At 64.0% G+C, this 84,514-nt stretch carries 87 protein-coding genes; 56 read left to right on the top strand and 31 right to left on the bottom strand.

Annotated features, from left to right (window positions below; genetic code table 11):
* Positions 1 to 2,283, bottom strand: a 2,283-nt coding sequence (locus CCC_RS05055; RefSeq protein WP_041039984.1) for a VCBS domain-containing protein, incomplete at its 3' end; no start/stop codon positions are given.
* Between the two features lie 773 nt (positions 2,284 to 3,056).
* Between CCC_RS05055 and CCC_RS05050 the strand changes: the two genes are divergently transcribed.
* Genes CCC_RS05050 through CCC_RS05015 form a run of 8 tightly spaced genes read left to right on the top strand, consistent with a single transcriptional unit; the run spans position 3,057 to position 12,578 of the window.
* Positions 3,057 to 4,976, top strand: coding sequence for a methyl-accepting chemotaxis protein (locus CCC_RS05050; RefSeq protein WP_041039982.1), 1,920 nt, complete (start codon positions 3,057 to 3,059; stop codon positions 4,974 to 4,976).
* On the top strand, positions 4,976 to 6,058 hold the full coding sequence (gene cheB, locus CCC_RS05045; RefSeq protein WP_009869457.1) for a chemotaxis-specific protein-glutamate methyltransferase CheB: 1,083 nt from the start codon (positions 4,976 to 4,978) through the stop codon (positions 6,056 to 6,058). Before CCC_RS05050 ends, cheB begins: the two co-directional genes overlap by 1 nt.
* A complete protein-coding gene (locus CCC_RS05040) occupies positions 6,055 to 7,506 on the top strand; it encodes a CheR family methyltransferase (RefSeq protein ID WP_009869458.1) in 1,452 nt (483 codons plus the stop codon). Before cheB ends, CCC_RS05040 begins: the two co-directional genes overlap by 4 nt.
* A 3-nt stretch (positions 7,507 to 7,509) precedes the next feature.
* Complete coding sequence (locus CCC_RS05035) at positions 7,510 to 9,603, top strand: hybrid sensor histidine kinase/response regulator (protein ID WP_009869459.1); 2,094 nt, start codon at positions 7,510 to 7,512, stop codon at positions 9,601 to 9,603.
* Between the two features lie 26 nt (positions 9,604 to 9,629).
* Positions 9,630 to 9,998, top strand: a complete 369-nt coding sequence (locus CCC_RS05030; protein ID WP_009869460.1) for a response regulator — start codon at positions 9,630 to 9,632, stop codon at positions 9,996 to 9,998.
* 5 nt (positions 9,999 to 10,003) lie between these two features.
* Positions 10,004 to 11,692, top strand: a complete 1,689-nt coding sequence (locus CCC_RS05025; RefSeq protein ID WP_009869461.1) for a response regulator — start codon at positions 10,004 to 10,006, stop codon at positions 11,690 to 11,692.
* Positions 11,689 to 12,207, top strand: coding sequence for a chemotaxis protein CheW (locus tag CCC_RS05020; protein WP_009869462.1), 519 nt, complete (start codon positions 11,689 to 11,691; stop codon positions 12,205 to 12,207). The genes CCC_RS05025 and CCC_RS05020 overlap by 4 nt, the downstream gene beginning before the upstream one ends.
* Complete coding sequence (locus CCC_RS05015) at positions 12,204 to 12,578, top strand: hypothetical protein (RefSeq protein WP_009869463.1); 375 nt, start codon at positions 12,204 to 12,206, stop codon at positions 12,576 to 12,578. Before CCC_RS05020 ends, CCC_RS05015 begins: the two co-directional genes overlap by 4 nt.
* Before the next feature lie 16 nt (positions 12,579 to 12,594).
* Here CCC_RS05015 and CCC_RS05010 read toward each other — a convergent pair whose 3' ends face one another.
* Positions 12,595 to 12,861 (bottom strand): FtsB family cell division protein, encoded by a 267-nt coding sequence (locus tag CCC_RS05010; RefSeq protein WP_009869464.1) that lies wholly within the window; start codon positions 12,859 to 12,861, stop codon positions 12,595 to 12,597.
* A 292-nt stretch (positions 12,862 to 13,153) separates the two neighbouring features.
* On the opposite strand from CCC_RS05010, the gene CCC_RS05005 reads away from it, so the two are divergent.
* The 15 genes from CCC_RS05005 (at position 13,154) to CCC_RS04935 (ending at position 27,900) form a co-directional block, all read left to right on the top strand.
* Positions 13,154 to 13,609, top strand: coding sequence for a hypothetical protein (locus CCC_RS05005; RefSeq protein WP_041039980.1), 456 nt, complete (start codon positions 13,154 to 13,156; stop codon positions 13,607 to 13,609).
* Positions 13,610 to 14,215: 606 nt separating this feature from the next.
* Entirely contained in the window at positions 14,216 to 15,343 is a 1,128-nt protein-coding gene (locus tag CCC_RS05000) for a hydrogenase small subunit (RefSeq protein ID WP_009869466.1), read from the top strand.
* A 6-nt stretch (positions 15,344 to 15,349) separates the two neighbouring features.
* Positions 15,350 to 16,369 carry a hydrogenase 2 operon protein HybA gene (hybA, locus tag CCC_RS04995; RefSeq protein WP_009869467.1) on the top strand — a complete coding sequence of 340 codons (1,020 nt, stop codon included), beginning with the start codon at positions 15,350 to 15,352 and terminating at the stop codon, positions 16,367 to 16,369.
* On the top strand, positions 16,369 to 17,574 hold the full coding sequence (gene hybB / locus CCC_RS04990) for a Ni/Fe-hydrogenase cytochrome b subunit (protein WP_041039978.1): 1,206 nt from the start codon (positions 16,369 to 16,371) through the stop codon (positions 17,572 to 17,574). The genes hybA and hybB overlap by 1 nt, the downstream gene beginning before the upstream one ends.
* Before the next feature lie 13 nt (positions 17,575 to 17,587).
* Positions 17,588 to 19,291, top strand: coding sequence for a nickel-dependent hydrogenase large subunit (locus tag CCC_RS04985; protein ID WP_009867021.1), 1,704 nt, complete (start codon positions 17,588 to 17,590; stop codon positions 19,289 to 19,291).
* Between the two features lie 60 nt (positions 19,292 to 19,351).
* On the top strand, positions 19,352 to 19,834 hold the full coding sequence (locus CCC_RS04980) for a HyaD/HybD family hydrogenase maturation endopeptidase (protein ID WP_041039976.1): 483 nt from the start codon (positions 19,352 to 19,354) through the stop codon (positions 19,832 to 19,834).
* 10 nt (positions 19,835 to 19,844) lie between these two features.
* Positions 19,845 to 20,072 carry a HypC/HybG/HupF family hydrogenase formation chaperone gene (locus tag CCC_RS04975; protein WP_236686306.1) on the top strand — a complete coding sequence of 76 codons (228 nt, stop codon included), beginning with the start codon at positions 19,845 to 19,847 and terminating at the stop codon, positions 20,070 to 20,072.
* Entirely contained in the window at positions 20,072 to 21,244 is a 1,173-nt protein-coding gene (locus tag CCC_RS04970; RefSeq protein WP_041039974.1) for a nickel-dependent hydrogenase large subunit, read from the top strand. Before CCC_RS04975 ends, CCC_RS04970 begins: the two co-directional genes overlap by 1 nt.
* A complete protein-coding gene (gene hypA / locus CCC_RS04965; protein ID WP_009870069.1) occupies positions 21,237 to 21,581 on the top strand; it encodes a hydrogenase maturation nickel metallochaperone HypA in 345 nt (114 codons plus the stop codon). The genes CCC_RS04970 and hypA overlap by 8 nt, the downstream gene beginning before the upstream one ends.
* Positions 21,581 to 22,510 carry a hydrogenase nickel incorporation protein HypB gene (hypB, locus tag CCC_RS04960; protein ID WP_009870070.1) on the top strand — a complete coding sequence of 310 codons (930 nt, stop codon included), beginning with the start codon at positions 21,581 to 21,583 and terminating at the stop codon, positions 22,508 to 22,510. The genes hypA and hypB overlap by 1 nt, the downstream gene beginning before the upstream one ends.
* Before the next feature lie 123 nt (positions 22,511 to 22,633).
* Complete coding sequence (locus CCC_RS04955) at positions 22,634 to 23,707, top strand: Kae1-like domain-containing protein (RefSeq protein WP_009870071.1); 1,074 nt, start codon at positions 22,634 to 22,636, stop codon at positions 23,705 to 23,707.
* A gap of 131 nt (positions 23,708 to 23,838) precedes the next feature.
* Positions 23,839 to 24,075, top strand: coding sequence for a HypC/HybG/HupF family hydrogenase formation chaperone (locus CCC_RS04950; RefSeq protein WP_009870072.1), 237 nt, complete (start codon positions 23,839 to 23,841; stop codon positions 24,073 to 24,075).
* Positions 24,072 to 25,208 carry a hydrogenase formation protein HypD gene (hypD, locus tag CCC_RS04945; RefSeq protein WP_009870073.1) on the top strand — a complete coding sequence of 379 codons (1,137 nt, stop codon included), beginning with the start codon at positions 24,072 to 24,074 and terminating at the stop codon, positions 25,206 to 25,208. Before CCC_RS04950 ends, hypD begins: the two co-directional genes overlap by 4 nt.
* Positions 25,205 to 26,254: a hydrogenase expression/formation protein HypE gene (gene hypE / locus CCC_RS04940; RefSeq protein WP_009870074.1), complete on the top strand. Its 1,050-nt coding sequence runs from the start codon at positions 25,205 to 25,207 to the stop codon at positions 26,252 to 26,254. The genes hypD and hypE overlap by 4 nt, the downstream gene beginning before the upstream one ends.
* Entirely contained in the window at positions 26,254 to 27,900 is a 1,647-nt protein-coding gene (locus CCC_RS04935) for a hydrogenase maturation protein (protein ID WP_009870075.1), read from the top strand. The genes hypE and CCC_RS04935 overlap by 1 nt, the downstream gene beginning before the upstream one ends.
* On the opposite strand, the gene CCC_RS04930 is transcribed toward CCC_RS04935, so the two are convergent.
* Entirely contained in the window at positions 27,897 to 28,145 is a 249-nt protein-coding gene (locus CCC_RS04930) for a hypothetical protein (RefSeq protein WP_009870076.1), read from the bottom strand. The genes CCC_RS04935 and CCC_RS04930 overlap by 4 nt on opposite strands.
* 7 nt (positions 28,146 to 28,152) lie before the next feature.
* Positions 28,153 to 28,455 carry a DUF6156 family protein gene (locus CCC_RS04925; RefSeq protein ID WP_009870077.1) on the bottom strand — a complete coding sequence of 101 codons (303 nt, stop codon included), beginning with the start codon at positions 28,453 to 28,455 and terminating at the stop codon, positions 28,153 to 28,155.
* A gap of 71 nt (positions 28,456 to 28,526) precedes the next feature.
* Here CCC_RS04925 and CCC_RS04920 point away from each other — a divergent pair, with 71 nt between their 5' ends.
* The 3 genes from CCC_RS04920 (at position 28,527) to CCC_RS04910 (ending at position 31,856) form a co-directional block, all read left to right on the top strand.
* Positions 28,527 to 29,732, top strand: coding sequence for a BaiN/RdsA family NAD(P)/FAD-dependent oxidoreductase (locus CCC_RS04920; protein WP_041039969.1), 1,206 nt, complete (start codon positions 28,527 to 28,529; stop codon positions 29,730 to 29,732).
* Between the two features lie 99 nt (positions 29,733 to 29,831).
* Entirely contained in the window at positions 29,832 to 31,406 is a 1,575-nt protein-coding gene (locus CCC_RS04915; protein WP_082036491.1) for a glycosyltransferase family 39 protein, read from the top strand.
* Between the two features lie 54 nt (positions 31,407 to 31,460).
* The gene (locus CCC_RS04910) at positions 31,461 to 31,856 is read left to right on the top strand and encodes a hemerythrin domain-containing protein (protein WP_009870080.1); all 396 of its coding nucleotides are present in this window, start codon (positions 31,461 to 31,463) and stop codon (positions 31,854 to 31,856) included.
* Between the two features lie 3 nt (positions 31,857 to 31,859).
* On the opposite strand, the gene CCC_RS04905 is transcribed toward CCC_RS04910, so the two are convergent.
* The 11 genes from CCC_RS04905 to CCC_RS04855 form a co-directional block, all read right to left on the bottom strand.
* Positions 31,860 to 32,354 (bottom strand): DUF4167 domain-containing protein, encoded by a 495-nt coding sequence (locus CCC_RS04905; protein ID WP_009870081.1) that lies wholly within the window; start codon positions 32,352 to 32,354, stop codon positions 31,860 to 31,862.
* Positions 32,355 to 32,542: 188 nt separating this feature from the next.
* Positions 32,543 to 33,394 carry a peptide chain release factor N(5)-glutamine methyltransferase gene (gene prmC, locus CCC_RS04900; protein WP_009870082.1) on the bottom strand — a complete coding sequence of 284 codons (852 nt, stop codon included), beginning with the start codon at positions 33,392 to 33,394 and terminating at the stop codon, positions 32,543 to 32,545.
* A complete protein-coding gene (gene prfA, locus CCC_RS04895) occupies positions 33,394 to 34,458 on the bottom strand; it encodes a peptide chain release factor 1 (RefSeq protein ID WP_009870083.1) in 1,065 nt (354 codons plus the stop codon). The genes prmC and prfA overlap by 1 nt, the downstream gene beginning before the upstream one ends.
* Before the next feature lie 6 nt (positions 34,459 to 34,464).
* The gene (hemA, locus tag CCC_RS04890; protein ID WP_009870084.1) at positions 34,465 to 35,712 is read right to left on the bottom strand and encodes a glutamyl-tRNA reductase; all 1,248 of its coding nucleotides are present in this window, start codon (positions 35,710 to 35,712) and stop codon (positions 34,465 to 34,467) included.
* Between the two features lie 14 nt (positions 35,713 to 35,726).
* Entirely contained in the window at positions 35,727 to 36,965 is a 1,239-nt protein-coding gene (gene hisS, locus CCC_RS04885) for a histidine--tRNA ligase (RefSeq protein ID WP_009870085.1), read from the bottom strand.
* A 1-nt stretch (position 36,966) separates the two neighbouring features.
* Positions 36,967 to 37,686, bottom strand: coding sequence for a class I SAM-dependent methyltransferase (locus tag CCC_RS04880; protein WP_160295511.1), 720 nt, complete (start codon positions 37,684 to 37,686; stop codon positions 36,967 to 36,969).
* Between the two features lie 16 nt (positions 37,687 to 37,702).
* Positions 37,703 to 38,815 (bottom strand): flavodoxin-dependent (E)-4-hydroxy-3-methylbut-2-enyl-diphosphate synthase, encoded by a 1,113-nt coding sequence (ispG, locus tag CCC_RS04875; protein WP_009870087.1) that lies wholly within the window; start codon positions 38,813 to 38,815, stop codon positions 37,703 to 37,705.
* Between the two features lie 114 nt (positions 38,816 to 38,929).
* Positions 38,930 to 40,276, bottom strand: a complete 1,347-nt coding sequence (locus CCC_RS04870) for a helix-turn-helix domain-containing protein (RefSeq protein WP_009870088.1) — start codon at positions 40,274 to 40,276, stop codon at positions 38,930 to 38,932.
* A gap of 80 nt (positions 40,277 to 40,356) precedes the next feature.
* Positions 40,357 to 42,627: a phosphoenolpyruvate--protein phosphotransferase gene (ptsP, locus tag CCC_RS04865; protein ID WP_009870089.1), complete on the bottom strand. Its 2,271-nt coding sequence runs from the start codon at positions 42,625 to 42,627 to the stop codon at positions 40,357 to 40,359.
* Positions 42,627 to 43,661 carry an NAD(P)H-dependent flavin oxidoreductase gene (locus CCC_RS04860; protein WP_009870090.1) on the bottom strand — a complete coding sequence of 345 codons (1,035 nt, stop codon included), beginning with the start codon at positions 43,659 to 43,661 and terminating at the stop codon, positions 42,627 to 42,629. Before CCC_RS04860 ends, ptsP begins: the two co-directional genes overlap by 1 nt.
* Before the next feature lie 24 nt (positions 43,662 to 43,685).
* On the bottom strand, positions 43,686 to 44,906 hold the full coding sequence (locus CCC_RS04855) for an aspartate kinase (RefSeq protein WP_041039965.1): 1,221 nt from the start codon (positions 44,904 to 44,906) through the stop codon (positions 43,686 to 43,688).
* Between the two features lie 174 nt (positions 44,907 to 45,080).
* On the opposite strand from CCC_RS04855, the gene ubiG reads away from it, so the two are divergent.
* A complete protein-coding gene (gene ubiG / locus CCC_RS04850; RefSeq protein ID WP_009870092.1) occupies positions 45,081 to 45,815 on the top strand; it encodes a bifunctional 2-polyprenyl-6-hydroxyphenol methylase/3-demethylubiquinol 3-O-methyltransferase UbiG in 735 nt (244 codons plus the stop codon).
* 136 nt (positions 45,816 to 45,951) lie between these two features.
* Here ubiG and CCC_RS04845 read toward each other — a convergent pair whose 3' ends face one another.
* Together CCC_RS04845 and CCC_RS04840 are read right to left on the bottom strand one after the other, a co-directional pair.
* Positions 45,952 to 46,725: a YoaK family protein gene (locus tag CCC_RS04845; protein WP_009870093.1), complete on the bottom strand. Its 774-nt coding sequence runs from the start codon at positions 46,723 to 46,725 to the stop codon at positions 45,952 to 45,954.
* A gap of 64 nt (positions 46,726 to 46,789) precedes the next feature.
* Entirely contained in the window at positions 46,790 to 47,203 is a 414-nt protein-coding gene (locus CCC_RS04840) for a DUF1178 family protein (RefSeq protein WP_009870094.1), read from the bottom strand.
* 65 nt (positions 47,204 to 47,268) lie between these two features.
* On the opposite strand from CCC_RS04840, the gene CCC_RS04835 reads away from it, so the two are divergent.
* Positions 47,269 to 47,799, top strand: a complete 531-nt coding sequence (locus CCC_RS04835) for a class I SAM-dependent methyltransferase (protein WP_009870095.1) — start codon at positions 47,269 to 47,271, stop codon at positions 47,797 to 47,799.
* 116 nt (positions 47,800 to 47,915) lie between these two features.
* Here CCC_RS04835 and CCC_RS04830 read toward each other — a convergent pair whose 3' ends face one another.
* From CCC_RS04830 to CCC_RS04820, 3 genes are read right to left on the bottom strand one after another with little or no spacing between them, the layout of a single operon-like run.
* Complete coding sequence (locus tag CCC_RS04830) at positions 47,916 to 48,743, bottom strand: carbon-nitrogen hydrolase family protein (protein ID WP_009870096.1); 828 nt, start codon at positions 48,741 to 48,743, stop codon at positions 47,916 to 47,918.
* On the bottom strand, positions 48,740 to 49,003 hold the full coding sequence (gene grxC, locus CCC_RS04825) for a glutaredoxin 3 (RefSeq protein ID WP_009870097.1): 264 nt from the start codon (positions 49,001 to 49,003) through the stop codon (positions 48,740 to 48,742). Before grxC ends, CCC_RS04830 begins: the two co-directional genes overlap by 4 nt.
* Positions 49,004 to 49,044: 41 nt before the next feature.
* On the bottom strand, positions 49,045 to 49,773 hold the full coding sequence (locus CCC_RS04820) for a ComF family protein (RefSeq protein WP_041039963.1): 729 nt from the start codon (positions 49,771 to 49,773) through the stop codon (positions 49,045 to 49,047).
* Between the two features lie 46 nt (positions 49,774 to 49,819).
* On the opposite strand from CCC_RS04820, the gene CCC_RS04815 reads away from it, so the two are divergent.
* The 6 genes from CCC_RS04815 to CCC_RS04790 all read left to right on the top strand — a co-directional run bounded on the left by CCC_RS04815 (position 49,820) and on the right by CCC_RS04790 (position 55,326).
* The gene (locus CCC_RS04815; RefSeq protein WP_041039961.1) at positions 49,820 to 50,707 is read left to right on the top strand and encodes a methyltransferase domain-containing protein; all 888 of its coding nucleotides are present in this window, start codon (positions 49,820 to 49,822) and stop codon (positions 50,705 to 50,707) included.
* Positions 50,707 to 51,417: a DNA/RNA nuclease SfsA gene (gene sfsA / locus CCC_RS04810; RefSeq protein WP_009870100.1), complete on the top strand. Its 711-nt coding sequence runs from the start codon at positions 50,707 to 50,709 to the stop codon at positions 51,415 to 51,417. The genes CCC_RS04815 and sfsA overlap by 1 nt, the downstream gene beginning before the upstream one ends.
* 7 nt (positions 51,418 to 51,424) lie before the next feature.
* Positions 51,425 to 52,228 (top strand): type I methionyl aminopeptidase, encoded by an 804-nt coding sequence (map, locus tag CCC_RS04805; RefSeq protein ID WP_009870101.1) that lies wholly within the window; start codon positions 51,425 to 51,427, stop codon positions 52,226 to 52,228.
* A 262-nt stretch (positions 52,229 to 52,490) separates the two neighbouring features.
* The gene (locus CCC_RS04800; RefSeq protein WP_009870102.1) at positions 52,491 to 53,615 is read left to right on the top strand and encodes a hypothetical protein; all 1,125 of its coding nucleotides are present in this window, start codon (positions 52,491 to 52,493) and stop codon (positions 53,613 to 53,615) included.
* Between the two features lie 79 nt (positions 53,616 to 53,694).
* Positions 53,695 to 54,912: a hypothetical protein gene (locus CCC_RS04795; RefSeq protein ID WP_009870103.1), complete on the top strand. Its 1,218-nt coding sequence runs from the start codon at positions 53,695 to 53,697 to the stop codon at positions 54,910 to 54,912.
* 87 nt (positions 54,913 to 54,999) lie between these two features.
* The gene (locus CCC_RS04790; protein ID WP_009870104.1) at positions 55,000 to 55,326 is read left to right on the top strand and encodes a hypothetical protein; all 327 of its coding nucleotides are present in this window, start codon (positions 55,000 to 55,002) and stop codon (positions 55,324 to 55,326) included.
* 6 nt (positions 55,327 to 55,332) lie between these two features.
* On the opposite strand, the gene CCC_RS04785 is transcribed toward CCC_RS04790, so the two are convergent.
* From CCC_RS04785 to CCC_RS04775, 3 genes are all read right to left on the bottom strand, one after another.
* Positions 55,333 to 56,070 (bottom strand): SDR family NAD(P)-dependent oxidoreductase, encoded by a 738-nt coding sequence (locus CCC_RS04785; protein ID WP_009870105.1) that lies wholly within the window; start codon positions 56,068 to 56,070, stop codon positions 55,333 to 55,335.
* Positions 56,067 to 57,812: a signal peptide peptidase SppA gene (sppA, locus tag CCC_RS04780; RefSeq protein ID WP_041039957.1), complete on the bottom strand. Its 1,746-nt coding sequence runs from the start codon at positions 57,810 to 57,812 to the stop codon at positions 56,067 to 56,069. Before sppA ends, CCC_RS04785 begins: the two co-directional genes overlap by 4 nt.
* A 100-nt stretch (positions 57,813 to 57,912) precedes the next feature.
* Positions 57,913 to 58,269, bottom strand: coding sequence for a rhodanese-like domain-containing protein (locus tag CCC_RS04775; protein ID WP_236686305.1), 357 nt, complete (start codon positions 58,267 to 58,269; stop codon positions 57,913 to 57,915).
* A gap of 160 nt (positions 58,270 to 58,429) precedes the next feature.
* On the opposite strand from CCC_RS04775, the gene CCC_RS04770 reads away from it, so the two are divergent.
* The 7 genes from CCC_RS04770 to CCC_RS22725 all read left to right on the top strand — a co-directional run bounded on the left by CCC_RS04770 (position 58,430) and on the right by CCC_RS22725 (position 62,585).
* Complete coding sequence (locus CCC_RS04770; RefSeq protein ID WP_009870107.1) at positions 58,430 to 58,897, top strand: hypothetical protein; 468 nt, start codon at positions 58,430 to 58,432, stop codon at positions 58,895 to 58,897.
* 187 nt (positions 58,898 to 59,084) lie between these two features.
* Positions 59,085 to 59,294 (top strand): cold-shock protein, encoded by a 210-nt coding sequence (locus tag CCC_RS04765; protein ID WP_008621996.1) that lies wholly within the window; start codon positions 59,085 to 59,087, stop codon positions 59,292 to 59,294.
* A gap of 123 nt (positions 59,295 to 59,417) precedes the next feature.
* Complete coding sequence (locus CCC_RS04760; RefSeq protein ID WP_041039954.1) at positions 59,418 to 59,855, top strand: CBS domain-containing protein; 438 nt, start codon at positions 59,418 to 59,420, stop codon at positions 59,853 to 59,855.
* Positions 59,856 to 59,945: 90 nt separating this feature from the next.
* Positions 59,946 to 60,764: an enoyl-ACP reductase FabI gene (gene fabI / locus CCC_RS04755; RefSeq protein WP_008621993.1), complete on the top strand. Its 819-nt coding sequence runs from the start codon at positions 59,946 to 59,948 to the stop codon at positions 60,762 to 60,764.
* A 4-nt stretch (positions 60,765 to 60,768) separates the two neighbouring features.
* Positions 60,769 to 61,857 carry a chorismate synthase gene (gene aroC, locus CCC_RS04750; RefSeq protein WP_009870110.1) on the top strand — a complete coding sequence of 363 codons (1,089 nt, stop codon included), beginning with the start codon at positions 60,769 to 60,771 and terminating at the stop codon, positions 61,855 to 61,857.
* A gap of 16 nt (positions 61,858 to 61,873) precedes the next feature.
* Positions 61,874 to 62,338 (top strand): 4-hydroxylaminobenzoate lyase, encoded by a 465-nt coding sequence (locus tag CCC_RS04745; RefSeq protein WP_009870111.1) that lies wholly within the window; start codon positions 61,874 to 61,876, stop codon positions 62,336 to 62,338.
* A gap of 22 nt (positions 62,339 to 62,360) precedes the next feature.
* Positions 62,361 to 62,585, top strand: coding sequence for a GIY-YIG nuclease family protein (locus CCC_RS22725; RefSeq protein ID WP_322097117.1), 225 nt, complete (start codon positions 62,361 to 62,363; stop codon positions 62,583 to 62,585).
* 187 nt (positions 62,586 to 62,772) lie between these two features.
* Here CCC_RS22725 and CCC_RS04735 read toward each other — a convergent pair whose 3' ends face one another.
* The 4 genes from CCC_RS04735 to CCC_RS04720 form a co-directional block, all read right to left on the bottom strand.
* A complete protein-coding gene (locus tag CCC_RS04735) occupies positions 62,773 to 63,207 on the bottom strand; it encodes a hypothetical protein (protein ID WP_052472936.1) in 435 nt (144 codons plus the stop codon).
* Positions 63,208 to 63,275: 68 nt separating this feature from the next.
* The gene (gene ruvX / locus CCC_RS04730) at positions 63,276 to 63,743 is read right to left on the bottom strand and encodes a Holliday junction resolvase RuvX (RefSeq protein WP_041040118.1); all 468 of its coding nucleotides are present in this window, start codon (positions 63,741 to 63,743) and stop codon (positions 63,276 to 63,278) included.
* A 29-nt stretch (positions 63,744 to 63,772) separates the two neighbouring features.
* Positions 63,773 to 64,069 (bottom strand): N(2)-fixation sustaining protein CowN, encoded by a 297-nt coding sequence (cowN, locus tag CCC_RS04725; protein ID WP_009870114.1) that lies wholly within the window; start codon positions 64,067 to 64,069, stop codon positions 63,773 to 63,775.
* A gap of 111 nt (positions 64,070 to 64,180) precedes the next feature.
* Positions 64,181 to 64,882 carry a LytTR family DNA-binding domain-containing protein gene (locus CCC_RS04720; RefSeq protein ID WP_052472935.1) on the bottom strand — a complete coding sequence of 234 codons (702 nt, stop codon included), beginning with the start codon at positions 64,880 to 64,882 and terminating at the stop codon, positions 64,181 to 64,183.
* Positions 64,883 to 65,018: 136 nt separating this feature from the next.
* Here CCC_RS04720 and gatC point away from each other — a divergent pair, with 136 nt between their 5' ends.
* From gatC to CCC_RS22720, 10 genes are all read left to right on the top strand, one after another.
* A complete protein-coding gene (gene gatC / locus CCC_RS04715) occupies positions 65,019 to 65,306 on the top strand; it encodes an Asp-tRNA(Asn)/Glu-tRNA(Gln) amidotransferase subunit GatC (RefSeq protein ID WP_009869044.1) in 288 nt (95 codons plus the stop codon).
* Positions 65,306 to 66,778, top strand: coding sequence for an Asp-tRNA(Asn)/Glu-tRNA(Gln) amidotransferase subunit GatA (gene gatA, locus CCC_RS04710; protein ID WP_009869043.1), 1,473 nt, complete (start codon positions 65,306 to 65,308; stop codon positions 66,776 to 66,778). Before gatC ends, gatA begins: the two co-directional genes overlap by 1 nt.
* A gap of 1 nt (position 66,779) precedes the next feature.
* A complete protein-coding gene (gene gatB, locus CCC_RS04705) occupies positions 66,780 to 68,237 on the top strand; it encodes an Asp-tRNA(Asn)/Glu-tRNA(Gln) amidotransferase subunit GatB (RefSeq protein WP_009869042.1) in 1,458 nt (485 codons plus the stop codon).
* Positions 68,238 to 68,495: 258 nt separating this feature from the next.
* Positions 68,496 to 69,992 (top strand): nitrogenase cofactor biosynthesis protein NifB, encoded by a 1,497-nt coding sequence (nifB, locus tag CCC_RS04700; protein ID WP_009869041.1) that lies wholly within the window; start codon positions 68,496 to 68,498, stop codon positions 69,990 to 69,992.
* A complete protein-coding gene (locus tag CCC_RS23015) occupies positions 69,922 to 70,302 on the top strand; it encodes a 4Fe-4S binding protein (protein ID WP_407668820.1) in 381 nt (126 codons plus the stop codon). Before nifB ends, CCC_RS23015 begins: the two co-directional genes overlap by 71 nt.
* A 95-nt stretch (positions 70,303 to 70,397) precedes the next feature.
* Positions 70,398 to 70,679 carry a nitrogen fixation protein NifZ gene (locus CCC_RS04690; protein ID WP_009869040.1) on the top strand — a complete coding sequence of 94 codons (282 nt, stop codon included), beginning with the start codon at positions 70,398 to 70,400 and terminating at the stop codon, positions 70,677 to 70,679.
* Complete coding sequence (gene nifT, locus CCC_RS04685; RefSeq protein WP_009869039.1) at positions 70,676 to 70,891, top strand: putative nitrogen fixation protein NifT; 216 nt, start codon at positions 70,676 to 70,678, stop codon at positions 70,889 to 70,891. The genes CCC_RS04690 and nifT overlap by 4 nt, the downstream gene beginning before the upstream one ends.
* A gap of 23 nt (positions 70,892 to 70,914) precedes the next feature.
* Entirely contained in the window at positions 70,915 to 71,769 is an 855-nt protein-coding gene (locus tag CCC_RS04680; protein WP_041040114.1) for an SIR2 family NAD-dependent protein deacylase, read from the top strand.
* Positions 71,770 to 71,801: 32 nt separating this feature from the next.
* Positions 71,802 to 72,185: a 2Fe-2S iron-sulfur cluster-binding protein gene (locus tag CCC_RS04675; RefSeq protein WP_009869037.1), complete on the top strand. Its 384-nt coding sequence runs from the start codon at positions 71,802 to 71,804 to the stop codon at positions 72,183 to 72,185.
* Positions 72,186 to 72,382: 197 nt separating this feature from the next.
* Positions 72,383 to 74,404: a methyl-accepting chemotaxis protein gene (locus tag CCC_RS22720; protein WP_152619695.1), complete on the top strand. Its 2,022-nt coding sequence runs from the start codon at positions 72,383 to 72,385 to the stop codon at positions 74,402 to 74,404.
* 75 nt (positions 74,405 to 74,479) lie between these two features.
* Here the strand turns inward: CCC_RS22720 and CCC_RS04665 are convergent, their stop codons facing one another.
* The 3 genes from CCC_RS04665 to CCC_RS04655 are packed head-to-tail and all read right to left on the bottom strand — an operon-like array spanning position 74,480 to position 76,673.
* A complete protein-coding gene (locus tag CCC_RS04665; protein WP_041039949.1) occupies positions 74,480 to 74,914 on the bottom strand; it encodes a thioredoxin domain-containing protein in 435 nt (144 codons plus the stop codon).
* 14 nt (positions 74,915 to 74,928) lie between these two features.
* Entirely contained in the window at positions 74,929 to 75,846 is a 918-nt protein-coding gene (draG, locus tag CCC_RS04660) for an ADP-ribosyl-[dinitrogen reductase] hydrolase (protein ID WP_041039947.1), read from the bottom strand.
* Positions 75,847 to 75,857: 11 nt separating this feature from the next.
* Positions 75,858 to 76,673: an NAD(+)--dinitrogen-reductase ADP-D-ribosyltransferase gene (locus CCC_RS04655; RefSeq protein ID WP_009869033.1), complete on the bottom strand. Its 816-nt coding sequence runs from the start codon at positions 76,671 to 76,673 to the stop codon at positions 75,858 to 75,860.
* A gap of 310 nt (positions 76,674 to 76,983) precedes the next feature.
* On the opposite strand from CCC_RS04655, the gene nifH reads away from it, so the two are divergent.
* From nifH to nifK, 3 genes are all read left to right on the top strand, one after another.
* Positions 76,984 to 77,877 (top strand): nitrogenase iron protein, encoded by an 894-nt coding sequence (gene nifH, locus CCC_RS04650; RefSeq protein ID WP_152619694.1) that lies wholly within the window; start codon positions 76,984 to 76,986, stop codon positions 77,875 to 77,877.
* Between the two features lie 96 nt (positions 77,878 to 77,973).
* Positions 77,974 to 79,431: a nitrogenase molybdenum-iron protein alpha chain gene (gene nifD, locus CCC_RS04645; protein ID WP_009869030.1), complete on the top strand. Its 1,458-nt coding sequence runs from the start codon at positions 77,974 to 77,976 to the stop codon at positions 79,429 to 79,431.
* 95 nt (positions 79,432 to 79,526) lie between these two features.
* A complete protein-coding gene (nifK, locus tag CCC_RS04640; protein ID WP_009869029.1) occupies positions 79,527 to 81,062 on the top strand; it encodes a nitrogenase molybdenum-iron protein subunit beta in 1,536 nt (511 codons plus the stop codon).
* A gap of 81 nt (positions 81,063 to 81,143) precedes the next feature.
* Here the strand turns inward: nifK and CCC_RS04635 are convergent, their stop codons facing one another.
* Positions 81,144 to 81,614, bottom strand: a complete 471-nt coding sequence (locus CCC_RS04635) for a GNAT family N-acetyltransferase (protein WP_009869028.1) — start codon at positions 81,612 to 81,614, stop codon at positions 81,144 to 81,146.
* Between the two features lie 133 nt (positions 81,615 to 81,747).
* On the opposite strand from CCC_RS04635, the gene nifE reads away from it, so the two are divergent.
* Positions 81,748 to 83,130 carry a nitrogenase iron-molybdenum cofactor biosynthesis protein NifE gene (nifE, locus tag CCC_RS04630; protein ID WP_009869027.1) on the top strand — a complete coding sequence of 461 codons (1,383 nt, stop codon included), beginning with the start codon at positions 81,748 to 81,750 and terminating at the stop codon, positions 83,128 to 83,130.
* Positions 83,130 to 84,488 (top strand): nitrogenase iron-molybdenum cofactor biosynthesis protein NifN, encoded by a 1,359-nt coding sequence (gene nifN / locus CCC_RS04625; RefSeq protein ID WP_009869026.1) that lies wholly within the window; start codon positions 83,130 to 83,132, stop codon positions 84,486 to 84,488. Before nifE ends, nifN begins: the two co-directional genes overlap by 1 nt.
* Positions 84,489 to 84,514 lie beyond the last annotated feature (26 nt).

Below are 84,514 nucleotides of genomic sequence, written 5' to 3'. Positions count from 1 at the left end.
CACATCGGCCACCGACAGATGGCCGGTCGCCGAATGGTTCCCGTCCTCGCCCACCGAACCGGCGGCCGAGCCGGTGATGGTGGCGCTGTCATTGGCGCCATTGATGGTCACCGTGACCTCCTGGGTCGCCGTGCCGTCGGCGCTGGCCACCGTGAAGGTCTTGGTCATGGATTCGCCAGCGCCCAGCGCCTGCACATCCGCATTGGCGGAATTGACCGCGAAGGACCAGTTGCCGTCGGTCCCGATGCTGAACGTGCCCTGGTCGGTCTCCACCGTCTGGGCCGTCACATGGGCCTGGCCCGAATCCACATCGGCCACCGACAGATGGCCGGTCGCCGAATGGTTCCCGTCCTCACCCACCGAACCGGCCGCCGAGCCGGTGATGGTGGCCGCGTCGTTATTGCCAGTGATGCTCACATTGACCGTGGTCGGAGCGCTGCTGAGCGACCCATCCGAGGCCACAACCTGGAAGCTGTCGGCCTGCACCACGCCCGCGCCAAGATGCTGCGCATCGGCGTTGGGCGTAAACGTGTATTCGCCCGTCGCCGGGTTGATGCTCACCGAACCGTGCTCGGTGACCAGCGTGTCGGTCTGGTTGCCATTGGCGTCCACCAGGTGGTAACGCACCGTGTCGCCCACATCCACATCCGCGCCAGCCACATGGCCGGTCCCGGCATGATCCTCGTCGGTGGCCACGGCATCGATGTGAGTAACCGTCGGCCCGTCATTGGAGCCGGTGATGGTGACGTTGACCGTCGACACATCGCTGTCCACCTGGCCGTCATTGGCCACGACCTTGAAGCTGTCATGGGCGGATTGACCCAAACCGATCTTGTCGGCCTCATCATTGGGCGTGAAGGAGTACTTGCCCGTATCCGGATCGATGGTCACGGTTCCGTGATCGGTGGTCAGGCTGGTGACCTTATTGCCGTCGGCATCGACCAGCGAATAGGTCAGCGTGTCGCCATCCACGTCACTGCCATGAGCGAAGCCTTCACTCTTGGTGTCGTCGTCCACGGTCACCAGATCATCGGGCGCCAACGTCGCCTTGTCGTTGACCGCGGCCACATCGAAGCTCGCCTTGGCCGGCGTATCGCCCCCATGGCCATCCGAGACGGTATAGCTCAGGTCCACCTGACCGTTGAAATCGTGGTTCGGCGTGAAGGTATAGGTACCGTCATGATTGTCGGTGATGGTGCCGTTGGTGGCCGACAGATTGGTCACAGACAGCGTGTCGCCCACATCCACGTCATGGGCGTTCTTCAGCAGATCCGACGCATGAATGGTAATCGAGGTGTCTTCATCGCCGCCGGTCAGGACGGCATCGGCGGACACGGTCGGACCGTCATTGGAGCCGGTGATGGTGACGCCGATATTGGCGGTCGAGGTGCCGCCATGCCCGTCATCGACCATCACCGAGAAGCTGTCATGGGCCGATTGCGACACACCAAGCTTGTCTGCCTCGTCATTGGGCGTGAAGGTGTATTCACCGGTCTTGGCGTCGATGGTCACGGTGCCGTGTTCGGTGGTCAGGCTGCTCACCTTGCTGCCGGACGCATCCACCAGCGAGAAGGTCAGGCTGTCGCCATCCTGATCGTTGACCGAGACTTTGCCCTTGACCGCGGTGTCGTCGTCAACCGTCGTCACTTCGCCGTCCTGGGTCGTCGGCGCATGATTGACGGCAGCAACGATCTCGGGGGCCTTCTCCTTAACTGCGGCAACGGGGGCCGGAGCCGAAGCCGGAGCCTCGGGAGCCTGGGAATTGGGCACAAAGCCAGCGGCGGGAGTGACGGTCTGAGGCTGAACGGTTTCCCGGCCCTGATCCTTGAATTCCGCGTCGGGCTTGGCGAGATCAGGGAGTTCGCGCACATCAATCGACTTAGCGCCACCGGTATTCACAGCGACGGAATGAGCCTCGTCGCGCACGTCCACCGCCAGATTCTCGAGCACGGGCGGCGCCACGGTATTATCCTTGACCCCCTCGATGGCCACGTCGAGGGAGATGTTGGCGCCGCCAGCGATGCCGCCCAGATTCTGGACTTGCGGGTTGCCCGTCGAACCCTGCTGCACATTGGCGAGGTTGCCCAACTGGGTGTCGCTGACATCGACGGGACGCGTCGCATTGTAGCGCGCCTCCCCCATATTCTTCTCGTCAACGTTCTGCAGCACCGTCAAGTCGTCGAGCGACTGCTGTGCATCCTCGGTACCAGCGTGCTGGTCCTTGCCCGGCTGGTCCTTGCCGTGCTCGTTGCCCGGAGGATTGGAGTTGTTGTTCTCGGCCATTGCAGAACTCCCAGGTAAGGCCAGACCCCGAAATCAGGCGGCCCAAGACACGCATTACGAAACCTAAACGCGGCGAACCCAAAACCAAAAAATTCCCATGCGAAAGCGATCCTCAATGAGGATTTGGGTAAAATTCGCAAAAACAGGTTCTAAGGCCCCGGCAACATCGAGCTGCAGGCACTCATCCGAATTCGGCTTGCGACATCTCGCAGGGGCTCCCCCCCCGACCGAACGGACTATCAAGTCCCACATCCCAGGCACCCGCCACGATTAATGGCGATCCACCATTTACTAACATTGCATATACGCCGAAAATATAAACAAATTTCATCGCCGGAATTAACGAAATGTGACTTGAGGTATGGATAGCCCTATTCCATTAGGTATAGGCAGCAGCCATAGCCCACCCCTTTTCGGAACATGCCCGCAGCAAATTCCGCCATCTGGGCCGATCGGATGGGAGCACTCCGATCCTTTCGGATAGGAATGCCGACTCCACTTATCGTCACACAGACCACGACGCGCGGCAATTCAAGCAGAGCCCCCCACCAGAATCATGCAACGCAGATCAGAGTCATCCGCGACAGGCGCACGTATTGCCATTTCATGGCCCGGCAAAGTTTCTGTCACTTAACTTGCGAAGCCGCCCCAGATTACCGGTTTTCGCTTCATTTCGACACAGCTTCATTAACTCTCAGACCCGTGAAGCGCTTGCCAAGCGCCACACAGATTGCAATTATCTAATAGAATTTAAGGATCAGGGTGGATCAAGCATGTTTGATAATTTACGGCTCGGCATAAAACTGATGCTGGCCATGGGGGCCGCCATCGTGGTGGTGGCAAGCATGCTGACCATCTCCAATCTGCGCGCCATGGAAGACGTCATCGGCCAGGCCGAGCGGGCCGAGCTTGAGGGCCATTACAAGGCGGTCTCCGACCGTATTCTCCTGCAAAGCCGGATGGCGGAATCCCTGGCCGCCTTCACCGCTTCGCTGCCCATGGTGCAAGACAAGTTCGCCACGGGCGACCGTGCCGCCCTGACCGCCATTCTGCAGCCGGGCTGGACCGCCATGGCCCTGGGCTTCGGCGCCGAGCAGTTCCAGTTCCACACGCCGCCCGCCACCTCGTTTCTGCGGCTGCACAAGCCCGAGAAATTCGGCGACGACCTTTCCTCGTTCCGCAAGACCGTGCTTTTGGCCAATGAAGCCCGCAAGGCGACCCGCGGCCTGGAGGGCGGCGTGGCGGGCCTTGGCATCCGCGGCGTGGCGCCGGTCGGCAACCGCGGCCACCACGTGGGAACGGTGGAGTTCGGCCTGACCTTTGGACAGGGCTTTTTCGACGCCTTCAAGGCCGAACGCAACGTCGATATCGCCATGTATCTGATGGACGGTGGCAAGGCGGTCACTTTCGCCTCGACCATGGGCAAGATTCCGATGTTCGACGAGGCTTCCCTGGCCAAGGCTTTCGCAGGCGCCCCGCAGATCATGCACATCTCCGTCCAGGACGGGCCGCGCGCCGTCTATGCCGCCGAGGTGGCCGATTTCTCCGGCACGCGCATCGGCGTGATCGAATTGTCCATGGATCGCAGCCGCTATGTCGCCTCCCTGGCCAGCGCCCGCGATACCGCCCTCCTGGTGGCCGGTCTGGCCCTGGCCCTGGGGCTGGGCCTAGCGCTGTCCGCCGCCCGTCACTTGACGTCACGCATCGGCCGCCTGTCGGAAAGCGTCGAGCGGGTGGCAAACGGCGATCTCGCCCAGCCGGTGATCGGCGGCGGCGGCGACGAGATCGGGCAACTGGCCCTGGCCGTGGAAAGCATGCGCGCCCGCCTGCACAATCTGGTGGGGGAGGTCCGCTCCCACGCCCTGGCCGCCATCGAGTCCATCCACGAAATCGACGGAGCCGTGGAAGGCCAGGCCGCAACCTCCAGCGAAATGTCGGCCTCGGTGGCCGAGATCACCTCCACCATGGAGGAACTCTCGGCCTCGTCCACCCAGATCTCCGAGCATTCCAAGTCGGTGGTGGAGATCGCCAACCAGACCTGGGAGCAAAGCAAGCGCGGCTCCGAAGCCATGGATATGGTCCTGTCCAAGATGGCCGACATCCAGAACGACAACAGCAACAGCCTGAGCGAAATCCTGGAACTGGGCACGCGGTCCAAGGAAATCAGCAAGGTGATGTCCATCATCAACACCATCGCCGACCAGACCAAGCTGATCGCCTTCAACGCCGCCCTGGAAGCCGCCAGCGCGGGCGAGGCCGGACGGCGTTTCGGCGTGGTCGCGGCGGAAATCCGCCGTCTGGCCGACAGCGTCACCGATTCCACCGGCGAGATCGAGACCAAGGTCAATCAGATCCAGGATTCCATCAGCCGTCTTATCATCACCTCGGAAAAAGGCGGTGCCAGCATTTCCGACGGCATGGCCGCCACCGGCAACACCGCCGAGCTTCTGGGCGGCATGGTCGACGCCGCCCGCCAGACCACCAGCGCGGCCCAGCAGATTTCCCTGTCCACCCAGCAGCAGAAGACCGCCAGCAGCCAGGTGGTGGTGGCGCTGCGCGAGATCGTCACGGCCAGCAGCCATACCGCCCAGTCCCTGGCGCGGATCAGGGCTGTCAGCCACGACATGACCCGGCTTTCCGGTGAACTGGGCGAGAAGGTGGGCAGCTTCTCGCTCGAGACATCCAAAGCCTGATGGGTGCGTCCGGCAAGATTTCGGTCCTGATCGTCGATGACAGCAGCCTGGCGCGGTCCATGCTGCGGTCCATCTTCGAAGACGACGGCGATTTCGAGGTGGTCGGCGAAGCCGTGAACGGCATTGAAGCCATCGAGATGACACGCGTCTTGCGGCCCAATCTTGTCACCATGGATCTCGAGATGCCCGAAATGGGAGGGCTCGAGGCCATCGAGGGCATCATGTGTTCCAAGGCGGCGCCCATCCTGGTGGTCAGCGGCGTGGCGGACGCGCAAAAGGCCTTCAGCGCCGTATCGCGCGGCGCCATCGACGTGGTGGCCAAGCCGAACATGGCCTCGGAACGCGAGTTGGAGGACTTTGTCGACAAGGCCCGCCTGGTCGCCAAGATTCCGGTCATCACCCTGCCCAGAACCAGATCCCACGCCGACGCGGTCTCTGCCCCGCCATCCATGACCCGCATGCCCATGGAAGGGCCCTTCCCGGCCGACCCGGCCATGGCCGAGGGCATGATCATCGCCATCGCCGCCTCGACGGGGGGGCCGCAGGCCCTGGCCGCCCTGCTGAGTTTCATCGGCGGTCCGCTGCCTTGCCCCATCGTGGTGGCGCAGCATATTTCCGACGGTTTTGCCTCAGGCATGTCGGACTGGCTGCATTCCATTTCCGCCATGCCTGTGCGGCTGGCCTCCGATGGCGACGCGCTGGCGGCGGGAACCGTCTATCTGGCGCCCTCCGAGTGGAACATGACCGTCACCGGAACACACCATATCGCCTTGGGCCCCAGACAGGCCAATCAGGTCTACCGCCCCAGTTGCGACGCGCTGCTGACCAGTGTCGCCCAGGCCGCAGGCCGCCGGGCCGTCGGGGTGATCCTCACCGGCATGGGCAGCGACGGCGTGGCGGGCATGGAGGCCATCGGCAAGGCCGGAGGCGTAACCCTGGGCCAGAATGAGAGCAGTTCGGTGATTTTCGGCATGAATGCCATCGCCATCGAGCGCGGCTGGGTCCAGCGCGTCCTGTCCCTGGAAGAGCTGGCCCAAGCCTTGATCAGCATCGCCGGGGCGCGCATGGGAGGCGAAGCGTGAACGCCGCCGAGCTTAGCCCCTTCAAGACCCTGATCCGCACCCGCTGTGGCCTGCTTCTCGAAGGCGTGGGCGAGGAGCCCCTGGTCATCGCCATCAAGAAGCGCATGACGGTCACCGGTATCGCCACATCGGCGGCATATCTCGCCAAACTGGGCAAGGCCGAGGACGAGTTCCAGGAATTCGTCACCCTGCTGACCATCAATGAGACCTATTTCTACCGCGAGCCCGAGCAACTGATACTGCTGGTCGAGCGGCTGATGCCCAAGCTTCTGGCTGACGAGACCGCCCGCCTGCCCATCACTATTTTGTCGGCCGGATGTTCATCGGGCGAGGAGCCCTATTCCATCGCCATGGCGCTATTGGAAAAGTTCGGCGAAGCGGCGTCCCGCATGGTACGGATTCTGGGCGGCGATATCGACCATCACGCCTTGGCCAGGGCAAGGGCCGGGCGCTACACCGCCTTTTCCTTCCGCAGCCTGACGCCGCAATTGCGCCAGCGCTATTTCCGCTCCGCCGGGCGCGACGCCATGGTGGTGGACGACCGGGTCAAAGCCATGGTGAGCTTTCACCACCTCAACCTTATGGCCGAGAGCTTTCCGCCCGCCCTTGGCAATCTGGACGTGGTGTTTTTCCGCAACGTCTCCATCTATTTCGACGAATCCACCCGGCGGACCATTCAGCAGAGTTTTCACCGCGCCATGAGTCCCAGGGGCCATCTGGTGATCGGGTCCGCCGAAACCCTGGCCAATGATCTGGGCATCTTTCGTCTGGTGGAGGATGAGGGGGACTTCTATTTCGTGAAGGGCGAAACGGTCGCCGCCCCCGCCAAGCGGCCTGCGGCAGGTCCGGCCGCGCCAGTCTTTGCCAAGCCCCGGCTGGTCCTGACGCCACCGCCCCGCCCCATTCCGCAGCCGGAGTCTCCGCCCCCCGCGGCCACCGGCATTTCCGTGGAAGAGGCCCGCACCCTGATCCGCGACAAGCAGTTCGACCGCGTCGAACTGCTGCTCGGCGCGCGCAACCGCCTGTCGCCACCCGATGCCACCCTGCTGGCCCTGGAAGGCTATGCCCGGCTGATGACCCGGGATTTCGCCGGTGCCGCCGATCTGGGGGCCAAGGCCCTGGCCGCCGATGAATGGTCGGCGGACAGTCTGGTGCTGCTGGGGCTGGCCGCCAAATGGCAAGATCAGGGCCCGGATGCCATGGGCTGGTTCAAGAAGGCCGTCTATGCCCATCCCGAGTGCTGGCCCGCCCATTATTACCTGGGCGATCTGTACCGCGCCATGGGCTCCGCCGACCTGGCGCGGCGCAGCTACCGGGTGGTCTTGCAGCAATTGGCCAGCCAGCCCGATGCCGATGGAGGATTGGCGTTGCCCCTGGGGCTGCCTCTGGGGGAAATCCAGTTCCTGTGCGAACGCCATACCGCCCCAGCCCGATCGGTGGGGAGGTAATCCATGGCGCTCGACATCAAGCGCTTTACCGCCCGCTTCGTCGATGAGGCCCGCGACCATCTGCGCAAGGTGGAGGATGGACTGGCGGTCCTCGACAGCACACCCTCCGATTCCGAGACCATCAACGCCATCTTCCGCTCCGCCCATACGGTCAAGGGCTCGTCGCGGATGCTGAAGCTGACCCGGATCACCGAAACCGCCCATAAGGTGGAAGACGTTCTGGGCGCGCTCAGAGACGGCAGCCTGGGCTGGAGCCCCGAACTGCGCAGGCTGTTGCAGCGGGGCGTCGATGCCCTTTCCACTCAGGTGGACGCGGTCGCCGACGGCAATGAACCCGCCGAGCCGGACCCCGCTTTGTGCGCCGCCCTGGCCGCAATTCTGGGAAGCCTCGCCGAGACGGTAGCCAACAAGGACCAGCCTGCGCCCCAGGAAGCACCTACGCCGCCCCAGGCCGAAGTGCGGCTGAAATCCGCCGATACGGTGCGGGTGCAACTGACCAAGCTGGACGAACTGATCCGGCTGATGGGCGAAGTGGTGTCCAGCCATGCCCGCCTGCGCCAGCGGCTAAGCGATATCCGCCAAATCGAGCGCGATACCCAGGGACGGGGGGAAACGACAGCGGCCATCACCGGCTTTGCCCGCGACCTGCGCGAGGATGTGTTCTCCCAGGAACTGCTGATGGACGAGTTGCACGCCAAGGCCCTGGTCATGCGCATGCTGCCCCTGGCCATCGTCCTGGAACCGGCGGCGCGGCTGATCCGTGATCTCGGGCGGTCCCTGGGCAAGGATGTGGAATGCGTGGTCGGCGGCACCGAGATCGAACTGGACCGCCAGTTGATCGACCGCCTCAACGATCCCATCGTCCATCTGCTGCGCAATTCCGTCGATCACGGCATCGAGGATGCCGCCACCCGCCAGGCGGCGGGCAAGCCCACCTTCGGCACCATCCGGCTGGGCGCCCGCCAGGATGGCGGCTGGGTGCTGATCGAGGTGGCCGATGACGGCGGCGGCCTGCCCCTGGCGGCCATTCGCGACAAGGCGGTCAAAAAAGGGCTGGTCAGCGCCGAACAGGCCGCCGCCATGCCCGATTCCGAGGCTATCGACCTGATCTTCTCGCCCGGTTTCAGCACCAGTTCCATCATCACCGAGGTCTCGGGACGCGGCGTGGGCATGGACGTGGTCAAGCGGACCATCGTCGACGACCTCCAGGGCGTGATCGGCGTGGAGACCGTTCCGGGCAAGGGAACCACCTTCGCGCTGCGCCTGCCCATGTCCCTGGCGGTGATGCGGGTCCTGGTGGTGGCGGCCGGGGACGAGAGTTTCGGCTTCACCGCCCAATACGTGGCCCAGCTTCTGGAGCTTCCCGATGACAGGCTCCTGAGGGTCGCTGAGCGGGACGCGGTGGTCATCGACAACGAATTCATTCCCGTGGTTTCGCTGGCCGCCCTGCTGGGCCTGCCAGAGACCCGCTCGGCAAGGACCATGCTGCGGCTGGTGGTGGTGCGGGTGCGCAACGAGAAGCTGGCATTGCTGGTCGACGAGCTGCTCGACGAGCGCGACATGGTGATTAAGCCACTGCCCGAACATCTGCGCCATCTGCCCCTGGTGGCGGGCATGGTCATGACCGGCCGCAACACCCTGGTCAGCGTGCTGCACGCCCCGGTCCTGCTCGACATGGCGCGGCGCTCGCGGGCGGGTGCCGCCGAACCGGCGCAAGCGGGCCGCGACGCAATGATCCGTATCCTGGTGGTCGATGATTCGCTCAACACCCGTGAGATCGAAAAGGACGTCCTGGAAGCCCACGGCTATGCGGTCACCCTGGCCGAAGACGGGCTGGACGGGCTGAACAAGGCGCGCAACGGCGATTTCGACGCCGTCCTGACCGATGTGGAAATGCCCAACATGGACGGCTTCTCGCTGACCGCGGCGCTGCGCCAGGATGAACGCTACCGCGACCGGCCGATCATCATCGTCACCTCGCGGGAAAAAGAAGAGGACAAGCGGCGCGGCATCCAGGTCGGAGCCGATGCCTATATCGTCAAGGGCGACTTCGACCAGAGCAGTCTGGTCGATACCTTGCGCAGTCTGTTAGGGTGAACTTGCCGGAAAAGGGCGGACGGAACATGCGGATACTGGTGGTTGACGACGATGCCATGGCGGGCGAGATGACCGGGGCGGTGCTGGAAGATGCCGGTCATGACGTGGTCTTGGTGGAAAACGGCATCGACGCCACCGAGGCTCTGTCGGAGAACGGCCCCTTCGATCTGGTGGTGTCCGACATGAACATGCCCCTGGTCAGCGGCATCGACCTGTTCCGCAATCTGCGTGACCAGGGCGAGGCCATTCCCTTCATCTTGCTGACCGGCGACGAGCCCGGCCCGCTTCTGGCCGAGGAGCCGCGGCTCGACGGCTGCCTGACCAAGGACTTCACCCTGGAAACATCCCTGATGGACGCCATCGCCGCCACCCTGGCCAAGCACGGAAAGGTCTAGGCGGCATGGAACCCCGCAAGCACACCCTGCGCGAAAAGATCCAGAAGCTGCGCCTGACCTTCCTCGGCAAGGTCCCCGAGACCGTCCGGCAAGGGCGCGACCTGGGCGCAAGACTGATGCGGTCGCCCAAGGAAGCCAGCACGCTGGACGACCTTTACCGCATCTTCCACTCCATCAAGGGAACCGCCGCCTCCTTCGGCCTGGGAGAGATCAGCGCCAAGGGCGGCGCGGGCGAGGAAGTCATCCTGGCCTTCCGGGCCCTGGACGAGGACGCCCGCCTGCGCTCGATCGCGGCCACCGTCACCGAGATGCAGTCCCTGCTGGCCCAGGTCCAGGACATGGCGGCCGAGGCTCTGGACAGCGAGAACCTGCTGACGGGCCTGACGCCCGCCTTCGATCTACGCCAGGCTGGGGGCGACGACGACGCCCCGCGCAAGCGCATCTATATGTGCGACGACGACGAACCGGCCGCCGAGACCTTGATCATCCAGTTAAAATGCTTCGGCTATGGGGTAGTCAATTTCACCTCTCCCGATGCCCTGCGGGCGGCGGTTCTGTCCAATCCTCCCGATGCGGTCATCATGGACATAATGTTCCCGGATGGCGGCCATACGGGCACGGAAACCGTGGCCAGCCTGCGCCGCGAGATGCCCAACCCGCCGCCGGTGATCTTCATTTCCGGCCGCCGCGATTTCGATGCCCGTCTGCGGGCCGTGATGTCCGGGGGCCAGGCCTATTTCGTCAAGCCCGTCCGCGCCATCGAACTGGTCGATACCCTGGACGGCATGACGTCGCGCAACGAGCCCGAGCCCTACCGCATCCTGGTGGTGGATGACGAGCCCGAGGTCGCCGAGTATCACAGCCTGATCCTGGAAGAGGCAGGCATGATCACCAGCCTGCTGCACGAGCCCAGCGGCATTCTGGACGCCCTGGCGGCCTTCCGCCCCGATCTCGTGCTGATGGACATGTACATGCCCAAATGCACGGGGCGCGACCTGTCCCGGCTGATCCGCCAGATTCCCGACTTCATCAGCCTGCCCATCGTCTTCTTGTCCAGCGAGACCAACAAGGTGACCCAGGTCTCGGCCATGCGGGTGGGCGCCGAGGCCTTCCTCACCAAGCCCATTCAGCCCGAGGACCTCATCAGCGCCGTGGCCATCCGGGCCGAACGGATGCGCACCCTGCGCTCCCTGATGGTCCGCGACGGGTTGACCGGACTGTTCAACCACACCTTCATCGCCCAGTATCTGGAGACCTCCCTGGCCGCCGCGCGCCGCGAAAACGGCAAGCTCTGCGTGGTTATGATCGATGTCGACCTCTTCAAGTCGGTCAACGACACCTATGGGCATCCGGCCGGGGATCAGGTGCTGGTGGCGCTGGCGCGGCTGCTGCAGCAAAGGCTGCGCACCAATGACCTGATCGGGCGTTATGGCGGCGAGGAATTCGTCATCATCATGCAAAATGTCAGCCTCAAGGAAAGCCTGACCATCGTGAACGGCCTGCGCGAAGATTTCGCGCGGCTGAAATTCCAATGTGGCGACCAGTTCTTTTCCTGCACCTTCAGCGGCGGCATCGCCCGTTTCCCCGAGATTGCGGGCGACCGGCTGATGGAGGCCGCCGACAAGGCCCTCTACGAGGCCAAGCAGACCGGGCGCAACCGCATCGAACTGGCATCCCTGGGGCCGCTTCCATGAGCGTCGCCGATCTTAGCCTGGACCAGATCCTCGAGGCCCGCCGTGGCGAGACCCGCGCCATCGTCAATGTGGACGAACCGCAGTTGAAGCTGGTGGTGTTCACCCTGGACGGCGACTGGTTCGCCTTTGCCGGCGACAAGGTGCGCGAGGTCCTGCCCAACAGCCCGGTCTTCTACCTGCCGGGCTGTCCGCAATCGCTGGAAGGCGTCATCAATGTGCGCGGCGACATCGATTCGGTGGTGAATCTGCGCGCCGTGCTGGGCTATGGCCCGATGGCCAGCCTTGACCATTCGCGCATCCTTCTGTGCCAGGGCGGCGGCATGCGCAGCGGCGTGCGCGTCGACGGGGTCGAAGAGGTCATGGATATCGCGCAAAGCCGGATCATGGCTCCGCCCCATACCATTCCCGAACACCGCAAGCCCATCGTGCTGGGAATCATCGAATTCGCGGGCCATCTGGTGACCCTGCTGGATGTGGAGAGGATTTTCGCCGATTACCGGGGCAATCTGGAATGAGCGACCCGGCCTCACTGCCGGTGGTGATCTTCCCGGCGGCGGGCAACCGCTTTGCCCTGCCCGCCCGTCAGGTGGCGGCCATGCTTTCCGTGGAAAGCACCGTGACCGACGCCCCTGCCATCGAGGATCTGCTGGGCCTTCCCCGCACGGCGCGAGCCACCTGCATGCTTCGTCTGCGCACGGGGGACGGAGATGTATCAGCCCTGGTTTCGGGCGAGGTCAGCCTGAGCGAATTGCCGGTCGAATCCATCCATCCCCTGCCGCCCCTGATCGAGGCCAGTTCGCAACTGAGGGGGCTGTCGGCTATCGCGCATGACGATTCCGGGATGATCCTGCTGGTCGATCCCGGCCGCCTGTCCCGCCCGTTCTGAACGCGAAAAAAACCGCTTATCGCCGCTTGTCGAAGACCACGACCTCGCCCTCACGCCCCATATTGAGCATGATGCGGGCCCGCTCTTCCAACATGTCGGGGTCAAGATGGTCGGGGCGCAGGAGTTGCACCCGATGTTCCATCTCGGTGCGCTCCGACGCCACCCTGGACAGGTGCATCTCGGCATCGAGAATCTCGGCCTGCAGACGGAAATAGGCCAGCACGCCCCGATCACCTTCGACGGTGTGGTAGGTAAAATAGGCCACGGCGCCAAGCCCGATCATCGGACCGACAACGCGACGGCAGCGGCTGAGAAGTTCCTGCAACATGTTGCGGATGGAATCACACGGGGATTCACTGCGTCAACACATGCATTCACACAGTATTCACTTTTCCGGCGGGCGAGTCAGCAGTGTTGCAGAAATGACTCACTTTCCGGGCACTCAATGAAATTCTTCACTTAACGGGCTGGGTTTACCCCCCCCTGGCAAAGCAGCCCATATCGGATATCCCGTATAGACATACACCCTTAGTATGCGTACCAATTACCATGAAAAGAGCGACAGGGGACGCAACATGGCCGTACCGCATCACGATCTGGCTGAGACTTCGGGAAGCGGCACTGCGCCGTGCCAGGCCACCAGCATTCCCAGCCGGGCCCCCAGCGGCATCTTATCGGAGTTCGAAGCCGCCCAGATCCGCAAGGTCGCGCAAGCGGGCGCCGCTCTCGCCGCCGATGTGGTGCAATGGCATCGCGACATCCAGGCCGATGCGGCGAAAAGCCTGGAACTGCAGCTGTCCCACGGAATGGGGCTTGCCGTCATCGGCGCCGTGGTCATGCAGATACTCGCCTGGACCAGATTGCTGGAGCCGTGGAGCGTTCCGCCCTCGACCCTGCGCGCAGCCCGCGAGATCATGGAAGGCGCCACCCCCGAAGCCGACCTGGCCAGATTGGATTACCGCGCCCAGGCCCTGCTCCAGCGCGCATTCGCCATCAAGGCGCAGGCTCGCCGCGTTTCCCGCCTCTGGTAGGTCAGCGACCGCATGACTCCTGGTCGCATGGAGCCTTTTGCCCCAATGAGACGACCAGCAAACGCCCCTCACATCGCCTGACGCGCTCCCGCACGGCTTCAAGCCGCGCATCGTCCTTCGCCCCCGCCTGGTGGCAGGACAGATCCGCCAGCAGACGGTATGCCCGCGCCAGTTCGGTGCAGAGGGGGCCATATCCCGGATTGCCCATACCTTCCCCCAGCCTTCTTGTCATCGACAGCCATATACGTATGACATACCGCGTTCCGTATAATCAATACTTCTCGAGGATAATGGATAGTTAAAAACCAGCGATGGAATTTTACTTTCCAGTCAGCGCGCCGAGTGCTTACTGGAAGCATTCAACAATGCGTCATGACGTTGGCTGGTTCCTTGATTATGCCCCCTACCCTTGCCCACCCTCACCCACCCATTGGAGTTGGCATGGCATTTGCGGTAACTGCGATGCACAACCGAGAAAAAGAAGATTCGGGAGGCTTTCGGGAGACGTAAGCGGCAGGGGCATGACCCCCTTTGCCCGCGCATGGCTCCGCGACCGACCCCCTCCCGGACTTCCACAGCCCGACGCGCCAGCCAAGGTGGGGGACAATGTACGACGATACCGAAATTTCCCGCGAGATCGCGAACCGGTTCAATCTTGAACGCCGCGACTTCCTGAAGTTCTGTGCCGCCATGGCCGCGACCATGGGCCTGCCCAAAGGGGCGGAGGCCGAGATCGCCCAGGCCATTACCGCCAAGGAACGCCCCAGCGTGATCTGGCTGCACTTCCAGGAGTGTACCGGCTGCACCGAGTCCATGCTCCGCGCCGAGCATCCCACCATCGAGAAGCTGATCCTCGAGATCATCTCGCTCGATTATCACGAGACGCTGTTCGCCGCCGCTGGCCATCAGGTGGAAGCGGCCCGCGAGGCGGCCATGAAGAAGAACTGGGGCAAATACGTCCTGGTCATCGAAGGCGCCATCCCGGTCAAGGATAACGGCATCTACTGCAAGGTGGGCGGCAAGACCGCCATGCAGCTGACCAAGGAATGCGCCGAGGGCGCGGCCGCCGTGATCGCCATCGGCTCCTGCGCGTCCTGGGGCGGCATGCCGTCCACGCCGCCCAATCCGACGGGCGCCACCGGAGTGGCCGAGATTCTGGGCAAGCCGGTGGTCACCATCCCCGGCTGCCCGCCCAACCCCTATAACTTCCTGTCCACCGTGGTCCACTTCCTGACCTTCGGCAGCTTGCCTGCGGTGGACGACAAGGGCCGTCCCAAATTCGCCTATTCCCGTCTCATCCACGAGAATTGCGAACGCCGCGCCCATTTCGACGCTGGCCGCTTCGCCCTGGAATTCGGCGACGAGGGTCACCGCAAGGGCTATTGCCTGTACAAACTGGGCTGCAAGGGTCCCGAGACCTACGCCAACTGCCCGGCCATCCTGTTCAACGATGTGGGTTCGGGCTCGTGGCCGGTGGGCACCGGGCATCCCTGCATCGGCTGCACGGAAAAGCATATCGGCTTCGAGAAGCCCATCCATGCCCTGGCGGAGTTGCAGAACCAGCGTCCGCCCCTGGGCTATGCCCGCGTGGTCGAGGAGCAGGGCGCCGGAGCCTCCATCGGCGCCATCGCCACGGTGGCGGCGGTCGGTGGCCTGGCCATCGGCGCCGGCGCCAAGCTGGTGGGCAATCTGGGCAAGAGCGAAGACGGCCAGGACTCCGGAAAGCAGGGGTAATCCGCCATGACCATCACCAGACGCAATTTTCTGGCGACGGCGGCGGCGGGTGGAACAGCGGCAGCCGCCGCCTGCGCCACCCTCGCCCCCTCCGGCGCCCAGGCGCGGGAAAGCCATCAGGTTCCCGAGAACGCCGTCGGCCTGCTTTACGACGCCACCTTGTGCATCGGCTGCAAGGCCTGCATGTCGGCGTGCAAGGAGGCCAACAGCCTGCCGCTGGAAGACAATATCGGCGAGAAGCTGTGGGACACGCCGCTGGAGCTTTCCGGCAAGACCTACAACGTCATCAAGATCTATCAGTCCGGCACCATGGAAAATAAGGACAAGGCCGAGAACGGCTTTGCCCATATCAAGCGCTCCTGCCTGCACTGCGCCGATCCGTCCTGCGTGTCGGCCTGCCCCGTCTCGGCCATGCAGAAGCGGCCTACCGACGGTGTCGTGACCTATAACAAGGACGCCTGCATCGGCTGCCGCTACTGCGTCGCCGCCTGCCCCTTCGGCGTTCCCCAGTTCCAGTACGACACACCCACGCCGCAGATCGCCAAGTGCCAGCTGTGCAAGCACAGGATGGAACAGGGCAAGTATGCCGCCTGCGCGGAAAGCTGCCCCACCGGCGCCACCATTTTCGGCTCCTACAAGGCGCTTTCGGAAGAGATCGAGCGGCGCCGGGCCATGAAGCCGGGCGAGCCCAATCTGTTCCCCCGCCGCACCCCCGATTCGGGCGACACGCACGAAAAGGCCGCGCCGGAATATGTGGACTATGTCTACGGCCAGAAGGACGCGGGGGGCACCCAGGTGCGCTACCTGTCCGGGGTCGCCTTCGACAAGCTGGCCCTGCCCATGGGCCTGCCCGAACGGTCCTACGCCGCAGATTCCGAGACCCTTCAGCACACCCTCTATGGCGGGATGATCCTGCCGGTGGTGGCGCTGGCCGGTCTGGTCACCGCTGCCTGGAAGGGCTCGAAGGACCACCACGACGACGATGATTTCGACATGTTCGATCATCCGGAAGGGGGGCACAAGTAATGGTCAACCATCCCATTCCCAGCCAGGTGGCGAGAAACCTGCGCAAGGGCAAGGCTGGCCCCACCGCCATCGGCGGATCGCTGGTTTCCCCCTTCACCATCGTCCTGGCCGTGCTGGTCGGCATTGCCCTGTTCTTCATGGCCCAGCGCTTCATCTACGGCCTGGGCGCCGTCACCAACATCAATAACGGCTACCCCTGGGGTATCTGGGTGGTGTGGGACGTGGTCATCGCCACGGGCTTCGCCTGCGGCGGCTACGCCATGGCCCTGGTGTGCTACATCCTGAACAAGGGCGAGTATCACCATCTGGTCCGCCCGGCGCTGACCGCCTCGCTGTTCGGCTATTCCCTGGGCGGCCTGTCGGTGCTGATCGATCTGGGCCGCTACTGGAACTTCTGGCACATCCTGTGGCCAGGCTATGCCCAGCCCGGTTCGGTGATGTTCGAAGTGGCCGCCTGCATCAGCTGCTACATCCTGGTGCTGTGGATCGAGTTCTCGCCCGCCTTCCTCGAGCATTTCGGCTTCAAGGATCTCAAGGCCAAGCTGAACAAGGTCATGTTCTTCTTCATCGGCCTGGGCGTGTTGCTGCCCACCATGCACCAATCCTCGCTGGGATCGCTGCTGGTGGTGTTCGGCTACCAGATCCACCCGCTGTGGCAGACTCCGCTGCTGCCCCTGCTGTTCCTCCTGACCGCCGTGTGCATGGGCTTCGCCATCGTCATCGTCGAGGCGACCTGGGCTTCGGTGGGCTTCAAGCGCGACATAGCGGGCGAACTGCCCATGCTTTCGAAGATCGGCAAGATCATCATGGGCATCCTGGTGGCCTATCTGGTCATCCGCCTGGGCGATCTGGTCGTGCGCGGCGCCATCTTCAAGGTGTTCACCTCGGGCGTCAAAAGCGTGATGTTCCTGATCGAGATGGCGGTGTTCGTCTATCCCGTGGTGGTCCTGTCCTCTCCGGCCAACCGCAAGAAGCTGTCCAAGCTTCTGGCCGCGGCCATGAGCATGCTGACCGGTGCGGTTCTGTACCGTATCGACGCCTTCCTGGTGGCCTATGACACCGGCCCCGGCTGGCACTATTTCCCCAGCGTGCCCGAGATGATGGTCACCATCGGCGTGATCGCCATCGAAGTGCTCGCCTATATCGTTTTCGTCCGGAAATTCCCCATTCTTCCCGGCCACTCGACCCCTGCGGCCGCCGAGTAAGGAGACCTGAGCAGTGTCCAAGAGAATCACCATCGATCCCATCACTCGGATTGAAGGCCATCTGCGCATCGACGTCGAGGTCGACGGCGGCAAGGTCACCAAGGCTTGGTCGTCGGGCCAGATGTGGCGCGGCGTCGAGCTGATCCTGCTGGGCCGCGACCCGCGCGACGCCTGGGCCATCACCCAGCGCATCTGTGGCGTGTGCACCACCGTCCACGCCATGACCTCGGTCCGCGCGGTCGAGAACGCCCTGAATCTGGAAGTGCCGGTGAACGCCCAGTTCATCCGCAACATGATCATCTCGGCTCACGCCATCCATGATCATATCGTGCACTTCTACCACCTGTCGGCTCTCGACTGGGTGGATGTGGTCAGCGCGCTGAAGGCCGATCCGGTCAAGACCGCCCAACTGGCGGAAAGCCTGTCCGACTGGCCGCTGAACGGCCGCCATGTCATGACCCAGACCCTGGAAAAGCTGAAGACCTTCGTGGGCAGCGGCCAGCTTGGTCCGTTCACCAACGGCTATTGGGGCCATCCGGCCATGAAGCTGTCGCCCGAGGTGAACCTGCTGGCGGTGGCGCACTATCTCCAGGCGCTCGACGCCCAGCGTCACGCCAACAAGATCGTGACCCTGCTGGGCTCCAAGTCGCCGCACATCCAGAACGTGGCCGTGGGCGGCGTGTCCAACCCCATCGCCACCGACAGCCAGTCGGTGCTGACCGTCGAGCGTCTGCTGGCCTTGAAGCCGCATATGGACGCCCTGACCGACTTCATCAACAAGGTCTATCTGGTGGATATCGCCGCCATCGGCGCCTTCTACGCCGAATGGACCAAGTATGGCGCGGGCGTCACCAACTACCTGTCCTGCCCCGACTTCCCCATGGACAGCAAGGGCACCAAGTTCCTGGTTCCCGGCGGCTATATCCCCAATGCCGATCTGGCCCAGTACAAGCCCATCACCGCCTTCGGCGACGCTTACTTGCGTGACGGCGTCGAGGAAGGGGTCAAGCATGCCTGGTACGATTATTCCAAGCCCGGCCCGCTGCATCCCTTCAAGGGCGAGACCAAGCCCAACTACACCGACTTCCAGGATGACGGCAAGTATTCCTGGCTGAAGGCTCCGACCTTCTACGGCAAGCGCGCCCAGGTGGGTCCGCTGGCCAGCGTGTTGGCGGGCGTCGCCTCGGGGCACCAGCCGACCATCGGCTATGCCACCAAGGTTCTCGACACCGCGTCCTCGCTGCTGGGCTCCAAGATCCCGCTGGCGGCGCTTCATTCGACCATCGGCCGCCATGCCGCCCGCGCCGTGCGCTCGGGCGTGATGGCAGAGGTCATGGTGCAGAACTGGCAGGCCCTGATCGACAATATCGGCAAGGGCGACACCAAGACCTTCAACAAGCCCACCTTCCCCAAGGGTGAAGTCATGGGTTACGGCTTCCACGAGGCGCCCCGCGGCCTGCTGTCCCACTGGACGGTGATCCGCGATGGCAAGATCGCCAACTACCAGTGCGTCGTTCCCTCCACCTGGAATGCCGGTCCGCGCGACGACAACGACAATATCGGCCCCTACGAGGCCTCGCTGATGGACAACCCCATCGCCGATGCCGAATTGCCGCTGGAAGTGCTGCGCACCGTCCACTCCTTCGACCCCTGCCTGGCCTGTGCCGTGCACGTGGTCGAGGACGAGAAGGAAGTGGTGCAGGTCAAGGCTCTCTAAGTGTAGAATCCCCCCTCCCGCTGACCGGCGGGAGGGGATCTTTTTGTCTCGAGGAAGCCCATGCGCATCGTTGTTCTCGGCGTCGGCAATATTCTGCTCTCCGACGAAGGAATCGGCGTTCACGCCGTCACCCGCCTGGAGGAACTCTACGATCTGCCAGCCGAAATCGAGGTTATCGATGGAGGAACCTCGGGCATGGACTGCCTGGATCAGGTGTCCGAGGCCGATTACCTGATCATCGCCGACTGCATGCGCGCCAAGAAGGAGCCGGGCACCATCACCCGGCTGATCGGCGACCAGATCCCCGCCTTCTTCAAGACCCGCATCTCGCCCCATCAGGTCGGCCTGTCCGACATGCTGGGCGCGCTCAATTTCCATGGGCTGATGCCCAAACACATCATCTTGTACGGCGTCGAACCCCTGTCCTTCGATCTGTCCATGGAGCCCACGCCCACCGTGGCCGCCAGCCTGCCGGAACTGGTGGATCGGATCGTGGGCGAACTGGCCGCCATCGGCTTTGCGGTCGGCAGGAAGGCAGCCTAAGACCATGTGCATGGCCGTGCCGTCCCTGATCACCGCCATCCATAACGGTGTCGCCACGGTCGAGGCGTTCGGGGCCGTCCGCACCACCAGCCTGATGATGCTGGACGAAGAGGTGACGGTGGGCGATTACGTCATTCTCGGCCCCGGCGGCAATTTCGCCGCCGAGAAGGTCGATCCCGAGATGGCCGCCGAGGCGCTGGCCTATCTCACCGAGGTTCTGGCCGCCGGACAGGCCTGATGCTGCCGCCCGAGTCCAGCCTTGCCATCACCCTTCACCTTTCCCGACAGGGCCGCGTCGAGCGGGTGGAAATCGGCTCTGACCGTCTCGTCCGCGCCTCGGACGGGCTGACGGGCCGCAAGCCCGAGCAGGTCCTGGCCTTTCTTCCCACCCTGTATTCCCTGTGCGGCACGGCGCAAGGATTGGCCGGATTGAGAGCGGTGGAGACCGCCGCCGGTATCGACGCGCCGCCCGCCCAACGCATGGCGCGCCATGCGCTGGGCCTGGCGGAATCCCTGACCGAACATGCCGCCAGCGTGTTCCGGGACTGGCCGGCCCTGCTGGGCGAAGCGCCGGACCTGGCGGCCGTCAAGCCGCTGCGCCCCTTGATTACCGCCATGCGAAAGGCGCTTTACCCTGACGGGGATTGGGCGCGGCCGGGCGGCGGCAGACTGGCCCCCGACCATCACGCCCTGGACGAGATCCTGCGCCGGTTTGAAGATACCCTGAACCGCCTGCTCTCTGGCCCGCCGGAAGAGCGTCTGGACGAGTATTCGGACTTCCGCGCCTGGGTCGCCCATGGCGGCTCGCCCGCATCGCGCCTGCTGCGCCGCCTGGATGACCAGGATATGGCCGGGTTCGGCCATTGCCCACCTTGCCTGATGCCCGAACTGGGGCCGCATGATCTGGAGGAACGGCTGGGCGCCGATGGCGACGGAGCCTATCGCGCCCGGCCCGATTGCCATGGCCGCGTCTTCGAGACCGGCCCCTTGGCCAGCCACCAGACCCATCCCCTGGTCGTGGCGCTCATGGCCGAACACGGATGCGGCCTTTCCTCCCGTTTCGCCGCCCGTCTGGTGGATATGGCGACGTCATTGCGGGAACTGGAAGAATTGGTGCAGGATTTGTGCGCCGATTCCGGCGGCCTTGCCATAGCGCGCGCCGACGGCACGGGTCTCGGACTGGTGGACGCGGCGCGCGGCCTTCTGGCCCATTGGGTGGAATTGCGGGAGGGCGTGTTGAGCGGATACCGGATATTGGCGCCCACCGAATGGAACTTCCACCCCGAAGGTCCCCTGGCCCAGGGGCTTCTCGGCGCCTGGGGCCCTGATCTGGAGGCCAAGGCCCGCCTGCTGGCCGCCAGCCTGGACCCTTGCGTCCCCTTTCGTATCGAGGTTCGCGGCCATGCATGAGATGAGCCTGACCGAGGGCGTGGTGCGCATCTTAGAGGATCAGGCGGCCAGCCATGGCTTCACCCGGGTCAAGACGGTGTGGCTGGAGATTGGCGAACTCTCCACCGTGGTGCCGGAAAGCATGGAATTCTGCTTTGATGCGGTGGCGCGGGGCAATCCGCTGACCGAGGGCGCCAAGCTGGAAATCATCCGCATTCCCGGCACCGCCTGGTGCATGGATTGCTCGAAATCGGTCCACGTCACCTCGCGGGTGGATCTCTGCCCTGATTGCGGCGGCGCCAAACTGGCCGTCACCACGGGAGAGGAGATGCGGATCAAGGAAATGGAGGTGGAGTGATGTGCACGGTTTGCGGCTGCGGAGACGCCAAGGTGGACGGCCACACTCATTCCCACGACCATGACCACCATCACGGCCACAGCCACGATCACAGCCATGACCATCCCCATGGCCATGACCATGACCATCACCACCATGATCATGATTCCGACAAGGATATCCATTACGGCCGCGGCATCGCCGGAGTCCATGTGCCGGGCCTCAGCCAAAAGCGCATCGTCCAGATCGAAAAGGACATCCTGTCCCACAACGACGATTTCGCCGAAAAGAACCGCGCCTGGATGGCCGAGCATGGGGTCTTCGCGCTCAATCTGGTGTCCAGCCCCGGTTCGGGAAAGACCACGCTGTTGTGCCGCACCGCCGAGGCGTTGAAGGCAAAATTCCCCGTGGCGGTGATCGAAGGCGACCAGCAGACCAGTTTCGACGCCGACCGCATCCGCGCCACCGGCATTCCCGCCATCCAGGTCAATACCGGCAAGGGCTGCCATCTGGACGCCCATATGGTGGAAAGCGCCATGGCCAAGCTGGGCTTGGCCGACGATTCGGTGCTGTTCATCGAGAATGTGGGCAATCTGGTCTGCCCCGCCGCCTTCGATCTGGGCGAGGCCTATAAGGTGGCGATCCTGTCGGTGACGGAGGGCGAGGACAAGCCCTTGAAATATCCCGACATGTTCCACGCGGCCTCCATGATGATCCTCAACAAGACCGATCTGTTGCCCCACACCGATTTCGACGTGGAGCGCTGCATCGGCTTTGCCCGGCGCGTCAATCCCGACATCGTGGTTCTGCAACTCTCGGCCCGCACCGGGGAGGGCATGGACGCGTGGCTGGCCTGGATAGCCGAGGGCAGAAAGCGCGCTTTGGCCCACAAGGTCGCGCTGCTGGAAAAGAAGCTGGCCGCTGTCCGCTCCAGCATGGAGCAAGGCTGACGCCATGGTTTTTCACCACGAAGGCACGAAGGGAAGGAAGGAAAAGGCAAGGATTTCTTCTCTTCTTCGTGCGCCCTCGCGCCTTCGAGCCTTCGTGGTTAACCTGTTCCTGGCTGCGTGCCGATGAGTGCCATCGCCCAGATCATCGCCCTGCCGCGCGCCGTTCCGCCGGTGCTGGCGGTGGGGGCTTTTCTCAAGAACACCATCTGCGTGACGCGCGGCGCAGAGGCGCTGATCTCGGCCAATCACGGCGATCTCGGCACGCCGGATTCCATCGCCGCCTTCGAGGCGGCCGTGGAGGGGCTGGTCAAGGAGGCTGGCGTCGCGCCCATCCTCGTCGCCCATGACCTGCACCCTGACTTTCACTCGACCCGCTTTGCCCAGTCTCTCGACCTGCCGCAATTGGCCGTACAGCACCACCACGCCCATGCTGCGGCAATAGCCGCCGAACACGGTATCGAGGGCCCGGTGATCGGCGTGTCCTTCGACGGCTTCGGCCTGGGGCCGGGCAACCAATCCTGGGGCGGCGAAGTGCTGTTTGCTGATGGCCCCCATTACCGCCGCCTGGGCCATCTCGCCCTTTTGGCCCAGCCGGGCGGCGACCGGGCGGCGCGCGAACCCTGGCGCATGGCCGCCGCCGCGCTCCACAAGCTGGGGCGCGGCGACGAGATCGCCACTCGCTTCCACAATATCCCCGCCGCCGCCATGCTGGGCCAGATGCTGGACCGGCGCCTCAACAGCCCCGAGACCTCCTCGGCCGGGCGGCTGTTCGACGCGGCCTGCGGTCTGCTGGGCATTCACCCCATCTCCGATTTCGAAGGCCAAGCCCCCATGGCGCTGGAAGCCCTGGTGACGGAGCCGGACGTGCTGCCATCGGGATGGATTCTTCATGACGGGGTTCTCGACCTTCTGCCGCTGTTGGCCTGTCTTGCCCATTGCACCGACCCGGTCCGGGGTGCCAACCTGTTCCACGGCACCTTGATCGAGGCCCTGGTTCAATGGATCACCGAATTGGCCGCGGCCGCCGGAACGCTCCATGTCACCCTGGGCGGCGGCTGTTTCCTCAACAAGGTGCTGACCGGCGGTCTGGTCCACAGGCTGAAGGCCGTGGGCCTGGAGCCCCTGACCGCCGCCCAGGTATCGCCCGGTGATGCCGGTCTGTCCCTGGGCCAGGCCTGGATCGCCGCGTTGAGTTGAGTTTGAAAGTTTCGACGAACCGATCATCGGTTCGGAGTTGCGGGCAAGGCCCGGCGCGGCTTATGCCGCGGGAGCCAAGGGCCACGGAGGTGGCCCGCCCGGCGATTGAGGGACCATAGAAAGGACTTACCATGTGCCTTGCCCTGCCCGCTCTGGTCACCGAACTGCTGCCCGAGGATTCGGCCAAGGTCAATCTCGGCGGCGTGACCAAGACCGTGTCGCTGGCCCTGGTCTCTGACGTGAAGCCGGGCGACTATGTCATCGTCCATGTGGGCTATGCCCTGTCGGTGATCGACCCCGAAGAAGCGGCCCGCACCCTGGAGCTGTTCCGCGAAATGGGCGAGATGGCCCCGGAGGCCCTCGCTTGAAATACATCGACGAGTTCAGGGACGGCGAACTGGCGCAAAGCATTGCGCGCGCCATCAAGGCCGAGGCTGATCCCGCCTCCACCTACCACATCATGGAATTTTGCGGCGGCCATACCCATGCCATCAGCCGTTATGGCCTGGAAGACCTGCTGCCCGCCAATGTGCGCATGATCCACGGGCCGGGCTGTCCGGTCTGCGTGCTGCCCATCGGCCGCATCGACGCCGCCATCTGGCTGGCGCGTCAGCCGGGCGTGATCCTGTGCACCTATGGCGACATGCTGCGCGTGCCGGGCTCCAAGCGCCTGTCGCTGCTCAAGGCCAAGGCCGAGGGCGCCGATGTGCGCATGGTGTACTCGACCATGGACGCCATCAAGCTGGCCCAATCCAATCCTGACCGACAGGTTGTGTTCTTCGCCATTGGCTTCGAGACCACCACGCCGCCCACCGCCGTGGCCATCAAACAGGCCCAGGCGCTGGAGCTGAAGAATTTCAGCGTATTCTGCAACCATGTGCTGACGCCGTCCGCCATCACCCAGATTCTCGATTCCCCCGAGGTGCGCGAACTGGGCACGGTGAAGCTGGACGCCTTCATCGGCCCGGCCCATGTGTCCACCATCATCGGCTCGCGCCCCTACGAATATTTCGCCGAGGAATACCAACGCCCGGTGGTCATCGCCGGTTTCGAGCCCCTCGACGTCATGCAGGCGGTGCGCATGCTGGTGCGCCAGATCAACGAGGGCCGCTTCGAGGTGGAAAACGAATTCGCCCGCGCCGTGACCAGGGACGGCAACGAGAAGGCCAAATCCCTGGTGGCCGACATGTTCGAACTGCGCCGGGTCTTCGAATGGCGGGGGCTGGGCATGGTGCCCTATTCGGCTCTGCGCCTCAAAGAACCCTATGCCGCCTGGGATGCCGAGCGCCGCTGGGACGTGCCCCAGGACAATCCCGGCGACAACAAGGCCTGCGAATGCGGCGCCATCCTGAGGGGAGTGAAAAAGCCCATCGACTGCAAGCTGTTCGGCACAATCTGCACGCCCGAAAATCCCATGGGGTCCTGCATGGTCTCGGCCGAGGGCGCCTGCGCCGCCCACTGGACCTATGGACGGTTCCGGGATCTGGAGAAGAGTGAATGACCCTGCCCCGCCGCGCCCATCCCCGCCCGCTGGATATCCAGAACGGCCGCGTCGATCTCACCCATGGCGGCGGCGGCCGCGCCATGGCCCAGTTGGTCGAGGAATTGTTCATCGCCGCCTTCGACAACGAAGCGCTGAACCAGCGCAATGACCAGGGCGCCTTCGAGGTACCCGGTGGCCGCATGGTGATGACCACCGACGGCTATGTCATTTCCCCACTGTTCTTCCCCGGCGGCGATATCGGCAGCCTTGCCGTTCACGGCACCGTCAACGACGTGGCCATGGCGGGGGCAAAGCCCATCTCGCTCTCGGCGGGCTTCATCATCGAGGAGGGCTTTCCCCTTTCCGACTTGAAGCGCATCGTCACCTCCATGGCCAAGGCCAGTAAGGATGCGGGCGTGCCGGTGGTCACCGGCGACACCAAGGTGGTGGAAAAGGGCAAGGGCGACGGCATCTTCATCACCACGGCGGGCATCGGCATCGTGCCTCCCGGCGTGGAGATTTCCGGCGACAAGGCGCGCCCCGGCGACGCCATCTTGGTGTCGGGCACCATGGGCGACCACGGTGTGGCGGTGATGAGCCAGCGAGAATCCCTAGGCTTCGAGACCGAGATCCTGTCGGATTCGGCTGCATTGCATACAATGGTCGCCGCTATGGTGGCCGCCGTGCCGGGAATCCGGGTGCTTCGCGATCCGACGCGGGGAGGCCTGGCCTCCACCTTGAACGAGATCGCCGGTCAGTCGGGCGTCGGCATGCTGATGGAAGAGGCATTGGTGCCGGTCAAGCCGCAGGTGCTGGGCGCCTGCGAATTGCTGGGCCTCGATCCCCTTTACGTCGCCAATGAGGGGAAGCTGATCTGCATCTGCGCCGAAGAGGACGCGCCCCGCCTGCTCGACATCATGCGCTCTCATCCATTGGGCCGTGACGCGGCGCGCATCGGGGCCTGCCGCGAGGATGCCCACCACTTCGTCCAGATGAAGACCCGCATGGGCGGCAACCGGGTGGTGGACTGGCTGGCGGGCGAGCAATTGCCGAGGATCTGTTGATGCGCGTCTTATTGCTTGCCCATTCCTTCAATTCGCTGACTCAGCGCCTGTGGGTGGACCTGTCCGAACTGGGCCATGAGGTCACCGCCGAATTCGACGTCAACGATGCCGTGACCCTTCAGGCGGTGAAGATGGCGCGGCCCAACGTGATCATCGCCCCCTTCCTCAAACGCGCCATCCCGGAAAGTGTGTGGAAGAACCACCTTTGTCTGGTGGTCCATCCCGGCCCACCCGGCGACCGGGGACCGGCGGCGCTGGACTGGGCCATTCTGGAGGGCCACCAGGATTGGGGTGTCACCGTTCTGCAGGCCGAGGCCGGTATGGATGAAGGGCCGGTCTGGGCATCGCGCACTTTCCCCATGCGTCTTGCCACCAAGTCCAGCCTCTATCGCAACGAAGTGGCCGATGGCGCGGTGGAAGCGGTCCTCGACGCATTGTCCCGTCTTCAGGACCAGGACGGACCGGTCGGTAGACCTCCCCTGGCCCCGTTCAAGCCTGCCGTCAAACAGGCGGAGCGCGCCATCGACTGGACCAGGGACGACACCGCCGCCGTGCTGCGCAAGATCCGCTCGGCCGATGGCACGCCGGGCCTGCTGGACAACATTCTCGACCGGTCGGTCTATCTCCATGACGCCCATGCGGCGGCGGGGCTTTCAGGCAAGCCCGGGGACCTGATCGCCCGTTCGGGCCACGCGGTGGCGCGGGCCACCACCGACGGCGCGGTATGGATCGGCCATCTGCGGGCCAGGGAAGCTCACGCCCTGAAGCTTCCGGCCTTGGACGTGCTGGGGCCCCAGGACCACCTGCCCGAACTGCCGGGCTATCATGATATCTGGTACGACGAGCGCCACGGGGTGGGCTATCTCCACTTCCCCTTCGTCAACGGCGCCATGAGTACGGATCAATGCATCCGCCTGCGCGAGGCCTTCGTCAAGGCAACCCAGCGCCCCACCAAGGTGATCGCCCTGATGGGTGGCCCTGACTTCTGGTCCAACGGCATCCATCTCGGCACCATCGAAAACGCCCTCAGCCCGGCCGAGGAATCCTGGGCCAATATCAACGCCATGAACGATCTCACCCGCGAGATCATCACTTGTGGAAGTCACTTCACCCTGGCCGCGATGCAAGGCAATGGGGGCGCGGGTGGCGTGTTCATGGCGCTGGCCGCCGATCTGGTGGCGGCGCGCGAGGCCGTCGTACTCAATCCCCATTACAAGGGCATGGGCAACCTCTTCGGCTCGGAATACTGGACCTATCTTCTGCCCCGGCGCTGCGGCGCCGAGAATGCCCAAAGGGTGATCGAAGCCCGCCTGCCCATGGGCACGGAGGAGGCCGAGCGCCTGGGCCTGATCGATTGCCGCTTCGGGCAAAGCGTGCCGGACTTCGTCAAACTAGTGGAGGAAATGGCCGAAGCCCTGGCCGCCGATCCGGCCCTGGACGAACGCCTGGCCGCCAAGCGCCTGTCACGCACCGCCGACGAGGCCGAAAAGCCCCTGGATCAATACCGCGCCGAGGAACTGGAACACATGAAGCTGAACTTCTACGGCTTCGATCCCAGCTACCATGTGGCCCGCTACAACTTCATCCACAAAGTCCCGAAGTCGCGCACGCCGCTCTATCTGGCCCGGCACAGAAGGAAGGGTTAGCCCTTCCCCGTCTTGGGCCGGAAAGGCGTATCCACAGCCTCGACTTCGGCCTTCAGCACATCGCGCACCAGTTCGGGGTCGCAGCCCATCAAAACCGCGTCTTCGAGCAGTTCGAGGGCCAAGGTGCGGAACTCGGCCAGATTTTCCTCCAACACCTTCAGCTTTTCGACGCAGGCCACCGGCGAGCCGTCGGGCTGGCGCCATTTGGCGTGGGAAGCGGGGGAGGTCTTGCGCTTGGCGGTCATGGAGTCCTCAGGTTGAAATACGAACGCCGGTCTCGTCGAAATCCATCACGGTGAGATCCCCATCCATGAGAATTTCGGCGCGGCACAAAGCCCCGTTGTCGTGGTACTGATAGCGATGACTGATTTGCACATCGCCATAGACCAGCTTGTCACAGCCCACCAGACGGTCGGCCGCATCAAACCAGGCCTTCATATAGGTATTGCGATGGCCCAGATCCCCCTCCTCCAGCGGATTGACCAGCCGGAGCGGCAGTTTGACGCCGGAATAGGACACGAAATAGCGGCAAGAGGCATGATCGGGCACGGACATCTGGCGGCTTTCCTTCGGGTTCGGCCCATATCATGGGGATATTCTTTGTCTCCAGCAAGGGGCGCGGGAGCATGAGTGCCATCGTCATTGGCGCAGGTCCGGCCGGATTGATGGCCGCCGAAGTCATGGCCCGGCAAGAGATGGCGGTCGAGATCTTTGACGCCATGGCCTCACCGGGCCGTAAATTCCTGCTGGCGGGCAAGGGCGGTCTCAACCTTACCCATTCCGAACCTCTGGACCGCTTCACCGCCCGCTATGGGGCCGCATCCGCCTTCATGGCGCCTCTGCTGGGCCGGTTCGGGCCAGAGCAATTGCGCGCCTGGGCTGGGGAATTGGGCGTCGAGACCTTTGTCGGGTCGTCGGGCCGGGTCTTTCCCGCCGAGATGAAGGCGGCGCCGCTGCTGCGCGCCTGGATGCGCCGTCTGCGCGCGCTCGGAATCGTCCTGCATACCCGCCGCCGCTGGCTGGGCTGGAGCGCCGACAACCGCCTGCGCTTCATGGGGCCCGATGGCGAGGAAGAGGTGGAGGCCGAGCTCTGCGTCCTGGCGCTGGGCGGGGCGTCATGGCCCCGACTGGGTTCGGACGGCGGTTGGGTTCCGATCCTTGCCGCCAAGGGCGTGGAAATCATCCCGATGAAGTCCGCCAATTGCGGCTTCGACCTGGACTGGAGTGATGCTTTCGCCGAACGGTTCGCGGGCGGCCGCACCGGGACGGTGGAACTGTCATTTGACGGGCAAAGGCGCCGGGGCGAGATAACCATTACCGCCACTGGCATCGAGGGTGGAGCCGTCTACGCCATGTCGGCGCATTTGCGCGACGCCCTGGCCGAAGCGGGGCAAGTCGAAGCGCTGCTGGACCTGATGCCCGACTGGAGCCCCGACAGGGTGGCCGCCGCCCTCGGCCGTCCGCGGGGCTCGCGCTCGCTGTCCACTTTCTTGAAGAAGGCCCTGCCGCTCGGCCCCATGGCTTTGGCCTTGCTGCGCGAGATTTTGCCCGCCGAGACCCTCAGCCACCCGTCCGCCCTGGCCGCTGCGGTCAAGGCCCTGCCGCTGCGGTTGAAACGCCCCCGCCCCCTGGACGAATCCATCTCCACCGCTGGCGGTATCGCCTTGAGCGAACTGGATGGAAATTTGATGCTGAAGGCCCTGCCCGGCGTGTTCGCAGCAGGAGAAATGCTGGACTGGGAAGCCCCTACCGGGGGCTACCTCTTAACCGGATGTTTCAGCACGGGATATGAGGCCGGGCAAGGGGCGCTCCGGCATTGTAACTCTGTGTAACTGAACCGTCGATTTTTCTTCTGCCTTGCAGCATGACTGAGGTAGGGTGTGCCCATCCTTCAGGGGACCCTCATTCACAGATCGTCAGCAGCGCAATTCATGGGCCTGTCGCTGGGCATCGCCGAGTCCGAACGTAAGTACGCCATAGGGGCAAAGTCCCTGATGGTGTTCTCGTTCCTTGTTTACGCCCTGACCTGGGTTGGGTTGCCCCTGGCGGTCAATACCACCCTTAATCGTGACGCCATTCAGATCGTCTACTGGGGGCTGGAGTGGCAGCCGGGCTTCTTCAAGCATCCGCCCCTGATCAGCTGGATGACCGAAACCGCCGTCACGGCGTTTGGTTCCTCCGACGCGGTCATCTATGGCCTGAGCGTTGCCGTGATGCTGGGCTCCTTCGCCTTCGTCCATCTGCTGGCGCGGCGCTACCTGGACAGCATGGGCGCGGCCCTGGCGGTGGTGACCCTGCCGGTACTCGGCTATTACAGCTATATCGTCCCCCATTTTAATCACAACATCATCCTCAACCTGCCCTGGTGCGCGGCCATCTGGTTCGCCTATCTGGCTATCGAGGAAAGGCGCAATTGGGCATGGCCCCTGCTTGGGTTGGCCCTTGGCCTGGGGATCTTGTCCAAATACACCATCTTGATCCTGCCGCTGCTGCTGCTGATCCATGTGGTGATGACTCCGCAGCACCGCTGGGTCCTGATTTCGCCGCGCGCCTGGGCCGCCGTGGCGCTATGCCTGCTGGTGTCTGGTCCCCATGTCTATTGGGTGGTGACCCATGGGCTGGGGCCATTGCGCTACCTGTCCAGCGGCGCCGGGATCACCGAGGAGACCTTTATCGAGCGCAATCTGATCAACCCGGCATCGGCCCTGCTGACCATGGCCGGAATGTGCGCTTCGCTGATGATCGCCATGGTGGGAGGGCTGGGCCTGCCGAAGCTGCAACGAAAGAGCCTGTGCAGCCGTGATCGCTTTTTGCTGCTGGTCAGCCTCGGCCCCGCGGTGGTGGTGACGATCCTTTCCGCGGCGACCGGCGGCGGTCTGAGGGTGGAATGGGCGTCATCCTTCTTCCTGCCCCTTCCCCTTTTGCTGCTTCACCTGTTTTATCCCGCGCCCACCCCCTGGCGGGTGAACCGTTTGCTGGCCTGGACCAGCGGTCTGACCGTGGCCATGGCGGCGACCTATGTGCTGATCTTCACGGGAATCATCGCCGACATGGACGAAGGCAAGTGGTCGCGCTTCCCCGCCAAGCCGCTGGCCGCCGCCGCCGCCGAAGGCTGGGGGCAGGTTTGCGCCACGCCCGTGCCGGTGATCATCGCCGACGCCTGGCTGGGAGGGACCGCCTCGTTCCGGCTGCATGAACGCCCCCGCGTCTATAGCGAGGCCGATCCCAAGATGGCGCCCTGGCTGTCCGACGACGACATCCGCCGCACCGGCGCCCTTGTCCTGTGGGATCAGGCCGGGGACGGCCGCTATCGCGACATCGACCACCAGGACTCCCCCCGGCCGGGCGAGCCCCTGGACTGGTTCCCCGGCATCCCCGCCCTGGAAGCCAGATTCGGTCCCATCACCGTTCTTCCCGATGTGACGCTGGATTATCCCGGCCCCGTCCGCCAGGAGCCGGTCCGCCTGGGGCGGGCGGTCATCCCGCCATCGGCCCGCTGCCGTTAGACCTTTCGCCACTTTTTTTTCGGTGAACGCATCCCCAAATTGGAAGAGAGGCCAATGAGGGGAGAGATCGACATGCCCAAATGGGACTTCGAGGATTGCGATCCGCTTATGGAGGCCGAGCATAACCGGCTATACCGCATGATGAACCGGCTGGAGCCGGTGATCGTCGAAGGCGACAGCGCAAGCAAGGTGGCGCGCGCCATCCACATGCTGCAAGAGCGGCTGGCCGACCACTTTCATGTGGAAGAAGAGTTGTTCGTCACTGCCGACTGGGCGTCACGGCAAACCATGATCCGCGATCATCGGGACCTGATGTCCATGATCGCCTGTCTGGCGGAAATACCGGCCGATGATGGCGAAGCCCGCCGGTCTCTGTTCACGGCCTTCCTGCAAGCGCTAGTGCGCCACGACAACGACGTGGACGCACCGCTCTTTTCACGGAAACACTAGGGGTCAGCCCTCCACGGGCTCCACCGGCAAGACCACGTCCGGCTGTTCGCCTTCGCCCGGCACCGGGGCGGGGGCGGCGACCTGACGATGTTGGATCTCTTCACCGTTCTCGTCCTCACCCTCCCCGCCCATGGACTGATCCTCGGCGGGCGTGGGCATCTGCTGGCGCGGACGGCCGTTGTTCTGATTCTGGGCGTTGATCACCCGGAAATAATGCTCGGCATGCTGGTAGTAGTTCTCGGCGGCGACGCGATCGCCCTGGGACGAAGCGTCACGGGCCAGGGAAAGATACTTCTCCAGCACCTGATGGGCATTGCCGCGGATCCGGCCCTCGGGGCCGTTGCTGTCGAACACCTGATTGCGGTTGGGAATGCCGCCGCCACCGCCACCGCCCCCTCCGCCGCCGCCGCCGTGCTTCTTGCCACCGCCGCCGCCATTGGGTCCGCGTCCACGGGAACGCTGCTTGGGATTTAAAGAGGACCTGCCTTCATGGTTCACGAGTGCTCTCCGTTAGAAATCTCCCTGCCGACATCGCTGCACGGCCAGTCCGCGTCCGAAGTCGGGGCGGCGATGGGGGAGGTCACAGCGCTGAACCAAGGGCGGAGCGAAGGGCTCGACGAGAACCCCCCGGTTCGAAAGGGCGCGTGTGGGGCAACACTAGTCGTCGGCGGAGCTTATTCCAACAATTATTTTAGGCGCTGCACAATGACGCAGCGTTCGATGCCGCCCAGGTCGCACCGGAATCCGGCGCCCGGCAATCCTGCTGCCGCCAGCATGGCGGCCACATCGGATGCCTGACCGGCCCCCACCTCCAGGGCGGCCAGGCCGCCGGGGACCAGCAGGCGGGCCATATGGGGAATCAGGGCGCGGTAGCAATCGAGGCCGTCCGCTCCTCCGGCCAGGGCCGAACGGGGCTCATAACGGGACACTTCCGGCTCCAGACCATCGATATCGCCGTCGGGGATATAAGGCGGATTGGAGACGATAATGTCGAAGACGCCGTCCAGCCCCCAGCCCCAATCGCCGAGACGGAACTGGGCACGCGACGCCAGACCCAGCCGTTCGGCATTGTCCCCTGCCACCGCCAGGGCCGCCTCGCTGGCATCGATCCCTAAGCCGGTGGCGTGGCCTAACTCCGATAGCAGTGTGAGCAGGATGCAACCCGTTCCGGTGCCGAAATCAACCAGCCGCAGGGGCCGTCCCCGATCGTCCAGAGCGCCCAGCACCGCCTCGATCAGGGTCTCGGTATCGGGGCGCGGATCCAGAGTGTCCTTGGTCACCAGGAAGTCATGGGTCCAGAAGCCGCGCCGTCCCAGGATATGGGACATGGGCTCGCGGGCCGCGCGGCGGTCCAGCATGGCGGCAAGGCGGGCGGCATCTTCCGGGCTCAGTTCGGCGTGGTGCGAAGCGGGCAGGCGCCGCATCTCGACTCCCAGAACCTCGGCGGCCATCAATCTGGAATCGAAATGAGCCGTATCGATCCCTGCCTCGGCCAGACGCTCCGCCGCCGCGTTGATGGCCTGGCCCACTGTCGCCATTATTCCATCTCGGCCAGACGCTCGGCCTGATCGGCCGCGACCAGGGCCTCGATCAGTTCGTCCAGGGCATCGCCGCTCATCACCGCGTCGATCTTGTACAGCGTCAAATTGATGCGGTGATCGGTGACCCGGCCTTGGGGGAAATTATAGGTGCGGATGCGTTCCGATCGGTCGCCCGAGCCCACCTGGCTCTTGCGGGCGGCGGCGCGTTCGGCGTCCTTGGCCGAGCGCTCGCGCTCATACAAACGGGCGCGCAGCAACTTCAAGGCGGTGGCCTTGTTCTTGTGCTGGCTCTTTTCCTGCTGGCAGGCCACGGCCAGGCCGGTGGGGATATGGGTGACGCGCACCGCCGAATCCGTGGTGTTGACCGACTGGCCGCCCGAGCCTTGGCTGCGGTAGACGTCAAAGCGCAGATCGGAATCGTTGAGCTGGATATCCACCTCCTCGGCCTCGGGCATGATGGCAACGGTGGCCGCCGAGGTGTGGATGCGCCCCTGGGACTCGGTGGCGGGAACCCGCTGCACCCGATGCACGCCGGATTCGAATTTGAGCCGGGCAAAGACATTGCGGCCCGTAATGGTGGCCGAGGCCTCCTTGACGCCGCCGATGCCGGTATCGTTGACGTCCATCACCTCGAAGCGCCAGCCGTGCACGGAGGCATAGCGCTCGTACATGCGGAACAGTTCGGCGGCGAACAGGGCCGCCTCCTCACCCCCCGTACCGGCGCGCACCTCGATGATCGCGTTCTTTTCGTCGGCCTCGTCCTTGGGCAGCAGCATGATCTGCACTTCGCGTTCCAGCGCGGGCAGCCGCTCCTTCAGGGCGTAGAACTCTTCCTCGGCCAGATCCTTCATGTCCGGGTCGTTCATCATCTCGGCGGCCTGGACCATGTCTTCGCGCGCCTTGCGGAAGGCGACGACGGCGGTGACCACCGGGTCCAATTCGGACAGTTCCTTGGACAGGCGCTGAATGGTCTGGGAATCCAGCCCATCGCCCGAGGACAACTGCGCCCGGACCTCGTCGTGGCGGTACAGTACCTTGTCGAATTGCGGTTCGAGATTCATGGGGTCCTACTCATCCAGGCGGAACAGTATCCGCAGCGTCTTTTCCATGGCGCGCCATTCGGCGCCTTCCGAGGCCTTGTCTTTCATCGCCTCGCTGGGCGCGTGCAGCAGGCGGTTGATCAGCAGCCGTGTGGCCTCGGCGGCGTCATGACCGGCCTCGGCCAGAACCAGCTCCCGCGTCTCGTCGAAACGGGCGCGAAGGGCGACGATGGCGGGCACGGCGGCCCGCGCGGCGCGGCCCCGAAGGAAGCCCTGGGCCTCGGCCTCGACGATGTCACGCGCCGCCCGCGCGGCAGCCTCGCGGGTGGCGCGGCCTTCCAGGGCCACCTTCTCCAGATCGGCCAGGTCGTAGAGGAAGGCGCCGTCCACCCTATTGACCGCAGGCTCGATATCGCCGGGAATACCCGCATCCACCAGAAAGACCGGCTTTCTGCGGCGTTTCCGGAGCGCGTTGGTCACCATCTCGGACGTCACCGAGACGGTGCGCGCCCCCACGCAGGTCAGCACCACGTCGAAGGAGGCCAGACCGTCGCGCAAATCCTCGAAGGCCAGCACATGGCCTTCCAGGGACTTGGCCACCGCCTCGGCGCGGGCGGCGCGCGGCGCGGTGACCGAAATGTCCTTCAGCCCGGCGGCCAGCAGGCTTTCCGCCACCAGTTCGCCCATTTCGCCGGTGCCCACCAATAGGGCGCGTAAGCCTCCCAGATCGCCGTGCACGTCGCGGGCGGTCTGGACGGCTGCCGCGGCGATGCTGACCGGGCCTTCCCCAATGGAGGTCTCGCTGCGCACCCGTTTGGCCACGGCGAAGGCGGCCTGAAGGAAATGATCCAACTCGCCGCCGCAGCACCCGGCATCGCGGGCCAGCCGGTGGGCGGCCTTGACCTGTCCCGTGACATGGGGCTCGCCGATTACCAGGGAATCCAGCGAGGCGGTGACGGAAAAACCGTGGCGCACCGCCTCGCCGCCCGACAGGGTATAGAGATGGGGCGCCAGGACCGAGGGCTCCAGACCGGCCTTGGCGGCCAGGGCCTCGCCCACCAGTTTTGCGGCATGGACCGGGTCTCTGTCCTCGGCCCAGATCTCGACGCGGTCGCAGGTGGCTAGAACCATGGCCTCGGCCAGACCGGCCCGCTTCAGGCCCTCGAGAAAAGTGGTGGCGCCAGCGTCGTCCACGAACAGGGCATCGCGCAAGGACAGCGAAGCCGACCGATGGTTGGCTCCGATGACGACCAGACGATGGGAAGACCCACTCACCCCCTTAAGCCTCGCTACAGCAGGCGGCCGAGGTGTTCCTCCAGCTGCGCCAGCGGCACCTCGTCCTGGGTGGACGTGTCCAGATCGCGGATGGTCACGGCCTTTCTCGCCGATTCCTCCTCGCCCAGAATCACGGCGAAGCGGGCATTGACCTTGTTGGCCCGCGCCATGCGCTTCTTCATATTGCCGGAAAAGCCCATCTCCACATTGCAGCCCATGCGGCGCAGGCGCTCGGCCACCACCATGGCGGCCACGGCGTCGCCCATGGGGATGACGCTGATGGGGCGCACCGTGTCGGGGATATCGCCCACCAGCATGGACAGACGCTCGACACCGGCGGCCCAGCCGATACCCGGTGTGCGCACGCCGCCCATGGTGGCGATCAGTTCGTCATAGCGCCCACCGGCCAGAACCGTGCCCTGGGCCCCCAGTTCGGTGGTGGTAAACTCGAAGGCCGTGTGGCAGTAGTAATCCAGGCCGCGCACCAGCCGCGAATTGAGGACGAAGGGAATGCCCAGCGCATGCAGACCGTCGGTCACCTGGGCAAAGAATTCGCGGGCGGCAGGCGACAAGGAGTCATTCATCAGCGGCGCGTTTTCGACAATGCGCCGGTCTCCCTCATCCTTGGAATCGAGGATACGTAAAGGATTGCGCTCCAGCCGGTTGCGGCTGTCCTCGGACAGGGCTTCGCGGAATTCCGACAGATAGGCCACCAGGGTATTGCGGTAGGTCTCGCGGCTTTCGGCATCGCCCAGGGTGTTGATTTCCAGCCGCACCTTGGAAGCCAGGCCCAATTCGGACAGAACCCGCCAGGCCAAGGCGATGACCTCCACATCGGCCAGGGGCGATTCCACGCCCAGCAGTTCAACACCCACCTGATGGAACTGGCGCAGACGGCCCTTCTGGGGACGTTCATGGCGGAACATGGGACCGCGATAGAACAGCTTCAGGGGCAGGCTTTGCGCCAGCCCGCCCGAGATGAAGGCCCGCGCCACACCCGCCGTGCCCTCAGGCCTCAGCGTGATGGATTCGCCCGAACGATCACTGAAAGTATACATCTCCTTGGTCACCACGTCCGAGGTCTCGCCGAGCGTGCGGGCGAAAACGTCGGTGAACTCGAAGATGGGGGTCATGATCTCGCCAAAGCCGTAGCGCCTGGCGGCGGAAAAGGCGATCTCCTCAACCCGGCGATGACGGCGGGATTCATCGGGCAGCAGATCGTGGGTGCCGCGAACCGGTTGCAGGCTGGACATATCAATGCCCTTTCAAAGGCGTAAGCTTGAGATGAATATTCCGCGCCATCCTGGTCGCTCGTCCCAGAAAGAATGACGCGAACTGCGCCAGCGGCAGGAATGGAAGGTAGCGGAAGACCCGATCAAAGGGCATCACGGTCCGCTCGATGCGAAAGCCGGAAAGCCTCTCCAAATTACACAGAATCGAAGTGCCGAAATCACGCTCGGAAAGTTCGATGATGAGGCAGCCGTGATCCGTCAGATGGTGGCGGAGAACCGTCAGGAATTCCGCGTGGGTGTCGAGATCGGACGTTCGGGTGAACGGGTAGAATTCCTGGCACAGGATCAGGTCGAAACGCCGCCCCAGATCGTTGTCGCGGCCAATGGCACGGCACTCGAAATTGGCCTTGGGAAAACGCCGTCGCGCAAAACTTACGGCGTCGGGCGAGAGTTCATAGCCATCCACGCGGGCGTTGGGAAACGCATCGGCCAAGGCACCCGCGGTCAATCCTAGCCCGCAGCCCATATCGGCGATACTGTCCAAGGGCAATCCGCGCCAAAGCTGGCGATAAAGCTCCACCCGGCCTTCTGCGAAAACGAGGTTGTGGCTTTCGATACCGCTGCCTTCAAGGGTGCCGTTCAAATTCGCCTTAGCATAGGAGCCGAAATCACCGTTGGCGTTCACGTCTCCACTCTCGTCCAGGGCCCGTTGGGCCAGACGCTCTGGCTTGATCCAGTCCACAGCCCCGGTCATCTAATTATTTTCCCCCGGCCTTGGCGGCTTCGATCTCGGCGGCACGCGCCTCGACCAGTTCGACGATGTGATCGACCATGGACTTGCCATCGACATTATGGTCGGGCGAGCCGCCGATATAGACTTTGTGATTGTCCGAGCCGCCGCCGGTGATGCCCACCATGGTCTCGCGCGCCTCGCCGGGGCCGTTGACCACGCAGCCCAGGATGGACAGCGTAACGGGAGCGCGCACATGGGACAGCCGGTTTTCCAGCGTCTCCACCGTCTTGATGACGTCAAAGCCCTGACGGGCGCAAGACGGGCAAGAGACGATGCGCACGCCACGATGGCGCAAATCCAGGGCCTTCAGCATCTCGAAGCCGACCTTGACCTCCTCGGTCACGTCGGCAGAGAGCGAAACGCGCAACGTGTCGCCGATACCCTGCCACAACAGCGAGCCGATGCCGATGGAGGACTTCACCGTGCCGCCGATCAGGCCGCCTGCTTCGGTGATGCCCAGATGCAGCGGATAATCGCAGGCCTTGGCCAGACCCTGATAAGCCGCCACGGCCAAGAAGACGTCGGAGGCCTTGACCGCGATCTTGAACTCGAAGAAATCGTTGTCTTCCAGCAACTTGGCGTGTTCCAGCGCGCTTTCCACCAGCGCTTCGGGACAGGGCTCGCCGTATTTGTCCAGCAGATGCTTATCCAGCGATCCGGCATTGACACCGATGCGCATGGAACAGCCGTGATCCTTGGCGGCCTTGACCACTTCGCGCACCCGCTCGTGCGAGCCGATATTGCCGGGATTGATGCGCAAACAGGCGGCGCCCGCTTCGGCCGCCTCGATGCCGCGCTTGTAGTGGAAATGGATGTCGGCGATCAGCGGCACCGGCGATTCCTTGGCGATCTGCTTGAAAGCCTTGGTGGAATCCTCGTCGGGGCACGACACGCGCACCAGATCGGCACCGGCATCGGCGGCGCGGCGGATCTGTTCCAGCGTCCCCTTGACGTCCGTGGTCAAGGTGTTGGTCATGGTCTGGACCGAAATGGGGGCGTCGCCGCCGACCGCCACGGAACCGACATGGATTTGCCGCGACTTGCGCCGGGCGATTTCACGGTAGGGCCGCAGACTCATGGCACACTCTCACTCAACATAGGGGACCGCCCCGACCGGCCGGAAAGCCGATCGGGGCGAGGCGTTATAGCGCATTCGGGCCAAGCTCCGAAAGCGACAACCTGTTTGTGGGTATCAGCCCCCGGTCGCCAGTTTGTCGGGATCGAGGCGGATATCACGCCGCACCTGCCCCGCCGCGCCCAGGGCGGGAACCTTGCGGCCGTCCACGCTGACCTCCAGCGAACCGGCATTGCCCACCATGAGGTTGAGGCCCGAGCGGTTGGGAACCCGGAAACTGTCGCCTCGGCGCAGCAGGCGGCTCATCAACAAGGAGCCGTCCACCTCGCGCACCTGGATCCAGCAATCGTCGCCTGTCGCCTTCAGCACCACACGGGCATCGGCATATTCGGTGCCGTAAACCTTGCCATCGGCCATGGAGGTGGCGGGCAGTTCGGCCTTGACCGGTTCGGGCTTGGGAGCCTCGACCTTCGGTGGTTCGGCCTTGACCGGCTCGGGCTTGGGAGCCTCGACCTTGGGCGGCTCGGCCTTGACCGGCTCGGGCTTGGGAGCCTCGACCTTGGGAGGCTCGGCCTTGACCGGCTCGGGCTTGGGAGCCTCGACCTTGGGCGGCTCGGCCTTGACCGGTTCGGGCTTGGGAGCCTCGACCTTAGGCGGCTCGGCCTTGACCGGTTCGGGCGCGGCAGGGGCCGGATTGACGGCGGCGGGCTTGTCCTCCTCCGCCTCGGTCGGAGGAACCACGTCCTCCTTGGCCTTCACGGCCTCCTCGCCCGGCTTGGACGCCTCGGCCGCCGTCTTGGCCTCGCCGGTCAGGCTGGCCTGACGGTTGAGGACCCCGGCCAGACGATCGGGCAAGGGCGGAACCATCTCGGTGACCTTGGTCTCGGACGAAGACAGCATATACCAGCCGCCATAGGCCACCGCCGCCAGGATCAGCCCCAGGAAGATCACGGCGCCGCCGGGAATGCGGCCTTCGGAAACCGGCGAGGGGAAAGTCAGTTCGGTGCGGTTCTTGAAACCGCCCGCCCCTTCCTCGCGGAAACGACGCACCATTTCCTCGCTGTCCAGGCCGAGATATTCGGCATAGCTGCGCAGGAAACCGGCGGCGTAGGTCCCGCCCGGCAGGTCACGGTGCCGCCCCTCTTCCAGGGCTTCCAGATAGATCTGGCGGATGCGCAGCAACTTGGCGCATTCGGGCAGGGTCTTGCCCATGCCGTCGCGCGCCGACCGCAAGGTGGCGCCGACCCCGGCACTCACCGCCAAGGGTGCGGCAGCGGCAATCTCTGCGAGAGGCTGAGGCTCGGCAACCGGCTCGGAGACAGGCTGGGGCCCGGGCTCAGCCGCCGCCTGGGGAGCGGGGGCGGGCTCGGGCGCCGCTTCGGGCGTGACGGCCTGCTCGGAAGCCTCGGCGACGGGAGCCTCGGCGGGGGTCTCGGTCTGGGGATCGTTTGCTGTGCTATCCACGGCGGACAAGCCTTTTCGCAATGCGTGTGGCGACCTTGTTTAACAAATCCCTCAGCGGGCTGGCAACCTATCCAGGCGGATCACAGCACGACGCCGTGATCGAGCGCGAAGGTCTTGAGCTTGTTCCTGAGGCTGTGATCGGGCGATTTGAGAAGCGAGTTCAGATAGGCTTCCAGCGCCGCGATATCGAGACTGCGGACCATGGTCTTCACCGGCCCGATATTGGGAGCCGACAGGGAAAGATGTCGGATACCCGCGCCGATCAGCGCCATGGCCTCCAGCGGGCGGCCGGCCATTTCGCCGCAGACCGACAGCGACACCTTGTACTGGGCGCATTTCACCGAGACATAGCGCATGAAGCGGATCATGGCGGGCGCCAGGGAATCATAGCGCTCGGCGATGCGCGGATTTCCGCGATCGACGGCGAACAGGAACTGGGTGAGGTCGTTGGAGCCGATGGAGACGAAATCCACCATGGGCAGCAACGCATCAAGCTGAAGGGCCAGGGCGGGCACTTCCAGCATGGTGCCGACCTTGAGCTTCGACGGCAGCGGATTGCCGATCTGGCGCTCGTGTTCCAGTTCCTTGTCCAGGATATGGCGCGCCTGAACGAATTCGGACACTTCGGCGATCATGGGGAACATCACCGACAATTCGCGGCCCTGGGCGGCACGCAGCAGGGCGCGCAACTGCGAGCGCATTACCGCCGGGCGGTCCAGGGTGATGCGGATGGACCGCCAGCCCAGCGCCGGATTGTCTTCCTCATAGGGATTCCAGTAGGGCAGCACCTTGTCGCCGCCCACATCCAGGGTGCGGAACACCACCGGCTTGCCCTCGGCCTGATCGAGGATCTTCTTGTAAAGCAGGGTCTGAGCCGCCACGTCGGGCAGACTGGAGCGCGCCATGAACGGCAATTCGGTGCGGTAAAGCCCGATGCCGTCGGCGCCCGAATCATGCAGATGCTGCAAATCCAGCAGCAAACCGGCATTCATGTGAATTCCGATGCGCACGCCTTGACGGGTGACGGCGGGCATTTCGCGCAGCCGGGCGTAGACGGCCAGGCGCATCTGGCGCTGGCTGATGGCGTCGATATAGGTCTCGCGGATATCGTCGGGCGGACGGATAAAGACCTGGCCGTTGTCACCGTCGCAGATCACCGGGTCCAGAGGCTCGATCTTGTCGAGTACGTCCTTGACCCGGCCCACCACCGGAATGTCCAGCGCGCGCGCCACGATGGCCACATGCGACGTCGCCGAGCCCTCTTCCAGCACCAGACCACGCAACCGCTTGGGGTCGTAGTCGAACAGCTCCATGGGGCCCAGATTGCGCCCGATGAGAATGGCGCCCTCGGGCAGGTCGGCAGCGCCGGGCCGCTGATCGTCGCCGCCCGCCAGATGCTGCAACAGGCGATTGGCCAGATCCTCGAAATCGTGCATGCGCTCGCGCAAATACGGATCGGTGATCTGGTTCATGCGGGCGCGGGTATCGTCGTGGACCTTCTGCACCGCCGCCTCGGCGGTCAGGCCGGTGCGGATGGCCTCGCTGATGCGGTTCAGCCAGCCCTTGTCCTCGGCGAACATGCGGTAGGTCTCGAGCACGTCGCGGTGCTCGCCGTCGCGCATCTCGGGCCGCGAGAACAGTTCTTCCAGCGCCAGCTTGATGCCGGTCAGCGCCTTCTTCAGGCGCTCCAGCTCGGCATCGGGGTCCTCGGCCACCAGACGCTGGATGGTGATGCGCGGCCGGTGCAGCACCGCCACGCCGACGCCGACGCCGCCGTTCAGCTTGACGCCTTCCATGCGCAGCGGCAGCAGCGCGTTACCGTCCACCGGCACCAGTTCGGCGCGGTTGACCAATTCGCCCGACACCAGCAACTCGGCCAGAACCATGGCCACGGTCTCGAGGGTCTCGATCTCCTCGTCGGTGTAGTGGCGCATGGTGCGGTTCTGCACCACCAGGACGCCGACCACGCGCGAGCCGCGGATGATGGGCACGCCCATCAGCGAGTGGAAGATCTCTTCACCGGTCTCGGGACGGAAGACGAAATTGGGGTGGATTTGAGCGTCGGCCAGGGCCAGGGGCCGGGCATGGGCGGCGATATCGCCCACCAGGCCTTCGCCGACCCGCAAGCGGGTCTGGTGCACCGATTCCTTCTTCAGGCCCTCGGTGGAGAACAGTTCCAGCACTTCGCCCGCGCGCATGACATAGCACGAGCACACCTCGGCCACCATATCGGCGGCAATTAGCTTGACCACCTTGTCCAGGCGATCCTGGGCCGAGCCGCTGCCCGCCATGACGTCGCGCAGACGCCCCAGCAAGCGGCGCGACACCGAAGTCATCCCCGCGCTCTGCATCAGACTTGCACCGGAACGGGGCCGTGGCGGTCCGCCAGGGCGGCCAGGGCTTGATTCAGCAATTCCTGCAAGATCTCGGCGGTAGCCTGCTCGCGCGTCACCATGCCGACGCTTTGCCCAGCCATCAGCGAGCCGTTTTCCACGTCACCGTCGATGACGGCGCGCTTTAAAGCGCCCGCCCAGAAATGCTCGATCTCCAGTTGGGCATCCTTCTGTTCGATCTCGCCGGATTTGAAGCGGGATATCACTTCCATCTGGAACAGGATAAAACGCTTGGTGGCGTTGTTGCCCAAGGCCCGCACGGGGATCACCGGGAATTGCGGATCCACCTGCACCGAAGGCAGCGCGTCGCGGGCGGCGGCGCGGATGAAGGCCTGCTTGAAATTGGGATGCGCGATGCATTCGGTGGCGCAGACGAAGCGGGTGCCCAACTGGCAGCCCGAGGCGCCCATTTCCAGATAGGAGACGATGGCCTCGCCGCGCCCGATGCCGCCCGCCACGAAGACCGGCACCTGATCGACCACGGGAAGGATCTCCTGTGCCAACACGCTGGTGGCCACCGGCCCCACATGACCGCCCGCCTCGGCACCCTCGATCACCAGGGCGTCGACGCCCGAGCGCAGCAGCTTCTTGGCCAGCACCACGGCGGGTGCAAAGCAGATCACCTTGGCCCCGGTATCCTTGGCCCGCTTGATGGCCGCGCCCGAAGGCAGGCCCCCGGCCAGCACGATATGGCCCACCTGCATCTCGGCGCAGACATCGATCAGCGCGTCGAGATCGGGATGGAGCGTGATGAGATTGACGCCGAACGGCTTGGCCGTCAGTTCCTGGGTGGCGCGGATTTCCTCGCGCAGCAGACCGGGGCTCATGGAGCCGCAGGCCAGCACGCCGAAACCGCCGCCATTGGAGATGGCGGCGACCAGCCTGCGCTCTGAAATCCACGACATCGCCCCGCCCATGATGGCGTATTCGGTGCCGAGAAAGTCTCGTCCGCGCCGCCACAGATGTTCGAGCCGCTGCCTCGCCTTATCCATCAGGCCCCCTGGCAAGTGCCCTGCTTACGCGGCGTCCAGACCATAGGCGGTATGGAGCGCGCGCAGGGCCAGTTCCGTGTACTTCTCTTCGATCAGCACGCTGATCTTGATTTCCGAGGTGGAGATCACCTGGATATTGATACCCTCGGACGCCAGGGTCTGGAACATCTTCTGAGCGATACCGGCATGCGAACGCATGCCCACGCCGATGACCGAGACCTTGACCACATTGGGATCGGCCAGCAGCTTCTCGAAGCCGAGATTGGCCTTGGCGTCTTCCAGAACCTTCTTGGCCCGCTCCAGATCGGCATTGCCGACGGTGAAGGTCAGGTCCGTGGACTTGCCGTCCTCGGACACGTTCTGGACGATCATGTCCACATTGACAGCCGCATCGGCCAGAGGGCCGAAGATGGAGGCCGCCACGCCCGGCCGGTCGGCCACGCGCACCAGGGTGATCTTCGCCTCGTCGCGGCTATAGGCGATGCCGCTCACCAATTCCTTTTCCACGATCTCATCCTCATCGCAAACGAGAGTACCGGGCTTGTCTTCAAAGCTGGAAAGCACCTGGACGCGCACGCGGTGCTTCATGGCCATTTCCACCGAGCGGGTCTGCAGGACCTTGGCCCCCACCGAGGCCAGTTCCAGCATCTCCTCATAGGTGATCTTGTCGAGCTTACGGGCGACGCTGACGATACGCGGGTCCGTGGTATAGACCCCGTCCACATCGGTATAGATGTCGCAGCGATCGGCATGCAAAGCCGCCGCCAGCGCCACCGCCGAGGTGTCCGAGCCGCCGCGGCCCAGGGTGGAAATCCGGCCGTCGGGGCCCAGGCCCTGGAAACCGGCCACCACCGCCACTTCGCCCTTGCCCATGCGGGCGATCATCTCGTCCGTCTCGATGGACATGATGCGCGCCTTGCCGTGCACGCCGTCGGTCCGAATGGGCAACTGCCAGCCGCACCACGACCGGGCGTTGACGCCCAGTTCCTGCAGCGCGATGGCCAGAAGGCCGATGGTCACCTGTTCGCCGGTCGCCACCACCGCGTCATATTCGCGGGCGTCATGCAGCGGCGCCACCTGATTGCACCAGGCGACCAGCTGATTGGTGGCGCCCGACATGGCGGAAACCACCACGGCAACCTCGTTTCCGGCGTCGAACTCCCGCTTGACGCGGTTCGCGACATTCTTGATGCGCTCGATGTCGGCGACCGAGGTGCCGCCGAATTTCATTACGATGCGAGCCATGAGAAAACCCTTGTTGTCCCAGCCCCTGGCTGATCCTTATTCTCCCTTGCCGATGACCCGTGAAAAACTCTCGTTTACGCGGTTGCCGCCGGAAGGGCGCGTATTCATACTCTGTCGCCCAGCGGGACGCAAGCACGGCCCCCTGACGAATTGTTGACGGCGGAGTGGAATTTCATGGACCAAGTGGGCACGGCATCGCCCGAGGAAATCGCCCGGTTCACCGCCATGGCCGAGGCCTGGTGGGACCCGACCGGCAAGTTCAAGCCGTTGCACCGCTTCAACCCCGTGCGGCTGGCCTTCATGCGCCGTCATTTCTCCGCCCATTTCGGCCGCGACGAAAGCCTGATGCGCCCCTTCGAGGGCCTCTCCCTGCTGGATGTGGGCAGCGGCGGCGGCTTGCTGTCCGAGCCCCTGGCCCGCATGGGATTCGCCGTCACCGGCATCGACGCGGGTGAAAAGAACGTCGCCGTGGCCCGCCTGCACGCGGAACAGACCGGGGTTATGGTGGACTACCGGGTGGCGACGCCCGAAAGACTGGATCCGGCCGAAGCCTTCGACGTGGTGCTGTCCATGGAAGTGGTGGAGCATGTCCCCGACGTCTCCGCCTTCCTCGGCCACGCCACCGCCCATCTGAAGCCGGGCGGCGTCTTCATGGGCGCGACGCTCAACCGCACGGCCAAGGCCTGGGCCCTGGCGGTGGTGGGCGCCGAATACGTCCTGGGCTGGCTGCCGCGCGGCACCCACGACTGGAACAAATTCGTGCGCCCCTCTGAATTCGCCGCCATGCTGCGCGATCACGGAATCACCGTGCGCCAGATGGCGGGCATGGCCTTCAACCCTTTAAGCGACACCTGGCGCGAGACCGACAATCTCGACGTCAATTACATGCTGTTCGGGGTGAAGGGGTAAGGCCGCCCGGCGCCTGAGGGGCATATATCAGTGCCGGAGCTTATCAAGACCCGGCTAGGCCCAAGGGGCCGCGCGCCTTATGGCGCGAGAGCCAAGGGTTTCGCAAGAAACCCGCCCGGCGCCTGAGGGACATATATCAGTGCAGCCGCTGGCGGGTGAACACCCGGAACCGGGTGCGCGCGTCGTCGACCAGCGGCACGATGGCCAGAAAGACCAGGAACACCGCCAGCGGAATGGTCGAGGCGTAGCCCACATATTTGAAGCCCAATGCGCCCGCCACGCCGCCCGCCAGGAAAGAAAGCAGCAGACAGGACAATACGGCCAGCCGACTCCGGTTGGCCCGCACCGGCTGGTAATGCGCCGATTCCTTCTGGGAATTGATGTAGAAGGCCTTGCCCAGTTCGATGCCGATATCGGTAACGATGCCGGTCATGTGGGTGGTGCGGATTTCCGAGTTGGAAATCTTGGAAATGATGGCGTTCTGCAAGCCCATGATGAAGCAAAGCAGCATCACGGTAACCGGGATGAAAGCGCTTTGATGCAGTTCCAGCGAACCGCCCATCAGCCCGAAGCACAACAGCAGCATCGCCTCCCACAGTAGGGGATAGGCGTATTTGCTGTGCATGCGGTGATGACGCCCCCAGCTGATCAGGATCGCCGAATAGGCCGAACCGGCGATGAAGGCCGTCAGCGAGCCCAACCCGACCAGCACCGCGCCAAGCTCGTTGGTAACCAGATTGTCGGCCAGGGAGGAGACAATCCCGGTCATGTGAGAGGTATAGCGCTCGACCGCCAGGAAGCCCCCGGCATTGATGGCGCCTGCGATGAAGGCCAGGGAATAACCAAGATGTTTGTTGGCGGAAGACGTGCGCCGATCGCCCGAAAGCCTGCGCAGATAATAGATGGGCATAAAACACCGGGGGCAAGAATTTGCTGCGGCGCAGCATAAGCCTTCCGTCCCTGCGATGAAAAGGCTAATTCCCCTCGGCCACCCAGGGAATGCGGGCGACGGCCACGCCCTCTTCTTCCAACTCGGCGGCATCGGCGGGGGTGGCCTCGCCATAGATGGGCCGGGCCTCGGCATCGCCGTAGTGAATCTTGCGGGCCTCGTCGGGGAACCGTTCCCCCACATAGTCGCAACTGGCCTGAACCTTGTGCTTCAGGTCCACCAGCATCTTGCGCAATTCCCCGGCCGCCGCCTGGGCATCCAGGACGGAGCCCCGCGCCTTGGCCAGACGCGGTGCCATGAGGGCCTTTTGGATATGGGTATCGCCGCATTGGGGGCAGGAAATCTCGCCAGCCGCCGCCTGCCTGTCATAGGTGGCGCCGTCCTTGAACCAGGCTTCAAAATGATGCTCGCCAGAGCAGCGCAATTCGAACAGGATCATGGCCGCTGAATTCCCTTATCCGTATTCTTCCTAGCAGATACGGGTTTCACCGTACAGAGAAAGCCATGGGAACCGACCCCTTCCGCATTGCCCCATCCGCCTGGATCACCCGCTTCGCCCCCCTGGTGCCGAAGGGCGGCACGGTTCTGGATTTGGCCTGTGGCGGCGGGCGGCATTCGCGGCTATTCCTGGATCGCGGCCACAAAGTCACCGCGCTGGACCGCGACGTGGCCCAGGCCCAATTGGCCGAGGGGGCGGAGTTGATCGCCGCCGATCTGGAGGACGGCTCTGCCTGGCCGCTGGCGGGCCGCCATTTCGACGCCGTGGTGGTGACCAATTACCTGTGGCGGCCGCTGTTCCCCGCCATTCTCGGCTCGTTGAATCCCGGCGGCGTGCTGCTTTACGAAACCTTCGCGCTAGGCAACGAGAAATTCGGCCGCCCGGCCAATCCCGACCACCTTTTGAAGCGTGGCGAACTGCTGGAACTGACCCAGGGGCTCACGGTGGTGGCCTATGAAGACGGCGCAATGGGTCGTGCCAAGGTGGTACAGCGGATATGCGCGGTCAATGGGACAGATCTTGCCGCGCTGACCTGAAAATCAACCACGAAGGCTCGAAGATGGGGAAGGAACACGAAGGCAAGGAGAAAACACCGTCTCCCTCCTTCGTGCCTTCGCGCCTTCGTGGTGAAAATTCTCGTTGAAAAAGGCGCCTAGCGCTTGGGCACCCCGAACGGCCGGTCGTGGTCGAGGCAGGGGATCTTGCGCCGCGCGTCCTTGACCTTTTCCGGGTCGATATCGGCCATCACCCAGCCGGGCCGTTCCAGAGCGTCGGCCAGCACCTCGCCCCAGGGGCTGACGATCAGGGCGTGGCCATAGGTCTGGCGCTCGTTGACATGCTCGCCGCACTGGGCGGGGGCGAAGACGTAACAGCCGGTTTCGATGGCGCGAGCGCGCAGGAGAACGTGCCAATGGGCCTTGCCGGTGGTCCGCGTAAAAGCAGCAGGAACCGCCATGAAGGACGAACCCGCATGGGCCAACGCCCGGTAGAGGTGGGGAAAGCGCAGATCGTAGCAGATGGACAGCCCCAACCGCCCCCAAGGCAGATCGACGCAAACCGCGTCGTCGCCGGGCTGGAAGGTGGCGGATTCCTTGTAGACCTCACCCAGGCCCAGATCCACGTCGAACATATGGATCTTGGAATAGCGGGCCGCGATCTCGCCATCGGGACGCAGCACATAGGTGCGGTTGGCGACCATGCCGCCTTCGAGCAGCACATGCAGGCTGCCGATATGCAGCCAGGCACCGATCTCGCGCGCCAGATCGCGGAAGAATTTCAGCGCCTGATGCTCGTCTTCCGGCTGGGCCTTCAGCACGATATTGGAGCGTCCCCATTCCATCATGGCCACGTTCTCGGGCATCAGGATCAGGTCGGCACCGGCGGCGCGGGCCTCCACGGCAAAGGCGGCGGCGGCCTCGCAATTGGCCATCAGGTCATTGGAGGCGTTGACCTGCAGGCAGGCCGCCTTGAACGCCCTCACCGCGCACCGGCCAGCATGGGATCAAGCTTGCCGTCCTTGTCGAGCGCGTAAAGATCGTCACAGCCGCCCACATGCACCCCATCGATGAAAATCTGCGGCACCGAGCGGCGCCCACCGGCCCGGTTGGTCATGTACTGGCGCAGGCCGTCATCGGTCGAGACGTTGATCTCGGTGTAGTCCACACCCTTCTTGGCGAACAGCTTCTTGGCCTTGACGCAATAGGGGCAGACGTCGGTGGTGTAGATCTCGATCTCGGCCATGGGAGGGCTCCAGGTTCAATTCGTGTCCATATATAGCGCAGCTAACCTTCCCGCACCACCCGTCCCAGGGTAAGAACGTCCACGCAAACAGCACCGGCCTTGAGCAGCACGCGGGCACATTCGCCCACCGTGGCGCCGCTGGTCATGACGTCGTCGATCAGCACCACGCGGCGTCCATCCAGACGGGGGCGCAGACGATCATCGACCCTGAAGGCACCGGCCACGTTGCGGGCGCGGGCATCGTGGCCGAGATGGCCCTGGGGCGGCGTGCGGCGGGTCCGGGTCAGCATCCCCGGCTCCACCGCCACCTGGGTCAACTTGCCGATGGCCACGGCCAGCAGGGCGGCCTGATTATAGCGCCGCGACAAAAGACGCCAGCGGTGCAAGGGCACCGGCACCAGCAGATCGGCCTGGGCCAGGATGACGCCTCCGGCCCGCGCCATCCAGCGGGCGAAGGCCCCCACCCCTTCCAGCCGGTCGCCATGCTTGAAGCGCAGGACCAGCGCCTTGGAGGAATCGTCATAGCGGAACACCGCCCGGGCCCGCGCATAACGCGGCTTCACCCTGGCGCATTCGCCGCAGATCACTCCGTCGCCGGGATCGAATTCGAAGGGCAAACCGCAACAGGCGCAGGACGGTTCGCCCAGAAAGACCATGCCCGACCAGCAGGCGGGGCACAGGCTGCCGGGTTCGGCCACCTCGGCCTGACAGGACAGGCAGAGCGGCGGCAACAGCGCGTCGATCACCAGACGTGCAATCCTGACCGGCATCTTCCCCCCCTCCCAGAAACGTCACGAACATGCCATACAGCCGGATATGAGAATCTTCGACCGTAGCCTGGTGCGCAAGCACCGCGACCGCGCCGCCGATAATTTCGTCGCCCATGACTTTCTGGTGCGCGAAGTGGCCGAGCGCCTGGCCGACCGCCTGGACGACGTCAAACGGCGTTTCCCCATGGCGCTGGATCTTGGCTGCCATACCGGCGAACTGGCCGACACACTCAAAGGCCGGGGCGGCATCGAGACCCTGGTGCAGTGCGACCTGTCGCCCGCCATCGCGGCCAAGGCGGCGGCCAACGGCCACCCCACCGTGGCCGCCGACGAGGAATGGCTGCCCTTCGCCGCGCACAGCTTCGATCTGGCGGTGTCGTGCCTGTCGCTGCACTGGGTCAACGACCTGCCGGGCACGCTTCTTCAGATCCGCAGAGTCTTGAAGCCCGACGGATTGTTCATCGCCGCCTTGCTGGGCGCCGGAACCCTGGCCGAACTGCGCCAGTGCCTCAATGATGCGGAACTGGCCGAGGAAGGAGGCGCAAGCCCACGGGTCGCCCCCTTCGCCGACGTCAAGGATCTGGGCGCCCTGCTCCAGCGGGCCGGGTTCGCCCTGCCGGTGGCCGATGCCGATTGCGTGCCGGTCAGCTATGCCGATCCCATGCGGCTGATGGCCGATCTGCGCGGCATGGGCGAGACCAATGCCGTGGCCGGGCAGCGCAAGGGCCTGACCCGGCGCGCCACGCTGCTGCACGCTGTCTCCCTTTATCAGGAGCGTTTTGCCGGGCCCGAGGGACGCATGCCCGCCACCTTCCAGGTGCTGACCATGACCGGCTGGGCGCCCCATCCCTGCCAGCCCGCCCCGGCCCCCCAGGGCTGCGCAATCCCCGGTCTCAACGCCTTTTCCAGCCGCATGAGTCCCGAGACCCAGTGATGCGTTTTCCCGACCCTCTGATCCGCGCCACGCTCATCAAGCGCTATAAGCGCTTCCTGGCCGATGTACGGCTGGAGGACGGCACCGAGGTCACCACCCATCTGGCCAATTCGGGAGCCATGCTGGGCACCGCGGAACCCGGTATGGAGGTCTGGCTGTCGCCCGCCTCCAACCCGGAGCGCAAGTTGAAGTGGAACTGGGAAATGGTCACCGTGGATGGCCATCTGGTGGGCGTCAACACCGCGCACCCCAATGCCATCGTGGCCGAAAGCGTGGCGGCCGGACTCATCGCCGAGTTGACCGGCTATGACTCCATCCGGCGCGAGGTGAAATATGGCGTCAATTCCCGCATCGACCTGTTGCTGGAAGCCGCGGCGCGCCCCAAATGCTGGGTGGAGGTCAAGAACGTCCATCTCAAGCGCGGCGGCTGGGCCGAGTTTCCCGACGCGGTCACCACGCGGGGCACCAAGCATCTGGCCGAACTCACCGATCGGGTCAAAGCGGGCGAGCGCGCCGTGATGCTCTATCTGGTCCAGCGCGAAGACTGTGGCGGCTTTCGCCCCGCCGCCGATATCGACCCGGTTTATGCCCGCGCCCTGGCCCAGGCGACACGGGACGGCGTCGAGGCTATCTGTTATACCTGCCGTCTGACGCCCGGCGGCATCGACCTGGGCGCACCCTTACTCATGGATTTGACTGAGCGGATTTGAACGACCGATGGAACACGAAGACAGGGAGTTCTCCCGCATCCGCCGCCACGGCCCGGCCGATTTCGAAGCCATGCGCAAGGCTGGCCTTCTGGCCGCCCAGACCCTGGACTTCATTGCACCCTATGTGGTTCCCGGAGTCACCACCGCCGAAATCGATCGTCTGTGCGCCGAATTCATCACCACGCGCGGCGCCGTCAACGCGCCCATGAATTACCGGGGCTTTCCCAAATCCATCTGCACCTCGGTCAATCATGTGGTCTGCCACGGCATTCCCGGTGAAAAACGCCTGGAAGACGGCGATATCGTCAATATCGACGTAACCCCCATCGTCGATGGCTGGCACGGTGATTCCTCGCGCATGTACTATGTGGGCAAGGTCGGCGTGAAGGCCCGTAAACTGGTGGAGGTCACCTACGAGTCGCTGATGCGCGGCATCGAGGTGGTCAAGCCCGGCGCCACCCTGGGCGATATCGGCCATGCCATCCAAAGCTTCGCCGAGAAGCACCGCTTTTCCGTGGTGCGCGACTTCTGCGGCCATGGCCTTGGACGCATCTTCCACGAGCCGCCCAACGTCATGCATTACGGCAATAAGGGCGAAGGCGGCGTTCTGGCAGAGGGGATGTTCTTCACCATCGAGCCCATGATCAATGCTGGCCGCTATGAAACCAAGATCCTGGCCGATGGCTGGACGGCGGTCACCAAGGATAAATCCCTGTCGGCGCAGTTCGAACATTCCATCGGCGTCACCGCCACCGGATGCGAGATCTTCACCCTGTCTCCCGCCGGTTACCACTGCCCTCCATACCTATAGATTAGGCAACTCCACCTAACGGGAGTCGCTTATAAATCCGATCGAATGAGGGAGCGCTTGGACTTCCTATCCAGTGATCGGGTGGAAGCCCTATGCTTTTTCCCGGTCGTTATGTGAGCATCTTCACATTAGCCTATACCGATTGGGGGTATTATGATGATGATGCGGTCGGGCTCGCATCAATTTTGGTGATAGGCATATCATCGCATGCTAAAATTCCCGCTCGGGGATGAAGGACGCGATGGGAGTTAGGGTTGACGCCATGACGGATACCGCGACAGCGGTCTTCAGGATCAACGGGACGCTTCAGGGCCCGGTTGTCGATATTCTCGGTCAGTTCCTGCCGGAACTGAAGGCTTTGCCGCGTGAGCAGGCCTATGACCGGACGTTGGACGACCTGAACCTGCTTTCCCGGTGTTTCCAGATCTTTCGCAAGGAGCGTCCCCGCTTCCGCTATGTGCTGGTGGATGAGCGCCGCCGCCCGGTATCCGAGGACAATGTGCCCCTGTCCTGCGGCCGTACCTTGGCCGAGGTCATCGCCATGGTGGTGCGCACCGCCGCGAAGCGCTATTTCCGCCGCAAGCTGGCCCCGGCCGCCATCCGCGTCGAAACGGAAACCCGGGCAGAGGCCGTGGAGACGCGCGCCCACGCCGCAGCCCGCAGCCCGGCCGATGAGCTTTACGACGCCATCAAGGCCTATCTCCTGCACGAATGGCAGGTTCCCCTGGTCCCAGCCTATTCCGAGATGGACCCCACCCTGGTTCGCCGGGTGGGCGCCAAGATTCTGGACTGCCGCGAGGCCGATACCCTGGCCCGGCTGATCGCTGATCCGGATGCGCCCGTCCAACCCATTTCCGACGATGTCTCGCCGCCCGTGGCGGCCAGTCCGACCACCTTCGCGGTTCCCTTCGTGTCGCCTTTCGCGCCTTTGGCAAAGGCACCGCTGGCTCCGGTCGCCCCGGTGGCGCATCACAGCACCGCCAAACTGGACGATGTGCTGACCCCCGATCATCAACGGCTGCGGGCCGAGGCCTTCACCCAGACGCTGCTTGACCCGGAGGTTCGCGCCGTTCTGCCCAATGCGGACCAAATCGTGCGCATCGGCGACGTTCTGCGCGGCGTCGGAGGTCAGCCAGCCGCCGCCCTGGTCGATGGGCTGGGGCTGCGCAAAGACCAGCTGGCAGTCATGCTGATGGTCGCCCACGATTCCATCGGCAGCACGGTTTTCGGACGATTGTTTGGCCCGCGTGCCGACCCCGAACTGGTGGGACGCATTGTCGAACGCGCCAGGCTACGCGGAATCGGGCCGACCTCCGAGGTTATCGAATGCGCCATTTTCATGCGCGGCGTGTTTGCCCGCTTTGGGCACCGCGCCAGACGCGACTAGGGTCTGACATCTCGACACTTGGGAATTTTGCCCGTTCGGCTTACCTTTCGGGAATGTAGAGTTTCGATCGGAAGCGACCATGCCACGCCCACCATCCGAGGCCCAAGCCCGGATCGTCCGTCAGATCAACCTGACCCTCGAGGGTCAGGTTGCGGACGTCATGGCGCAATTGGTTCCCGAACTGAAGAAGCTGCCCCGGCGCGGCGTCTTGCAATGCGTCCTTGACGACCCCGATCTGCTGGACACCTGCTTCAAGGCGTTTCGCGCCAATCCCGACCGCTTCCGCCAATTGCTGGTGGACGAGCATGATGTGCCGGTGGAACAGGCCGACGCCTTGCTGGCCTGCGGCCGATCCCTGGACGATGTTGTCGCCATGGTGGTGCGGACCTGTGCCAAGCGCCACTTCCGCAGCCGTCTGGACGGCGATGCCCGCCCGCTCAAAGGCGGCGAGCGCCCCTCTGGCAAGTCCAACAAGGGGTTGATGGGCAAGCTGATGCGGCTGTTGTCCATGTCTCCGGCCAAGACCCCCGCCAAGCGCAGCCGAGGCGAGGTGCTCTATGACGCCATGCAGGAGCATCTGGTCCATGACTGGCAGGTTGCTCTCGTACCTGAATATTCAACCTTGTCGCCCGCCCTGGTAAAGCGCCTGGGAAAGCGGATTCTCGATTACAAGGTCCCGGAAGATATCCGCCGCCTGAAGGAAAATCCGGCGGAATTGCCCACGCCTTCCACCTTGCCCGAAACCATCCCCGCCTTCCTGGGACCGCCTGCCGCGGCCAAGGCGGCGGACAAGCCCAAGCCCGCTGCCGCCATCTCGGGCGGCCAGGTCCCGGCGCCGGTACACGAGGTCAAGGCCGCGGGCACGGCGGCCCCAGCCGCCAATGCCGACCGCCGCGCGCGGATTTCCGAGATTCTGACCCCCGATGGCAAGCGCCTGCGCTCGGCCGCCTTCACCATGACCCTGCTCGACCCGGCCGTCCGGGCGGAATTGCCCAATGCCGAGCAGACGGTGCGCATCACCGGCCTGCTGGCCGAGGTCGGCGGCCTATCCGCCAAGATGCTGGTGGGCGAGTTGGGGCTGCGCATGGACCAGTTGGCCGTGATGACCCTGGTCATCTACGATCTGATGGGTGAGGAAATGTTCAAGCGTTCCTTCGGCATTCCCGGCAATCTGGAATACGTGTCCAAATATGTGGAACGCGCCAAGGCGGCGGGAATCGGCCAGGATACCAGCCTTGGAGAGATCGGCGCCTTCGTCCGCAAGACCTTCGCCAACGCGCCGCGCGCCGCGCAGTAACTCCCGACACCCGTTTACATGGGCCGCAAACGCCGTTTACGCCATTCGGCTATATGGTCCTCCTGACCAAGAGTCTGGAGGTACCCGGTGGCGCAGTCAAAGGAGCGGCGGAAGCATGTCCGCAAGATGGGTGACGGTCTTGCCGTCCTGATCGATGGCAAGGTCTTTCCGGTGGTGAATATCTCCATTTCCGGGGTCAGCTTCCAGGGAACAGGCCGCAAGGCCGGGGACCGCATCCGCCTGACCCTGTCGGATCTTCACTCCCTGGATGACACTGTCGAGGCCATCATCACCGTCAAAGGGGCTGAAGGCGGCATCGTGCGCGGCGAGTTCGCCCCCACCACCAAGTTGATGCGCTATATCCTGGCCCATATGGGCGAGATCACCGGGGCGGAACCCGCCTATTTCCGCTGACCGCCATCAATAAAGATGCTGGCCGCCGGTGACGAACACCTCGGTGCCGGTCACATAGGCGAAGTCGGGTCCGCACAGACGGAATACGGTTCCGGCCACATCCTCGGTGGTGCCCATGCGCTCGAGCGGAATGCGCGGCACCAAGGCCTCATATTCGGCCGAAATCATCTCGGTGCGGATTTCTCCGGGCGCCACGGCATTGACCCTCACTCCCAGTTGCGCCATCTCGGCGGCCATTTCGCGGGTCAGACCCGACAGCGCCGCCTTGGAGGTGGAATAGGCCGATCCCGCGAAGGGATGGACATAATGTCCAGCGATGGAGGTGATGTTGACGATGGCACCCTTGCCGCGATGCAGGGCGCTGGCAAATCCACGGGCCAGGCGCAGCGGCGCGAAGAAGTTCAGCTCGAAAACATCCTTCCAGCCGTCGATGGAACCGTTCAGCACGCCCAACCGCTCCTTGTAAGGGGTCTTGGGACTGACACCGGCATTGTTGACCAGGGCGTGCAGTGGCTCCGACCCCAGCCAGGCATTGGCCTTGGCGACGAAATCCTGAGCCGAGGCGGGTTCGGCCAGATCGGCGACGATATGGCAGGCCCAATTGCGGTCGATCATGCACTCCTTGGGCACATCGGCCCTGGCGCAGGTGATAACCCGCCAGCCCTCGGCCAGAAAGCGCCGGGCGATGGCGTGGCCGATGCCGCGCGACGCGCCGGTGACGACGACGGTTTTGACGTCGCTCATCGTGGCCCCCTCAGATCGGGGGCGCGCAACTGGGCGCCTGGCACGGGGGACAGCACATTCAGCAGGGGCTCGATGCGGGACAGGATGCGCCGCTCGGCCACCCCGCCGCCGCCCAGGCTTTCGGCCAGAACTTCCCACGGCTTGCGCGGGCGGGGGAACTCCACCAGGGAGAGCGGCTCGTCGGCCTTGAGCCCGGCGACCTGCCGCAACTGGGCCAAGGCCTCGGTCCAGCCGCCCAAACCGTCCACCAGACCGGATTCCTTGGCATCGGCCCCCGTCCAGACCCGCCCGCGCGCCAGCTTGTCCATGCGGGCGGCGTCGAGGTTTCGGGCCTGGGAGGCCTTGCCGGTGAAATCGGCATAGATGTGGTCGAGCAATGCGTCGATACGGGCCTTGGCCTGAGGGGTGAAAGGCTGGTTGGCGCTCCAGATACCGGCATTGTCGCCCCGCTGCATCTGGTCCCAACTGATCCCCAGCTTCTTCCAGAAGTCTTCCAGCACCACCTTGCCGGTGAACACGCCGATGGAACCGGTGATGGTTCCCGGCGCGGCGATGATGCGGTCGGCGCCCATTGCGACGAAATAGCCCCCCGAAGCGGCGTAATTGCCCATGGAGACCACCACGGGCTTACCCGCCGCGCGGGCGCGCGCCACCTCGTGATGAACGGTATCCGAGGCGGTGTAGGAGCCGCCTGGGCTGTCGACCCGGAACAAGATGGCCTTGACCTTGTCGTCGTCCACCGCATCGCGGAAGGCCTCGGCCACGGTCTGGGCCCCGAAATCACCGTCGCCGTCCAGTCCGTGGCGGGACTCGCCACGATGAATGGCTCCGATGCCGGAAATCAGCGCGATCTTGGCGCCGCCGCGCGCCTTGTCCAGATGACCGGCATAATCGGCCAGATCCATGTCCTCGGCCTTGTCCGTGCCGATGCCCGCCACGATCTCCCAGGCCTGGTCGCGATAACCGACCTTGTCCACCAGTTTGGCGTTCAAGGCTTCGGAGGCCAGGAAGGGCCCCTTGCCCATCAGATCGCGCACCCTGTCCTCGGGCAAGCCGCGATTGGCGGCGATGCCGGAAATGATCTGCTCGGACCAGGAATCCAGCAGACGCCCCAGATTCTCGCGGTGAGCCGGGGTGAATCCGGTCTCGGTGAACATGTCGATGGCCGATTTGTATTCATGGCGGCCGGAGAACTGAGCCTTCATGCCCAGCAGGTCGAGCGTGCCCTTGATGAACGGGCTTTCTACCCATAATCCAGTCAGCCCCACATCGCCCGAGGGCTGCAGCCAGACCTGGGAAAAGGCGGCGGCCAGATAGTAATCCAGAGTCCCCGAACCACCCTCGCCCATGGTCTCAGCGAACAGCACCGCCGATTTTCCCGAGGCCCGAAAACGGATCACCGCGTCGCGCAGATCCTGGCGCCCGGCCAGGCCCAGGCTGGAATGGCCCATTGTGGCGAACAGGCCGGTCACCCGGCTGTCCAAGGCGGCGCGGTCCAGGGCCTCCACCGTCTGGCGCAGACCATAGGAGCGTTCGCCCGACAACTGGGCCAGGGGATTGGCCTCCCCCGTGTCACGGAAGGGCGCGTCCAGGTCGAGAGTCAGCACCACCCGCTCGGGCACCTCCTTGCCGTCACCCTCGGCCATATGGATGCCCGCCCAGATCCCCAGGCCCATCAGCCCCAGGAAGACGAAGCCGGAAACGGCCAGAAAGGCGACCAGGACTCGACCGATGCGGCGCATAATGTCTCTCTCTATTCCACTGCCCCTGGATTAAAGAGAAAAAGGGCGGCTACGTCCAGCAGCCGCCCTTCAAGGTGGGGTATCGAGAGGAAAGTAAAAGTCAGACGCCCGTCACCGTGGGCAGGCCCGCATCGCGCCAGGCGTTGAGACCACCCTTCAGATGGACTGCCCAGCCCTGGCCCGCCGAAATCAGCTTGCGCGCCACGGCGGCCGAACGGACACCACCCAGGCAGGAAATGACGATCTTGCGGTCGGGAAAATTGGGCCAGGTCTCGATCTCGAAATCACTCATGGGGTAGAGAACCGAGCCCTCGATATGCTCCTCGGCGAATTCATCGTCTTCGCGCACATCGACCAGAACCGCCTCGCCGCTATCCAGCAAAGCCTTTACCTGGCTGGGGTCCAACTCGATCAGGCCAATCTCTGAAAAGCTCATCTCGGGGTCCTCGCGGCTCAATTTCACATTTCGAATACCGTCATACAGCAGCGGATGAACGAATTCAACACAAAAATATTGCCATGAATATATTATATACACTTGTTTTAGTGTGTTTGCGTCGCAGCATTGACGTTCCCACCCCCGCCCCGTAATGTTCCCCCGTCCCAGGAAAGCGACCATGCGCATCATTCTCGCCCTTCTCACCCTGCTGCTCTTGCCCCTTGGCGCCACGGCCCAGGATTTCGGCCGCCTGATGGCGCAGGTTGCGTTGCAGCCCCTGCCCGAGGGCGAGACGCCCGATATCGACCTGCTGCTGCGCACCCAGTGGAAGGCCTATTACAATGCGGGCGGAACCCATGGCTTTTTCCGCGATCAGGTCCGCGCCGGGCGTATCGACCTCAATGAGGACGGCCAGGCGGAACTGTTCATCTTGATCGATTCTCCGGCCTGGACTTCGGCCAAGGGCCAGCCGCTGCTGGTGGCGGGATGGACGACCAGGGGATGGACCCCCATTGGCTGGGGCTTCGCCGATTCCGACAGCGTCTTCGTCACCTCCGAGCGCATCGACGGCTGGGCCACCATCCTCACCCCCACACAGGCGCTGCAGCGGGTGGGCAGAAGTTATCAGGCCATCGACCGGCGCTAATTTCGCCCGCGATTCCGCTTTCACCTTGTATTCCGCCGCCGGGCGGTCCATGCTGCCACACGTCTTTCTACCTGCCGCAGATTCACCGTAAGGGAATCCGGCGCCGCTTCAGGTGTCATCGCTGGTCGAACGATAGGCCCCCCCGCATGAGAGCATGCGGGGTACTACTAGTTATTTGGAGGTTCCCATGCCGAACGGCACCGTTAAGTGGTTCAATGCTACCAAGGGTTATGGCTTTATCCAGCCCGAGGACGGCTCGGCCGACATCTTCGTTCACATCTCCGCCGTCGAGCGCGCTGGCATCGGCAACCTGAAGGAAGGCCAGAAGCTGTCCTTCGAGACCGAGCGCGACCCCCGCAAGGGCAAGAGCTCCGCGGTCAATCTCAAGGCCCTCTAAGCCTTTCGGGATTTTGACGCGAAAGGGCGCGACCTTCCAGGGCCGCGCCCTTTTTCGTGCCGATTGCCCAAACTTCCGTACAGGTTCATAGTGATGGCATCCCCGAAGATCAGGGAGGCCCACATGCCGGTTCGTTTGATCAGGGACGTCATTCGCGACCAGACGGTTCTGGCCATGCCAGCCGGCACCACGGTGCGCGAGGCCGCCCGCCAGATGAAAGCACGCCGGGTCGGAGCTGTCATGGTCACCGACCACCAAGGCAGGCTTCAGGGGATCTTCACCGAGCGCGACTGTCTATTTCGGGTCCTGGCCGAGGGCGTCAATCCCGATACCACCACCCTGGCCCTGGTAATGACCGCCAATCCCGTGACCATCACCGCCGACCGCAAGTTGGGCCATGCGCTGCACCTGATGCATGACAACGGGTTCCGCCATATCCCCGTGGTGGATCATGCCATTCCGGTGGGCATGATCTCCATCCGCGATGCGCTGGGTTCGGAACTCAGCAGCTTCGAGCGGGAAAGGGCGAAGAAATCTGAACTGGGCGAAATTCTGGGATAGCCTTTGCCCCTTGGCCTGTTTCGTGTATGTAGGGGAGCCGTGGCCCGTTTCGGCGCCACTGATCCGTTCTACCTGAGAAACGAGGACCGCATGACTTCTCCCGCTCCCCTGATGGCTGGCAAGAAGGGCCTTGTCATGGGCGTCGCCAATGATCGCTCCATCGCCTGGGGCATCGCGCAGGCGGCCCGCGCCCAAGGTGCCGAACTGGCCTTTACCTATCAGGGCGAGGCTTTGGAAAAGCGGGTCCGTCCTCTGGCGCAAAGCGTCGGCTCCGACATCGTTCTGCCCTGCGACGTCTCGGACGAGGCGTCCATCGACGCCGTCTTCGCCGAATTGGAAAAGCGCTGGGGCAAGCTGGACTTCGTGGTCCACGCCATCGGCTATTCCGATAAGAACGAGTTGCGCGGTCGCTATGCCGACACGTCCTTGCAAAACTTCCTCACCTCCATGCACATCTCGGTGTTCTCGTTCACCTCGGTGGCGCGCCGGGCCTCGGCCATGATGCCCGATGGCGGTTCGCTGCTGACGCTCACCTATTACGGCGCCGAGCGGGTGATGCCCCATTACAACGTCATGGGCGTGTGCAAGGCGGCTTTGGAAGCCAGCGTGCGCTATCTCGCCGTCGATCTCGGCGGCCAGGGCATCCGCGTCAACTCGCTGTCGGCCGGTCCCATCAAGACCCTGGCGGCCTCGGGCATCGGCGACTTCCGCTATATCCTCAAGTGGAACGAGTACAACAGCCCCTTGAAGCGCAACGTCACCCTGGAAGACATCGGCGGCGCGGGCCTCTATCTGCTGTCGGGCCTGTCGTCGGGCGTGTCGGGCGAAACCCATCATGTGGATTGCGGCTACCACGTGGTCGGCATGAAGGCGGTGGACGCCCCCGACATCACCGTCGCCAAGGACTAAGCCTGTGAGCGGAAATGGATTTGGACATCTGTTCCGCTTCACCACCTTTGGCGAAAGCCATGGACCGGCCATCGGCTGCGTGGTCGATGGGGTGCCCGCGCGCATCCCGTTGACCGAAGCCGATATCCAGCTTTACCTCGACCAGCGCAAGCCCGGACAGAACCGCTTCACCACCCAGCGGCGCGAGCCCGACGCGGTGAAGATCCTGTCCGGCGTGTTCGAGGGCCTGACCACCGGCACCTCCATCGGCCTGTTGATCGAAAACACCGACCAGCGGTCCAAGGATTACGGCGAGATCAAGGACACCTATCGTCCCGGCCATGCCGATTGGGTCTATCAGCAGAAATACGGCATCCGGGACTATCGCGGCGGCGGACGCTCATCGGCGCGGGAAACCGCCATGCGGGTCGCGGCAGGCGCCATCGCCCGCAAGGTGCTGGACGCCCTGGCGCCCGGCCTCTCCATTCAGGGCGCCATGGTGCAAATGGGGCCGCATGCCATCGACCGCGCCGCCTGGGACTGGGCGGAACTGAGCAACAACCCCTTCTGGTGCCCCGATGCCAAGGCCGCCAAGGCCTGGGAAGACTATCTCGACACCATCCGCAAATCGGGCTCCTCCATCGGCGGCGTGGTCGAGGTGGTGGCGTCCGGCGTGCCGGTGGGCCTGGGCGCCCCGGTCTATGACAAGCTGGACGCCGATCTGGCCCATGCCATGATGAGCATCAACGCCGTCAAGGGCGTGGAGATCGGAGACGGATTCGCCGCCGCCGCCCTGTCGGGCGAGGAAAACGCCGACGAGATGCGCATGGGCAATGACGGTTGCGTCAAATTCCTGTCCAACCATGCGGGCGGCATCCTGGGCGGCATTTCCACCGGCCAGGACTTGGTGGTGCGCCTGGCGGTCAAGCCCACCTCCTCCATCCTGACGCCCAAGCAAAGCGTCGACGCCAAGGGCAATAATGTGGAGGTCTCCACCAAGGGCCGCCACGATCCTTGCGTCGCCATCCGCGCCGTGCCGGTGGCCGAGGCCATGATGGCCTGCACTTTGGCTGATCATCTGCTAAGATCACTGGCTCAGCCCCGCCTCCCCTAGACTTTGGAGAGCCACGATGACCCAGGAACAATTCGCATCCCTGATGCAGCCGGTCATCGAATTCATCGCGGGCAAACCCGTGGACCGGGCCCTCGCCGATGCGCTCAACCAGCGCTTTCCGGCCTCCGGCGCCGATGTCATGGCCATGGAATTCGCCTGTATCTCGGCCATCAAATCGGGCTGGATGTGCACCCAGGGCGGGCCGGGCCGCCGCTTCGGGCGGGTGATCCAGGCCAGCCCAGAAACGCTTGATCTATCGGTGGACGTGGTCGACCTCACCGAGATTGTCGGCCCGCTGCACCGCCATCCCCTCGGCGAAATCTGTCTGGTCATGCCGGTGGACGAGACCGCCAAATTCGACGGCAAGGGCCGCGGCTGGTGCGTCTACGGCCCCAATTCGGCCCACCGCCCCACGGTCAAGGGCGGCCGCGCCCTGGTGCTCTATCTTCTGCCCAGCGGCAAGATCGAGTTCGTGGAGTAGCAGGAATATCGTCATCCCGGCCTTGAGCCGGGACCCAGGAGTCGCAGTTCCATTGCGCCCAGCAGTCTACATCCTCGCCAGCCAACGGAATGGAACGCTCTATGTGGGCGTCACCAGCGATCCTGTGCAACGAATCTGGCAACATAAGAGCGGTGCTGTCGAAGGGTTTTCTCGGGACCACGCCGTCCACACCCTGGTCTATATCGAGTTCCACGAAACCATGGAATCCGCAATCGTGCGCGAATAACGGATCAAGCGCTGGCGACGGGACTGGAAATTGGCACTGATCGAACGGGACAATCCCATGTGGCACGATCTGTATGCGGATATGGTGCGATGAGCCCCCCTGGATCCCCGCCTGCGCGGGGATGACGATACTATTATTCTTGTTATCCCGACCTCGAGCCGGGCCCCGGGAGTCGCGAAAGCCGCCGCTAGTCCTTGCACACCGCCCGGCTCCCCTCGACGGTACAGGGCGCTTTGGTGCGATACGTGAGATCCAGACCATTGTCGTAGCTGCACACGACACGGGTCATGGGGCCGATGCGTACCGCGCCCATATGATGGAGCTTTGACGCCCGGATGGTCTCGGCGGGCAGCGAGCAATGCAGATAACCCTGAAACTCGCCCGCTTCCCACAAGGACACATCCTTGATCTTCTTATAGTGTTCCAGCGAAAGGCAGGACCCGTCCTCCTTGTCATAGAGGCGCTGATTGTCGCTGCAATAGCCGGTGAAACTGAATTTCAGCTCCTGCTCGCTGGCGCAATTGCCCACCTGCTGAGCGGTGGACAGGTCGGGACAGATCACCTCGGCGCCCGTCACGGGGAGCGCTATCAGGCACAGGGCAAAGGCAAGACGACGAATCATGGCAGATGTTCCCCCCATTGAACGGGAGGCATCCTAGCCGGGGCCGCGGCCCGGCGACCTGACATTGGTCAAGCGAAGCCGCTGCGGTTATCCAGCAACCCTTGCAGGATATAGGCGGCGGCCATCTTGTCCACCACCTCGGCCCGGCGTTTGCGCGATGAATCCGCCTCCAGCAAGGTGCGGGTCACGGCGGAGGTGGACAGGCGTTCGTCCCAATAGGCGATGGGCATGTCGCGCAGCCGGGCCAGATTGGCGGCAAACGAGCGCACCGACTGGCAACGCGGGCCTTCGAACCCGTCCATCTCCACCGGCAGGCCGAGGACCAGACCGCCCACATCCTGCTTATCGACAATGGCCAGCAGTTGTTCGGCATCCTTGGTGAACTTGGTGCGGCGGATGGTGTCGAATGGCGTGGCGATGGTGCGGCTGACGTCCGAAAGCGCCAGACCGATGGTCTTGGACCCCAGATCGAGGCCCAGCAAACGCTGGTCGCGGGAGAGAGAACCAAGGAGTTCGACGGGAGAGAGAATGGGCATGGACCGCACCATACCCTACTAAAGCAGGCTCAGCAGCACTCGTCTTCCAGCCGCCTGAGCGCCGCCAGCCCCAGTTCGTCCCCCGCTGCCTCGAACAATTCTTCGATGTAATAGGTGTTGGAACAGGCCAGGCAAAGCTCGTCCGCCTTGCGCGCCCCCACCTTGTCGGCCTCGGCCAGACGGATCAAAAAGCGGTCCCAGAAGCAGTTGGCGTGTTCGGGCAAGGCCACCAGGGCCACCACCCGCTCCAACACGATCTTGGCGTTGCCGTCGCAGTCGATCCCGGTAAAGCTGATATAGCGGTCGGCCTGAGTGGTCGCGGTCATGATGCCTCCTTGTGCGGGAGCACCATGGCGACGGGCGACACTGGCGGCAACCGGCCTTGCCCGAAGCGCGCAGGCTCTGCACGAACGGTCGAATGGACTGCATGAACAGTATTACACCGCGAGGCGCCGCCGCACCAGTTCCACCCGCGCCCTGGCCACCGGCACGCGGGGACGGCCGGGCGCGGCCATGACCAGCGCCCAATGCCCATCGCTGCGGTCAATGGCCTCGGCATGGACCAGATTGACGATATGGCGGCGGTGAACCTGAAGGAACACCGCGGGATCCAGGCGCTTCAGCAACTGGGCCAGGGAAAGGCGGCAGAAATGCGCCCCGTCGGCGGTATGGACGCGGGTGTAGTGCCCCTCGGCCTCCAGATGCACCACCGAGGCCACATCCAGCAGCGCCGGTCCGCTGCCCGAGCCCACCGGCAGCTTGACCAGACTATCGGCCGAGGCCGGGCCGGATTGGCCTTCCTTGAGGCTGAAGCCGTCCGGCAGATGGAAGATCAGGCACCAGCCGGGCCCATCGGCGCCCTCCACCGTGGTCACACGGGCCACCAGCGTGCCGAAGGGCAGCGTCATGGCCATACCCGCCGGTTCATCCGGCCGGGCACGGGCGGAATCCAGCAACCACTGAACCTTGGCCCGCGCCGATTCGGGATGCAGCGCCATGAGATCGGCTCCGATGATGGCTCCTCCCACCGGCTCCAACAGCCTGCGCGCCAGGGAATTGGAGGCGCTCACCCGCCCCTGGCTGTCCACCAGGACCACACCGACGGGGGCGCGTTGGAGGTGATAGGCGATGGAGGTCATGGGGCGGCAGGGCGTCGAATCAGCATGTATTCTTGATGCGCCCAGCGCTGGCAAAGATCAAGCCCGCACGGCTTGCACCGTCGTTGCCTGGATGCTAACGTCCGGCCACCCAGATTTACCGGAGTTTTGCAGGCCCATGTCGCTCGACAAAGCCACCGTCCGCGCCATCGCCGAATTGGCGCGCATCGAAGTCAAGGACGAGGAACTCGACCACCTCGCCGGCGAATTGTCCAACATCCTCCACTTCGTCGAGCAACTCTCCGAGGTGAACACCGATGGCGTCGCGCCCATGACCTCGGTGGCCGATATCACGGCGCCCATGCGGGCCGACGTGATCAATGACGGCGGCTACCCGGATCTGGTGCTGGCCAACGCGCCGGAAGCCGCCGAGGGCTTTTTCACCGTGCCGAAGGTGGTGGAATAATGACCAAGCTGACAGACCTCACCATGGCCGAGGCCCGCGACGGGCTGGCCAAGGGCGCGTTCACCGCCGTGGAGTTGACGAGCGCGCACATCAAGGCGACCGAGGCCCAGCGCCATCTCAACGCCTTCATCGTCGAGACCCCGGACCTAGCGCTCGATGCCGCCAAGGCGTCCGATGCGCGCCGTCAGGCGGGCACGGCTGGCTCCATGGACGGGCTGCCCATCGGCATCAAGGATCTGTTTTGCACCGAGGGTGTGCAGACCACGGCGGCCAGCCACATCCTGGAAGGCTTCAAGCCGCCTTATGAATCCACCGTCTCGGGCAAGCTGAAGGCCGCTGGCGCCGTTTCCTTGGGCAAGCTCAACCTCGACGAATTCGCCATGGGCTCGTCCAATCAGACCAGCTATTTCGGCGCGGTGGAAAATCCCTGGAAGAAGACGAGCGCCCCCAAGGCCAAGCTGGTTCCCGGCGGCTCCTCGGGCGGGTCGGCCGCTGCGGTCGCGGCGCGTATGGTGATGGCCGCGACGGGCACCGATACCGGCGGCTCCATCCGCCAGCCCGCCGCCTTCTGCGGCATCACCGGCATCAAGCCCACCTATGGCCGCTGCTCGCGCTTCGGCATCGTGGCCTTTGCCTCGTCGCTCGATCAGGCGGGTCCCATGGCGCGCACCGTGCGTGACTGCGCCATCATGCTGGGCGCCATGGCCGGACATGACCCCAAGGATTCCACCTCGGTCAACATGGCCGTGCCGGATTTCGAAAAGGCGCTGACCGGCGACATCCGGGGGCTCAAGGTGGGTATCCCCAAGGAATACCGCCCCGACGGCCTGTCGGACGAAGTGGCCAAGGTGTGGGAACTGGGCATCGAATGGATCAAGGCGGCGGGCGCCACTCCGGTGGAGATCAGCCTGCCCCACACCAAATATGCCCTTCCCACCTATTACATCATCGCGCCCGCCGAGTGCTCGTCCAATCTGGCCCGCTATGACGGCTTGCGCTTCGGCCTGCGGGTGCCGGGCAAGACGCTCGACGAGATGTACAAGAACACCCGCGCCGCCGGTTTCGGCGCGGAAGTGCGCCGCCGCATCCTGATCGGCACCTATGTGCTGTCGGCGGGCTATTACGACGCCTATTACGCCAAGGCCCAGAAGGTGCGCCGTCTGATCGCCGAGGATTTCCGCAAGGCCTTCGAGAGTGTCGACATCATCCTCACCCCCACCGCGCCCTCGGCGGCGTTCGGCCAGGGCGAGGGCACCGACGATCCCGTGACCATGTGGCTGAACGACGTCTTCACCATCCCCACCAGCATGGCCGGTCTGCCCGGCCTCAGCTTGCCCGCCGGTCTGTCCAAGGACGGGCTGCCGCTGGGCCTGCAGCTGATCGGGCGTCCCTTCGATGAAGAGACGGTGTTCCGCGTGGCGGGCGTGATGGAAACGGCCGCGAACTTTACCGCCAAGCCGGAGGGTATCTGACATGGCGTACATCATTCAGGGCGACACCGGCGATTGGGAGATCGTCATCGGTCTCGAGGTTCACGCCCAGGTCATCTCCAAGGCCAAGCTGTTTTCCGGCGCCGCTACCGAGTTCGGGGCCGAGCCCAACACCCAAGTCAGCTTCGTGGATGCGGGCTTTCCCGGCATGCTGCCGGTGATCAATGGCATTTGCGTCGAGCAGGCGGTGCGCACCGGGCTGGGCCTTAAAGCGCGCATCAACCTGACCAGCGTGTTCGCCCGCAAGAACTACTTCTACGCCGACCTGCCCCAGGGCTATCAGATCAGCCAGTACGACCAGCCCATCGTCGGCGAGGGCGAGCTGATCCTGGATCTGCCCGATGGCGGCACGCGCACCGTGGGCATCGAGCGCCTGCACCTGGAGCAGGACGCGGGCAAGTCCATCCACGACATGCACCCGGCCAAGTCGTTCATCGACTTGAACCGCTCGGGCGTGGCGCTGATGGAGATCGTCTCCAAGCCCGACCTGCGCAGCCCCGAAGAGGCCGGTCTCTATCTCACCAAGCTGCGCTCCATCCTGCGCTATCTGGAAACCTGCGACGGCAACATGCAGGAAGGTTCCATGCGCTGCGACGCCAATGTGTCGGTGCGGCCCGTAGGCTCCACCGAACTGCGCGACCGCTGCGAGATCAAGAACGTCAACTCCATCCGCTTCGTCCAGCAGGCCATCGAGTTCGAGGCAAGGCGCCATATCGACGTCTACGAGGCCGGTGGCACCATCAAGCAGGAAACCCGGCTGTTCGATTCGGTCAAGGGCGAGACGCGGTCCATGCGGTCCAAGGAGAACGCCCACGACTACCGCTATTTCCCCGATCCCGACCTGTTGCCCCTGGTGATCGAGCAGAGCTTCGTCGATGGCATCAAGGCCGGACTGCCCGAACTGCCCGACGAGAAGAAGGCCCGCTTCATGGCGGAATACGGCCTCAACGCCTATGACGCCGGTGTGCTGGTCGCCGAAAAGGCCTCGGCCGAGTTCTTCGAGACCGTGGCCAAGGGCCGCGACTCCAAGATGGCCTGCAACTGGGTGATGGGCGACTTCTTCGCCGCGCTCAACGCCACGGGCAAGACCATCGAGAACCCGCCCGTTTCGGCCGCCGATCTGGGCGCTCTCATCGACCTGATCAAGGACGGCACGCTGTCGGGCCGCCTCGCCAAGGACGTCTTCGCCCTGATGGTGGAAACCGGCAAGGCGCCCTCGGTCATCGTCGAGGAAAAGGGCATGAAGCAGGTTACCGATACCGGCGCCATCGAAGCGGCGGTGGATGCGGTGATCAGCGCCAATGCCGACAAGGTCGCCCAGGTCAAGGAGGGCAAGACCGCCCTGCTCGGCTGGTTCACCGGCCAGGTGATGAAGGCGACCCAGGGCAAGGCCAACCCGGCCATGGTCAACGAGATGCTGTCCAAGAAGATCCTGGGGTAGACCATCACTGTCGTCCCGAGCGAAGTCGAGGGATCTCCGCCTGGCATGACGACGCCAAGTCGGCATCGGCAGAGCAAACGGAGATCCCTCGGCTCACACCTCGGGATGACAATCACGGAACATTGTCGCATCCCCGCCCCTTTGTCGGGGATGCGACAAAGCCAAAACCCAAGCATTTCCGCCATTTTTCGCGATGCAGCACTTGGCATCGTCATTGCAAAGACCACCGGCATAGAACCCCTGACGAGGAGGCCGCCGGTGTCCAGCAACGTCATCTCTCTCTCCAGCATCGCCCGTGGGCCCATGGCCCCCGCCGCGAGCCCGGCCGCGCCCACCGGCGGCTGTTCGTCCAGCTCTTGCGGGTCCGACAAGGGCCAGGGCGACATGCCCGCGCATATCTGGGACAAGGTCAAGGACCACCCCTGTTACTCCGAGGAAGCCCACCACTACTTCGCCCGCATGCATGTGGCGGTGGCCCCGGCCTGTAACATCCAGTGCAATTACTGCAACCGGAAATACGACTGCGCCAACGAATCGCGCCCCGGCGTCACCAGCGAGAAGCTGACGCCCGAACAGGCGGCGCGCAAGGTGGCGGCGGTGGCGGTCAAGGTGCCGCAGCTTTCGGTCCTGGGCATCGCCGGTCCCGGTGATTCCATGTTCGACTGGAAGAAGACCTCGGCCACCTTCCGCGAAGTGTCCAAGCTGCTGCCCGACCTGAAATACTGCATCTCGACCAACGGTCTGGCCCTGCCCGACCATCTGGACGAACTGGCCGAACACAATATCGACCACGTCACCATCACCATCAACATGGTGGACCCCGAGATCGGCGCGCTGATCTATCCCTGGATCTACTTCAAGGGCAAGCGTTACACCGGTGTCGAGGCAGCCCGCATCCTGCACGAACGCCAGATGGAAGGCCTGGAAGGCCTGACCTCGCGCGGCATCCTCACCAAGATCAATTCGGTGATGATCCCCGGCATCAACGACCAGCACCTGATCGAGGTGAACAAGGAGATCAAGGCGCGCGGTGCTTTCCTGCACAACGTCATGCCGCTGATTTCCGACGCCGCCCACGGCACCGCTTTCGGCCTCAATGGTCAGCGCGGCCCCAAGCCCGCCGAACTGAAGGACCTTCAGGACAAGCTGGCTGGCGGCGCCAATCTGATGCGCCATTGCCGCCAATGCCGCGCCGATGCGGTGGGCATGCTGGGCGAGGATCTGTCCCAGGACTTCACCCTGGACAAGCTGCCGGAAGTGGCCGCCGCCTATGATCCCGCGCCCCGGCGCCTCTACCGCGAAGTGGTGGAGCGCGAGCGCGCCGACCGTGCCAAGGCCCTGGAAGGCGCCGAGGCCGAACTGGCCGAAGCCGTGGCCGAAGTGGAGGCTCCGGCCAAGCTGGTCGCCGTCTGCACCAAGGGTGGCGGACGCATCAACCAGCATTTCGGCCATGCCAAGGAATTCCAGATTTTCGAGGTGGACGCCAAGGGCGTGCGCTTCTCGGGCCACCGCAAGGCCGACAATTACTGCCAGGGCGGTTATGGCGACGACGACAAGCTGGATGTTGTCCTGGCCGCGCTGGAAGGCATCGACACGGTGTTCGTGGCCAAGATTGGCCGCTGCCCCAAGGACGACCTGAAAAAAGCCGGCATCGAAGCGGTGGATACCTACCCCTTCGACTACATTGAAACGGCGGTGGCCGGATGGTACGCCCAGCGCTTCGGTCAGGTGTCCGAAACCGCCGATATTGCTTAGAGGCGGAGAGCGCCAAACTGGCGCACTTTCGCGATCAGCCGCCATTGAGGCGGCGGCCAAGCGGCCGGAGGGCCGCGCCCGGCGAGGGGCAGAAAAAACTTGGAGAAGAGGAGAAAACATCATGGCTCTCAAGATCATCGCTTCCGAATGCACCACCTGCGGCGCCTGTGAGTTCGAGTGCCCCAACGCCGCCATCTCCATCAAGAACGACGTCTACACCATCAAGGCTTCGGGCTGCACCGAGTGTGACGGCGACGCCCCCAAGTGCCAGGCGGTGTGCCCGGTCGAGGGCTGCATCGTTCAGGGCTGACCCTTATTCCCTCGTCGTCCCGAAGGCGTCAGGCGCCCGATGGGACGACGAGAGTCGGGGGCACCGAGACTCTGCGGGACATAGAGGAGGTCGCCATGAACGACGGAACGCATTTCGAGTTGTGGGATCAACCCGCCTTTGAGCGCGGCGACAAGGTCATGGCGCTCAAGGACGTCCGTAATGACGGCACCTATCCGGGATCGCGGATCGGTGAGTTCCTGATCCGCAAGGGCGAATGGGGTTACGTCTCCCAGGTGGGGACCTATCTCAACCGCTTCTATGTCTACTCCGTGGACTTCGTGGAGGCCCGAATGCTGGTCGGCATGCGGGCCCACGAACTGAAGCTGCTTGAGGAAAACGAGAGGAAGGCGTCATGAAGGTCATGCTGCGCAAGGTCGGCGAAAAGTACGAGATCTACGTGCCTAAGAAGGATCTCGAGGAACTGGTCGTCGAATCCGAAAAGGAAGGCATCTGGGGCGGCACCATCAAGATCGCCAATGGCTGGACCTTCGCCATGCCCGACATGCCGCCCGATACCAAGCTGCCCATCACCGTCGATGCGAGAAAGCTTTCCGGCGGCGACGACTGAGCTTCATGCAGGAGGACGCGGCCATGCTCGACTCCCCACTTTCGCTGCTCGCCGGTGTCGGCGCGGAGATTGCCGCGGGCAATCTCATCCCCTTTCTGGGGCCTGACGTGCTGACCATCGAGGCGGAGCCGCCCGTGCCGGTGGGGGCTCGGACCCTGTCCCTGGCGCTGGCGTCCAAGGTGGGCGTGCCTGGGCGCATCAAGAACAATCTCTGGCATTCCGCCCAGTATATCGAGACCCACAAGCACCGGGTCACCCTGGACAAGCTGATGGCCGCGTTCTTTCAGCCCATCCCGGAACCCAATGCGCTTCACCGCTGGCTGGCGGGACTGCCCAAGCTGCCCATGGTGGTCGACACTTGGTATGACGGCGCCATGAAGGCCGCCTTCGAGGCCGTCGGGCGCGAAAGCTGGGGCATCGTCCAGGGCTGCTCCAAAGCCCGGCGCCTGGATGGCGGCGTCTGGTTCCGTGCCGTCTCTCCCGACGGCGCCATCGTCGCCGAGGATGTGGCCGAGAGCTGGCGCACCGTCCTGTACAAGCCCCATGGCGCGGCCCAGCCCACCGGCGATGTGCTGGTGTCGGATTCCGACTATGTGGAGGTGCTGACCGATATCGATATCGGCACCCCCATTCCCCAACTGGTCAAGGATCGCCGGTCCAACCGCGGCTTCGTCTTCCTGGGCTGCCGCTTCTATGACCAGATTTTGCGCACCTTTGCCCGCCAGATTTCCAAACGCTGCGGCGGACCGCGCTATGCCGTGGTCCCCGAAGAGCTGACCCGTAACGAGCTCAAGTTCCTGGAAGTCGAGGGCATCACCCCCATCACCATGCCGCTGGCCGAGGCCGTCGCCCTGATGACCGCCGCCAAGACGGCTTAATAGCCGCCACCCACCCTTGGAGAGGATGAAATATGGCCAATGTGACCTTCAGCGCGCCGACCTTGGAAAAGGACGTCACCGTTTATGCGGTGGCCGGCGACAACAAAACCCTGCTGGGCGTGGCCAAGCAGAACAATATCGCCATTCCCTGCCAGTGCCAGGACGGCGAATGCGGCTCGTGCCTGATCAAGGTGACCATCCTTGACGATCGCGCGCCCCACGGCATCCACCTGACCGACAAGGAAAAGCTGACGCTCTCCGTCAACGGCAAGATGACCAAGGCCCAGTTGGACAATACCGAGACCAATGACATGCCCCCGCCCTACCGGCTGGCCTGTCAGTACATCGTCCGCGACGAGAATATCCTTGTGGAATTCTCGGGCGAGCCGGGCGTGGAGATCGATCTGCGGCGATAGGTGGCGGAAGCCTGCAGATCGAGAAGGGGCGTCCCCGGCGGGGCGCCCCTTCATTATTTTGCGCTATTGATCAAAATATCAAAAAAGATTCAAATTTTTACATCTTCAAACGATGAATATCCTGGTACACACTACGCTCGCAACACACATACCTATGACCTTATCTCCTATGGTTTACGATTAAGGCGCGACTCCCCATGGCTTTTCAACAATTCCTCTCCCGCTTCACCGTCAAGGCCCGTATCTTTTTGGGCTTTGGCCTTGTTCTGGCCCTATTGGCCGTGGTTGCCATCATCGGAGCCAGCGGGCTGAGTACCGGAACCGATCAGGTGGTAAAGTACGCCAAGGTCGGCGACAACGCCGTCCGGGTGGCGGTCATGGTCGGCACCTTCAATGAGGCCAGGCGCAACGCCCGTGTCTATTCGGAAACGGGCGAGGCGGTCTACGCGACCAAGGCGCGGGAGCTGTTCGATAATATCCGCAAGACCTTGCCCCAAGCCATCGCCGAAACCATCGACCCCACCCGTCTGGAGAACCTGAAGAAGATCGGGGCCCAGTTGGAGGGGTATTCTGCCAATTTCGAGAAGGTCGTCGAGACCTATACCCTGCGCGACAAACTGGCCAACCAGCAACTGGCCGGAATGGGCAGGAAGGCCACGGAGGATCTGGCCAGCATTGCCCATTCCGCCATGGCCGATGGCGATTTCGAGGCCGCCGCCATTACCGGACAGGTGGAGCAGGCCTTGATGGCGACCCGCCTTCAGGTGGCGCGCTTCCTGATGCAGCCCAGCGACAAGGGCGCCCAGGACGTCAAGGCGCAACTGGATCGATTCATGACCGCCATGCATCCGCTGGAGGACCGCCTTCGCAACCCCACCCGCAAGCGCCTGGCCAAGGAAACCTCGGAACTGGCCCTGACATACAAGGAGACTTTTGGTCAGGTCATCGCCGCCACCCTGGCCCTCGATAATCTAATCAACAACGTCATGCGCGACGAAGCCCGCGACATCGCCAAGCTGGCCGAGGACACCCGCAATTCCCAGATGGCCGCCCTTGATGCCATGGAGGCCGATACCGTCGGCAGCCTGAAAGGCGCCACCATCAGCGGCCTGATCCTGTCCTGTACCGCCTTTGCCGTCGGATTGGTGCTGGCCTTTCTGATAGCCGGAAGCATCGTCAAGCCGGTCCAGGCCATGACCGACACCATGTCCCAACTGGCCGCTGGCAATAAGAGCGTCGCCATTCCCGCAACCGAGAACAAGGACGAGATCGGCGAAATGGCCCGCGCCGTCCAGGTCTTCAAGGACGGCCTCATCCGCGCCGAACAACTGGAAGCCGAAGCCCGCGCCGAGCAGGAGCGCGAAGTAGGCCGCGGCCGCAAACGCGAACTGCTGACCGCCGATTTCGACGTGATGATCCGCCGCGTGATCACCAAAGTGGATACGACGGTGCAAAGCGTGCACTCCACCTCCACCAGCCTGCACGCCGCCGCCGAGCAGACCTCGCGCCAGAGTGCGGCGGTGGCGGCCGCCGCCGAGGAGGCCACCGCCAACATCCAGACCGTGGCCAGTGCCGCCGAGGAACTGGGCGCCTCCACCCACGAGATCAGCCGCCGGGTGCAAGACACCACCCGCATCACTCAGGAAGCGGTGGACGGCGTGCACACCGCCGATTCCACCGTCGAAGGCCTGTCCGCCGCCGCCGTCAAGATCGGTGAGATCGTCAGCCTGATCAACGACATCGCCTCCCAGACCAATCTCTTGGCGCTGAACGCCACAATCGAGGCGGCCCGGGCGGGCGAGGCGGGCAAGGGCTTTGCCGTGGTGGCCAACGAGGTCAAGCATCTGGCCACCCAGACCGCCAAGGCCACCAGCGAGATCGCCGAGCAGATCAGCGGCATCCAGGCCACCACTCAAAGCGCGGTGAACGCCATCAAGACGGTGGGCACCGCCATCGGGCGCGTGGACGAAGTGGTGTCATCCATCGCCGCGGCGGTGGAAGAGCAGAATGCCGCCACCCAGGAAATCGTCCGCAACGTGCAGGAAGCCGCCAACGGCAATCACGAAGTGACCAGCAATATCTCGGAAGTGTCATCGGCCGCCCATTTGACCGGCGAGATGGCCTCGAACATGTACAAGGTGGCCGAGGAATTGGAAGAAGCTGGCACCAGCCTGGGCAAGCATGTGGACACCTTCCTCAACAGCGTCAAGGCGGTGTAGTCGCCAATAGGGACAAGAAAGGGCGGGACACAGGTCCCGCCCTTTTCATTTGAAAGCGCCGCGCCCCGGCTTGGGTCAATGCTGGCCGGAATGATGCCCCGGCACCGAGCAGATTCCATCGCTTCGCGGGCAGGTCTCGGTCAGGGGTTCCGGCGCCGGGGCCAGACCCAGCCAGTCATTCACCAGCGTCTCGTCGAATCCCGCCATCCGGCGGCCGCCGCTTTCCATCAAGGGGCGACGGATCAGCAGCGGGTCCAGGCACATCTCGGCCAAGGCCTCCTCGGCGCCCACGGTCTCGGGCACCACGGCGCCCGACTTGACCCTGGGGGCGGCCCGGTTGAACCACTGCGCCACGGGCAATCCCTCGAAGAACGGCCGCAGGGTTTCCGGGCTCCAACCCTGGGCGCGGATATCAAGCGCCACCACGTCATGTCCGGATTTGGACAATAGCTGCTTTTGACGGGTGTTGTTCATGCAGCCCGGCTTTTCGTAGAAAACGATCAACGCCATCGCCTGGCCCTCCTTCACTTCAGCTTGTCCGCCAGGGCCAGCAGCGCCGGGACCTGGGTGCGGATTTCGTCCGTCACCGTCTTGTCCAGCTTGCCCAGCCAGGCGGAGGGAATTTCGCGCACACCATAGGTGGCTCCGGCCAGCATGCCCGCGATGGCGCCGGTCGTATCGGCATCGCCGCCCTGGTTCACCACCTCGATCAGGCAGTTACGGAAGGAATCCGTGAGGAAATAGAAATGCAGCACCGTCTGCATGGTATCGACGATATAGGCGGTGGATTGGCCCCGGAAGGTCTCGAATTTGAAGCATTTATGCTTCTCCACCAGGGCGTTGGCCTCGTCGCGGGCCGCCTTCATGCCTTGACCCAGCAGCAGCGACTGGGTCATGCGACCCAGGGCCAGGGTGGCATCGTCCGAGAGTGGGTGATTGTGGGTAATGTGGCTTTGAGCCACGGTCCACTCCTCCATCAGATCGGGATGGTTGAGGGTGGCGATGGCGGTGGCCAGATTGCGCATGGCCGCGCCATTTCCGGCATCGCCCTCGCAATAACCACCGTCCAAAGTGCCGTTGGTGATGAAGCGGCGGATGCCCCGGCGGCAGGTGTTGCCAACATCCACCGGCCCGGTCTTCAGCCAGGCGGCGAATTCCTCGCAGACATTGGTGAGGTCGAGGCCGCCCTTGGCAATCAGGGAGCGGCCCAGGCACAGGCTCATTTCCGTGTCATCGGTCACCTGCCCCGGCGCCAGATGGAGCCAGCCACCGCCGATCATCTTGCGGTGCAGGCCGTATTTCTCGCGGATCTCGCCCTTGGTGAGAAACTCCACCGTGGCTCCCAGGGCGTCGCCCACGGCGAAACCCAGATAGGCGCCCAAGGCGCGCTCCTCAAGGCTGGGGCCGGATGTGGGGGAACGGTCGAGAAACGGTAATCGCATGGGAAATCCAATCAGAAGTAAGACGCGGTGACCCGGTAATCGCCACCGATCACCAGATATTCGCCCTCTCCCTTAAGGGGATGAACGGGCAGCAGCGTATTGAAGAACAGCACCTTCACCACCGGCACATGGGCCGTCAGAATGGTGTCGCCGAAACAATCGGCGACCTCGCGGTCCGACGAGAACGACGCCAGGTTGTTGAGGCGCATGATCACGGTCTTGCGGTCGAGCCGTTCGACGACCTGATGTTCGTCGAAGGAGTTGATGCCGCGATAGAGCGTCAGATGGGTCTTGCCGGGGGCGGCATGGCGGGCCAGACCCCACTGGCAGAACTCATAGAGCATGTCCAGCTGACAGTAGATGGAGTTGTTGTGGAAACGCGACGACATCTTCTCGTCCACATAGGTCGCCCAGCCCTGGGTCGAGAAGCGGGTGATCATCTCCTTATGAAAGGTGGGAAACAGCCCGAAGCGGCTTTCCACCCAACCTTTCAGAACGGCGCCCTCGGGGGCGTTGGAATCATAGCCCCAGCCTTTCAGAAGCCGCAGAAAGCTCGACCGGTAGCGTCGGCGCGTGCCCTGGAGCTCCTCCTGCTGCTCGGGATCGATGCCGAACATGGCCATCATGTACTTATAAAAGGCATCGCCCGCATCCATCAGGCCGTCGGACTGCCCCAGCATCTCGAACAACTGCTTGTTCATCTCGCGGACACCCGAGATGTGAAGCTCGCGCGGGTCCTCGTTAAAGGCGGCGGATCCCAGCAGATTGGTGGACAATCCGACCAGATTGGTGCTGTGGCCGATGCTATGCGCGCGCGCGTCGTTCATGTGTCGACTCGAGTCCCCTCAGTTCAGCACGATCTTATGCAAGACTCATACCCATCGGCACGAACCCGACAGAAGGTCCAAAAACCCTGATCCTGTTGGGGTTGCAACACTGCCTGGATGGTTTGTCGGATTCCGCACAGACGCCCAAAAAGCGGGCACACCTCCGACACACCGTGGCAGCGCATTGTTTTTATTGATTTATTTTTTGTCGCTGCGGCGCACACCAAACTGGCACGCCCATTGCGATGAGGAGGCCGTGGCGGTGGCCCAGTCCTCGCCGAGCAAATTTTGAAGGCCAACCTGAAAGGAAATTCCCATGGTTCGTCAGATCGCTTTCTACGGCAAGGGCGGTATCGGTAAGTCCACCACCTCGCAGAATACCCTGGCCGCTCTCGTCGAGATGGGTCAGAAGATCCTCATCGTCGGCTGCGACCCCAAGGCCGACTCCACCCGTCTGATCCTCAACACCAAGCTGCAGGACACCGTGCTGCATCTGGCCGCCAAGGCCGGTTCGGTGGAAGACCTCGAGCTCGAAGACGTGATGAAGATCGGCTACAAGGGCATCAAGTGCACCGAGTCCGGTGGTCCCGAGCCGGGCGTCGGCTGCGCCGGCCGTGGCGTGATCACCGCCATCAACTTCCTGGAAGAGAACGGCGCCTATGACGACGTGGACTACGTGTCCTACGACGTGCTGGGCGACGTGGTCTGCGGCGGCTTCGCCATGCCGATCCGCGAGAACAAGGCTCAGGAAATCTACATCGTCATGTCCGGCGAGATGATGGCTCTGTTCGCCGCCAACAACATCGCCAAGGGCATTCTGAAGTATGCCGGTTCGGGCGGCGTCCGCCTCGGCGGCCTGATCTGCAACGAGCGTCAGACCGACCGCGAGCTGGAGCTGGCCGAAGCCCTGGCCGCCAAGCTGAACACCCAGATGATCCACTTCGTGCCGCGTGACAACGGCGTGCAGCACGCTGAGCTGCGTCGCCAGACCGTCATCCAGTACGCCCCCGACTCCAAGCAGGCCGGCGAGTACCGCGAACTGGCCACCAAGATCCATAACAATGGCGGCAAGGGCACCATCCCGACCCCCATCACCATGGAAGAGCTGGAAGACATGCTGCTCGAGTTCGGCATCATGAAGTCCGACGAGCAGGCCCTGGCCGAGCTCGAGGCCAAGGAAAAGACCCTCTGCAGCGCCGGTTGATCGGCATCAGCGCCTAACCTGTCCCCCGCCGCCCCGGTTTTTCCGGGTCGGCGGATGGGGCGGGCAAAGTGGAAGCTCTAGAGAAGGAGAAGGGGCATGAGCCTCGATTACACCAACGACACCGCCGCCAACGAGGCGCTGATCAAGGAAGTCCTCGATCAGTACCCGGAAAAGTCGGCCAAGAAGCGCGCCCGCCACCTCGGCACCGTCAAGACCGAAGAGAACGGCACCCCGACCTGCGGCGTGAAGTCCAACATCAAGTCGGTTCCCGGCGTCATGACCGTTCGCGGTTGCGCCTATGCCGGTGCCAAGGGCGTGGTGTGGGGTCCGGTCAAGGACATGGTCCACATCTCCCACGGTCCCATCGGCTGCGGCCAGTATTCCTGGTCCCAGCGCCGCAACTACTTCACCGGCACCGTTGGCATCGACAGCTTCGTCACCATGCAGGTGACCTCCGATTTCCAGGAACGCGACATCGTTTTCGGCGGTGACAAGAACCTCGAAATCATGATCGACGAGCTGGACGAGCTGTTCCCGCTGAACAACGGCATCTCGGTGCTGTCCGAGTGCCCGATCGGCCTGATCGGCGACGATATTGAAGCCGTCGCCAAGAAGAAGGCCAAGGACATCGGCAAGAAGGTCGTTCCGGTCCGCTGCGAAGGCTTCCGTGGCGTGTCCCAGTCGCTGGGCCACCACATCGCCAACGACGCCATCCGGGATTGGGTCTTCGAGAAGGGCACCGAGGAAGAGTGGGCCACCGGCCCCTACGACGTGAACCTGATCGCCGACTACAATATCGGCGGCGATGCCTGGCCGAGCCGCAAGCTCCTGGAAGAGATCGGCCTTCGGGTCATCGGTTCCTGGTCCGGCGACGCCACCCTGGCCGAGATCGAGCGCGCCCCCAAGGCCAAGCTGAACCTCATCCACTGCTACCGGTCGATGAACTACATCTGCCGTCACATGGAAGAGAAGTACGGCATGCCCTGGATCGAATACAACTTCTTCGGTCCGACCCAGATCGCCGCTTCGCTCCGCAAGATCGCCGCCGCCTTCGACGAGACCATCCAGAAGAAGGCCGAAGAGGTCATCGCCAAGTACCAGCCCCTGGTGGATGCGGTCACCGCCCGCTTCAAGCCGCGGCTGGATGGCAAGACGGTCATGCTGTATGTCGGCGGCCTGCGCCCCCGTCACACCGCCACCGCCTATGAAGACCTGGGCATGAAGATCGTGGGCTCGGGCTACGAGTTCGCTCACAACGACGACTATCAGCGCACCGCCACCTACCTCAAGGAAGGCACGCTGATTTATGACGATGTCAGCGAGTTCGAGTTGGAGAAGTTCATCGAGCAGCTCCGTCCCGACCTGGTCGGTTCGGGCATCAAGGAGAAGTACTCGACCCAGAAGATGGGCGTGCCCTTCCGCCAGATGCACTCGTGGGACTACTCGGGCCCCTATCACGGCTATGACGGCTTCGCCATCTTCGCGCGAGACATGGACATGGCCATCAACGCCCCGGTGTGGGGCAAGCTCAAGGCCCCGTGGAAGGCCGCTTAAAGCCTCCCCACGGACCCTGATCTGGTTTTAGGAAATCCCCTCCCCGCGTGTCGCCCAATATCCGGGGGCGCGGGGAGGAATAAGGAGATACTGCCATGCCGCAGAGCGCTGAAAACATCAAGGACCACATTTCCCTGTTCTCCGAGCCCGAGTACAAGGAATTGCTGGCCCAGAAGAAGGCCAATTACGAGTGCCGCCCGTCCGACGAAAAGGTCAACGAGCAGCTCGAATACTCCAAGAGCTGGGAGTATCGCGAGAAGAACTTCGCCCGTAAGCAGGCCGTCATCAACCCGCACAAGGCCTGTCAGCCGCTCGGTGCCGTGTTCGCCGCCGCCGGTTTCGAAGAGACCCTGCCCTACGTGCATGGTTCCCAGGGCTGCGCCGCTTATTTCCGCTCGCACCTCGCCCGTCACTTCAAGGAAGCCTCGGCCTGCGTGTCCGACTCCATGACCGAAGACGCGGCCGTGTTCGGCGGCTTGAACAACCTTGTCGAGGGCCTGCTCAACGCCAAGCACCTCTACAAGCCCAAGATGATCGCCGTCTCCACCACCTGCATGGCGGAAGTCATCGGTGACGATCTCTCGGCCTTCATCGCCACCGCCAAGGAAAAGGAAGCGGTTCCCACCGATTTCCCCGTTCCCTTCGCCCACACGCCCTCTTTCGTCGGCAGCCATGTGGTCGGCTACGACAACATGATCAAGGGCATCTTCAATTACTTCTGGGACCGCGAGAAGGGTGAGGTCAAGCCGGGCAAGTCCAACGGCAAGATCAACATCATCCCCGGCTTCGACGGTTACGCGGTCGCCAACAACCGCGAACTGAAGCGCTACCTGGATACCATGGGTGTCGATTACACCCTGGTCGGCGACGTCTCGGAGGTGTTCGACACCCCCACCGACGGCACCTTCCGCATGTATGACGGCGGCACCAAGCTTGATGACGTCCGTGACGCCATCAACGCCAAGGCCACCATCGGCCTGCAGCACTACTGCTCGGACAAGACCCTGGAATACGTCGCGTCCAAGGGTCAGGCGACCGCCTCCCTGAACTACCCCATGGGTGTTTCGGGCACCGACGCCATGCTGATGAAGATCTCCGAGCTTTCGGGCAAGGCGATCCCCGAGGCCATCGAGAAGGAACGCGGCCGTCTGGTCGACGCCATCGCCGACAGCCAGGGCTGGACCCATGGCAAGAAGGCCGCCGTGTTCGGCGATCCCGACTTCGTCCTGTCCATGGCTTCCTTCCTGCTGGAACTGGGCATCGAACCCACTCACTGCCTGTGCACCAATGCCGGCAAGGAATGGGAAGCTCAGATGAAGGCTCTCCTGGCCGCGTCGCCCTTCGGCGCCGATTGCCAGGTGTGGGCGGGCAAGGACCTCTGGCACCTGCGCTCCCTGCTCTTCACCGAGCCGACCGACATGATCATCGGCAGCTCCTACGGCAAGTATCTGGAGAAGGACACCGGCATTCCGCTGATCCGTCTGACCTTCCCCGTGTTCGACCGTCACCACCACCACCGCTTCCCCACCATGGGTTACCAGGGTGCGCTGCGGACCCTGGTCGAGATCCTGGACCGGATCTTCGAGGTGGCCGACGCTTCGAGCGACATTTCCTACGACCTCACGCGTTAATCTCCCAACCCTTCCAATAACGCGTGAGACGCCCCGGAGAGGAACCCGCCCTCTCCGGGGCTCTTACTTTGTGAATAGCCGTCAGCGCCGATAGGGCAGCCAGTCGGTCAGGGCCTTGAACCCCTGACGCTCATAGAATTTCCGCCCCTCGGCATTCCAGGCCACCACATTCACATCCATGCGGCAGCAGCCCTGTTCGGCGGCCAGGGCGGCGGCGGCGGACAACAGGGCCGATCCGGCTCCGGTTCCCCGCGCCTCTTCCTCCACATAAAGGTCGTGCACCACCAGGGTGGGCGCGCCGCGCCAACTGGAATAGGCGAGATAGGTCACCACCAGCCCCCGAACGCGCCCATCCAGTTCGGCCAGCAAGGCCTCGAACCGCCGCTCTGGCCCAAAGCCGTCCCGACGGAGGATCTCCTCGGTGGTGGCGATGCCATCGGGCTCGCCCTCGAATGCCGCCAGCAGGCGAAGCAGGCGCAGGATATCGCCACTGTCTTCCGGCCGGGCCGGTCTTACGCAAACACTCATGACGGCTCCCCATTTGGCCGACATCGTCGGATTTCCTCTTGTCGCATCCCCGACAATCGCCGCCCAGCAAAAAACGTCACCCGTGAATTTCCGCCATTTTTCATGATGGCACGGCCCTTGCGTGTCAGGACCCGAACCGCTTTACGCGAGGTCCGCCATGCTGAAGGCCAAGATCGCCGAACTGATGCACGAGCCCGGATGCGCCACCAACCAGGCGAAGTCCGAGGGCGAGCGCAAGAAGGGCTGCGGCAAGTCGCTCACCCCTGGTGCCGCCGCCGGTGGTTGCGCCTTTGACGGCGCTAAGATCGCGCTCCAGCCCATCACCGACGTGGTCCACCTCGTCCACGGCCCCATCGCCTGCGAGGGCAATTCCTGGGACGGGCGCAATTCCTGGAGCAGCGGATCGGACCTCTACCGCAAGGGCTTCACCACCGATCTCACCAATCTGGACATCATCGCCGGTGGTGAGAAGAAGCTCTACAAGGCCATCAAGCAGGCCATCGCCAAGCATAACCCGCCCGCCGTCTTCGTCTATCAGACCTGCGTGGGCTCGCTGATCGGCGACGATGTGGACGCGGTGTGCCGCGCCGCCACCGAGCGTCTGGGCACTCCCGTCATCCCCGTGAACTCCCCCGGCTTCGTCGGCTCCAAGAATCTCGGCAACCGCCTAGGCGGCGAGGCCTTGTTCGAGCATGTCATCGGCACGGTCGAGCCCGACGATGCCGGTCCCTGCGACATCAACATCCTGGGCGAATACAATGTGGCGGGCGAGTTGGACCAGTTCCGCCCCCTGCTGGCCAGGCTCGGCATCCGGCTGCGCGCCTCCATCACCGGCGACGCCCGCTACCGCGAAGTGGCGGCCTGCCATACGGCGCGCGCCAATATGGTGCTGTGTTCCCAGGCCCTGGTCACCCTGGCCCGCAAGATGAAGGAGAAGTGGGGGATCCCCTACTTCGAAGGCTCGTTCTACGGCATCTCCGACACTTCGGACGCGCTCAGGAATATCGCCCGCATGCTGATCGAGCGCGGTGCCGACCCCTCGCTATCCGACCGCACCGAGGCCTTGATCGCCGAGGAAGAGGCCAAGGCCTGGGCCCGGCTTGAGCCCTACAAGGCCCGTCTGGCGGGCCGCAAGGTCCTGCTCTATACCGGCGGCGTCAAAAGCTGGTCGGTGATCCAGGCCCTGCAGGAAGTGGGCATGGAAGTGGTGGGATCCTCGGTGCGCAAGGCCACCGAGGCCGACAAGTCCAAGGCCCTGGAACGCCTGGGCGGCGACGAGGAGAAGCTGGCCGACGCCATCACGCCCCGCGATATGTACGCCATGTTCAAGGATGGCAAGGCCGACATGATGCTGTCGGGCGGGCGGTCGCAATTCGTGGCGCTCAAGGCCCGCACGCCTTGGATCGACATCAATCAGGAACGCCACCACGGCTATGCCGCCTATGACGGCATGGTGGCCCTGGTGCGCGAGATCGATCTTTCCATCAACAGCCCCATATGGGCGCAGGTCCGCGCCCCCGCCCCCTGGGAGAATTCGTGATGGCCCTTATCGTCGATCATAACAAGGCGCTGTCCACCTCGCCGCTGAAGGTCAGCGCTCCCTTGGGAGCCGCCCTGGCCTTCATGGGCATGAAGGGCTGCCTGCCCATGTTCCACGGCTCGCAAGGGTGCACCGCCTTCGCCCTGGTGATGATGGTGCGCCACTTCCGCGAGGCCATCCCGCTGCAGACCACCGCCATGAACGAGATCAGCACCATCCTGGGTGGCATGGATCAGGTGGAGGAAGGCCTCCTCAACATCGCCAAGCGCGCCAAGCCCGAAATCATCGGCCTGATCTCCACCGCGCTGACCGAGACCCGGGGCGAGGACATGGCGGGCGACGTCAAGGTCATCCGGGCGCGCAACAAGGAACTGGCCGATATCGCCGTGGTCGACGTCTCGGCGCCCGACTTCTCGGGCTCGCTGGAGACCGGCTGGGGCAAGGCGGTCACCGCCATCATCAAGAGCCTGGCCAAGCCCTCGGGCAATCACGCCAAGCTGGACCGGGTCAATCTGCTGCCGGGCGCCCATCTCACCCCCGGCGACGTGGAAGCCTTGAAGGACATCGTCGCCGATTTCGGCATGGAAGCCATGGTCCTACCCGACCTGTCGGACTCGCTGGATGGCCATGTGCCTGATTCCTATACCCCCACCACGCTCGGCGGCACCGCCGTGGCCAGCGTGCGCGAAATGGGACGGGCGCGGCTGACCATCGCCATCGGCGAACACATGCGCATCGCCGCCAAGACCGCCGAAAACATCACCGGGGTTCCTTCCGTGGTTCTCGACCGGGTGACCGGCCTGGAGGCGGTGGACCGCCTGATGGTCAGCCTGTCCACCGTGGCCGGTGTTCCGGTTCCCGCCCGCCAGCGCCGGGCGCGCTCGCAGCTGGTCGATGCCATGCTGGACGGTCACTTCTATTTCGGCGGTCGCTCGGTGGCCATCGCGGCCGAACCCGCCTTGCTGTGGAGCATGGGCAAGCTGGTCAGTGATATGGGCGCGACAATCGCGGCGGCCGTCACCACCCAGCCCGTACCCATGCTGGCCGAGTTGAAGGCCGAGCGGGTGATCGTCGGCGATTTCGAGGACCTGGAAGACCAGATCCTGGAAGCTGGCGGCGCCGACCTTATCATCGCCAATTCCAACGGCCGTCAGGTTGCGGCCCATCATGGCATTCCGCTGTTCCGTGCCGGGTTCCCGGTGTTCGACCGCCTGGGCGCCGCCCACCTGACCAGCGCAGGCTATCGGGGCACCCGCGATCTGATCACCCAGTTGGGCAACATTCTGATGGAGCGTCCCGGACACGCCCACCAGCAGTCGGAGCACGCCCATGGTCACCAGAGTGCTGCGGCTGGTTGATCCCGCCGCGCCCCCGTCCCAGGGAT

The organism is Paramagnetospirillum magnetotacticum MS-1 (genome assembly GCF_000829825.1).
GTDB lineage: Bacteria > Pseudomonadota > Alphaproteobacteria > Rhodospirillales > Magnetospirillaceae > Phaeospirillum > Phaeospirillum magnetotacticum.
This window is presented reverse-complemented; position numbering and strand designations above follow the sequence as displayed.

Bases quoted from the DNA above. Each gene is read 5' to 3' on its own strand.
- CCC_RS05050 (WP_041039982.1), top strand. From the start codon at position 3,057: ATGTTTGATAATTTACGGCTCGGCATAAAACTGATGCTGGCCATGGGG.
- cheB (WP_009869457.1), top strand. From the start codon at position 4,976: ATGGGTGCGTCCGGCAAGATTTCGGTCCTGATCGTCGATGACAGCAGC.
- CCC_RS05035 (WP_009869459.1), top strand. From the start codon at position 7,510: ATGGCGCTCGACATCAAGCGCTTTACCGCCCGCTTCGTCGATGAGGCC.
- CCC_RS05030 (WP_009869460.1), top strand. From the start codon at position 9,630: ATGCGGATACTGGTGGTTGACGACGATGCCATGGCGGGCGAGATGACC.
- CCC_RS05025 (WP_009869461.1), top strand. From the start codon at position 10,004: ATGGAACCCCGCAAGCACACCCTGCGCGAAAAGATCCAGAAGCTGCGC.
- CCC_RS05020 (WP_009869462.1), top strand. From the start codon at position 11,689: ATGAGCGTCGCCGATCTTAGCCTGGACCAGATCCTCGAGGCCCGCCGT.
- CCC_RS05015 (WP_009869463.1), top strand. From the start codon at position 12,204: ATGAGCGACCCGGCCTCACTGCCGGTGGTGATCTTCCCGGCGGCGGGC.
- CCC_RS05010 (WP_009869464.1), bottom strand. From the start codon at position 12,861: ATGATCGGGCTTGGCGCCGTGGCCTATTTTACCTACCACACCGTCGAA.
- CCC_RS05005 (WP_041039980.1), top strand. From the start codon at position 13,154: ATGGCCGTACCGCATCACGATCTGGCTGAGACTTCGGGAAGCGGCACT.
- CCC_RS05000 (WP_009869466.1), top strand. From the start codon at position 14,216: ATGTACGACGATACCGAAATTTCCCGCGAGATCGCGAACCGGTTCAAT.
- hybA (WP_009869467.1), top strand. From the start codon at position 15,350: ATGACCATCACCAGACGCAATTTTCTGGCGACGGCGGCGGCGGGTGGA.
- hybB (WP_041039978.1), top strand. From the start codon at position 16,369: ATGGTCAACCATCCCATTCCCAGCCAGGTGGCGAGAAACCTGCGCAAG.
- CCC_RS04980 (WP_041039976.1), top strand. From the start codon at position 19,352: ATGCGCATCGTTGTTCTCGGCGTCGGCAATATTCTGCTCTCCGACGAA.
- CCC_RS04975 (WP_236686306.1), top strand. From the start codon at position 19,845: ATGGCCGTGCCGTCCCTGATCACCGCCATCCATAACGGTGTCGCCACG.
- CCC_RS04970 (WP_041039974.1), top strand. From the start codon at position 20,072: ATGCTGCCGCCCGAGTCCAGCCTTGCCATCACCCTTCACCTTTCCCGA.
- hypA (WP_009870069.1), top strand. From the start codon at position 21,237: ATGCATGAGATGAGCCTGACCGAGGGCGTGGTGCGCATCTTAGAGGAT.
- hypB (WP_009870070.1), top strand. From the start codon at position 21,581: ATGTGCACGGTTTGCGGCTGCGGAGACGCCAAGGTGGACGGCCACACT.
- CCC_RS04955 (WP_009870071.1), top strand. From the start codon at position 22,634: ATGAGTGCCATCGCCCAGATCATCGCCCTGCCGCGCGCCGTTCCGCCG.
- CCC_RS04950 (WP_009870072.1), top strand. From the start codon at position 23,839: ATGTGCCTTGCCCTGCCCGCTCTGGTCACCGAACTGCTGCCCGAGGAT.
- hypE (WP_009870074.1), top strand. From the start codon at position 25,205: ATGACCCTGCCCCGCCGCGCCCATCCCCGCCCGCTGGATATCCAGAAC.
- CCC_RS04935 (WP_009870075.1), top strand. From the start codon at position 26,254: ATGCGCGTCTTATTGCTTGCCCATTCCTTCAATTCGCTGACTCAGCGC.
- CCC_RS04930 (WP_009870076.1), bottom strand. From the start codon at position 28,145: ATGACCGCCAAGCGCAAGACCTCCCCCGCTTCCCACGCCAAATGGCGC.
- CCC_RS04925 (WP_009870077.1), bottom strand. From the start codon at position 28,455: ATGTCCGTGCCCGATCATGCCTCTTGCCGCTATTTCGTGTCCTATTCC.
- CCC_RS04920 (WP_041039969.1), top strand. From the start codon at position 28,527: ATGAGTGCCATCGTCATTGGCGCAGGTCCGGCCGGATTGATGGCCGCC.
- CCC_RS04915 (WP_082036491.1), top strand. From the start codon at position 29,832: ATGGGCCTGTCGCTGGGCATCGCCGAGTCCGAACGTAAGTACGCCATA.
- CCC_RS04910 (WP_009870080.1), top strand. From the start codon at position 31,461: ATGAGGGGAGAGATCGACATGCCCAAATGGGACTTCGAGGATTGCGAT.
- prmC (WP_009870082.1), bottom strand. From the start codon at position 33,394: ATGGCGACAGTGGGCCAGGCCATCAACGCGGCGGCGGAGCGTCTGGCC.
- prfA (WP_009870083.1), bottom strand. From the start codon at position 34,458: ATGAATCTCGAACCGCAATTCGACAAGGTACTGTACCGCCACGACGAG.
- hisS (WP_009870085.1), bottom strand. From the start codon at position 36,965: ATGTCCAGCCTGCAACCGGTTCGCGGCACCCACGATCTGCTGCCCGAT.
- ispG (WP_009870087.1), bottom strand. From the start codon at position 38,815: ATGAGTCTGCGGCCCTACCGTGAAATCGCCCGGCGCAAGTCGCGGCAA.
- ptsP (WP_009870089.1), bottom strand. From the start codon at position 42,627: ATGCAGAGCGCGGGGATGACTTCGGTGTCGCGCCGCTTGCTGGGGCGT.
- CCC_RS04860 (WP_009870090.1), bottom strand. From the start codon at position 43,661: ATGGATAAGGCGAGGCAGCGGCTCGAACATCTGTGGCGGCGCGGACGA.
- CCC_RS04855 (WP_041039965.1), bottom strand. From the start codon at position 44,906: ATGGCTCGCATCGTAATGAAATTCGGCGGCACCTCGGTCGCCGACATC.
- ubiG (WP_009870092.1), top strand. From the start codon at position 45,081: ATGGACCAAGTGGGCACGGCATCGCCCGAGGAAATCGCCCGGTTCACC.
- CCC_RS04845 (WP_009870093.1), bottom strand. From the start codon at position 46,725: ATGCCCATCTATTATCTGCGCAGGCTTTCGGGCGATCGGCGCACGTCT.
- CCC_RS04840 (WP_009870094.1), bottom strand. From the start codon at position 47,203: ATGATCCTGTTCGAATTGCGCTGCTCTGGCGAGCATCATTTTGAAGCC.
- CCC_RS04835 (WP_009870095.1), top strand. From the start codon at position 47,269: ATGGGAACCGACCCCTTCCGCATTGCCCCATCCGCCTGGATCACCCGC.
- grxC (WP_009870097.1), bottom strand. From the start codon at position 49,003: ATGGCCGAGATCGAGATCTACACCACCGACGTCTGCCCCTATTGCGTC.
- CCC_RS04820 (WP_041039963.1), bottom strand. From the start codon at position 49,773: ATGCCGGTCAGGATTGCACGTCTGGTGATCGACGCGCTGTTGCCGCCG.
- CCC_RS04815 (WP_041039961.1), top strand. From the start codon at position 49,820: ATGAGAATCTTCGACCGTAGCCTGGTGCGCAAGCACCGCGACCGCGCC.
- sfsA (WP_009870100.1), top strand. From the start codon at position 50,707: ATGCGTTTTCCCGACCCTCTGATCCGCGCCACGCTCATCAAGCGCTAT.
- map (WP_009870101.1), top strand. From the start codon at position 51,425: ATGGAACACGAAGACAGGGAGTTCTCCCGCATCCGCCGCCACGGCCCG.
- CCC_RS04800 (WP_009870102.1), top strand. From the start codon at position 52,491: ATGACGGATACCGCGACAGCGGTCTTCAGGATCAACGGGACGCTTCAG.
- CCC_RS04795 (WP_009870103.1), top strand. From the start codon at position 53,695: ATGCCACGCCCACCATCCGAGGCCCAAGCCCGGATCGTCCGTCAGATC.
- CCC_RS04785 (WP_009870105.1), bottom strand. From the start codon at position 56,070: ATGAGCGACGTCAAAACCGTCGTCGTCACCGGCGCGTCGCGCGGCATC.
- sppA (WP_041039957.1), bottom strand. From the start codon at position 57,812: ATGCGCCGCATCGGTCGAGTCCTGGTCGCCTTTCTGGCCGTTTCCGGC.
- CCC_RS04770 (WP_009870107.1), top strand. From the start codon at position 58,430: ATGCGCATCATTCTCGCCCTTCTCACCCTGCTGCTCTTGCCCCTTGGC.
- CCC_RS04765 (WP_008621996.1), top strand. From the start codon at position 59,085: ATGCCGAACGGCACCGTTAAGTGGTTCAATGCTACCAAGGGTTATGGC.
- CCC_RS04760 (WP_041039954.1), top strand. From the start codon at position 59,418: ATGCCGGTTCGTTTGATCAGGGACGTCATTCGCGACCAGACGGTTCTG.
- fabI (WP_008621993.1), top strand. From the start codon at position 59,946: ATGACTTCTCCCGCTCCCCTGATGGCTGGCAAGAAGGGCCTTGTCATG.
- CCC_RS04745 (WP_009870111.1), top strand. From the start codon at position 61,874: ATGACCCAGGAACAATTCGCATCCCTGATGCAGCCGGTCATCGAATTC.
- CCC_RS04735 (WP_052472936.1), bottom strand. From the start codon at position 63,207: ATGATTCGTCGTCTTGCCTTTGCCCTGTGCCTGATAGCGCTCCCCGTG.
- ruvX (WP_041040118.1), bottom strand. From the start codon at position 63,743: ATGCCCATTCTCTCTCCCGTCGAACTCCTTGGTTCTCTCTCCCGCGAC.
- cowN (WP_009870114.1), bottom strand. From the start codon at position 64,069: ATGACCGCGACCACTCAGGCCGACCGCTATATCAGCTTTACCGGGATC.
- CCC_RS04720 (WP_052472935.1), bottom strand. From the start codon at position 64,882: ATGACCTCCATCGCCTATCACCTCCAACGCGCCCCCGTCGGTGTGGTC.
- gatC (WP_009869044.1), top strand. From the start codon at position 65,019: ATGTCGCTCGACAAAGCCACCGTCCGCGCCATCGCCGAATTGGCGCGC.
- gatA (WP_009869043.1), top strand. From the start codon at position 65,306: ATGACCAAGCTGACAGACCTCACCATGGCCGAGGCCCGCGACGGGCTG.
- gatB (WP_009869042.1), top strand. From the start codon at position 66,780: ATGGCGTACATCATTCAGGGCGACACCGGCGATTGGGAGATCGTCATC.
- CCC_RS04690 (WP_009869040.1), top strand. From the start codon at position 70,398: ATGAACGACGGAACGCATTTCGAGTTGTGGGATCAACCCGCCTTTGAG.
- nifT (WP_009869039.1), top strand. From the start codon at position 70,676: ATGAAGGTCATGCTGCGCAAGGTCGGCGAAAAGTACGAGATCTACGTG.
- CCC_RS04680 (WP_041040114.1), top strand. From the start codon at position 70,915: ATGCTCGACTCCCCACTTTCGCTGCTCGCCGGTGTCGGCGCGGAGATT.
- CCC_RS04675 (WP_009869037.1), top strand. From the start codon at position 71,802: ATGGCCAATGTGACCTTCAGCGCGCCGACCTTGGAAAAGGACGTCACC.
- CCC_RS22720 (WP_152619695.1), top strand. From the start codon at position 72,383: ATGGCTTTTCAACAATTCCTCTCCCGCTTCACCGTCAAGGCCCGTATC.
- CCC_RS04665 (WP_041039949.1), bottom strand. From the start codon at position 74,914: ATGGCGTTGATCGTTTTCTACGAAAAGCCGGGCTGCATGAACAACACC.
- draG (WP_041039947.1), bottom strand. From the start codon at position 75,846: ATGCGATTACCGTTTCTCGACCGTTCCCCCACATCCGGCCCCAGCCTT.
- CCC_RS04655 (WP_009869033.1), bottom strand. From the start codon at position 76,673: ATGAACGACGCGCGCGCGCATAGCATCGGCCACAGCACCAATCTGGTC.
- nifD (WP_009869030.1), top strand. From the start codon at position 77,974: ATGAGCCTCGATTACACCAACGACACCGCCGCCAACGAGGCGCTGATC.
- nifK (WP_009869029.1), top strand. From the start codon at position 79,527: ATGCCGCAGAGCGCTGAAAACATCAAGGACCACATTTCCCTGTTCTCC.
- CCC_RS04635 (WP_009869028.1), bottom strand. From the start codon at position 81,614: ATGTCGGCCAAATGGGGAGCCGTCATGAGTGTTTGCGTAAGACCGGCC.
- nifE (WP_009869027.1), top strand. From the start codon at position 81,748: ATGCTGAAGGCCAAGATCGCCGAACTGATGCACGAGCCCGGATGCGCC.
- nifN (WP_009869026.1), top strand. From the start codon at position 83,130: ATGGCCCTTATCGTCGATCATAACAAGGCGCTGTCCACCTCGCCGCTG.